Genomic DNA, 114,373 nt, shown 5'->3' with positions numbered 1-114,373 from the left:
GGCGGCGGCCACCGCGCGGTCGTCGCCGCGGGCCGAGCCGATGCCCATGAGCGCCGAACCGGCCTCGGACATGACCGACTTGACGTCGGCGAAGTCGAGGTTGATGAGGCCCGGCGTGGTGATCAGGTCCGTGATGCCCTGGACACCGCTGAGCAGCACCTGGTCGGCGGACTTGAACGCGTCCAGGACGCTGACCTGGCGGTCGGAGATGGAGAGCAGCCGGTCGTTCGGGATGACGATGAGGGTGTCGACCTCTTCGCGGAGCTCGGCGATGCCGTCCTCCGCCTGATTCGCCCGGCGCCGGCCCTCGAAGGTGAACGGGCGGGTGACCACACCGATCGTCAGGGCGCCGAGCGAGCGCGCGATGTTGGCGACGACGGGGGCGCCGCCGGTGCCGGTGCCGCCGCCTTCGCCGGCGGTGACGAAGACCATGTCGGCCCCCTTGAGGACCTCCTCGATCTCCTCACGGTGGTCCTCTGCCGCCTTGCGTCCGACTGCCGGGTTGGCTCCGGCCCCGAGGCCGCGGGTGAGTTCACGGCCGACGTCGAGCTTGACGTCGGCGTCGCTCATCAACAGTGCTTGTGCGTCAGTGTTGATCGCGATGAACTCGACGCCCTTGAGACCGACCTCGATCATTCGGTTGATGGCATTGACACCACCGCCGCCGACACCGATGACCTTGATGACTGCGAGGTAGTTCTGCGGTGCTGCCACGTCGAAGGCCTCTCGCCTCGAGTTACGGGTCGTCACTTCGCGGTTGCCGCAAGGTGACGACGAATGCCGATTGGGACGGTCCGTATCGCCGGCCCGAACCCTAACGTTGAAGTTTAGGGTTACCAGTGTGTCTGTTCGCTGGACTCTTCCGAACAGGACACTAAGTCGACAAGTGGCGCGCGTTCAACGAACACGCCGAACCTCCCGTTTTTCTTTTCACCCTATGTGATCACCCGTGTCGCTGACCAACCAGGGTGCTGGCCAGCGCATATGTCCGTCAACTACCCGATACCGCAGGGGCGGTGGGGGCGCTCACATCGAAGCGGGCCGACTTCGGCCGCGCTTTCATCAGTGCACTGAGGGTACGTCCCTTCAGCTCACCTTCCTCGCTGCTTCCCCACAGCACGCTGCGGCCGCCGGTCAACTCCAACGTGACGGAGTCGTACGTGGAAATCTTGACGGAACGCGTCTCCTTGGCGACGGCGGGCGGGAGTTCACCCGCGATGCCCACCGCTTCGCGGACGAGCCGGTCGGTGCCGAACCGCCGCTGACTCGGGGAGTGCGAGGGGGTCAATTCGAGCAGCGGGACGCCGTTGAGGGGCTGTTGGATGGTGGCGAAACGCACACCCTTCGCGTCCACTTCGTCGAACTTCGCACCGTTCTTCATGACCAGGACGGGCTTGCGTTCGGTCACTTTCAGACCGATCCCGTGCGGCCAGGAACGGACCACCTCGACGGAGTCGATACGCGGCAGTTTCTGGCGCAATCGCGCCCCAATCGCCCTCGTGTCGACGGAAATCAGCGGCGAACCGATCGGCACCGCGGCCACCGCCTCGACCTCCCGGGGCGTCAGGACCTCCGTCCCGGTGGCCTTCACGTGCTCGACGCGCAGCCAGGTCGAGCCGTAGAGCACCCAGACGAGGCCCGCGCCGAGGAGAACGACGGCGACGGCCAGGACGATCGGAGCCCGCCGGCGAGGCAGCCGGAAGCGGCGGCTCCGCTGGGGACGGGGGCCGGACCGGCCGGACTTCACGGACTTCTTGGTCTGTCCGCCACCGCGCTGAGCGGTCGCCTGTCCGGCCACGGTCCCTGCCTTCCGTCAGTTGATCAGCGTCCTGCGATGGCCTCGTACACCATCTGCACGAGGAGTTGGTCGGCGTCCCGCCGCCCGAACTCGGCGGCGGAGCGCGACATCTCGTACAGCCGGTGCGGGTCGGCGAGCACCGGGAGGACGTTGCCCTGCACCCACTCGGGAGTGAGTTCGGCGTCGTCGACGAGGAGTCCGCCGCCGGCCTTCACCACCGGCTGGGCGTTCAGCCGCTGTTCGCCGTTGCCGATCGGCAGCGGTACGTACGCGGCGGGCAGCCCGACGGCGGAGAGTTCGGCGACGGTCATCGCGCCCGCGCGGCAGAGCATCATGTCGGCCGCGGCGTACGCGAGATCCATCCGGTCCACGTACGGTACCGGGACATACGGCGGCATCCCGGGCATGTTGTCGACACGCGGCAGTTCGTTCTTCGGCCCGACCGCGTGCAGGATCTGAATGCCGGAGCGCTGGAGCACCGGGGCGATCTGCTGGATGACCTCGTTCAGGCGCCGGGCACCCTGCGAGCCGCCGGAGACGAGCAGCGTCGGAAGACCCGGGTCGAGCCCGAACGCGGCGCGCGCCTCGGGGCGGACCCGGGCCCGGTCGAGCGTCGCGATCGAGTAGCGCAACGGGATGCCGATGTAGCGGGAGTTGCGCAGCTTGCTGTCCGGGGTGGCGACGGCCACCGAAGCCGCGTACCGCGAGCCGATCTTGTTGGCCAGGCCCGGCCGGGCGTTGGCCTCGTGGACCACGATCGGCACCCCGAGCCGCTTGGCCGCGAGGTAGCCGGGCAGCGCCACATAGCCGCCGAAGCCGACGACACAGTCGGCCTTGGTGCGCTCCAGGATCTGCTCGGCGGCCTTGATGGTGCCGCGCAGCCGCCCGGGGACGGTGATCAGCTCAGGGGTGGGCCTGCGGGGCAGCGGGACGGCCGGGATGAGCGCGAGCTCGTAGCCGCGCTCGGGCACGAGCCGGGTCTCCAGGCCCTTCTCCGTACCGAGTGCCGTGATCCCCACGGTGGGGTCCTGCCTGCGCAGGGCGTCCGCGAGGGCGAGCGCGGGCTCGATGTGGCCGGCGGTCCCCCCACCGGCGAGTACGACATGCACCGAAATTCACCGCTCTCCGGACGGACGCTTCTTGACGCGCCGTCTCATCGACTTCCAACTCACCCGAGGCTGCCGCATGGCAAGCGCCGCCCGCGCCGCGGGGTCGTCCCGCGCGAACGCGATCAGGAGCCCCACGGCGAACATGGTCGGCAGCAGCGCGGACCCTCCGTAGGAGAACAGCGGGAGCGGGACACCGGCGATCGGCAACAGGCCGAGCACCGCACCGATATTGATCACGGCCTGGGCCACGATCCAGGTGGTCACACCTCCCGCTGCGTACCTCACGAAGGGGTCCTCCGTGCGTCCGGCCACGCGGATACCCGCATAGCCTAGAGCCGCGAAGAGGGCGACGACCGACAGCGTCCCTGCCAGACCCAGTTCCTCACCGGTGACGGCGAAGATGAAGTCGGTGTGGGGCTCGGGGAGTTGGCCCCATTTCTCCACACTTGCACCCAGGCCGGATCCGAACCATCCGCCGGAGGCGAGCGCGTAGATTCCGTGCACCGCCTGCCAGCACTGGTCCTGCGGGCCCGGGTCCGTGGCGCCGATGCAGTTGAGCCGGCCCATCCGGTGCGGGCTGATCTTGATGAAGAGGGCGGCCAGGACCCCCGCGACGGCCAGCACGCCCGAGAAGAGCCGGGTGGGGGCGCCGGCCAGCCAGAGCAGGCCGAACAGGACCGCGGTCAGGACGATCGTCGTGCCCATGTCGCCGCCGAGCATGATGAGCCCGAGCAGCAGCAGGGTGACCGGCACGAGCGGCACAAGCATGTGCTTCCACTCGGTCAGGAGCCGCTTGTCCTGCTTGCGGGCGAGCAGATCGGCACCCCACAGAAGCAGCGCCAGCTTCGCGAACTCGCTGGGCTGGAGCTGGAAGGGGCCGCCGAGGTAGATCCAGTTCTGGTTGCCGTTGACGGATTTCCCTATCCCGGGGATCTGCACCAGGATCAGCAGGAAGACCGTGCCGGCCAGCATCGGGTAGGCGAGCGCCCGGTGGAGCTTGGCGGGCATGCGGGCCGCGACGATCATGAGGCCGCCGCCGATGAGGGCCGCGAGGAACTGCTTGCGGAAGAAGTACGAGCCCGGCAGCGACAGTTCGAGCGCCTTGATCATGGAGGCGGAGTAGACCATCACGAGGCCGAGCACGGTGATGAGCAGGGCGCTGCCGAGGATCAGGTAGTACGCCGTCAGAGGGCGGTCCCAGGCCCTCCTGAACTGGTCGATCAGGCGCCTGACGCCGCGCGGTCCGGGCCGCCGGGGGGCGCCGCCGGTGCCGCCGCGGACGGCAGGGCGCCGCACCGGCCCGGCGGTGCGGCTGCGCAGGAGAAGACCGGCGACTGCGGACACCCCTCGCGGGGTGTCCCCGGAGCCGCCAAGAACATCGGCCGCCATGTGTGCTGTCCCCTCCAGTCGTGCCCGGCGCCGCCGGTCCGTGGAACGGGTGGTCCGGCTAGGCGTGCCCTGCGGCGAGTTCGCGGACCGCTTCCGCGAAGGCCTCGCCGCGCTTGTTGTAGTTCGCGAACATGTCCATCGAGGCGCAGGCCGGGGCCAACAGGACGGTGTCCCCCGGCCGGGCGAGCCCGGCCGCCTCGCGGACCGCCGCCGACATCGCCCCAGTGTCGGTCCGGTCGAGGTCCACCACCGGGACCTCGGGCGCGTGTCGCGCCAGGGCTTCGGCGATCAGGTGGCGCTCGGCACCCATCAGGACGACTCCGCGCAGCCGCTTCGCCGACCGCTGGACGAGCTCGTCGAAGGAGGCACCCTTGGCAAGGCCCCCGGCGATCCAGACGATCGGGTCGTACGCCGCCAAGGAGGCCTCGGCGGCATGGGTGTTCGTGGCCTTGGAGTCGTCGATGTACGCCACCGACGCGATGTCCGCGATGTGCTCGATGCGGTGCGCGTCGGGGCGGAAGGCCTTCAGGCCGTCGCGTACGGCCTTGGGCTCGACGCCGAAGGCGCGCGCCAGGGCGGCCGCAGCGAGGGCGTTGGCGATGTTGTGCGGGGCCGGCGGGAAGACGTCGGAGACCTCGGCGAGCTCCTGGGCGTTCTTCTGGCGGTTCTGCACGAAGGCCCGGTCGACGAGGATGCCGTCGACCACGCCGAGCTGGGAGGGCCCGGGTGTGGCGAGGGTGAAGCCGATCGCCCGGCAGCCCTCCTCCACGTCGGCCTCGCGCACCAGGTCCTCGGTGGCCTTGTCCTGCGCGTTGTAGACACAGGCGATGGTGTTGCCCTCGTAGATGCGGCCCTTGTCGGCGGCGTACGCCTCCATCGAGCCGTGCCAGTCGAGGTGGTCCGGCGCCAGGTTGAGGACGGCGGCCGAGTGGGCGCGCAGCGAGGGCGCCCAGTGCAGCTGGTAGCTGGAGAGCTCGACGGCCAGCACGTCGTACTGCTCCTCGCCGAGCACCACGTCGAGCAGCGAGACGCCGATGTTGCCGACGGCGGCGGTCCGCAGGCCCGCCGCGCTCAGGATGGAGGCCAGCATCTGGGTGGTGGTGGTCTTGCCGTTGGTGCCGGTGATCGCGAGCCAGGGGGCCGGCGTGCGGCCGTCCAGGTCGCGCAGGCGCCAGGCCAGTTCCACGTCGCCCCAGACCGGCACGCCCGCCTCGGCGGCGGCCGCGAACAGCGGCTTGTCGGGCCGCCAGCCGGGGGTGGTGACGATGAGCTCGGTGCCCTCGGGCAGGGTGGCCCCGTCGCCGAGGCGCACGGTGATGCCCTGTGCCTCCAGCTCCGCGGCCTGCGTGCGGGAGCGCTCGTCGGCGCCCTCGTTGACGACCGTGACGGCGGCGCCGAGCCCGTTGAGGACCCGGGCCACCGGCATCCCGGAGACGCCGAGACCGGCCACCGTCACGCGCTTGCCCTGCCAGGTGGTGCTCACTTGTCGGCTGCCCATCCCGCGTAGAAGAGTCCCAGGCCCACGATGACGCACATGCCCTGGATGATCCAGAACCGGACCACGACAAGGACTTCGGACCACCCCTTGAGTTCGAAGTGGTGCTGGAGCGGCGCCATCCTGAAGACCCGCTTGCCGGTCATCTTGAACGAGCCGACCTGGATGACCACGGACATCGTGATCAGTACGAACAGGCCGCCGAGGAGGGCGATCAGGAACTCCGTACGGGAGCAGATCGCGAGGCCGGCGAGCGCGCCGCCGAGCGCGAGCGAACCGGTGTCACCCATGAAGATCTTGGCGGGCGAGGTGTTCCACCACAGGAAGCCGAAGCAGGAGCCCATCAGGGCCGAGGCGACGACGGCGAGGTCGAGCGGATCTCGCACCTCGAAGCAGGCGTTGGGGTTGGTCAGGGTCTGCGCGTTGGCGCAGGACTCCTGGAACTGCCACAGGCCGATGAAGGTGTACGCGCCGAAGACCATCACGGAGGCGCCGGTGGCCAGGCCGTCCAGACCGTCCGTCAGGTTCACGCCGTTCGACATCGCGAGGATCATGAACAGCGCCCAGACCACGAAGATCACGGGGCCGATCGACCAGCCGAAGTCGTTGATGAACGACAGCCTGGTGGAGGCCGGGGTGTTGCCCCGGGCGTCCGCGAACTGGAGGGCGAGCACCGCGAAGGCGATGCCGACGATCAGCTGTCCGGCCATCTTGGCCTTGGCCCGCAGGCCCAGCGAACGCTGCTTGACGATCTTGATGTAGTCGTCGAGGAAGCCGACCATGCCCATACCGGCGGTCAGGAAGAGCACCAGCAGGCCCGAGAACGTCGGGTCCTCGCTGGTGATCACCTTGGTCAGCGCGTACGCGATCAGCGTGGCCAGGATGAAGGCGATGCCACCCATGGTGGGTGTGCCCTTCTTCCCGGCGTGGCCGCGCGGGCCGTCGTCACGGATGAACTGGCCGTAGCCCTTGCGGGCGAGCAGCTTGATGAGCAGCGGGGTGCCGACCAGGGTCAGGAACAGACCGATGGCTCCCGCGAAGAGGATCTGCCTCATCGGGCGGCGACCTCACCCTCGACGGCGTTGTCGAGCAGCGCCAGTGCCACCCGCTCCAGGCCGATCGACCTGGATGCCTTCACCAGCACGACGTCTCCCGGCCGCAGTTCACTGCGCAGCAGGTCGACGGCCGCCTGTGCGTCGGACACGTGCACCGACTCCTCACCCCACGAACCCTCGTTATATGCGCCCAGTTGCAGCCAGGACGCTTCCCGGCCCCCGACTGCCACGAGCTTGCTGACGTTGAGCCGGACGGCGAGCCGTCCGACCGCGTCGTGCTCGGCGAGCGAGTCGTCGCCGAGCTCGGCCATCGGACCGAGCACCGCCCACGTGCGGCGCCCGTTGCCCATGGCCGCGAGCGCGCGAAGAGCGGCTCGCATGGATTCGGGGTTCGCGTTGTAGGCGTCGTTGACGACCGTCACACCGTCCGGACGCTCGGTGACCTCCATACGCCAGCGGGAGAGGGTGCCCGCCTCGGAGAGCGCGCGGGCGATCTCGTCTGCGGACATGCCCAGCTCATGGGCGACGGCGGCCGCGGCGAGCGCGTTCGACACGTGGTGCTCACCGTACAGGCGCAACGTCACATCGCTGCACCCGGAGGGTGTGTGAAGGCTGAAGGAGGGCTGTCCGGCCGCTGTGAGCCGGACATTCTCGGCACGTACGTCCGCGTCCTTGGCCTCGCCGAAGAGCAGCACGCGCGCCTTCGTGCGGGACGCCATGGCCCGTACCAGGGGGTCGTCCGCGTTGAGGACGGCGCAGCCGTCCTCGGGCAGGCCCTCCACCAACTCCCCCTTGGCCAGGGCGATCTGGTCCCGGCCGCCGAACTCGCCGATGTGGGCGGTCCCGACGTTGAGGACGAGACCGATCCTGGGCGGGGTCAGGCCGGTGAGGTAGCGGATGTGTCCGATGCCGCGCGCGCCCATCTCCAGGACCAGGTGTCTGGTGTCCGCGGAGGCGGTGAGCGCGGTCAGCGGCAGGCCGATCTCGTTGTTGAGGGAGCCCGGTGTGAAGACCGTCGGCGCGTGGCGCTGGAGCACCTGCGCGATCAGGTCCTTGGTGGACGTCTTGCCCGACGAGCCGGTGAGGGCGACGACTTCGGTGCCCAGGCGGCGTACGACGTCGCGGGCGAGAGCGCCCAGGGCGGCCTGTACGTCGTCGACGACGATCGCGGGCACGCCGACCGGGCGGGCCGCCAGGACCGCCGCGCAGCCCGCCTCGAAGGCGCGCCGCGCGTAGTCGTGGCCGTCGACGCGTTCGCCGGCGAAGGCCACGAAGAGCGAACCGGCCGCCACCTGGCGGGAGTCGATGACGACGGGGCCGGTGACCGTGACGGACGGATCCGGTATGTCGTGCGGCTGCCCGCCGACGATTTCGGCGATCTCGGCGAGGGAGAGGGCGATCACTACTTCATCCCTGACTTTTCTGGATGGCGGCGCGGAGCACCAGTCGGTCGTCGAAGGGGCGGACCACTCCGTGGATGTCCTGGCCCTGTTCATGGCCCTTGCCCGCCACCAGCACGGTGTCGCCGGGTTCGGCACGGGCGACGGCCGACGCGATGGCGGCGGCACGGTCCTCGAAGACCTGGACCTCGCCGCGCTCGTGCTCGGGCACCTCGGCGGCGCCCGCCAGCATCGCGGCGAGGATCGCGAGGGGGTCCTCGGAGCGCGGGTTGTCGGAGGTCAGCACGGCGGTGTCGGCGAGCCGGGCAGCGGCGGCCCCCATCGGGGCGCGCTTGGTCCTGTCGCGGTCGCCGCCGCAGCCGAGCACGATGTGCAGCCTGCCCTCGGTGACCTTGCGCAGCGAGCGCAGCACCGACTCGACGGCGTCCGTCTTGTGGGCGTAGTCGACGACGGCGAGGTAGGGCTGGCCCGCGTCCACGCGCTCCAGGCGGCCGGGCACGCCGGGTACGGCGGCCACTCCGTCGGCGGCGGTCTGCGGGTCGAGGCCGGCGACAGCCAGCGTCACGATGGCGGCGAGGGTGTTCGCCACGTTGAACGGGCCCGGCAGCGGGGCGGTGGCCGAGATCCGCTCGCCCTTGGGGCCGACGACGGTGAAGGTGCTGCTGTCCTGGCGCACCAGGACGTCCTCGGCCCGCCAGTCGGCGTCGGGGTGGCCCTCGGCGGAGAAGGTGGTGATCTCGATCCCCGCCTCCGTCACGAGGCGCCGGCCGTACTCGTCGTCGAAGTTGACGACGCCGCGCCGGGCCCGCTCGGGGGTGAACAGCTGGGCCTTGGCCTGGAAGTAGTCCTCCATGCCGGAGTGGAACTCCATGTGCTCCGGGCTGAGGTTGTTGAAGACGGCGACGTCGAAGACGCAGCCGTCGACCCGGCCGAGCACGAGGGCGTGGCTGGAGACCTCCATGGCGACCGAGTCGACGCCGCGCTCGCGCATGACCGCGAACAGCGCCTGGAGGTCGGTGGCCTCGGGGGTGGTGCGCTCCGACTTGATGCGCTCGTCGCCGATCCGCATCTCGACCGTGCCGATCAGGCCGGTCGCGTGCCCGGCGCCGCGCAGGCCGCCCTCGACGAGGTAGGCGGTCGTGGTCTTGCCGGAGGTCCCGGTGATGCCGAGTTGGAGGAGCTCGCGCCCGGGGTGTCCGTAGATCTCGGCGGCGAGCTCGCCCATCCGGCCGCGCGGGTCCCCCGCGACCAGGACCGGCAGGCCGGTCGCGGCGGCGCGGTCGCGGCCCGCCGGGTCGGTGAGGATCGCGACGGCTCCGAGGCTCGCGGCCTGCGCGGCGAAGTCGGCGCCGTGCGCGTTGGCGCCCGGCAGAGCGGCGTACAGGTCTCCGGGGCGTACCGCCCGGGAGTCGTGCGTGATGCCGGTGACCTCTCCCGGTCCGGGGTTACTCGTCCCCAGTCGCTCGGCCAGCTCGCCGAGCGGGGTCGGACGGGCCTGTTCCGGTCGGGGCGCTCCCGGCTGTTTCGCGGGGGCGTCCTGCTGGGCGGTTCGGTACTGATCAGCGTGTGGCACGGCGGTGAGCGTACCGGGCGCACCCGCCGGGTCGCCAAAAGAGGGGGGCACGGCGTCCTGGGTCCCGTCCTGGTTCCCAGGGCCCTGGGTGATGGTTGTCACTGAGGCTTCCGGATTCAGTCGTTGCCGCCGAAGGTGACGGGCAGGTTGGGAGGCTGGGCTCCGGTCGGCGGGACCTGGAGGGTCTTGAGCGCGAACTCCATGACCTGCTTGTAGATGGGGCCGCAGATCTGACCGCCGAAGTAGCTGCCCCTGGTGGGGTTCTGGATGGCGCAGTAGACGGTGATCTTGGGGTTGTCGGCGGGGGCGAAGCCGGCGAAGGACGCGGTGTAGCCCCGGTAGGTGCCGGTCTTGGGATCGATGCGGTTGGCGGTGCCGGTCTTGCCCGCGACCCGGTAGCCGGGGATGGCGGCCTTGGTTCCGGTGCCCTCGGCGTCGCCGACGACCGACTCCAGCATCTGGGCCAGCGTCTTGGCGGTCTTCTCGCTGATCACCCGGGACTGCCTGGGGGCGGGAGCGGGGGTGAACCGCCCGTCGGGGCCCTTGGTGCCGCGCACCAGGGTCGGCTCGACGCGTACGCCGCCGTTGGCGATGGTCGAGTACACCGAGGCGGCCTGCATCGCGTTGAGCGAGAGGCCCTGGCCGAACCGGACCGTGTACTGCTGCGAGGTCGACCACTTGCTCGCCGGGGCGAGGATGCCCGGGGTCTCCCCGGGGAAGTTGAGCCCGCTGGGCGAGCCGAGGCCGAACTTGCGCAGGTAGGAGTACAGGACGTTGTCGGCCTGGGCGTCGGTCTTGCCCAGCTGCTCGACGGCGAGGATGGTGCCGATGTTGCTGGACTTGGCGAGTACGCCGTTGAGTGTCAGGTTCCAGGTGGGGTGGTCGATGTCGTCCTTGAAGAGGCGGTCGCCGCGCTGGAGCCGGTTGGGCACCACCACATGGGTCGCGGGCGTCGCGACGCCCTGCTCAAGAACCGCCGCCATGGACATGACCTTGGCGGTAGAACCGGGCTCGAAGGCGTCCTGGAGCGCGGCGTTGCCCATGGCGGCCGAGTTGGCCTGGGCGAGGTCGTTCGGGTCGAAGCCGGGCGCGTTCGCCATGGCCAGGACCTCGCCGGTGTCGGACCGTTGCACTATGACGTAGCCGCGGTCGGCGCCGGACGTGGCGACCTGGTCGGAGATCGCCTTCTGTGCCATCCACTGGATGTCCCGGTCGATGGTCAGCTCGACGTCGGAGCCGGGCACGGCCGGGGTCTCGTGGGTGCCGGCGGTCGGCACCCGGCGGCCGCCGGACTGGGCGTAGGTGATCTTGCCGTCGGTGCCGGCCAGCTCCTTGTTCAGGGACGACTCCAGGCCGCCGCCGCCCTTGCCGTCAGCGTTGACGTAACCCAGTATCCCGGCGGCGAGGTCGCCGTTGGGGTACACGCGCTTGGTGCTGGACTCGTTGAGGACGCCGGCCAGCACATTGGCGCCGGGGCCGCCCTTGGCGCGGTCGGCGGACGCCTTCTCGCCGAGGACCTTCTTCAGGTCCTTGATCTGGTTCCAGACCTGCGGGGTCTGCCGGCGGGCGAGCACCACATAGCGGGTCTTGGGCGTCTTGAGCTTCTTGGTGAGCTCCGAGCGGCCCTTGCCGATCAGCGGCGCGAGCAGCGCGGCCGCCTGCGCGGCGGCGTCGGGGATCTTGGTGGCCTCGGGGGTGAACAGCGTGGGGTCGGCGGTGATGTCGTACGCGTCGACGCTGGTGGCGAGCGCGATACCGGCCCGGTCGGTGATCCGGCCGCGCTCGGCGGGCAGCGCGTAGCTGGCGTACCGGTTCTTGTCGGCCTTGGCCGCGTACGCGCTGGCGTCGATGGCCTGCACCTGGAGGAGGCGTACGACGAAGGCCAGCATGACCAGGGTGAGTCCGAGGCTGACCAGGCGAAGCCGGGGCCGGTGGCTGCCGAGCCTGAGCTTCTTGGCCGCCGGGCGCCGGGCCGGCGGACGGGAGCGCGCGGGCGGGGGGACCCGGCGGCGCGGGGGTTCCTTGGGGCTCACTGCGTCACCTGCCGGGGGCCGTGGTCGGGGAGGTCTTCGCGGGCTGCCGGGGCCGGGGGGCCGGGGTGTGGTGCTTGGGGCGTGCGGAGTCGGGGTTCTGCGCCACGGGCAGCGGCGCGGGCTCGGCGGCCTCGGCCGGGGAGGGGTCGCCCGCATTGGCGAGGGCGCCCTTGACGGTGCCGTCGGGGCCCAGGAAGACGGGGCTGCCGCCGGGGATCATGCCGAGGTCGGCGGCCCGGCGGGACAGCGCGTCGGGTGCGGACAGGTCGTCCACGTCCCGTTGCAGCGCCTGCTGTTCGTCGGTGCGTTCGGTCGTTTGCCTGCGGTACTCGCTGAGCTTGAACGAGCCCGCGTTCAGCGCCGAGTTCAGCACCAGGAGGGCGATGAGTCCGCCGCCGAGGAGCGTGACGACCAGGAACACGAACGGGGTGCGGGCGGCACTGTTGGCCCCCTGCGAAGGCATCAGCCTGCCGAGCCGCGCGGCCGTGCCGCGCAGCTGCCTGGCCGGTTTGCTCACACGTCCTCCCTGATCCGCTGGACCCCCCGGAGCCGGGCGGGGGCCGCGCGCCGGTTCTCGGCGACCTCCTCCTCCGTGGGGAGTTCGGCACCGCGGGTGAGGAGCTTGAGCCGCGGCTGGTAACGCTCGGGCACCACCGGAAGCCCGGGCGGCGCGGTGTTGGCGGCGCCGGCCGCGAACACCTGCTTGACGATGCGGTCCTCGAGGGACTGGTAGGAGAGCACCGCGACCCGGCCGCCCACCGCGATGGCATCGACGGCCGCGGGGATCGCCCGCTCGACGCTGGCGAGTTCGCCGTTGACCTCGATGCGCAGCGCCTGGAAGGTGCGCTTGGAGGGGTTGCCGCCGGTGCGCTTGGCGGCCTGCGGCAGCGAGTCGCGGATCAGCTCGACGAGCCGGGCGCTGTTGCTGAACGGCTCCTTCTCGCGCTCGCGGACGATCGCCGAGACGATCCGCTTGGCCTGCTTCTCCTCGCCGTACGCCCGCAGGATCCGTACGAGTTCGCCGGCCGGGTAGGTGTTGAGCACCTCGGCGGCGCTCATGCCGGTCGACTGGTCCATGCGCATGTCCAGGGGCGCGTCCTGAGCGTAGGCGAAGCCGCGGTCGGCCTCGTCGAGCTGCATGGAGGAGACGCCGAGGTCGAACAGGACGCCCTGGACGCGGGGGGTGCCCAGACGTTCGAGGACCTCGGGCAGCTCGTCGTAGACGGCGTGCACCAGGGTGGCGCGCTCTCCGAAGGGAGCCAGTCGCTCGCCGGACAGGCGCAGCGCCTCCTTGTCCCGGTCGAGGGCGATGAGGCGCGCCTCGGGGAACTGGGTCAGGAGTGCCTCGCTGTGGCCGCCGAGGCCGAGGGTGCAGTCGACGACGACCGCACCCGGCTGGGTCAGGGCCGGGGCCAACATGTCCAAGCATCGCTGGAGCATCACCGGGACGTGTCGCTGGCTCAAAGCCGCCCTCTCAAGGATCCGGCGCAGCGTCGCGCATACGTGCCGGATCCCCGCTCCCCCGAGGTGAAGGGGACGAACTGCTGGCGCCGGGGAAGGGGCGTCAGCCGACCGGTGGGCGGGAGGAGGCCGAGCCGTACGTGCGCCGCGCACGCGGGTAAACGTAGGTCCGGGAAGGAGTGCTTCCCGGAAGCTTGGGATTCCGTAAAGGGGGAGACCGTGTGTCACGGCTCCCACTTCGCGCCACTTTAGTCCACTCGTTCTTCGGGTCAATCAACCCTTCAGCGCGCCGCCGAGCACTTTTTTCACTCGTTCGGGTGAGCGGCCGCGGGGCCTGTGGGTTACCTCACAGACGCCCGAGTTGACGGTCTTTTTCCGCCCCCATGACAAGACTGGACGATCAGTGGCGGCTACCGTCATATGCATGTCGACTCCTGCGCACATACCCGCAGAGCCTCCTGCCCGCCGTTCGCACCTGACCGTCCAGAGCGGAGGGACGGTGACCGACCGGCTCGTCGAGGCGAACCGCCGGTACGCCGCCGCGTTCGACGACCCCGGCATGGATGCCCGCCCCGTCCTTCACGTCGCCGTCGTGGCCTGCATGGATGCCCGGCTCGACCTGCACGCGGCGCTCGGTCTCCAACTCGGCGACTGCCACACCATCCGCAACGCGGGCGGTGTGGTCACCGATGACGTGATCCGCTCCCTCACCATCAGCCAGCGGGCGCTCGGCACGACGAGCATCATGCTGGTCCACCACACCGGCTGCGGCATGGAAACCCTCACCGAGGACTTCCGGCACGCGCTCGAGGACGAGGTGGGCCAGCGCCCGGCCTGGGCCGTCGAAGCGTTCCGCGACGCCGACCAGGACGTACGCCAGTCCATGCAGCGGGTGCGGACCTCGCCGTTCCTGCCGCACACCGAGGACGTGCGCGGCTTCGTCTTCGATGTGACGACGGGGCTGCTGCGGGAAATCGATCCGGCCGGCTGAGGATCACAGGAACGGAAATAGGGGGACAACTCACAATCAATCCCCCGCAGTTGTCCACAGGCGAGTGACACGACGCGGCAACGGCAACAAGAATGCGGAAGTGACACCGGTCCGAACCGTTCGGCCGCGCTGTCCGTATTCCGGGGTGGGCCGGGCCGTTCGCAGTGCATCGGCCCGTATGAAAGGGCCGAGGAGGGCCGGGTGACGACCTATGACGATCGAGCGAGCCTCACAGATCTGACCGCCACAGCGGAGCGAGTCCGCAGGTCGGTGGAGAGTGTGATCGAGGGCAAGCCCGAGGTCGTACGGCTTTCGCTGACCGTACTGCTCGCCGAGGGGCACCTCCTGATCGAGGACGTGCCCGGCGTGGGCAAGACCATGCTGGCCAAGACGCTGGCCAGGTCGATCGACTGCTCGGTCCGGCGCATTCAGTTCACGCCCGACCTGCTGCCCTCGGACATCACGGGCGTGTCGATCTACGACCAGCAGCGGCGGGACTTCGAGTTCAAGCCCGGCGCGATCTTCGCCCAGATCGTGATCGGCGACGAGATCAACCGCGCCTCGCCCAAGACGCAGTCCGCGCTCCTGGAGTCCATGGAGGAGCGGCAGGTCACCATCGACGGGCAGACCTACGAACTGCCCAGCCCCTTCATGGTCGTGGCCACCCAGAACCCGGTCGAGATGGAGGGCACCTACCCGCTGCCCGAGGCCCAGCGCGACCGGTTCATGGTCCGCGTCTCGATGGGGTACCCGACGCCCGAGGCCGAGCTCCAGATGCTCGACGTGCACGGCGCGGTCTCCCCGCTCGACGACCTCCAGCCGGTGGCGCACGCCCACGACATCGCCAAGCTGATCGACGCGGTCCGCAAGGTGCACGTGGCGGACTCGGTACGGCGGTACGCGGTGCAGCTGGTCGGCGCGACCCGCAACCACCCGGATCTCAGACTCGGCGCCTCGCCGCGCGCCACGCTCCATCTGCTGCGCGCGGCGAAGGCGTCCGCCGCCCTCAGCGGCCGGGAGTACGCGCTCCCCGACGACGTGCAGGCCCTGGCCGTCGCCGTCCTCGCGCACCGGCTGCTGCCCACCGCACAGGCCCAGCTCAACCGGCGCACCGCCGAGCAGGTCGTCCTGGAGATCCTCCAGCACACGCCCGTTCCGCAGGCCGGGAATCCGCTGTACGGCCAGCAGCCGCCCGGCGCCCGGCGGCTGTGATGGCGGCCGGGGGGCTCCCCGCCGAGTCCGCCGAGGATCAGGCCAAGGGCGGGCTGTGGGCCGCCTTCGCCGGCCTGACCACCCGTGGCCGTTCCTTCCTCGCGGCCGGCATCGCCGCCGCGATCTGCGCCTTCGTGCTCGGCCAGGAGGACCTGCTGCGGGTCGGGCTGCTGCTCGCCGTGCTGCCGCTGGTCTGCACGGTCGTGCTCTACCGCACCCGCTACCGCGTCGCGGGCAGCCGGGGCCTCGCCCCCGGCAGGGTCCCGGCCGGCGCCGAGGCCCGGGTCCAGCTGCGCATCGACAACGTCTCGCGGCTGCCCACCGGCCTGCTCATGCTCCAGGACCGGGTGCCGTACGTGCTCGGCCCGCGCCCCCGCTTCGTACTGGACCGGGTCGAGGCGGGCGGCAAGCGCGAGGTGTCCTACCGGGTGCGCTCCGACCTGCGCGGGCGCTATCCGCTCGGCCCGTTGCAGCTGCGGCTCACCGACCCCTTCGGGATGTGCGAGCTGACCCGCGCGTTCAGCGCGTACGACACGCTGACCGTGATCCCCCGGACCGAGCCGCTGCCGCCGGTGCGGCTGTCCGGCGAGGCCGCCGGGTACGGCGACGGGCGGCACCGCTCGCTCGCGCTCGCCGGTGAGGACGACGTCATTCCGCGCGAATACCGGCACGGCGACGACCTGCGCCGGGTGCACTGGCGCTCCACCGCCCGCTACGGCGAGCTGATGGTGCGCCGCGAGGAGCAGCCGCAGCGGGCCCGCTGCACGGTGCTGCTGGACACCCGCGACATCGCGTACGCGGGCGCGGGCCCCGACTCGGCCTTCGAATGGGCGGTCGCGGGCGCGGCCTCCGCCCTGGTGCACATGCTGGAACGGGGCTTCTCCGTACGGCTTCTGACCGACACCGGCAGTTCGGTGCCCGGCGAGGGCGCGGGCGGGTTCGCCGGCTCCACCCAGGACTCCTCGGACTCGGCCGGGCTGATGATGGACACCCTCGCGGTCGTCGACCACTCCGACGGCGGCGGCCTCTCGCGCGCGTACGACGTGCTGCGCGGCGGCAACGAAGGGCTGCTCGTCGGGTTCTTCGGCGACCTCGACGAGGAGCAGGCGGCGGTCGCGGCGAAGATGCGGCGGCGCAGCGGCGCGGCGGTCGCCTTCGTGCTCGACAGCGGTCTGTGGATGCACGGCTCCGAGGCGCGCGGCCCGGTCGAGGAGCGGCTGCGGCTGCTGCGCGAGGCGGGCTGGACGGCGCTCGCGGTGCGTCCGGGCGCGGCCCTGCCGGAGCTGTGGCGGCTGGCGGGCCAGGAACGTACGAACGCGGGAGCGGCGCCCGGCGGCGCGGCCGGCACGGCAGGGGGATGGTCATGAGCGGGCGCGGACGGCTGGCGCTGTGCGCCTACGCGGCCACGGTGATGGCGGCGTGCTCGATGCTGCCGCTGGTCGACCCGGCGAGCTGGATCCTCCAGGCCGCGTTCCTGCTCGCGATCCTGAGCGGGGTCGGCGCGCTGGCCCGGCGGGTTCCGCTGGCCCGGCCGCTGACCGTGCTCGCCCAGGCCGTGGTGGCACTGTTGATGGTGACGCTGGTGTTCGCGCGCCAGCAGGCGATCGGCGGGCTGCTGCCCGGGCCCGAGGCCTTCGAGCAGCTCAACTCCCTTCTCCAGCAAGGCACTTCAGACGTCGGGCAGTACGCGATTCCGGCGCCGGCCACCCCGGGGATCCGGCTGATGATGGTCGGCGGGGTGCTGATCATCGGCCTCGCGGTGGACGCGCTCGCGGTGACGTTCCGCAGCGCGGCCCCGGCGGGCCTGCCGCTGCTCGCGCTGTACTCGGTGGCCGCGGGGCTGTCCGGGGGCGGCGCGAGCTGGCTCTGGTTCGTGCTCGCGGCCGCCGGCTATCTGCTGCTTCTGCTCGCCGAGGGCCGCGACCGGCTCTCGCAGTGGGGGCGGGTCTTCGGCGGCGCCGCGCGGGCGCCCGGCCGGCCTCAGCAGAGCGTGTTCGAGAACAACGCGCCGCTGGCCCCGGTCCGTACCGGGCGGCGCATCGGGGTGCTCGCGCTCGGCATCGCGCTGGTGATCCCGGCGATGCTGCCCGCGCTGGACAGCGGGCTGCTCGGCGGGGCCGGCGGCGGTGGCGGCGGGGACGGAGCCGGCGGGACCATCTCCGCGGTCAACCCGCTGGTGTCGCTGCAGAACAGCCTGAACCAGCCCGAGGACCGCGAGGTGATGCGGTACAACACCAACGCCCCGGACACCAAGGAGATGTATCTGCGGATCGTCGCGCTCGACGAGTTCGACGGGGCGTCCTGGAAGTCCTCGGAGCGGCACATCAAGGACGTGCCCGATCCGCTGCCGAAGCCCGACGGGCTGAGCACGGCGGTCGCGACCACCGAGGTGCAGACCAGCGTCTCGGCGGCCGGCTGGTACGCGCAGAGCTGGCTTCCAATGCCGTTCCCCGCGACCCAGGTGAAGATCAAGGGCGACTGGCGGTTCGAGCCGGTCGGGCGGACCCTGGTGGGCGACCGCAAGCAGACGACCCGGGGCGCGCAGTACACGGTCTCCAGCCTCCTGGTACGGCCGACGGCGGCCCAGCTGGCGGATGCCCCGCGTCCGTCCGCGGACCTTCTGAAGGAGTACACCCGGGTCCCCGACTCGCTGCCTTCCGTGGTGAGCGCGACGGCAAGGCAGGTCACCAGCGGCGCCGCGAACGACTACGAGAAGGCCGTCAAGCTCCAGGACTGGTTCTCCACCAGCGGCGGCTTCACGTACAACACGCATGTCGAGTCGGGCAGCGGCACCGAGGCGATCGCGGGCTTCCTCAAGGAAAAGGAGGGCTTCTGCGTCCACTTCTCCTTCTCGATGGCCGCGATGGCCCGCACGCTGGGCATCCCGGCCCGGGTCGCGGTCGGCTTCACGCCCGGCGCGGCGCGCCCGGACGGCACGATGTCGGTGGGCCTGCGCGACGCGCACGCCTGGCCCGAGCTGTACTTCGAGGGCGTGGGCTGGACCCGTTTCGAGCCGACGCCGACGCGGGGTTCCGTCCCCGACTACACCCGCCGGCAGGCCCCGGCGGGCAGCCCGAGCAGCCCTGCCGAACCGTCCACGCGTAGCTCGGCGCAGCCCTCGGCGGCGCCCTCCGCCACGGATTCCTGCCCGCCCAGCGCACGGCGCCTGGGCGACTGCGGCCCCTCGGCCGCGGCGGGCGTCGCGGGCCCGACGGACAGCGGTCCCCCGGCCTCGGCCCTGGTCGGTACGGCCCTGGGAGTGGCCGCGCTGCTGGTCCTCCCGCTGCTGCCCCTGCTGTGGCGCAGGCGGGTCCGGGCCCGGCGGCTCGGCTCGGGCGGGCGCACCCCGGCCGACGCGGTGGCCCGTACGCTCGCGGCCTGGCAGGAGATCACCGACACGGCCTGGGACTACGGCATCGCGCCCGACGACTCCCAGACGCCCCGCAAGGCGGCGGCGCGGGTGGTCCGCCTGGGCCGCCTCGACGGCCCGGCGGCCGAGTCCGTCCACCGGGCGGCGGGCGCGGTGGAACAGGTCCTGTACGCCCCGGAGCCCCGGCCGGCCCCGGGCCTGGCGGACGACGTGACCCGGGTGGCAGCCGGCCTGCGAGCAGCCGCGGGCCGCTGGCCGTCCCTGCGGGCAATTCTCGCCCCGCGCTCAGCCGTCAGGGTGATCTGGTCGGTGTCGCAGCGCTGGGAACGGGCGAGGACGGGGGTGGCGCTGCGCACGCGAGGCCTGGCCGAGCGCCTACGCCCCCGCCGCGGCAAGGAAGCCCCGCCGGAACCCGCGTCCGGCACCTGAACATCCCCCCGGGGCTCCGCCCCGGACCCCCTGTTCGTCTGCGGACGGTGCTGGGCGGTCGCGCGGTTCCCCGCGCCCCCAGCAGGATCGATCCCGGCCACGCCCGAGCGTCTCCAGCCCCTCCGGCGTTTGAGGAACGGGGGTTCGGGGCAGGGCCCCCGACGGTTCGGGGACGCCAGGCCACCCCGGCCGGCACCGGAACAAGCGGGCCCGGCGGACGCCGAAGGGCGGCCACCTCAAGAAGGTGACCGCCCCTCGGTACGGGTCAGAACGGGGCGGGGCTAGCGCCCCTCGTCGCGACGCCGCTGCCAGCGCTGCTCGATCCGGTCCATCATCGAGCGCCGCTGCCGGGCCTGCCGCGGCGCGGCGGAACCGCCCGCACGCGCCTGTTCACCGGGACGCGGCGCCTTGCGCCAGCCGGTGACCGCGAGCACCGCACATCCGAGCATGACGAGGAATCCCACCACACTGATCCAGATCTGCTGCGCGACCATTCCTGCCATGAGGAGCGCGATACCCACCAGGAAGCCGGCGACCGCCTGGTAGACCCGTCGCCGGGTGTACGTACGCAGCCCGCTTCCCTCAAGCGCTGTCGCGAACTTGGGATCTTCGGCGTACAGCGCTCGCTCCATCTGCTCGAGCATGCGCTGCTCGTGCTCCGAGAGCGGCACGGAGTCCTCCTACTCGTCGGTCGCGGGGGGCGACCGGATGCGGCCCCTTCAGGATAGGCAGGGAATCGCCCCCGTGAAACCCGCCCTCTACGCCAATTCGCCAGCCGGGCCGCCACGGCGGCTCGGCTGTGGAGATTCAATTCCCCATGAGCCGATCCGTCATGCCGGACGGTGTCCCCCGATCATACGGGGCGAAGCCGCCGATCGGGGGGCCTGTGGCGTACTCCATGCGGCACAGCGTCGCTGATCAGCCCGCCGGGGACGGCCGCAGCGGGGTCAGCCGCGCTTCTCGCCCAGTACGTGCAGCTGGGTGGCGACGGCGTGGAAGGCGGGCAGTTCGGCGGCCGCGGCCTCCAGCTTGAGGAGCGCGTCCAGGGCTCCGGGCTCGGTGTCCACCAGGACGCCGGGGACGAGGTCGGCAAAGACCCGCACACCGTGCACCGACCCGGCGGTGGCCCCGGCGCCGCCGACGAGCTCGGTGAGCTGCTCGGCGGTGAAGCGGTGCGGGACCGGGTCGCCCGCGCCCCAGCGGCCCGCCGGGTCGGAAAGCGCGTGGCGGGCCTCGGTGAAGTGTCCGGCGAGCGCGCGCGAGAGCACCGCGCCGCCGAGACCCGCGGCGAGCAGGCTGAGCGCGCCTTCGGGACGCAGCGCGTCCACCGCGTTGCGCACGCCTTCCGCCGGGTCCTCGACGTACTCCAGGACGCCGTGGCACAACACCGCGTCGTAGCCGCCGCGTTCGACCACGTCGAAGAGGCCGAGGACATCTCCCTGGACACCCTGGACCCGCTCGGCGACCCCGGCCTCGGCGGCCCTGCGCTCAAGCGCGAACAGCGCGTTGGGGCTGGGGTCGACCACGGTGACCCGGTGTCCGAGGGCGGCCAGCGGCACCGCGAAGTTGCCGGAGCCGCCACCGGTGTCGAGCACGTCGAGGGCCTCGCGCCCGGTCGCCTTGACCCGGCGGTCGAGCGCTTCCTTGAGGACCTCCCAGACCACGGCGGTACGGAGGGAGGCGCGGGGGCGCATGGGGTCCGACACGGCAGTTGACTCCTCGGCGCGGTGCCGCCGCGGACGCGGCGTGGGAAGGGGTTGCGACGCGTCCACCCTAATGGGAGGTGAAGCGGCGTCCCGTCATCCCCGGTGCCTGCCCGAGCCGCTCCGGATCAGCCGCAGGCCGCTGCCGCCGGGCCGGACCGGACGGGCGCCGTCAGCCGGCTCCGCGTTCCCCCTCCGCCTCCGGCTCGCGGCTCCTCGGCTGCGGCAGCACGGGCTGGAGGACCAGGAGGCGCTCGACCAGGCGCAGGAACATCGCCGCGTCGCGGAGCAGGTCGTCGGCGTCCCGGGTGGTGGCCGCGCCCTGGATGCCGGCCTCGGCGCGGGCCCGCCGGTCCGCCCCCGAGGCGAACAGGGCGCTCCACTCGGTCAGTTCGGGCGCTATCTCCGGCAGCACTTCCCAGGCGCTGCGGATCCGCTGCCTGCGGCGCGGGTTGGTCTCGGGCCGGCCGCGCGCGGCGAGGACGGCGGCCGCGGTGCGCAGGGCGGCCAGATGGGCCGTCGCGTACCGCTCGTTGGGGGCGTCGAGGACGGCCGCCTCGTCCAGGCCGCCGCGGGCCTGGGCGAGCAGGTCGAGCGCGGCGGGTGGCGCACCGGCCCGGCGCAGCACGGGGTGGACGTCGTTGGGGGCGCCGTTCAGTGAGGGGGCAGGGCTGCTGGCGCGGCGCCGGGGTGCGGCTGCCGCGTGGGAGCTGGCCATGACGAACCTCCTGTCGTCGTGTGACGGCACTGTGGCCGTATGTGTCCATCGTGAGGCCCACCACTGACAATCGGCCCGAATCGCCCGCCGACCTGCGGCTTTGCCTCGCATACCGGTTCGGGCTATCTTTTGTACTGACCAGTCAGTTCAAAAGAAGGGGGCCGGAGTTCCGGCCCGGGGGACGCGCAGAGCAGGGGGGAATGTGGACAGCCCGCACTCGGAAGTGACCGGCGCGGCGATCCGTGCCGAGGGCTTCGGGCTTAAGGGGCCGCGCGGCTGGGCCTTCAGGGGGGTCGGCATCGACGCGGCCCCCGGCTCGCTCGTCGCGGTCGCGGGGCCCTCCGGTTCCGGCCGGACCTGCCTGCTGCTCGCCCTCACCGGCCGGATGAAGCCGGCCGAGGGCCGGGCGCGGGTGGCCGGCCATCAGCTGCCGCGCAACATGGCCGCCGTGCGGCGGATCAGCGCGCTCGGCCACGTGCCGGGCGTCAGCGAGCTCGACCCGGCGTTCACCGTCGCCGAGCACCTGCGCGAGCGCGTGATGCTGCAGCGCCGCTACGACGGTTCGGTGCGGGCGCTGCTGCGCTCCCCCGCCCGGCGCCGGGCGGAGTCCCGCGCCCGGATCGACGAGGCGCTGGCCGCGGCGGGGCTCGACCTCGCCTCGCTGCCCAAGCGCGACCACACCTCCGTACGCGATCTCGAACGGCTGGAGGCGCTGCGGCTCACGGTCGCGCTCGCGCTGATCCAGCGGCCCCGGCTGCTCGCGGTCGACGACACCGACCTCAAGCTGTCGGACGCCGAACGGGCCACCGCCTGGGCGCTGCTCCGCTCGGTCGCGGACGCCGGCACCACCGTGCTCGCGGTGTGCAGCGAGGCGCCCGCCGAGGCCGACATCACCGTAGTGACGACAGAAGTGGGCGCCGAGGACGGGGCCACGAGCGAGGAGGGGGCGGCGGATGCGTTCGCCACGACTGGCAGCGCTTGAGCTGAAGCGGTTCGGCAGGGGGAAGCTTCCGCGGGCCGCCCTGGTCGCGCTGCTCCTGCTGCCGCTGCTCTACGGCGCGCTGTACCTGTGCTCGTTCTGGGACCCCTACAGCCGGCTCGACCGGATTCCGGTGGCGCTCGTCAACGACGACGAGGGGGCCGACGCCGCAGGGCAGAAGCTCCATGTGGGCGACGACCTCAGCAAGAAGCTGCTCGACAGCAAGACCTTCGAGTGGCACGAGGTCAGCGGCGCCGAGGCGCGCAAGGGCCTGGAGAAGGGCACGTACTACCTGTCGCTGACGATGCCCGCCGACTTCAGCAAGAGGATCGCGTCCAGCTCGGGGGACGTCCCCGAGACGGGTGCGCTCCAGGTGCGGACCAACGACGCGAACAACTACATCGTGGGGTCGATCTCCAAGACGGTGTTCTCCGAGGTGCGCGCCGCCGCCTCCAGCAAGGCCTCGCGGTCCTTCCTCGACAAGATCTTCATCTCGTTCGGGGATCTCCACGACGCCACCGAGAAGGCCGCCAAGGGCGCGGGCGACCTCAAGGACGGGCTCGGCAAGGCCAAGGACGGCTCCAAGGCACTGGCCGACGGGCTCGACGACGCCAAGGACGGCAGCGGCAAGCTGGCCGGCGGCATCACGAAGCTCGACACGGCCGCGGGCACCCTGGCCGCCGGCGCCCAGAAGGTCGCCGACGGCACTCAGCGGATCGCGGACGAAGCCAATGGGGCGGCCGGCCAGGCGCGGCCGCACCTCAAGGACAACGGGAAGACCGTAGGGGACTCCGCCAAGCTCCTCGCCGACTCGATCCAGCCCGTACGGGACAACCTCAAGAAGATCGTCGAACTCGCCCCCGGGGCGGCGGCCGGCACCCGCAAGGCCTCCGAGGACGTCAACAAGCTCTACCAGCAGCTCTGTGTGGACAAGCCCGCCGACGGCCAGGTCTGCCCAAAGCTGAACGAGGCCAAGAAGGCGATGGCGACCGGCGCGACCCTCACCGCGGACGTCAACGAGCTCGTCAAGGACCAGGGCGGTGATTTCAAGAAGCTCGGCAAGGACCTCGAAGACCTCCAGACCAAGGCCAGGGACCTGGCCGCGAAGGCGCCGCAGCTCTCCACCGACCTGGAGACGAAGATCGCCGACATCAACAAGCTCAACAAGGGCGCGCACGACGTCGCCAAGGGCGCGGCCGGCATCCACGCCGGTCTGGGCAGCGCCAAGACGGGCTCCACCGACCTCGACTCGGGCGTCGGCAAGCTGAAGAAGGGCGCGGGCGACCTGGACGGCGGGATCGTGAAGCTCTCCGACGGCTCCGTCCAGCTGTCGACCGGCCTGCACGACGGCGTCGGCAAGATCCCCGACTACGACAAGCAGCAGCGCGACCAGCGCACCGACGTGATGGCCGACCCGGTCAAGCTGGCCTCGCAGGCGATGCACAAGGCGCCCAACTACGGCACCGGGTTCGCCCCGTACTTCATCCCGCTCTCCCTGTGGGTGGGCGCGATGGTCGCGTACATGCTGATCCAGCCGCTCAACCGGCGCGCCCTGGCCGCCGGGGCCTCGGCCTGGCGGATCGCGTTCGCGGGCTGGCTGCCGGTGGCGGCCGTCGGGGTGCTCCAGATCGCCGCGCTGATGTCGGTGCTGCACTTCGGGCTCGGCCTCGAAATGCAGCGGACCGCGGGGACGCTGGGCTATCTGGCGCTGACCTCCTGCTGCTTCGCGGCCATCGTGCAGTGGCTGAACGCCAAGTTCGGGGCAGCCGGGCGCATCCTGGTGCTCGCCGTCCTCATGCTCCAGCTGACCTCGGCGGGCGGCACCTACCCCGTCCAGACGAGCCCGGCGTTCTTCAACGCCATCCACCCCTACCTGCCCATGAGTTACGTCGTGGACGGGCTGCGCAGGCTGATCACCGGCGGCGACCTGGGCGTGGTGTGGCAGGGCTGTGCGGTCCTGGCGGCCTTCACCGTGGGCGCCCTCGCGCTGACGGCGCTGTCCGCCCGGCAGAAGCAGGTGTGGTCGCTCGACCGGCTGCACCCCGAGCTGAGCCTGTGAGAATCGACGCCATGGACAGCAGCAGCACCAGACGGCAGGCGACCCGGCAGAAGCTTTACGAGGCCGCTGTGACGCTCATCGCCGAACAGGGGTTCTCGGCCACCACGGTCGACGAGATCGCCGAGCGGGCCGGCGTCGCCAAGGGCACGGTGTACTACAACTTCAAGAGCAAGACCGAGCTCTTCGAGGAGCTGCTGCGCCATGGCGTGGGGCTGCTGACCGCCTCTTTGCAGGCGGCCGCGGACGAAACCGCCGAGCGGGGTGGAACCAAGGTCGAGGCGCTCGACGCGATGATCCGGGCCGGCCTGGACTTCATCCACCGCTACCCGGCCTTCACCCAGCTGTACGTCGCCGAGCTGTGGCGCACCAACCGCGCCTGGCAGTCGACCCTCCTGGTGGTGCGCCGGGAGGCGGTGGCGGTCGTCGAGACGGTGCTTCGGGACGCGGTGGCGGAGGGCGAGCTGAGCGAGGAGATCGACATTCCGCTCACGGCCGCGGCCCTGGTCGGCATGGTCCTGGTGGCCGCGCTCGACTGGCAGGCCTTCCAGAGCGAGCGCTCCCTGGACGACGTCCACGCGGCGCTGTCAAGGCTGTTGCACGGCAGAGTCAGCGGCCGTTAGCCGCCGCTCCGGAAACGAAAATACGCCGGGCCGGTGCGGTTCAGTCCTCCATGAACCGCGCCGGCCCGGCGCTTCCCCCGAACGTCCCCCCGGGTCTCCCCCGTACCCCGTTACGTCCAGGGAGCCGCGCCGGTTCCGCCGCCCCGTGTCGGCGGTGCCGGCGCCGCGCCCCTTCCGTGGTCTCCACCTTCCCGTCCGCGCAGGTAGGAGCCCATCCGTGCAGGTACTCATCTCACCTCCTAGGTACGGATACTCAGACGTCCGTGCTCAACCTCAGTCGCGAACGGCCGGATCTGGTTAACATCGCGACCGTGTCCGTACTCCCCCTCGTGTTCACCAGCGGCTGGGCGAGCGGGGTCAACGCGTACGCGGTGGTCCTGCTGCTCGGCATCTTCGGCGCCACCGGCCTCACCGACGACGTGCCCGAGGCGCTCCAGCGTCCGGACGTCCTGATCGCCGCCGGCGTCCTGTTCCTCTGCGAGGCGGTCGCGGACAAGATCCCGTACGTCGACTCGGTCTGGGATTCCGTGCACACGGTGATCCGGCCGATCGCGGGCGCGGTCGTCGGGGCGCTGCTTGCCGGACAGAACGGCTCGCTGCCGGATCTCGCGGCGGGCGCGGTGGGCGGTTCGACGGCGCTCATGAGCCATCTGGTCAAGGCCGGGACGCGGATGGCGGTGAACACCTCGCCCGAGCCGTTCAGCAACATCGCGCTGAGCACGGCGGAGGACCTGGGCGTCGCCGGGATCATAAGTTTCGCGATCTTCCACCCGCTCGCGGCGGCCGTGATCGCGGGCACGCTGCTGCTCATCGGCATCGTGATACTGGTCGTGCTGTGGCGCAAGATCCGCCGTTTCCGGCGGCGCAGGGCGCAGCGCCGGGAGGAGAAGCGGCTGGCCGCGGCGGGGGTTCAGCGGCCGCCGGAGTGAGGTGTCAGTGGCGGCGGATACAGTCGCAGACATGGCACGGATTGCGGTGATCGGCGCCGGTGTGGGCGCCATGGCGGCTGCTGCCCGGCTGGCCGTGGCAGGCCACCGGGTGACGGTGTACGAGCGCTCGTCGACGTACGGCGGCGCACTGGGGCGGTTCGAGCGGGACGGGTTCGTCTTCGACACCGGCCCCGGTCTGCTGCGGCTGCCCGCCGTCTACCGCGACCTGTTCGTGAAGACCGGCAAGGAGCCGCTGGAGAGCCTCGTGGAGCTCGCCGCGGTGGATCCGGCCTCGCACCACCTCTTCGCCGACGGTACGGAAGTGTCGCTGCCCAACGCCTCGCGTGCGGGCGTGATGGCGGCCCTCGACGCGGCTCTGGGGGCGGGCGCGGGCGAGCGCTGGGGCGCGTTCCTGATCCGGGCCAGGGAGGCCTGGGACCGCACGCGCCGGCCGCTCCTGGAGGAGCCGCTGTGGCCCAATTGGCAGGTGCTGGCCCGCGAGCCGTATCCCGCGCCGAAGCAGCGCCGGCTGCTCCGATCGCCCCGGCAGGCGGCCACGCTGGGCGAGGTCGCCGAGTGGGAGCTGGGCGGCGGGCACCTGGGCGCGCTCCTGGAGTGCTACGCCCTGGAGTACGGCCTGGACCCCGGCACGGCCCCCGCCTCGGCGGCGGTTCTGCCGTACATGGAGCAGACCTTCGGCAGTTGGTACGTGCGCGGCGGCATGCGGGAGCTGGCGCGCGCGGTGTACGAGCGCTGCCTGGCGAGGCGGGTCGAGTTCGTCTTCGACGCCGAGGTGGCGCGGGTCCGCGAGAAGGACGGCCGGGCGGCAGGCGTCGAGCTGGCCGACGGCACCCTCGTGGAGGCGGACCACGTGGTGTGCGGCGCGGACCCGCGCGGGCTCGAACGGATGCTGCCCGGCCGGGAGTTGTGGGGGCCGGACACGGTCCGCCCCGCCGCCACGGCCCGGCCGAGCCGTTTCACGGTGCTGCTCGCCCTGCGCGGCGCCCGCCCCGCGGACGCCGCGCACCGCACGGTGGTCCACTCCCCGGGCGCCACGGCCGAGGCCCGCGCGGCCTTCACGGGAAAGCACGACGAGCCGCCGACGGTCACGGTGCTGCGCCCCGACGATCCGGCGGTGCGGCCCGACGACGACCACGAGGCGGTGACGCTGACGGCGACGGTCGCGCCCAGCGGGCCCGTCGACTGGACGGACGAGGCGCTGGTCCGCCAGTACACGGACAGGCTCATCGCGGCCGCCGCGCGGGCCGTGCCCGACCTCCGGGAGCGGATGCTCTGGCACGAGCCCCGCACCCCGGTCCACATCGCGCAGGCGACCGGCGCCGGGGGCGGTTCGGTGCCCGCGCCCTCGCTGGCCGGCGCCGGGGCCACCCTGCTGCACCCGTCCAACACCACCGGTCTGCCGGGGCTGTACCTGGCGGGCGGCTGGGCACACCCGGGCGGCGGGCTCGCGCACGCCGGGATGACGGGCGCGCTGGTGGCGGGGCTGATCGTGGAGGGTGACGACTTCCGGGGCTCGCAGTGAGCCCCGGACCGGCGAACGGCCCGGCGAAAGGTCCGGGGAGCGGTGCCGGGACCGGTCAGTAGCGGTAGGGCTGCTGCTCGGGGTACTGCGGCAGATCCGGGTGGTTCGGGTCGTACGGCTGCTGGCCCGGCTGCTGCGGCTGCTGGGCCTGCTGCTGCTCGTAGGAGACGTACTCCCCGTCGCGCTGCTGCGGCACCCAGACGCCGCCGGGCGGGGTGTCCGTCGCGTACTGCGCGGTGAGCGGGTCGGCGGGGTAGGACTGCTGGCCGCCGAAGCTGTCGTAGCCGTTGTACGTGCCGTATGCCTGGCCGCCGTTGCCGATGTACGGGTCCGAGTAGGCGGCGTACTGCTGCTGCCCGGCGCCCGGCTCGTCGTACTGCGGGGCGTAGGGGTCGGCGTACGGCTGCTGGGGGTCGTACGCGGGGTACTGGGGCTGTGCCTCGGGCTGCTGGGCGGGGCTGTAGATGCCGTACTGGCCGGTCTCGTCGGGCATCGGCTGCGGCTCGTAGACCGCGTCGGCGTGGCCCGGATCGGCGTGCAGCATCTCGCCGTTCCCGTCCGGGGAGCCTGCGGCGGACGCGTCCTCGTACTGGAGGTCCGAGACTTCGAGGACCGGTTCCGGGGCGGGGGCGCCCTTGCCGCGGCTCGCCCTGCGGCGGCGGCTTGCGCCCGGCCTGCCGCCGAGTGCCCAGCCGGTGGAGAAGCCGCGCCGGAAGGAGAGCGTGACGTACACCTGGCCGACGGCGAAGGCGATCGCACCCAGGATGATCACGAACACGGACGGAATCAGGACACCCAGAACCACGCCCACGAATCCGGTGAAGGCGAGCAACCGCCAGCGCAGCCGCGCCTTGTACTGCAGCAGCACCTCGCCGAGCAGCCACAGTGCGACGATTGCGAACGCGATGTAGAGGACCGTCCAGCCCATGTACGCCCCTCATTCTCCTGCCCCGGGTACAGCTGTCCCCTGACCCGGGCCGGTTTTCGGCTACGCCTGCTGGTGCAGGCCGAGATTCTCGTAGATTTCGAGCGTCGCCGTGGAGTTGTTGAGGGTAATGAAGTGCAACCCGGGTACGCCATCGGCGAGCAGCCGCGAACAGAAATCCGTGGCGAACTCGATGCCAATGGAGCGTACAGCGGCCGGATCGTCCTTGACGGCAAGCATCCGGTCCCGCAGGTCCTCCGGGAAGGCCGCGGTGCTGAGTTGGGGCAGTCGTTCCAGCTGCTTCACGCTGGTCACGGGCAGGACTTCGGGGATGATCGGGGTCTCGCAGCCGGCCGCCGAAACCCGGTCGCGCAGCCGCGAATAGTTCTCGGGCACGAAGAACATCTGGGTGATGGCATAGTCCGCACCCGCGCGGCACTTGTCCACGAAGTGCCGGATGTCGGAATCCCAGTCCGTGGAGCGCGGGTGCATTTCGGGGAAAGCCGCGACACCGACGCAGAAGTCGCCCGACTCCCGGATGAGCGAAACGAGTTCGGCCGCGTATGTCATGCCCTGGGGGTGTTTGACCCACTCACCCATGGGGTCGCCCTTCGGGTCGCCGCGTACCGCGAGGATGTTGCGGATCCCGGCGTCGGCGTACTGGCCCACCGTGTGGCGCAGCTCGGCGACCGAGTGGCCGACGGCGGTGAGGTGGGCGACCGGGGTGAGGGTGGTGTCCTCGGTGATCTGCTGGGTGGCCTCGACGGTTCCCGTGCGAGTGGAGCCGCCGGCCCCGTACGTCACGGAGACGAAGTCGGGGGCAACCGCTTCGACCCGGCGCAGCGCGTTCCAGAGGTTCCGCTCGCCCTTCTCGGTTTTGGGCGCGTAGAACTCGAAGGAGTACGTCGTCTCGCCGGTCGCGAGCATGTCGCGCACGGTTCGCGCGCGATCAGTCCTGGTGGAAGCTGTGCCAAGGGCCATACCTGCAGGTTAGCCAGGGCTGGTCGGCACCCCAACAAAACAGGGGTGAATTGTCTCAATTGCCGGACTTCCGTCCACCCCTCGGACAGCGGGCTACGCGAGCCGCTCCCGGACCCGCTTGGCGAGGTCGGCGGCGGCCGCGGCCGGGTCGCCGGCCTCGGTGATCGCCCGTACGACGACGACGCGGTCGGCGCCCGCGTCCAGAACCTCGTCCAGGTTGCCCGCGTCGATGCCGCCGATCGCGAACCAGGGGCGGTCGGTGCCGAGCGAGGCGGTGTGGCGCACCAGGTCGAGGCCCGGTGCGTACCGGCCCGGCTTGGTGGGGGTGGGCCAGCAGGGGCCCGTGCAGAAGTAGTCCACACCCGGCTCGGCGGCGGCCGCGGCGGCCTCCTCGTTCGCGTGCGTGGAGCGGCCGATCAGCACCGCGTCGCCCAGGATCGCCCGCGCGGCGGGCACCGGCAGGTCGCCCTGGCCCAGGTGCAGCACGTCGGCACCGATGGCGTGCGCCACGTCGGCCCGGTCGTTGACCGCGAGCAGCTTGCCGTGCCGGCGGCAGGCGTCCGCGAATACGGCCAGGTGCTCCAGCTCCTCGGCGGCCTCCATGCCCTTGTCCCGCAGCTGGACCATGTCCACGCCCGACGCGAGGACGGCGTCCAGGAACTCGGGCAGATCACCCTGGCGCTTACGGGCGTCGGTGCACAGGTAGAGGCGGGCGTCGGCGAGCTGTTCACGGGCCGTGGGCATGGAAGGTCCCCCGTTGGTGTTCGTCTTCGGCCGGGCCGCGCGGTGTACGGACCGGGTGGACCGGACCGTACACCGCGGGCTTGTCGGCACTGTCGGGTGGGCTCTTACGACTCAGAGGGCGAGCGCCTGGGCGCGGCGCTTCACCTCCGTGCCGCGATTCTCACTGAGGGCCTGCGCGGGGGTGCCGGGCAGGCTCGGGTCGGGAGTGAAGAGCCACTCCAGCATCTCCTCGTCGGAGAAGCCGTCGTCCCTCAGCAGCGTCAGCGTCCCGGCCAGGCCCTTCACCACCTTGTCGGTGTCGATGAAGGCGGCGGGCACCTGCAGCGCCCTGTTCTCACCGCGGCGTACGGCGATGAGCTGGCCCTCCTTGACCAGCTGCCGTACGCGCGTCACCTCCACGTCCAGCATCTCCGCGATGTCGGGGAGGTGGAGCCAGGCGGGGACGAGAGCATCAATCTTTGCGTCAATCTCGGTCACGGTCACAAGCGTGCCACCTCGCACTGACACTCGGTACCGGGGTGGTCCCTCGGGGGCTGTGCCCCCGGCCCCCTCCGCGGCGTGTCGGCCGCTCGGCCACCCCGGCTACCCCTGCTCCGCCGATTTCAGCGGCACAGCCGAATCCGCCACCTTTTCCCTGTCCAGGGGCTTGGCCGATTCGATGAGTCTGCGGCCCTGGGCCAGATCCCTTGGGCGGCCCACTGCCAGGACCGCCACCAGCGCGCCCTCCCGGAGCCAGCAGACCGACCACGAGGCCGCGGACGGGTCGCCGCGCCAGATCACTTCGTCGGCGTCCGTGTGGTGGCCCGCGTACTGGACGAAGCGGCCGAACTGCTCGGACCAGAAGTACGGGACCGGGTCGTAGTCGGCGGCGGCCTCGCCCACGATGTCGGCGGCGACCGTGCGCGGGCCCTGGAGCGCGTTGTCCCAGTGGTGGACGAGCAGGCGTTCGCCGAAGCGGGCCGAGGGGAACGAGGCGCAGTCGCCGACCGCGTACACGTCGGGGAGCGAGGTGCGCAGGCGGGCGTCCGCAGTGATCGCGCCCTCCGGGCCAAGGGCGATGTCCGAGCCGGCCAGCCAGCCGGTCGCGGGGCGGGCGCCGATACCGATGACCACCGCGTCGGCGGGCAGCCGACGGCCGTCGGCGAGCAGCACCTCGCCCGGCACGACCGCCTGGACCCGGGCGCCGGTGAGGAGTTCGGCGCCCGACTCGGCGTACCAGCCGGCCATGGGGGCGGCGACCTCGGCGGGCAGCACCCCGGCCAGCGGGCGGTCGGCGGCCTCGACCACGGTGACCTCGCAGCCCGCGTCGCGCGCGGCCGTCGCGAACTCGGCGCCGATCCACCCGGCGCCCACCACCACGATCCGGTGCCGCTGGTCGAGGACCGGGCGAAGGCGCCGCGCGTCGTCGAGGGTGCGCAGCAGGTGGACGCCGGGCACTCCGCCGCTGCCGGGCAGGGTGAGCGGTTCGGCGCCGGTGGCGATGACCAGGATGTCGTAGCCGACCTCGCCCGCCTCGGTGACCACCACGTGCTCGGCGGGCCGTACCCCGGTGACTTCGAGGCCCAGGCGCAGGTCCACGCCGAGCGCCTCGAAGTCCACCTCGAAGGCGGAGCCCTCGGCCTTGCCGAGCAGGACGGCCTTGGACAGCGGGGGCCGGTCGTAGGGCTGGTGGGGTTCGGCGCCGATGAGGGTGATGGCTCCGGCGAAGCCCTGTTCGCGCAGGGCCACCGCGGTCTGCACGCCGGCCATGCCCGCGCCGACGACGACCACGTGCCGCGCTTCGGATTGCGTCTGCTGTTCGCTCACCCGATCACCATAAGCAGCTGACTATTCGTCAGGTAAGGGGTCCGGTCAACGCGGGCACCCGCCTGTCGCCCGGACGCTCCCTTACTCGGGGCCGGAGGCTCGGGCTATGGTGGCAGGCGTAAAGCACTCGCGGGAGCCCGGACGCACCGGGCTGAGAGGGAGGCTGGCGGCCTCCGACCGTACGAACCTGATCCGGGTCATGCCGGCGAAGGGAGGGGCTGGACGCCCATGCGTTCTTCACGAAACGGGTCCGGGAACGGGTCCGACGTCCTCGTGGTCGGGGGCGGCATCATCGGGCTCGTCACCGCCTGGCGGGCCGCCCAGCGCGGCCTCGGTGTCGTGCTCGCCGACCCCGAGCCGGGCGGCGGCGCCGCCCAGGTCGCGGCCGGGATGCTCGCCGCCGTCACCGAGCTCCACTACGGCGAGCAGACCCTGCTCGCCCTCAATGTCGAGTCCGCCCGCCGCTACCCGGACTTCGCGGGTGAGCTGACGGAGGTCACCGGCCTCGACACCGGCTACCGCGCCTGCGGCACGCTCGCCGTGGCGCTCGACTCCGACGACCGCGCCCACCTGCGCGACCTGCACGCGCTCCAGGCCCGCTGCGGCCTGGAGTCCGAGTGGCTGTCCGGCCGTGACTGCCGCCGCCTGGAACCGATGCTGGCGCCCGGCGTGCGCGGCGGCCTGCGGGTCGACGGCGACCACCAGATCGACCCGAGAAGGCTGGCGAAGGCGCTGGTCGGCGCGTGCACCCAGGCCGGGGTGCGGTTCGCGCACGGCTGGGCCGAGCGGCTCTCGGTCGTACAGGAGCGGGCCTCGGGCATCGTCCTGGCGGACGGCACCGAGCTCGCCGCCGACCAGGTCGTGCTCGCCGCGGGCAGCCTCAGCGGCCGCCTCGCGGGCGTACCGGAAGAGCTCCTGCCTCCCGTGCGTCCCGTGAAGGGCCAGGTCCTGCGGCTGACCGTGCCGCCCGCCTACGCGCCCTTCCTGTCCCGGACCGTGCGGGCCGTGGTGCGGGGCAGCGAGGTCTATCTCGTACCGCGCGAGAACGGCGAACTCGTCGTCGGCGCCACCAGCGAGGAGCTCGGCTGGGACACCACGGTCACCGCGGGCGGGGTGTACCAACTCCTGCGCGACGCCCACGAGTTGGTACCCGGCATCACCGAGCTGCTGCTCACCGAGACCCGGGCCGGGCTTCGCCCCGCCTCCCCCGACAACGCGCCCCTGCTCGGCCCGACCGCGCTGCCCGGGCTGCTGCTCGCGACCGGCCACTACCGCAACGGCGTGCTGCTCACCGCGGTCACCGGCGACGTCATGGCGCACGTCCTGACCACCGGTGAACTGCCCGACGAGGCACGCCCGTTCACCCCCCGACGCTTCACCTCCGCACCTTGGGAGCTGACGACCGCATGACCATCTCCGTCAACGGCGAGCCCCGCGCGCTCGCCTCCGGGACCACCCTCGACGCCCTCGTCGCCACCCTCACCCCGTCCCGCTCCGGGGTCGCGGCCGCCGTCAACGAGACGGTCGTGCCGCGCGGCGCCTGGCCCACGACCACGCTCGGCGACGGCGACCGCGTCGAGGTCCTCACCGCCGTACAGGGGGGCTGACATGGCCGACGATCTGCTGACCATCGCCGACACCACCTTCGACTCCCGCCTGATCATGGGCACCGGCGGGGCGCCCAGCCTCGACACCCTGGAGCGGGCGCTCACGGTGTCCGGCACGGAGCTGACCACCATCGCGATGCGCCGCCTCGACCCGACCGTGCAGGGCTCGGTCCTGTCCGTGCTCGACCGGCTCGGCATCCGGGTGCTGCCCAACACGGCGGGCTGCTTCACCGCGGGCGAGGCCGTCCTCACCGCGCGGCTTGCCCGCGAGGCGCTGGGCACGCACTGGGTGAAGCTGGAGGTCATCGCCGACGAGCGCACTCTCCTTCCCGACCCGATCGAACTGCTCGACGCCGCCGAGGTGCTGGTCGACGACGGGTTCACCGTGCTGCCGTACACCAACGACGACCCGGTCCTCGCGCACAAGCTGGAGGACGTCGGATGCGCGGCGATCATGCCGCTCGGCTCCCCCATCGGCTCCGGCCTCGGCATCCGCAACCCGCACAACTTCGAGCTGATCGTGGACCGGGCGAGCGTCCCGGTGATCCTCGATGCGGGGGCGGGCACCGCATCCGACGTGGCGCTCGCCATGGAGCTCGGCTGTTCGGCGGTGATGCTGGCCTCGGCGGTGACCCGGGCCCAGGAGCCGGTCCTGATGGCGGAGGCGATGCGGCACGCGGTGGAGGCGGGCCGCCTCGCCCACCGCGCGGGCCGCATCCCGCGCCGCCACTTCGCCGAGGCGTCCTCGACGATGGCGGGCCGGGCCGTGCTGGACCCGGAGCGGCCCGCGTTCTAGCCCCTCCTGGGCCCTACCCGGCCGCGGATCCAGCCTTTCCCGGCCCGGTCCGCGTCACAGCTCGGCTTCAGTCCGGCCCCCGGAACGCCCGCGGCGTGAAGGGGGCCGGACCGCGCTCGTAAACTCTCCCCCGTGGATACGACCCTTCATGACCCCCTCGTCGGGCAGGTGCTCGACGGCCGCTACCGCGTCGACGCGCGCATCGCCGTCGGCGGTATGGCCACGGTCTACCGGGCCGTCGACACCCGCCTCGACCGTGTGCTCGCCCTCAAGGTGATGCACCCGAGCCTGGCCGCCGACGCCTCCTTCGTGGAGCGCTTCATCCGCGAGGCCAAGTCGGTGGCCCGGCTCGCGCACCCCAATGTGGTCGGCGTCTTCGACCAGGGCGCGCAGGACCAGTACGTCTACCTCGCGATGGAGTACGTCGCCGGCTGCACCCTGCGCGACGTGCTGCGCGAGCGCGGCGCGCTCCAGCCGCGCGCGGCCCTCGACATCCTGGAGCCGGTGCTCGCGGCCCTCGGCGCCGCCCACCGGGCCGGTTTCGTCCACCGGGACATGAAGCCCGAGAACGTCCTGATCGGCGACGACGGCCGGGTCAAGGTCGCCGACTTCGGCCTGGTCAGGGCCGTCGACTCGGTGACCAGCACCACAGGGTCGGTCCTCGGCACCGTCTCCTACCTGGCCCCCGAGCAGATCGAGCACGGCACCGCGGACACCCGCGCCGACGTGTACGCGTGCGGTGTCGTCCTGTACGAGATGCTCACCGGCGCCAAGCCGCACCACGGGGACACCCCTGCCCAGATCCTCTACGCCCACCTCCACGAGGGCGTGCCCGCGCCGTCCGTGGCCGTGCCCGGCCTCGCCCTGGAGCTGGACGAGCTGGTCGCCTCGGCGACCGCCCGCAACCCCGACGTCCGTCCGCACGACGCGGTGGCCCTGCTCGCGCAGACCCGTACCGCCCGCGCCGCCCTCGACGACGAGCAACTGGACGCGGTCCCGCCGGGCGCGCACTCCTCGGCCGGCCGGAGCGGCGCCGACGACCGTACGAGCGTGATCCCGCGGGCCCTGACGACGCCGGTCACGCCGGCGGCCGGACCCCTGCCCGCCGAGGCCGTCCGCGAGGAGGCCGTCAACCGCACCAGTCGGCTGATCATGCCGCAGCGCATCGAGGACGAGCCGGAGCCGGCCCCCCGCAGGCCGCGCCGCCCGTCGCGCGGCCGGTTCGACAACCGGCGCGGTCTGATCGCGATCGTGGCCGCGCTGCTGCTGATCTTCGGCGTCGGCGCGGGCGTCTGGTACATCAACTCCGGCCAGTTCACCCGGGTTCCGGCCCTCATCGGGCAGAGCGAGGACGCGGCGAAGAAGAAGCTGTCGGGCGCCGGGCTCGGCGTCAGAAAAGTCGACCGGCAGTTCAGCGACACCGTCGAGCGGGGCCAGGTCATGTCGACCGACCCGGCGACCGGTGCCCGCATCCGGGGCAACGGCTCGGTCACCCTGGTCGTCTCGCGCGGCCCGGAGACGGCGCAGGTGCCCCAGCTGGACGGGATGCCGCTCGACAAGGCGAAGAGCGAGCTGAACAAGGCGGGCTTCGCGCCGGGCGACACCTCCAGCGAGTTCAACGAGAGCGTCCCGCAGGGCTCGGTGATCCGTACCGACCCGGCCGCGGGCGTCAAGCGCCACACGGACACGGCCGTCTCGATGGTCGTCAGCAAGGGCGCCCCCGTCGACGTGCCCGGCGTGGTCGGCGACTCGGTGGCCGATGCCACCGCCGCCCTCCAGAACGCCGGGCTCCAGGTCACCGTCGCACCCGACCAGGTCAACTCGGCGCAGGAGGCAGGCAAGGTCGCGGCCCAGTCCGCCGCCGAGCACGCCCAGCTCGCCAAGGGCGACAGCGTCACGCTGACCGTGTCCAAGGGCCCCCGGATGATCCCCGTGCCCAAGGTGACCGGCGAGAAGGCCGCCGACGCCCAGCGGGACCTGGAGAAGGCCGGCTTCAAGGTGAAGGTCGACCGCGGCTTCCCGTTCCTCAGCGATGAGGTGTCGGGCCAGTCCGTCGCCGCCGGGGCGCAGGCGCCCGAGGGCTCCACCATCACCATCACCACCAAGGGACTGTAGGTAGTCACCCCATGCGCAACCCCATCGGCGGCCACGTCCCCGTGGCCGGCGGCCTCGCCACGACCGGCCTCACCTACGCGCGCGAGATCGGCGCCGAGACCGTGCAGGTCTTCGCCGCCAACCCGCGCGGCTGGGCCACCCCCACCGGGAACCCGGCCCAGGACGAGAAGTTCCGGGCCGAGTGCGCCGAGGCCTCGATACCGGCGTACGTCCATGCCCCGTACCTGATCAACTTCGGCTCGCACACCGAGGCGACGGTGGAGAAGTCGGTGGAGTCGCTGCGGCACTCGCTGCGCCGGGGCCGCGAGATCGGCGCGCTCGGCGTGGTCGTGCACACGGGCTCGGCGACCGGCGGACGCCCGCGTGCGGAGGCTCTCGCGCAGGTCCGTACGCATCTGCTGCCGCTGCTCGACGAGCTGACCCACGACGACGACCCGTTCCTGCTCCTGGAGTCGACGGCCGGGCAGGGCGCCTCGCTGTGCTCGCGCACCTGGGACTTCGGCCCGTACTTCGAGGCCCTGGACGCCCACCCCAAGCTGGGCGTCTGCCTCGACACCTGCCACATCTACGCGGCCGGGCACGACCTGGCCGGGCCCGGCGGGATGAAGCAGACCCTGGACCTCCTGGTGGAGACCGTCGGCGAGGGGCGGCTCCAGCTGATCCACGCCAATGACTCCAAGGATGTGGCCGGCGCACACAAGGACCGCCACGAGAACATCGGCACCGGACACATCGGCGAGGAGCCGTTCCGCGAGCTGCTCGCGCACCCGGCGACCGAGGGCGTACCGCTGGTCATCGAGACCCCGGGCGGCAAGGAGGGGCATGCGGCGGACGTGGCCCTGCTGAAGTCCCTGCGGGCCTAGCCCGGCGGCATGCTCAGAGCTCGGGGCCGTCCCCGGGCTCCTCCTGGTAGGAGTAGCGCTGCTCGCGCCAGGGGTCGCCGATGTTGTGGTAGCCCCGCTCCTCCCAGAAGCCCCGGCGGTCCGCCGTCATGTACTCGATGCCGCGGACCCACTTGGGGCCCTTCCAGGCGTAGAGGTGCGGGACGACCAGGCGCAGCGGGAAGCCGTGTTCGGCGGTGAGCAGCTCGCCTCCGTTGTGGGTGGCGAAGAGCGTGCGGTCGCCGAGGAAGTCGGCCAGGCGCAGGTTGGAGCTGAAGCCGTACTCGGCCCACACCATGACATGGGTGACATCGGGTGCGGGCGGCGCGAGTTCGGCGATCGTGCGGGCGCTCACCCCGCCCCATTCGGCCCCGACCATCGAGAACTTGGTGACGCAGTGCAGGTCGGCGACCACGGTCTCGAACGGCAGCGCCGAGAACTCCTCGTGGTTCCAGCAGTGCTTGTCGCCGCCGGCGGTGGCTCCGAAGACCCGGAACTCCCAGCGCTCCGGCTTGAACTTGGGCACCGGGCCGTAGTGGGTGACCGGCCAGCCGCGCTGGAGCCGCTGCCCCGGCGGAAGCTCCGTCTGCGCTGCTCCCTGCCGCTCCCGGCTCTCCGGCTGACCCATGACTCCATGGTGACAGACCCCGGGGGGTGGTGATGACCAGGGACGTCCGGATTCGGGCAACTCCTACTAAGCGTGCACTTACTGGACGCCCCCTGATCACGGTGCAAGGATGCGCGGAACCTGCCCAGTTACCGCTTGGAAGGAGCCTCTGCGATGCAGGGCGACCCCGAGGTCATCGAATTCCTGAATGAGCAGCTGAGTGCCGAACTGACGGCGATCAACCAGTACTGGCTGCACAGCGCGATGCAGGCCAACTTCGGCTGGACGAAGCTGGCCAAGTACACGCGTCACGAGTCGATCGACGAGATGAAGCACGCGGAGGTGCTGACCGACCGGATCCTCTTCCTGGACGGCCTGCCGAACTTCCAGCGGCTCTTCCATGTGCGCATCGGGCAGACGGTCACCGAGATGTTCCAGGCGGACCGGCAGATCGAGGTCGAGGCGATCGACCGCCTCAAGCGCGGCATCGAGGTCATGCGGGCGAAGGGCGACATCACGTCCGCGAACATCTTCGAGTCGATCCTGGCGGACGAGGAGCACCACATCGACTACCTGGACACCCAGCTGGAGCTGGTCGACAAGCTCGGCGAGGCGCTCTACATCGCGCAGCTCATCGAGCAGCCGGAGAGCTGAGGTCCGGGGGTTACGCGGCCTCGTCCAGGGCCGGGGCCGACTCCGGGACGACCGCGGTCAGCGCGGGCTTGCCCTGGTCCACCAGCTCCCGGCGGGGGCAGGCGCCGCGGCCGAGGAGCGCCTGGATGCGGCGTACGCACGAACCGCAGTCGGTGCCGGCCTTGCAGGCGGAAGCTATCTGGCGGGGGGTGCAGGCACCGCCGTCCGCGTGCTTCTTGACCTGCTCCTCGGTGACACCGAAGCAGTTGCATACGTACACGCGGTTCACCTCCCGGAGCGATCGACGCGGGGATCGATGGGTAAGGCCAGTCCCGGTTGATCGGTTCCCGATCCCTCGGTGAGGCTAACCTAACCTTACCCGGCACCCCGGATGCGCAAAAGCCCCGGATGCGCCAGTGGGGCGCGGATCACATCGATCCGCGCCCCACTGTTGCGTGCGGGACTACTGGTCGCGGTACATCTCGGCGACCAGGAACGCCAGGTCCAGGGACTGGCTGCGGTTCAGGCGCGGGTCGCAGGCCGTCTCGTAGCGCTGGTGCAGATCGTCGACGAAGATCTCGTCGCCGCCGCCCACGCACTCGGTGACGTCGTCACCGGTGAGCTCGACGTGGATGCCGCCCGGGTGCGTGCCGAGCGCCTTGTGGACCTCGAAGAAGCCCTTGACCTCGTCCAGGACGTCGTCGAAGCGGCGCGTCTTGTGGCCGGAGGCCGCCTCGAACGTGTTGCCGTGCATCGGGTCGGTGACCCAGGCGACGACCGCACCGGACGCGGTGACCTTCTCGACAAGGTCGGGCAGCTTGTCGCGGACCTTGTCGGCGCCCATGCGGACGACGAAGGTCAGCCGGCCCGGCTCACGGTCCGGGTCGAGGCGGTCCACGTAGGTGAGCGCCTCGTCGACGGTGGTCGTCGGGCCGAGCTTGATGCCGATCGGGTTGCGGATCCGGGAGGCGAACTCGATGTGCGCGCCGTCCAGCTGCCGGGTGCGCTCACCGATCCAGACCATGTGGCCGGAGGTGTCGTACAGGTGGCCGGTGCGCGAGTCGGTGCGGGTCAGCGCCGACTCGTAGTCGAGCAGCAGCGCCTCGTGGGAGGCGTAGAACTCGACGGCCTTGAACTCGGCGGGGTCGGTGCCGCAGGCCTTCATGAAGTTGAGCGCGTTGTCGATCTCGCGGGCGAGCTGCTCGTAGCGCTGGCCGGAGGGCGACGACTTCACGAAGTCCTGGTTCCAGGCGTGCACCTGGCGCAGGTCGGCGTAGCCGCCGGTGGTGAAGGCGCGCACCAGGTTGAGCGTCGAGGCGGACGCGTTGTACATCCGCTTCAGGCGCTCGGGGTCCGGCACGCGGTCCTTCTCCGTGAAGGCGAAGCCGTTCACGGAGTCGCCTCGGTAGGTCGGCAGCGTCACGCCGTCGCGGGTCTCGGTGCCCTTGGAGCGGGGCTTGGAGTACTGGCCGGCGATGCGGCCGACCTTCACCACGGGCACGGAGGCCGCGTAGGTGAGGACGGCGCTCATCTGGAGGAGGGTCTTCAGCTTGGCCCGGATGTGATCGGCCGAGACGGCGTCGAAGGCCTCGGCGCAGTCGCCGCCCTGGAGGAGGAACGCCTCGCCCTGGGCGACGGCTCCCAGACGGGCGCGCAGCTGGTCGCACTCGCCCGCGAAGACGAGCGGCGGATACGACTCGAGGTCCGCGATCACATCGCGCAGAGCCTCGGCATCGGGGTACTCGGGCTGCTGCGCCGCGGGAAGGTCACGCCAGGTGTTTACGTTCACGGTCACCGGACCCACATTACGGGGTCCGCCAAGCCGTCCACCCCAGCGACCACCAAATGAGACACCGGCCACGCCGAGGCGGCCGGAAGGCGCGACGGCTTGAAGTCCCTCCCGCCTCTCCCCTCGCACGTCACCCCCTGTTAATCTCACGCCACTTACTGAATACAGGGCAAAGCGACCAGGGGTGGGTGTGAGCCGAAGCGTGAGCAGAAGGCAGCAGAGACACGTGACGAAGAAGTTCCTTGCCTACGGGGTGGCCGGGGCCGTGGCCGTCACCGCGCTGGGCTCGGTGGCCGTGGCGGCGCCGCGCGTCGTGGGGGCGACGCAGGACGGCGGAGGACAGCCGGGCACGGCCCTGCAGGCCCAATTCGCCGATGCGGCGAAGGAGTTCAAGGTTCCGCAGAGCGTCCTGATGGCGGTCTCCTACCGCCAGACGCTCTGGGAGGACCACGACGGCAGGCCCAGCACGTCGGGCGCGTACAACGTCATGGGTCTGACCCGGGTCATGCCCGGTGACGTGGCGCCGCCCAGCGCCCAGGAGCAGCTGGCGCACCTCGACATGAGCGGCGACCCGGCGGTCATGAAGAAGTTCGACGCCAAGAAGGCGCCGGCCTTTGAGCCCGCCGTCGACACCAATGACCCGGCGCTGCACACGCTGGACGAGGCCGCGAAGCTCATCGGCAAGCCGGTGGACGCGGTACGCACCGACGCCGCCCAGAGCATCCGGGCGGGCGCGGCGCTGCTCGCCCGGTACCAGCGCGCGGCCACCGGCTCACTGCCGGCCGACCCGGGCGGCTGGTACGCGGCGGTGGCCCGCTACAGCCAGGCCTCCGACGCCAAGGCCGCCGGCGCCTTCGCCGACCGCGTCTTCGAGACGGTGCGCTCCGGCGAGAGCCGGCTCACCACGGACGGCCAGTACCTCGCGCTGCCCGCCGACCCGGCGGTGAAGCCGGTCAAGCCGGCGAAGATGCCGCTGGCCGCAGGCACCGGCAAGGCCGCGGCCGACGCCGCGACGCCCGAGTGCCCGGCCGGCCTGCCGTGCGACTTCAAGCCGGCGAACGCGAACAACTACAACCTCGCCACCCGGCCGGACAACGGATTCGACATCCGGCAGATCATCATTCACGACACCGAGGGCAGCTACGACGGTTCGGTCGCCGTCTTCCAGGACCCCGGGGCGCAGGCGAGCACGCACTACCTGATCAAGGACGACGGCAGCCTCGTCACGCAGATGGTGGCGACGAAGGACGAGTCGTACCACGCGGGCAACAAGACCGTGAACATGCACTCCCTGGGCATCGAGCACGTGGGCTTCGCCATCAAGGAGGGCAGCTGGTACGGCGAGCCCCTGTACGACGCGTCCGCGACGCTGGTCAAGTACCTGGCGAACCGGTTCGGCATCCCGATCGACCGCGAGCACATCATCGGCCACGACGAGGTGCCCGGCGTCCTCGACCCGAACGTGGCCGCGATGCACTGGGACCCGGGCCCGTTCTGGGACTGGAACCACTACATGTCCCTGCTCGGCGCCCCGACCGGCGCCGGCGGCGCGGGCCAGCCGCTCAGGGCCGGCCAGGTCGTCAAGGTCGTACCGCCGTTCACCTCGGCGAACCAGCCTCCGCTGACGTACGGCGGCAAGAACGTCACCCCGCAGCCCGCGAACTTCGGCTACCTGTACGCGACGGCCTCGACGGCGACGCCCATCGCCGACCCGTACATGCCGAACGTGCTGTGGAGCGACGGGCCGAACTGGGGCGACAAGGTCGTCGCCGGCGGCAGTTACGTGGTGGCCGACTGGAGCGGTGACTGGACGGCGATCTGGTACGGCGGCCAGAAGGCCTGGTTCTACAACCCGGGCGGCCAGTACACCTCGGTCGTGGCCCCCTCGGCCCCGGTCGTCCTGAAGGCCAAGGGCACCGCCGCGGTCCCGGTCTACGGGCGCGCCTACCCCGAGGACGCGGCGTACGCGGGCACCGGGGTGCCGGTGCAGAACAACAACTCGGCCTCCCTTTCGAAGTACAGCATCCCGGCCGGCCAGACCTATGTCGCCGCGGGCGCCCCGGTCGCGGGCGACTACTACTACGGCGGCACCACGCTCGGCACCCTGGTCAAGGGCACCCAGACCTTCTACCCGATCCGGTACAACCACCGGATCGCCTGGGTGCGCACGACCGACGTCGAGCAGGTCGCCCCGGTGGGCCCCGTGCCCGCCGACAACCGCTACAACCTGCTCGCGCGGGACGCGAACGGCGGCTTCTGGCAGTACCAGGGCTCGGGCGACATCACGCAGCCCTTCCTCACCCGCTTCAAGATCGGCAGCGGCTGGGGCATCTACAACGCCATGACGGACCTGTCGGACTTCCGCGCCGACGGCCAGGGCGACCTGATCGCCCGGGACACCTCCGGGGTGGCCTGGTACTACAAGGGCAGCGGCAACCCGGCGGCCCCGTTCGGCGACCGGGTCAAGCTGGGCGCGGGCTGGGGTGCCTTCACCTCCCTGGTGGGCGCGGGCGACCTGACCGGTGACGGCCGGGCCGACCTGATCGCCCGCGACGGTGACGGCAAGCTGTGGCTCTACCCGGGCACCGGCGGCCCCGCCTTCGGCGACCGCACGCAGATCGGCAGCAGCTGGCAGATCTACGACCAGATCCTGAGCACCGGCGACCTCGACGGCGACGGCAAGGGCGACTTCGTGGCGCGCGAGCCGTCCGGGAAGCTGTGGTTCTACCCGGGCACGGGCAGCGCGGTGCAGCCCTTCGGCGACCGCCACCAGGTCGGCACCGGCTGGAACATCTACAACGCGATCGTCAGCTCGGGCGACCTGAACGGGGACGGCAAGCCGGACCTGACCGGCCGCGACGCCGACGGCAAGCTGTGGTTCTACCCGGGCAACGGCGGCTCGGTGCAGCCGTTCGGCGACCGCCGCCAGATCGGCACCGGCTGGAACATCTACAACACGCTGCTCTGATCAAGAGATCCCGATGGCACTGCCTCCCGGCGGTGCCATCGGGTAGAGTGCCCGGCATGTTCGCGCACTCGACCCAGAACTGGTGGTGGACCGCTCATCCGGCGGCCCGCTGATTTCTGCGCGTACACAGACTCGCGAAGGCCGCCCCGAGGGGCGGCCTTCAGTGTTTCCCGGGCCGTTCCTCCCGCTCTCCCCGGAAGGAACCACACAACTCATGCTCATCCAGAGGCTGTTGGACGAGAACTGCCCGCCCTTCGCGCTGCTGCGCAGGCGCACCCCGGGCCGTGATCACGACATCGTCGAGGTGCTGATCGGCGAGGTTCACGAGGCCGAGCACCTCTCCGATCTGCCCGTCGGGGACCGGCCCGCGCTCGCCCTGGTGCCGTTCCGGCAGATCAGGGAGCGCGGCTTCGACGTCCGCGACGACGGGACACCGCTCTCGGTCCTCGTCGCGGACGAGACGTACGAACTCCCCCTCGCGGACGTGCTCGACGGGCTGCCCGCGCACGAGGTGCGGGTCGAGGGCGGCGGCTTCGATGTCGGCGACGAGGAGTACGCGGGGATCGTGCGGCGGGTGATCGACGACGAGATCGGCCGCGGCGAGGGCGCCAACTTCGTCATCCGGCGCACGTTCACCGGCGAGATCCCCGGCTTCGGACGGTCCGACGCGCTGGCCCTGTTCCGCCGCCTGCTGGTGGGTGAGCAGGGCGCGTACTGGACGTATGTGGCGCACACCGGTGACCGCACTCTGGTCGGCGCCAGCCCCGAGGTGCACGTGCGGATGTCCGGCGGCACGGTCGTCATGAACCCGATCAGCGGGACCTACCGCTACCCGGCGGGCGGCCCCACGCCCGAGGACCTGCTGACCTTCCTCGCCGACCGCAAGGAGACCGACGAGCTGTCGATGGTCGTCGACGAGGAGCTCAAGATGATGTGCACGGTCGGCGACATGGGCGGCGTCGTGATCGGCCCCCGACTGAAGGAAATGGCCCATCTCGCGCACACCGAGTACGAGTTGAGGGGCCGCTCCTCGCTCGACGTACGCGACGTCCTCAGGGAGACCATGTTCGCGGCGACGGTCACCGGGTCGCCGGTGCAGAACGCGTGCCGGGTCATCGAGCGGTACGAGGACGGCGGGCGCGGCTATTACGCGGGCGCGCTCGCCCTGCTCGGCCGGGACGCGGGCGGCTCCCAGACCCTGGACTCCCCCATCCTGATCCGCACGGCGGACATCTCTCCCGAAGGGCACCTCAGGGTCCCGGTCGGCGCCACGCTCGTACGCCACTCGGACCCGGCGAGCGAGGTCGCCGAGACGCACGCCAAGGCGGCCGGTGTCCTGGCGGCGCTCGGGGTGCGGCCCGCCCGTCCGGCCACCGAGTCCGTACGGCCGCGCCTCGCCGACGATCCCCGGGTGCGGGCCGCGCTCGACGCCCGGCGGGCCGACCTCGCGCCGTTCTGGCTGCGGATGCAGGACCGGCCGGCCGAGCCGAGCGGGTCCGCGCTGGTGGTGGACGGGGAGGACACGTTCACGGCGATGCTCGCGCATGTGCTGCGCTCGGCGGGCCTCGCGGTCTCGGTGCTCCGCTACGACGTCCCCGGGCTGCGCGAGCGGGTCCTCGGCCACGAGGGCCCGGTGATCCTCGGCCCCGGTCCGGGCGACCCTGCGGATGCGGCCGACCCGAAGATGGCGCTGCTCCGCCCGCTGGCCGCGGAACTGCTGCGCTCGCACCGGCACGGGCTGCTCGGCGTGTGCCTGGGCCATGAGCTGATCGCGGCGGAGCTCGGTCTGGAGATCGTGCGCAAGCGGGAGCCCCACCAGGGCGCGCAGGTGCGGATCGACCTGTTCGGCCGCGAGGAGACGGTGGGCTTCTACAACAGCTTCGCGGCGCGCTGCGCGGGGGAGCTGCCCGGCGTGGAGATCGCGCGCGACCCGGTGACCCACGAGGTCCACGCGCTGCGGGGGTCCGGGTACGCGGGCATCCAGTTCCATCCGGAGTCGGTGCTCACCCTGCGCGGCCCGGAGGTGGTCAAGGACCTGCTCGCGGGGGTGGCGGCGGTGCGCTGAGCCGGGGCTACGGCGCTGCCGGGACCAGGACGTTCTCGGTGTGGCGGCCTGCCAGGTAGGCCGCCACGTTGTCCACCGTCGCCGCGATGATCTCGCCCACCGCGTCCTCGGTGTAGTACGCCTGGTGCGAGGTGACCACCACGTTCGGGAAGGTCATGAGGCGGGCCAGGGTGTCGTCCTGGACGGCCTCCAGGGACTTGTCGAGGAAGAAGAGCCCCGCCTCGGCCTCGTACACATCGAGGCCGACGCCGGCGAAGCGCCCCTTGCGCAGCTCGCCCACCAGCGCGTCCGTGTCGATGAGCCCGCCGCGGCTGGAGTTGACCAGGATCGCGTCGTCCTTCATCGCCGCGAGTTCCCGGCGCCCGATGATGTGCTGGGTCGAGGGCAGCAGCGGCACGTGCAGGCTGATCAGGTCCGCGTTCGCGAGGAGCTCTTCCTTGTCGACGTACTTCATGCCGAACTCGACGCAGGCCGCGTTCTGCGCCACGTCCCAGCCGAGCAGGTTCATGCCGAAGCCGTGGGCGATCCGGGTGAACGCCTCGCCGATCTTGCCGGTGCCGAGGACCCCGACGGTGCGGCCCCGCATGTCGCGACCGAGCAGCCCGTCGAGGCGGAAGTCGAAGTCGCGGGTGCGGTTGGAGGCCCGCACGATGCGGCGGTTCACGGCCATCGCCAGGGTCCAGGCGAATTCGGCGACGGAGTACGGCGAGTAGTAGGAAACCCGGGCGATGGTGAGGCCGAGACGGGCGGCCACGTCCAGGTCGATGTTGTTGAAGCCGGTGGAGCGCTGGGCGATCATCCGCGTCCCGCCGACGGCCAGGCTCTGCAGCACCTGGGCGTTGAGGCTGGCGTTGACGCTGGTGGAGACCACTTCGTGCCCGGCGGCGATCGGCGCGGTGTCCTCGGTGAGGAAGACGTCCAGACAGCGGATGTCGTGGAGTCCCGCGAAGGCCTTCTCGATCAGCGGCTTCTCGTCGGCCTGCACGCCGAATGCCAGGATTTCCACGACTTTCCCCTTATGGGCGGTCCCTGGCCATCGGGCCAGTCATGAGGGCTATGGGCCGGATATCGCGAATATACGGCCCACAGCCCGGACCCGCCCGGCCTGCTCGGCCGGGGTCAGCCGAAGAAGACGCCCACCTCGGCATAGAGCGCGGGGTCCACGGTCTTGAGCTTCGAGGTGGCCTCCGAGATCGGCACCCGCACGATGTCGGTGCCGCGCAGCGCGACCATCTTGCCGAAGTCGCCGTCGCGCACCGCCTCGATGGCGTGCAGGCCGAAGCGGGTCGCGAGCCACCGGTCGAAGGCGCTCGGGGTGCCGCCGCGCTGGACGTGGCCGAGGACGGTGGTACGCGCCTCCTTGCCGGTGCGCTTCTCGATCTCCTTGGCCAGCCACTCGCCGACACCGGAGAGCCGTACGTGCCCGAAGGAATCGAGCGTGCCGTCCTTGAGCACCATCTCGCCGTCCTTGGGCATGGCGCCCTCGGCGATGCAGACGATCGGAGCGTAGGAGGCCTTGAAGCGGGAGGTGACCCACGCGCAGACCTCGTCGACGTCGAAACGCTGCTCGGGGATGAGGATGACGTTGGCGCCGCCGGCCAGGCCCGAGTGCAGGGCGATCCAGCCCGCGTGCCGGCCCATGACCTCGACGACCAGGACCCGCATGTGGGACTCGGCCGTGGTGTGCAGCCGGTCGATGGCCTCGGTCGCGATGCCGACGGCGGTGTTGAAGCCGAAGGTGTAGTCGGTGGCGGACAGGTCGTTGTCGATCGTCTTGGGCACGCCGACGCAGGGGATGCCGTACTCGTCGCTGAGCCGGGCCGCGACACCCAGGGTGTCCTCGCCGCCGATCGCGATCACGGCGTCGATCTCGTACTTGGTGAGGTTCTCCTTGATGCGGCGGACCCCGTTCTCCGCCTTGAGGGGGTTGGTGCGCGAGGAGCCGAGGATGGTGCCGCCGCGCGGCAGGATGCCGCGCACCGCCGGGATGTCCAGCTTGACGATGTCGCCCTCCAGGGGGCCCCGCCAGCCGTCCTTGAACCCGGTGAACTCGTATCCGTACTCCTGCACACCCTTGCGGACGATGCCCCGGATGACGGCGTTGAGTCCGGGGCAGTCACCGCCTCCGGTCAGTACTCCGACCCGCATGGAATGGTCCCTTCACCTGGGAGTGACGTACGCGTCCACGCTAGTGGTGACGTATGTCACTCCGGGATGGGGCGAAGGGTCAATTCACTTGATCCGTACGGGAGTTGAAGATCCTCCGGTCACCCGTACGGGGGATGGCCCGGTCAGGCGTCGTCGAGGCCGCGCTCGATCGCGTACCGCACGAGCTCGACCCTGTTGTGCAGCTGGAGCTTGCCCAGGGTGTTCTGGACGTGGTTCTGCACCGTGCGGTGCGAGATGACCAGGCGCTCGGCTATCTGCTTGTAGCTCAGGCCCTTGGCGACCAGGCGCAGCACTTCGGTCTCGCGCTCGGTGAGCTGCGGGGCCCTGGGCTCGTCGGACGTGGCGGGTGCCGGATCCTTGGCGAGCCTGCGGTACTCGCCGAGGACGAGGCCGGCCAGGCCCGGGGTGAACACCGGGTCGCCGACGGCCGTGCGGCGCACCGCGTCGGTCAGCTCTTCGGTACTGGCGGACTTGAGGAGGTAGCCGAGCGCGCCGGACTTCACCGCCTCCAGTACGTCGGCGTGCTCGCCCGAGGCGGACAGGACCAGGACCCGCAACGCCGGGTTGGCGGCGACCAGTTCCTTGCAGACCTGGGCGCCGGGCATGCCCGGCAGGTTGAGGTCGAGGACCAGGACGTCGGGCGCCGCGGCCTGGGCCCTGCGCACCGCCTGCGGTCCGTCGCCGGCCGTGGCGACCACGTCGAAGCCGGCGGCGGCGAGGTCGCGGGCGACCGCGTCGCGCCACATCGGGTGGTCGTCGACCACCATCACCTTCACCGTCGCATCAGCCCGCACCGTCTGCTCCCTGCTCATCCGTGCCGTCCTGCCTTCCCCCGTGGGACCTTCAGCTCAACTTCTGTGCCCTGGCCCGGCACGGAGATCAGCTCCGCCGTGCCGCCCAGGTCGCGCAGCCGGCCCCGGATCGAGAGGGCGACGCCCATGCGTCCCTCCCCCTCGGCCTGGTCGAGCCGGCCCGCCGGGATTCCGGGCCCGTCGTCCCGTACCGTCACGATCACTTCGTCCCCCCAGTCCTCCACCAGGATCCAGGCCTGGGCCAACTCCCCCGCGTGCATACGGACATTGTCCAGTGCGGCACTGACAGCGGCCGCGAGCTCCCTGGCCGCGAGGGGTGGGAGCAGCACCGGAGCGCCCGGTTCCGCGAAGGAGACCTTCGATCCGGCGTGCCGGGCGAGCAGCGAGCGCAGGTCGGTCTCGCCCCTCTCGCCGGGCTCGTCGTCCACCTCGACCACCCGTACGACGGCGCCGTCCTCGAAGTCTTCGGAGGCCCGGGTCGGCGGCACCAGGCCGCTGGAGACCAGGGTGCGCAGGGCGACCTCCTGCTCGCCGGCGAGGCGGCCGAGCTCGGCCGCCTCGCCGCCCAGAGCGGTGCCGCGGCGCTGCACCATGGCGAGTACCTGGAGCACGCTGTCGTGGATGTCGCGGGCCAGCCGCTCGCGCTCGCGGGTGGCCGCCTCGATCTCCAGGGCGCGGGCGAGCGTCGCCTCACTCGCCCGGGCCACCTCGACGATGTAGCCGATTCCGATGGAGGCGATCCACACCAGGATCACGTTGTGGAAGGTGTCCCGGGTCGGGTGCGCGCGCTCCACGATGTTGGCGACGGCCACCAGCGACGAGGCGAACCCGGCCCAGCGCCAGCCGCCCTTGATCGCGAAGGCGATCACCGCTCCGGCCGCCGCTATGGTCGGCAGCGTCGGCCCGTCCACATGCTGGGCGTCCACGTCGGCGACCGGTGTGAGCAGGATGCCGGTGAGCACCACCGTGAGGTCGACGGCGAGGAACCGCTTGGTGCAGGCGGCCGCGTTGGCCACCCTGGGCAGGGTCGCGAAGTTCCACACGGTGAGCACCGAGAGGTATCCGACGCCGACCCAGGGCCGTTCGAACTTGTGGTAGCCGTTGGCGAAGATCGCCAGCGCGTAGAGCGTCGTGAGCACCCGGTAGCCGGCCAGGGCCCGCCACAGGGGCAGTTCCACCGACATCCGTACGACGCGTTCGCGTTTCGCCATGTTCCCCACCCCTGGCCCGGCCCCCTGAACGGGCGCCGCTAGTCGCCGGGCTGTTCCGCCCGCTTGGCCTGCTCGATCTCGCGGGCCCGCTCCGCCTTCTCGGCGGCCTTCTGCTCGTCGGCGATCCGCTTGGCCTCGTCCGCGATCTGCCGCTTGGCGGCCGTCGCGTAGATGTCGACGTACTCCTGGCCGGAGAGCTTCATGATCTCGTACATGACCTCGTCGGTCACCGAGCGCAGAATGAAGCGGTCGCCCTCCATGCCCTGGTAGCGGCTGAAGTCGAGCGGCTTGCCGATCCGGATGCCGGGGCGCATCAGCTTGGGGACGACCTTGCCCGGCGGCTGGATCTTCTCGGTGTCGATCATCGCGACCGGGATCACGGGGGCGCCGGTGGCCAGGGCGACCCGGGCCAGACCGCCCGGCTTGCCGCGGTAGAGGCGGCCGTCGGGCGAGCGCGTGCCCTCCGGGTAGATGCCGAAGAGGCCGCCGCTCTTGATGACGTCGATGCCCGCGTTGATCGCGGCCTCACCGGCCCCGCGGGCGCCCGAGCGGTCCACCGGGAGCTGGCCGACGCCCTTGAAGAACGCGGCCGTCAGCTTGCCCTTGACCCCGGGGGAGGTGAAGTACTCGGCCTTGGCGATGAACGTGACCTTGCGGTCCAGGACGGCCGGCAGGAAGAAGGAGTCCGAGAAGGAGAGGTGGTTGCTCGCGAGGATCGCCGGACCCTCGGCGGGAATGTTCTCCAGGCCCTCCACCCACGGCCTGAAGGCGAGCTTCAGCGACCCGCCGATGGAGAACTTCATTGCGCCGTAGATCAACTCGGATGCCTTCCTGTGCTTGTCGAACAGACCTTAACCCGTGCCGGGCCCGGCCTCCCGCGCGACGGCCCTGGTCGGTGTCGGTCCGGTCGCGTACCGTGAAGTACGACTCCCCCGCACAACCCCGCCCCTGCTCATGAACAGGAGACCCCTGGTGCCGGTCCTCCCTGGAGCCGAGCCGTTCCGCCACGAGGGCGGAGAGGTCGGCGTCCTCCTCTGTCACGGTTTCACCGGTTCCCCGCAGTCGCTGCGCCCCTGGGCCGACTACCTCGCCGAGCGCGGCCTCACGGTCTCGCTGCCGCTCCTTCCGGGGCACGGCACCCGCTGGCAGGACATGCAGCTCACGGGCTGGCAGGACTGGTACGCCGAGGTGGACCGCGCGCTGCGCGAGCTCACCGAGCGCTGCACCCAGGTCTTCGTCTTCGGGCTCTCCATGGGCGGCGCCCTGTCCCTGCGCCTCGCCGCGAAGCACGGCGACGCGGTCACCGGCCTGGTGCTCGTCAACCCGGGCAACAAGGTGCACGGCGCGGCCGCGCAGGCGCTGCCCGTCGTCCGCCACTTCGTACGGTCCACGAAGGGCATCGCCAGCGACATCGCCAAGGAGGGCTCCGAGGAGGTCGGCTACGACCGGGTGCCGCTGCACGCGGCCCACTCGCTGCGCAACTTCTTCAAGATCGTGGACAGTGAACTGCCGCAGGTCACCCAGCCGTTGGTGGTGCTGCACAGCCCGCAGGACCATGTGGTGCCGCCGGTCGACTCGGCGCGGATCCTCAGCCGGGTCTCCTCCACGGACGTCGAGGAGATCCTGCTGGAACAGAGCTACCACGTGGCGACGTTGGACCATGATGCGGAGCGGATCTTCGAGGAGAGCTACTCGTTCATCGGCCGCCTCGCTCCTGGCGTCGGGAAGAAGGGGAGCACGACCGGTGGCTGAGCACGACGCGGACCGCGAACCGCAGCCGATCGACGAAGAGGCTGCCTGGGCGGCGATCGTGGCGGGGTACGGCGAGGAGCCGGCCGACCCGCCGGGCGCCAGGCCGTTTCGATCGGTGGAGGACCTCGCCCTGATCGAGGACGAGCCCGACGAGAACGACGAGGACGACGACAGCACGCCGCCCGAGACCGACAAGAGACCCGACAAGGGCCTCGACAAGAGCGGCGACAAGGGCGTCGGCAAGCCGGCGCTGGGCAGTTCGGTGGTGTTCGCGCCCGGCGTGGGCGGCCCGCGCGACTTCGCGCCCGCCGAGCCGTCCGACGACGACCCGGACGCCTCGGACGAGGGCCACTTCGTGCCGCCGGAGCCGCCCCCGCTGCCGGAGGCGGACGTCACGGCGAAGTTCGCGTGGCTGGGCGTGGTGGGCGGCCCGCTGCTGCTGATCCTCGCGGCGATCTTCGGCTGGGACATGACGTGGTGGCTCACCATGCTCGGCGTGGGCGGCTTCCTGGGCGGCATCGGCACGCTCTTCGCCCGCATGCAGCACGACGAGGACGACGACGACCCGGGGCGCGGCGCGGTGGTCTGAGCGCTCCGCAAAGCAGGCCCCTCCGGTGTTCGAGGAGCGGGCGCCCGGGGGCGGAGCCCCCGGCAACGGACCTCAGCCCACCCCTACCCCGGAGGCCCGCCGCGGAGCCGCTGAGTGTCGCAGCGGGGAGGGGAGGGGCGGGGCGGGGGAAGAATCTCACCCCGTCGGCACCCGCAGCGCCGCGAGCACCGGCAGGTGATCGGTAGCGGCCTTCAGGTCCTCCGGGTCCGCGAGCCCCAACGGCACGCCGCAGCCCAGGACTTCGACGCCCGGGGTCGCGAAGATCGCGTCGATCCGCTGGTGCGGGTCCTTCGGCGTGGAGGTCGGCCCGCCGCCCCACGGCGCCGCTTCCCAGCAGTCCTGGAGCGCCCCGGCAAGCCGGGTGAAGCTGCGCCCGCCGGGCCGCTCGTTCAGGTCGCCGCCCGCGATCGCGTGCTCCACACCCATCCCGGCGAGCCGGTCGAGCAGCGCCCCCGCCTGCTCGTACCGCTCGGCAGCCTGAAGGCTGAGGTGGGCGCTCAGGACGCCGATCCTGGCCCCGCCGATCCGTACCACCGCGGTCGCGAAACCGCGCCGGTGCAGGCCGGGGGTGAGCGGAAGCAGCACGTCCTCGGTGCGTTCCACGGTGGCCCGCAGCGAGCAGAGCAGCATCGGGCCCGCTGCCGTGGCACCGCCGCTCAGGATCACCAGGTCGGTCGCCGCCGCGAGGCGCGCCGCGGCCTTGCGCCAGCGGAAGAATCTGGGCGCCTCCTGGACGAGGACGAGATCGGGCTCGCAGGCGCGGATCACCCGGGCGAGGGCCGCGTTGTCGTCGCGCATCGAGCGGATGTTGTAGCTGAGGACGCGGATCACGGCCGAGCCGTTCTCCGTGGCGGACGCGGGCAGTTGGGCGGCAGGGGTCGTCATGGTCCACAACGTATGACAGCGCCCGCCGGTCCGGGGAGGACTCGGCGGGCGCTGTCGGTGGTGCGGGAGTTACATGATCGGGTCGGGCTGCCGCGCGAGGTCGGCCGCGCCGACCAGGCCGGCCTTGTTGCCGAGCTGGGCCGCGATGACATCGGCGACCGGGCGCCAGTTGCCGCCGACCAGCCAGCGCTTGTAGGACTTGCGGATCGGGTCGAGCACCAGCTCGCCCTCGTCCGAGAGGCCGCCGCCGACGATGAACGCCGACGGGTCGAAGAGCGAGGCCAGATCGGCCAGGCCCGCGCCCGCCCAGCGCGCCAGTTCGCGGTACGAGTCGACCGCGACCGGGTCGCCCTGGCGGGCGGCCATCGAGATGTGCTTGCCCTCGATGCCCTCGGGGGTGCCGTCGCCGAGGCCGAGCAGGAACTCGGCGTTCTCGGGGGTGGCGTTGGCGCGCTGCTTGGCGTAGCGGACCAGGGCGCGGCCGGAGGCGTACTGCTCCCAGCAGCCCTGGCTGCCGCAGCCGCACAGCAGACCGTCCGGCACCATCCGGATGTGGCCGAACTCGGCGGCCACGCCGAAGTGGCCGCGGCGCAGCTTGTTGCCGATGATGATGCCGCCGCCGAGGCCGGTGCCGAGCGTGATGCAGATGACGTTCCGGTGGCCCTTGCCGGCTCCGAAGCGGTACTCGCCCCAGGCGGCCGCGTTGGCGTCGTTCTCGACGACGACCGGGAGGCCGGTGCGCTGCTCGACCTTCTCCTTCAGCGGTTCCTGGCGCCAGTCGATGTTGGGCGCGAAGTAGACGGTGGACCGCTGGCGGTTCACATAACCGGCGGCCCCGATCCCCACGCCCACGATCTCGTGTCCGGCGCGTGCGCCGTCGACGGCCGAGGCGATCGCGTCCACGATGGCATCGGGCGTGCCGGGGGTCGGCACCTTGTGGGTCGAGAGGATGTTGCCGTCCTCGTCGACCACGCCCGCCGCGATCTTCGTGCCGCCGATATCGACACCGATGGTGAGTCCCATGAATCCCTCAGTTCGGTCGAGCCCCGCTACGGCCAACCGTACCCGAGCCGGGGCGGCACTCAGCGTGAGGAGCCCGTGTTCGCGGCGGGTGTGAGGGCGGGTCCGGTGCCGGGTGGGCGGCCGGTCCCGGTGGGGGTCTCAGTCGAGGTCGATGTGCTCGGTGGGGCCGGTGCCCTCGTCACGCTTCCGGTCGTCGGCGGACGTCCAGCGGCGCTCGTGGCCCTCGACGGCCGAGCGGTAGGCGGCGAGCAGTTCGTTGCCGGCCGCGGCGAGGTGGTCGAAGACCTCGGGGTTGCGCTCGATGACGGGCTCGACGGCGGACTTCGCCTGGCTGATCAGCTGCTGTACGGCGCCCTGCGTCGCCAGGCCGGACAGCGAGGACGGGCCGTCGAAGATGCCGGCGACCTTGTCGGTGACGGCGTCGAGGAGCTTGCGCAGCTCCTCGGCGGCGGATCCCGGCGGGGAGCCGTACTGGGCGCGGCGGCGCGCCTTCTCGGCGGCCAGGTCCTCGGCGCAGGCCTCGGCCCAGGCATCCGCGTCGGGGGCGGGGCGCTCGGTGGCTTCGCTCATGGCGGACTCCAGCGGCTGGTTTTCCTACAGGGCTGTTTCCCTCGACGTTACCCGAACGGGGGTACCCCGTTCAGCGACCGCGGGGCCACAGCTCGGGATCGGGGGCGAACCGGATCTCCAGTACGCCGTCGTGAAGGCCGGCCCCGGTGACGGTGCAGCGGCGCAGCGCGGACGGCAGCGGCGCGATGCGCCGGAACGGGCCGACGGTGAGCAGGAGTTCGTCGCCGCGCCGCACCAGCGAGAGGCCGTCCTTGACCGCGCCGGGCAGCGGCAGCCGCCACACCAGGACGTCGTCCTCGGCGAGCCGGTCCTCGATGTTCCACTGCGGGGCCGGGGCACCGTCCGGCCCGGATCCGGTGCCGAGCCGCTCCAGGTCGTCGTCGCCGCGCGGATCACGCCCGAGGTGCGCCACCTCGCGTACGACGGGGAACTCCCCGGCCAGCTCGTCCAGGTGCTTGCGCTGCTGGGCGACCAGGCCGGCGAGCCAGGGGTCGGGGGTCTCGGCGGGCAGCAGCCGGTTGGCGACCACCGCGTCGAGGGCGAGCCGCTGCACGGCGATGCCGAGCCGGGCGGTGCGCAGGGCCTCGGCGGCGGCCGGTCCGGGTTCCGCGACGAGCCGTACGGTCGTGCCCGGGTCCTCGATCACGGCCTGGACGGCGGCCAGTTCGAGGTCCCAGCGGGCGGCGGTCTCGTACAGCCACTGCGCGGGCATGGGGACCCCGGCGAGCTGGGCGAGGACCGGGCGCAGCGAGCGGGCTGCCTGGCGCTCGGGCGGCAGGAGGCGGCGCAGATAGCGGCGCAGCTGCTCGGGCAGCGCGAGGGCGGCGAGCGCCCGGTCGGCCGGCGGAAGGTCGACGACGAGCAGGTCCGGCTCGTCGGCGGCGGCCTCGCGCAGGGCGCTGAGCAGGGCGAGCTGTTCGGCGCCGGGGAGTTCGGTGAGCTCCTCGGCGTCCAGGCGGGAGGCGCCGAGCAGGTCGAGGGCGGCGCCCGCGCGGTCCTGGAAGGCGAGGAGTTCGGCGCGGAAGTGCGCGGCCGAATCGATTCGCCGGACGGTGACCGCGGCGAGTTCGCCGGGGAGCCGGTCCGAGGTCAGCAGCGTGACGCGGGAGCCGCTGCGGGCGGCGGCGAGCGCGGTCGCCGCCGCGACGGTGGTGCGGCCCGCGCCGCCGGGGCCGGTGACGAGGACCGTACGCACGTCTAGAGCTTCTTGGCCCCGTCGGCGGAACCGGCCTCGGCTTCGCCCGGGCCGCTCTCGACGCGCTTCTTCAGACCGGCCAGCGCGCGGTCGATGATGACCTTCTCCGCCTTGCGCTTGATCATGCCGAGCATGGGGATCTTGACGTCGACGGTCAGCTGGTAGGTGACCTCGGTCCGTCCGCCGGGGGCGTCGGCCAGGGTGTACGAGCCGTCGAGGGTGCGCAGCATCTGGGACTTGACCAGCGTCCAGCTGACCTGGTTGCCGTTCCAGGTGTAGGCGAGGGTGTGGTCGTCCTTGATGGCGCCCGCGTCGAGCAGCAGGCGCACCTTCTCGGCGTGACCGGCGGCGTCGGTGGCGAGCACCTCGGCCTCCTTCACCTCGCCGGTCCACTCCGGGTAGCGGGCGAAGTCCGCGATCACGCCCATGACGTCGGCCGGGGCCGCCTCGATGGTGATAGACGAGCTGGTGTGTTCCGCCATCGTCGTGGCTCCTCCAGTGCGCGGTCCGGGTCTGGTTTCTCCCCCGCCCCGCGCGGGCGGCGGCGGTGGGGAGGTGTGCGTGCAGGCTATCGCGTACGGGCCCCTCGTCACTCCAGTGGCCGGATCACCACTCCAGGGCGAAGGGCCGGGAGGTGGCGGCGAAGTGGCCGACGTTCACGCACTCGGTGCGGCCGATGCGCATCCGCCGGGCCAGCGGCTGGTGGACGTGGCCGAACAGGGAGTAGCGGGGCCGGGTCCTGTGGATCGCGGCGAGCAGGGCGCGCGAGCCTCGCTCGAAGCGGCGGGCGACGGTGTCGTACACGAGCTCGGGGACCTCGGGCGGGATGTGCGAGCAGAGCACGTCGACCTCGCCGAGCGCCTCGACCTTGGCGGCGTACTCCTCGTCCGAGATTTCATAGGGCGTTCGCATCGCGGTCCGCAGACCGCCACCGACGAAGCCGAAGACGCGCCCGGCTATCTCGACGCGCTGGCCGTCCAGGACGGTGGTGCCCGGGCCCGCGTACTGCGGCCAGAGGTCCGGCATGTCGACATTGCCGTACGTGGCGTACGTCGGAGTGGGGAAGGCGGCGAACATCTCGGCGTACTGGCGGCGGACGGCGGCCTCGATCGCGGACTCCCGGTCCAGTCCGGCCCACAGCGTCCGTCCCAGCTCGCGGGCCTCCTCGAAGCGCCGGGCGGTGCGCAGGGCGACGATCCGGTCGGCGTTCTCGACGCCGAAGAGGTCGGGGAAGATGCCGCGCGAGTGATCGGCGTAGTCGAGGAAGAGAACCAGGTCACCGAGGCAGACGAGGGCGTCCGCCCCGTCGCCCGCCTTGGCCAGGCCCTCGGTGTTCCCGTGCACGTCACTGACCACATGAACTCGCATGAGGGTCACCTTAGGCCGTCGGACCTGCGGTTACTTCCGAGTGCCCGAAGGTGTGGACTACTGTGCGCGAAGCAGTGTCAAACATGTGTGACGCACCGAACATCTGGCCAGAACCCCCTATCGGGAACCCACTACCCATGGGTAACGTCCGGGCAGTCCAGTCGTGCTCGGAGTTCCGCCCCCCACGGAAGCCTCCGGGCACCTGCCCGATCTTGGACCGCAGCCGGTGCATCACACAGAGCCGTGGCACCGGCGCCCGATGAGGAGCAGCAGTCTTGCGCGAGTTCAGCCTTCCGGCCCTGTACGAGGTCCCTTCGGACGGCAACCTGACGGATCTGATCCGCCGCAATGCCGCTCAGCATCCCGATGTCGCGGTCATGGGCCGCAAGATCGCGGGTGCCTGGGCCGATGTCACCGCCCGCCAGTTCCTCACCGAAGTGCGCGCCGTCGCCAAAGGCCTGATCGCCTCGGGCGTCGAGGCCGGCGACCGGGTGGCCCTGCTGTCGCGGACCCGGTACGAGTGGGTGCTCCTCGACTTCGCGATCTGGAGCGCGGGCGCCGTCACCGTCCCGGTGTACGAGACCAGCTCGCCCGAGCAGATCCAGTGGATCCTCGGCGACTCCGGCGCGACGCTCGCCATCGTCGAGTCCGCGGCGCACCAGGCCTCCGTGGCCTCGGTCCAGGCCGGTCTGCCCGCCCTGAAGGGCATCTGGCAGCTCGACACCGACGCGGTGGGCCGGCTCACCGCGACCGGCACGGACGTCTCCGACGAGCTGCTCGACGCGCGGATGTCCTCGGCCCACGCCGACGACCCGGCGACCATCGTCTACACCTCCGGCACCACCGGCCGCCCCAAGGGCTGTGTGTTGACCCACCGCGCCTTCTTCGCGGAGTGCGGCAACGTGGTGGAGCGGCTCAAGCCCCTCTTCCGGACCGGCGAGTGCTCGGTGCTGCTCTTCCTGCCCGCGGCCCACGTCTTCGGGCGGCTGGTCGAGGTGGCCTCGGTGATGGCGCCGATCAAGCTCGGCTGCGTACCGGACATCAAGAACCTGACCGACGAACTCGCCTCGTTCCGGCCGACGTTGATCCTCGGCGTGCCGCGCGTCTTCGAGAAGGTCTACAACTCGGCGCGCGCCAAGGCGCAGGCCGACGGCAAGGGCAAGATCTTCGACAAGGCCGCGCACACCGCGATCGCCTACAGCACGGCGCTCAGCACGGACGCGGGGCCCTCGTTCGGTCTGAAGATCAAGCACAAGGTCTTCGACAAGCTCGTCTTCAGCAAGCTGCGGGCGGTGCTCGGCGGGCGCGGCGAGTACGCGATCTCCGGCGGCGCGCCGCTGGGCGAGCGGCTGGGCCACTTCTTCCGCGGCATCGGCTTCACGGTCCTGGAGGGCTACGGCCTGACCGAGTCCTGCGCCGCGACCGCGTTCAACCCCTGGGACCGGCCGAAGATCGGCACGGTCGGGCAGCCGCTGCCGGGCTCGGTCGTCCGCATCGCCGACGACGGCGAGGTGCTGCTGCACGGCGAGCACCTCTTCCAGGGCTACTGGAACAACGAGGCCGCCACCGCCGAGGCGCTGGCCGACGGCTGGTTCCACACCGGCGACATCGGCACCCTCGACGAGGACGGCTACCTCGCGATCACCGGCCGCAAGAAGGAGATCATCGTGACGGCGGGCGGCAAGAACGTCGCCCCCGCGGTCATCGAGGACCGCATCCGCGCGCACGCCCTTGTCGCGGAGTGCATGGTGGTCGGCGACGGGCGGCCGTTCGTCGGCGCGCTCGTCACCCTGGACGAGGAGTTCCTGGGCCGCTGGGCCGAGGAGCACGGCAAGTCCGTGGCGACGGTGGCCGCTCTGCGCGACGACGCGGATCTGCTGGCGGAGGTGCAGCGGGCGGTGGACGACGGCAACGCGGCGGTGTCGAAGGCGGAGTCGGTACGGAAGTTCCGCGTTCTCGGCGCGCAGTTCACCGAGGAAGCGGGCCACATCACGCCTTCCCTGAAGCTGAAGCGCAACGTTGTGGCGAAGGACTTCGCGGACGAGATCGAGGCGATCTACACCCGCTGAGCCCCGGCGGGCCGGGCCTCTCGGGGGCTGCGCCCCCGGCCCCCCTCTCTCCTGCCGTCCGGTGACCTCGGGGCTCCGCCCCGAACCCCGTTCGCGCCTTGAGGGCGCTCGTCCTCAAACGCCGGACAGGCTCAAGATGCCTGCATGCGCACCCTGCCAAGAGAGACCCTGCCAGGGGCGCGGGGAACTGCGCCAACAGCCCCCGACTGCCCCCGCGTCGAATCCCCCGCCCCCGCGGAGCGGAGCCGCACCCCCTACAGCAGACCCCTCAGCTTCTCCGCCAGGAGGTCCCAGCGCCACTTCGACTCGACCCACTCCCGCCCCCGCTCCCCCATCCGCCGCCGCAACTCCGCGTCCTGGAGCAGCGTGACGATGCGGTCGGCCGAGTCCTCCGGGCAACCGCCCCGCACCACCCAGCCCGTCTCGCCGTCGAGCACCGCGTCGGGCGCGCCGCCGGAGTCGCCCGCGACCACGGGCAGGCCGGTCGCCGAGGCCTCCAGGTACACGATGCCGAGGCCCTCGACGTCCAGGCCGCCGCGCCGGGTGCGGCAGGGCATCGCGAAGACGTCACCGGCCCCGTAGTGCGCGGGAAGTTCCTCCCACGGCACCGCCCCGGTGAAGCGGACGGAGGCCGAAACCCCGGTGTCCAGGGCGAGTTTGCGCAGGTCGGCCTCGTACGGCCCGCCGCCCACGATGAGCAGTACCGCCTCCGGCACCTGCGCGAGGATCGCCGGCATGGCGAGGATCAGGGTGTCCTGGCCCTTGCGCGGCACGAGCCGCGAGACGCAGACCACGACGGGCCGGTCGGCGAGCCCGAGCCGGGCGCGTACGGCGTCGCCGCCGGAGCCGGGGTGGAAGGTCTTCTCGTCGACGCCGGGCGGGAGTTGGACCATGCGGGCCGCGGCCTGCTGGGTCAGCGCGTCCGCGATCCGGGAGCGGGTGTACTCACCCAGATAGGTGATCGTGTCCGTGCCCTCGCCGATCCGCCTCAACAGCTGCCGCGCGGCGGGGAGTTGGGCCCACCCGGCCTCGTGCCCGTGCGTGGTCGCCACCAGACGCTCCGCGCCCGCCCTGCGCAGCGCCGGCCCCATGAGGCCGAGCGGCGCCGCCGCCCCGAACCACACGGAGGAGCAGCCGTGTTCGCGCAGCAGGGAGACGGCCCGCCGGGTGACCCGGGGGGTGGGAAGCAGCATCGTGGTGCGGTCGCGTACGACGGTGAACGGCTGCTCGGCGTCGAACGCGGCGGTCGCCTCGATGCCCTCCCGGCTCCGCTTCCACGTCGAGGCGTAGACGACGATCTGCCCGGGATCGAGGCGCAGCGCCATGTTGTGCAGGAACGCCTGGATCCCGCCGGGGCGCGGCGGGAAGTCATTGGTCACGATCAAGGTCTTGTGCATCGCCGCCGACAGTACCGAACCCGGGGCACACGGCCGAAGGGAGGCCGCGGGGCGGCGCCACGAACGGAAAGGGCCCCGCCTGACGGCCGAGGCGCCCGGGTACCCGGCATCATGGCTGGTCCGGCCCCCGAAATGAGGACGAGACGGACACCATGAGCATCCTGCGGCGCCCCTTCGCGGTGGCGGCCACTTGGGCCACGACCCGTTATCTGCTGCTGTTCGGCGTCTTCAGGGTGCTCGTCCTGCCGGGTCCGGACGTCACCACCGACGTCCATGTCATCTACCAGGGCTGGGCGCACGTGCTCGCGGCCGGCACCTATCCGCTGGACGACGTGACCTGGCAGTATCCGCCGGCCGCGGCCCTCGCGATCCTCTCCCCCACGGCGCTGCCCTTCCTCGACTACGCGACGGCGTTCTTCCTGCTCGCCTTCCTGGCGGACACGGCGGTCCTCGGCCTCCTGATGTACGCGGCGGGCCGCCCCGGCAAGTCCCTGAACGGCGCCTGGATGTGGGCCGTCGGCGTCCCGCTGCTCGGCCCCACCGCGTACGCCCGCTACGACCTGATGGTGACCGCGGTCGCGGTCGCGGCACTGCTCGCGGGGGTGCGCCACCCACGGATCCTGGGCGCCCTCGCCGCGTTCGGGGCGCTCCTGAAGGTGTGGCCGGTGCTCCTGCTGATCCGGGCGCCGCGCCGGTCCTGGACGGCAGCCGCGGTGGCCGGCGCCGCGATCCTGGGGGCGTGCATGGCGGCGGCGCCGGGCGCGCTCGCCTTCCTCACCTTCCAGCGGGAACGGGGCACCGAGGTCGAGTCGCTCGGGGGTCTGGTCTTCCACATGTCCCGGCACTTCGGCTGGAACGGCCGGGTGCAGCTGAACTACGGCTCGGTGGAGTTCCTCGGCCCGTACGTCTCGCTGGTGTCCACCCTCGCGATGGCGCTGACCGTGCTCGCCTTCGGCTGGCTGCTGGTGTGGCGTCTGAGGGCCTGCGGCCCGATGCGCCCGAGCACCCCGGCGGACGCGGCCTTCACCGCCGTCCTGCTCTTCACCATGACGAGCCGGGTGATCAGCCCCCAGTACCTCCTGTGGCTGGTGGGTCTGGCCGGGGTGTGCCTGGTCTTCCGCCGCACCCCGATGACCCGCCCGGCCCAGCTGGTCCTGGCGGCGACGCTCGTGACCCTCCTGGAGTTCCCGGTCTGGTTCTCGCACGTGGTGGCGAGCGACTGGCTGGGCATGCTCCTCCTGGTCGTACGCAACGGCCTGCTCCTGTCCGCCTCGCTCCTCGCGTGCCGCCGCCTGTGGCAGTCGACGTCCCCGACCGGCAACCTCCCGCCGCTCCCTCTTCAGCCCACCCGCAGGACCGAGCCGTCCACCACCTGCTGACGCCTCGGGACGCGTCGGCAGAGCCACGCCAGGGCCGCGCACTGGGCGGCGGTGCCCAGCGCCATGGCCAGGCAGATGCCCGGCAGGCCGATCCCCGACAGGCCGTGGGCGAGCGCCAGTTGGAGCACCACGCCGCATCCGGTGATCCGCGCCAGGAGCGGGCTGCCGCCGCTGCCCTCGAAGACTCCGCCGACCGAAATGAAGCAGGCGAGCAGCACCAGGTAGGGCCCCAGACAGCGCAGATAGAGCGCTCCGGCCGCGGCCACCTCCCCGCGCGCGCCGAACCCTGCCATGATCCAGGGCGCCGCGGCGAGCAGCACGAGGACCGCTGCGGCCCCCACCGCACCCGAGACGCGCAGCGCCGCCCGCGCGACGGCCCGCCGCTCGTCCCGCCCGGCCCCGAGCAGCCGCGCCGTGTGGATCGCGGCGGCCTGGCGTACGGAGTAGAAGGCCATGGTCGCCCCGTACATCGCCTTGGTCGCGATGCCGTACGCGGCGACCTCGGCGACACCGATCCGGGCGACGACCCCGACAAGCGCGAGCGCTCCGCCCATGCGCACGACGAAATCGGCGGACATGGGGAGCCCGGTGCGCACCGTGCGGCGCAGATCGGCGGACAACGGGCGCGGCGAGGGCCCGGCCGCGGACAGCACGGCGCTGCGCCGCAGCACCACCAGCCCCCACCCCAGCGCGACGGCCCGCCCGAGCACGGTGGCGAGGGCCGCGCCCCGCACACCGAGGCCGCAGCCCAGGATGAGCAGCGGGTCGAGGACGAGGATCAGCCCGTTGGCGAGCAGCGCGAAGCGCATCGGGGAGCGGGTGTCGCCCGCGCCCTTGAGGATGCCGTCCACGACGTTGGTGGCGAAGAAGACCGCGATGCCGGGCAGCGCGACGGAGAAGTAGCCGGTGGCGAGCGGCAGGGCCGCGCCCGCGTCACCGCCGAGCACCAGGCGCGCCAGCGGCTCCCGGCACAGGAACCCGCCCGCCGCGACGACCGGGGTGAGCAGCGCCCACAGCGCCCAGCCGCCCCGCACCGCCGCCCGCACCCCGCCCGGATCCCCGGCACCCCTGGCCCGGGCGAGCAGCACGGTCGTGCCCGACCCGGCCATGAGGACGACCCCGAGCAGCACGTTCTCGACATTGGTGGCGACGGCGACCGCGGCCACCGAGTCCCCGCCGAGCCGGGCCACCCAGACCATGTTGATGATCCCGGCCGCGACCCCGGCCAGGAGCTCGCAGTAGACCGGATACGCGAGCGACACCAGCGCGCGGCGATGAGCCGTCGACCCCATGGACCTCTCCCCCTCGTTCGCAATACCTCGATTCGAGGTAGCTCGATAAGAGGTAGCATGAGACACGGCAACCGGACAAGACGAGGGGCGCCCATGCTGGAGCTGTCGATCCTGGGATTCCTGTACGAGGAGCCCCTCCACGGCTACGAGCTCAAGGAGCGCATCAAGGGCCTCAGCGGGCACATCCGGCCGGTCAGCGACGGGGCGCTCTACCCGGCGATCACCCGCCTCGCCAAGGCGGGCGCCCTGGAGCAGCGCACCGAGCCGGGCAGCGGGGCCGCGCCCCGGCGCATCCTCTCCCTCACGGACACCGGCCGCGCCGGACTCCTGGAGCGGCTGCGGCACCCCAAGGACGTCGAGATCACCGACGGGCAGCGGTTCTTCACCCTGCTCGCCTTCCTGCGGCACCTGCCCGACCCCGCCGAGCAGGCGGCCGTCCTGAGGCGACGCCAGGCCTTCCTCGAAACGCCGGCCAGCTTCTTCTACCGCGAGGGCGAGCCCGTCGCGGCCGAGCAGGCGCCGGACCTGTTCCGCCAGGGCATGCTGCGGATCGCGCGCGCCACCGGCACGGAGGAGAAGAGGTGGCTGGCGGAGGCGATCGGGCAGCTGGACAAGCCCTGATCAGGCCAGCTGCCCCCGTACGTACTCCCGCCACCGCGCCGTGAACTCCCGTGGGGACAGACCGAGTTCGCCCTGCATCGCCTTCTCCAGCGCCCCCTCGCGGTGGGGCTGGTCGCCGACCTTCGTGTAGAAGCGGGCCAGCGTGGCCTCACCCCACTGGGTGGCGATCAGACGGCAGGCCAGCCAGCCGCCCTCGTACGCCCGCGCCAGGCGGTCCGCGCCGCCGTCGAAGCCGAAGTCGGCGTCGCTCGGCAGATCGGCGGGCAGGCCGCCCGCGCGGACGGCCTTCTGGAGTTCGGGGGCCGCCTGGGGGGCGGTGCGACCGGTGCCGCGGTAGCCGACCCAGTCCGCGTAGCCCTCCGAGAGCCACATCGGAGTGGCGGGCGAGGTGTGGGCGCGGGTCGCGACGTGGGTGGTCTCGTGGGTGAGGACGACCTTGCGGCCCAGGTCACCGAGGACCGCGTACGCCTCCGGGTTGACGATCACCCGGTCCGCCGGGGCCGCCGCCGCGCCGCCCGCCTCTCCGGTGGTCACCGCCGCGATGCCCCGGTAGGAGGCGGCCGGCGCACCGAGCAGCGCGGCCATGCCGTCGAGGGAGGAGGGCACGAGGACGACGACCCGGCCTGCCCACTTCCCCGGCCACGCGGCCGAGACCGCCGGTACCGCCGCGTCCTCCGCGGCCGCGATCCCGTCCAGCTTCGCCCGGTCCTGGCCGACCCCGAGGATCAGGCTGTGGGTGCCGCGTACGGCCACGACCGGGCCCTGCTGCCACAGCAGCTGGGCGGCGCCCTGGGCGGGCCGGTCGTCGGTGACGTACCAGCCGCCGCCGCGCCGGTCGAGGGTCAGGGTGCGGGCGGCCGTCACGGGGGCGCTGTCGTAGCCCTCGATCCGGTAGCGCAGATCCACCTTGGCGGTCGCCGTCGCGCCGTGCCGGTCCACGCCGGTGACCTTGTACGCCCAGGAGCTGAGCGGCACCTGCGCGAGGTTGCCGAGCTCGGTGCGCTGGGCCACCCGCAAGCCCGTGGCGGCGGGGTCGACGGCGGCCAGATAACCGGCCTCGTCGTGTTTCAGGACCGCGGCGGCGCGCCGGTCGAGGACCTGCTGCACCTGGCTCGCCGTGGCGTCGGGGGCCGAGCCGGGCGCCGAGCAGCCGACCACGAGCAGCAGCGCGGTGAGCGCGCAACCCGCCGCCCGCCCGCGCCACACCCCTCGACCACGCCCATGACCTGCCACGCCGCCGATCGTACGGTCAGACGCGCGTCACGGAGGAAATGGGCATCATCCCCACGGGGTCGTAGCGCACCGGCGCCCCCGGATACGGAGCGTGCACGACCTGGCCGTTCCCCATGTACATGGCGATGTGGCTGGCGTCGTGCCGGTACGTGATCAGGTCGCCCGGCTTCGCCTCGGAGAGCGGCACCTGATGGCCGGCGTACCGCTGCTCCTGCGAGGTGCGCGGCAGGCCGAGCCCGGCCTGGGCGTACGACCACTGCATCAGGCCCGAACAGTCGAACCCGGCGGGCCCGCTGGAGCCCCAGATGTACGGCTTGCCGATCGCCGCGCGGGCCGCCATCACGGCCGCCGCGGCCCGCGCGGAGGCGGGCGCCGAGTCGGAGAGCGCGGGCAGTTGGGCGCGTCCCGAGCGTGAGGCGCGGTCGAAGGCGGCCCGCTCGTCGGTGGGCATCGCGTTGAGCGTCCGGCGCGCCTCGGCCAGCTTCGACTCCACGGTCCGCTTGTGCCGGGCCACCTCGGTGCGGCTGCGCTCCAGCTCGGCGAGTTTGCGGCCGGCCTCGGCGCGCTGCTGGGACAGGCGCCGCTGCTCGCGCTGGAGGTCCTGGAGCGCGCTGGTCTGACGCTCGCTCAGCCGGTCGAGGGCGGCGGCCCGGTCGAGATACGTGGCCGGGTTCGAGGACAGGAGCAGGGCGATCGCGGGGTCGATGCCGCCCTGGCGGTACTGCGCCCCGGCGATCGCGCCGAGCGCGCCCCGCATGCGGTTGATCCTGTCCTGGCCGCGCGCGACGCCGTCCTGCGCCTGCTTGACCTGCTCACGCAGCTCCCGCGTGTGCGCGTCGGCCTTGTCGTACTGCTCGGTGGCCTGCTCGGCCTCCTCGAAGAGGCGGTCCACCTTGGCCTGTCCCGAGGAGGCCGGCCCGTGCGGGTCGGCGCTCGCCGCGGGTGCCGCGAGGGCTGCGGCGGCGGTCGCCGCCGCGGCCGAAAGGACGGTGACGCGCGCGCTCTGGGTCAGGCCCGACTGCGAAGGCCGGCGATGGGACGCCACGTATGCCGCACTCCCTTGCACTGCGTGCGGCCCCTGCCGCCCGGGCGGGCGGCGAGTCACCGGGGAAACCGCACGCCGGACAGTAACCGGGCGCACACCGGGCGGCCAACGACCCCGCCGCCTACGCAAAGTGACGCCCCACCGGAGAGCACAGGTCACCGGCGGGGCGTGGCGTCAGCGCGAGTTGCCGCAATTCGCCCGTTTGGGCGGCATCGGCGGCTGACGGAGGGGAAGGCGGGTCAGCCGATGCGCACACCGAACTGGAACGGCATGTTGTCCATCGACTCGTAGCGCACGACCGTGCCGGTCCTCGGCGCGTGCAGCACCATGCCGTTGCCGGCGTACAGGCCGATGTGGTGCAGGTCGCCGAAGAAGAGCACCAGGTCGCCGGGCTTGAGGTCGCCGCGGCCGATCCGGGTGCCCGCGTTGGCCTGCTCCTGCGAGGTACGCGGCAGGTGGACGCCGGCCTGGGCGTAGGCGTAGCCCGTCAGGCCCGAGCAGTCGAAGGTCGCCATGCCGGTCGCGCCGTAGCTGTACGGCTTGCCGAGCTGGGTCTGGGCCGCGGCGAGGGCGGCACCGCCGACACCCGAGGCGGGCACGTTGCCGAGGTTCGGGCGCTCGTTGGAGCGGTTGGCGCGCGCGTCGTCGGCGGCGAGCGCCTGCTTCTCCTGCGCGGTCAGGGAGTTGAGCAGGGTCTGCGCGTCGCCGAGCTTGCCCTGGACTTCCTTCTTCTTGTCGTCGAGCACCTTGCGGGTGTCGGCGAGGTCCTTCAGCTTGCCCTCGGCCTCCTTGCGCTCCTGCGCGAGGGTGCGCTGCTTGCCCTGGATCTTCTGCAGCGCCTCGGTCTGAGTGGCGCTCAGCTGGTCGAGGGAGGAGGCCTTGTCCAGGAAGTCGTCCGGGTTGGAGGAGAGGAAGAGCGCGAGCGAGGGGTCGATGCCGCCGGAGCGGTACTGGGCCGAGGCCATCGAACCGAGGCCGCTGCGCAGGGTGTTGAGCTCCTGCTGACCGCGGGCGACCTTGTCCTGGATCTGGCCGATCTCCTTCTCCAGGGCGGCCTGCTTCTCCTTGGCGCCATTGGCCGCCTCGGTCGCCTGCTCGGCCTCGTCGTAGAGCTTGTCGACCTTGCTCTTGACCTCGTCCTTGGAGGGCTTCGGGTCCGCCTGGGCAGCCTGCGAAGTAAGGGCGACGACTGCGGCCGCGGTCGCGCTGAGCACGGTCACACGGGTGCGGCTCGCGGGCTTGGGACGACGGTGGGACCCCACGAAGGCGAGCTCCTTCTTCCTCAGCCGCCGAACAGGGCACACTCGGCGGGACCTTCACGGTCACCCCGGGACGAGTGATCAACGCGTGAAGGTACGAGGCCCGACCCTAGTGACCTTCCTGTGATCAGTTCAAATCCTGATAGGAAAAAACTCCGGGGCCCAGATGATTCTTTACTGTCACCCCACGCGCAGTAGTTGGCACTTGACGGAGCGCTGGTCGGCGATCACCCGAATTCGGGCATTGAACACAGGAGTTGCCAAACGCCCTGAATGCGTCAGACGCGTGAAAGACGCTTCAGGAGCAGCAGCGAGGCGACCGGGCGGGCGCCCGCCTTCGCGACGCCGTCCGCCACTTCCTTGTCCGTCGAGACGACCACCACGGGCCGCCCGGACGGCTCGGCCCGCACCAGCTGACGGATCAGCTCGTCGGCGGTCACCCCGGGCTTCGAGAACAGGACCCGCACGCCCCTGGGCGGCGCGAGCAGCACCGGGGCCGCGAGTTCCGCACCGTCGAAGACACACGTGACCTCGGCGCCCGTCTGCGCGGCGAGCACGGACAGGCCGCCGAGCAGCCTGAGGCGCTGCTTCTCCAACGGCATCGTCGGATAGCCCGTCTTGGTCACGTTGTAGCCGTCCACGACCAGGTGCACCTGGGGCAGCCCGAGCAGCTGGTCGAGCAGCGCCGGGTCGGTCTCCGACAGGGCCCGGGCCGCGATGTCCTTGGGCGTCATGTTGCCCGGCGCGACCGCGTCCACGGTGTCGGCGGGACGTACGGATGCGGGCGGCAGGGCCAGTTCGCGGCGCAGGCCCTGGGCGCCCTCCAGGACGGTGTCGAGCAGCAGCCGCAGCCGCATGTCCTCCACCGAGCGCCCCTCGCGGACCGCGCGCCGGCTCGCCTCAAGTCCCGCCTCGGCCTCGCCGAGCCGCGTCTTGAGGCGCCGGGTCTCGCTCTCGGCCGCGGCCACCTGGGCGGCCGCCTCGGACTTGATGCCGTCGATCTCGGAGGTGGTCCGGCGCAGCGCCGCCTCGCCGCGCTTCACATCGCTCTGGGCGCTGCGCAGCTTGCGCTGGAGCGTTTCGGCTTCCTTGCGGGCGGCGAGCAGTTCGAGACGCAGCGCCTCGTTCTCGGACTTGACCAGGGCGCGGGCCTCGGCGAGTTCCTCACGCAGCCGCTCCAGTTCGCGCCTGCCCTCCTCGTCGGCCCGCTCGGCGAACGCCCGCTGGGCCTCCTCGCCGGCCGCCGCGACCAGCTTCACCCAGCCGGTGGGGCGCAGCACATAGGCGGCGGCCGCCACGTCCACGGGGTCGGCGGCCGCGGGCGGCGATCCGGCCTCGACGGCGCCGGCGAGCTCGGGCTGCGCCTCCTTGAGCCGCTCGCCGATCCGCTGGCGGAAGACGGGGTCGCTCTCCAGCGCGGCGGCCATCGCGTTGCCCGCGAACTTGGCGCGCCGGGTCGGGGTGAAACGGGCGTACTGCCGCAATTGTCCCGGCAGTTCGGTAACGGTCAGGCCGCCGAACGCCTCCGAGACGAAGGCGACGACCCGGCGCCGCACCCCTTCGGGCAGCGGGCGGTCGAGCACCTCGGCGGGGCCGTCACCGGCCGCAGCGGCCGGGTCGGCACCGCTTGCATGCTCCACAATCCGTCACCCCAACTGTCATCCGTACCGCTCGGGAGGCCGCCCTCAGGAGGCGGTCGCGGCGTCGGTACCCGGCCGGTCCACTAGCTCGATCTGGTCCACCGCGTTGCACCAGCGGCAGCGGACCGACTCGATGGTCTCACTGACCACCTCGCGTTCTTCCACCTTGGGCTCTCCGGCGAGGTCCAGGTGGACGTACTCGATCACTTTCGACGAGCGGGTGACATCGAAACGGGTGAGGTTTCCGCAGAGCGTGCAGCGCCACCGGGTCTCGGTGGTCGGCTGGGGAACGGTGGTCATGTGGTGCCGCCCTCTTTTCCACTTCCATGGTCCAGGATCTCGCGGTGCGCCGTCGAACTGCGGGAGTACTGCCCGCAACCCTACGGCCTACCCGTCGCCGCCCGGCACGGCGAGGCGCTCTGTACCGAAAGCTCCCTTTAGGCCATTCTCTCCCCATGATCAAGCGGCGGGGAGCGGCGATCCTCAAGAGCGCGGTGCACGGCCCGGCCATGACATACGGCCTGATCACCGCCTGCTGCCTGCTCTTCGTCATCGGCCCGGTCTCGGGCCTCAACACGGGGTACGGAACCGGTGACGCGATCCTGAGCGCGCAGAGCGACTACTTCACCCGCTGGGGCGTCATCCCGGAAGAGCTGACGGCGGGGCGGCCGCACACCCTGCTCACCCCGCTCACCGCCCTGTTCGTGCACGGCAGCTGGCTGCACCTGCTCGGCAACATGCTGTTCCTGTACGTCTTCGGCGCGATGGCCGAGGAAGGGATGGGCCGGCTGGAGTTCGCCCTGTTCTACCTGGCGGCCGGCTATCTGGCACTGCTCGGGTACGCGGCGGCGCACGCGGATTCGGACCAGACCCTGGTGGGGGCGTCCGGGGCCATCTCGGCCGTGCTCGGCGCCTTCCTCCGCCTGTTCCCCAGAGCCAGGGTGACCAGCATCTTCCCGTTCCTGCTGTTCCTGCCGCTGCGCTTCCCCGCGTGGATGGTGCTCGTCTTCTGGTTCGCCCTGCAGTGGCTGGCGATCCGGAGCGCGCCGCCGGGGCCCGGGGTGGCCTACCTCGCCCATCTCATCGGCTTCGGCCTCGGCTTCCTCTACGCGTGGGCCCGTTTCCGCGGGGCGGATAGAGTGAAACGCCGAAAGCCCGTGAAGCCCGCGGGTCCGGCCGCCACCGAGGGAGAAAGCCAGCCGTGATCACCGCGATCGTGCTCATCAAGACCAGCGTGGACCGGATTCCCGAGATCGCGGAGTCCATCGCGGCGCTCGACAGCGTCAGCGAGGTGTACTCGGTGACGGGTACGTACGACTTGATCGCGCTGGTCAGGGTGGCCCGCCACGACGACCTGGCGGACATCATCCCCGGCAGCATCAGCAAGATTCCCGGTGTCGAGGGCACGGATACGCATGTCGCGTTCCGCACGTACTCCCAGCACGACCTGGAAGCGGCCTTCGCGATCGGCCTGGATTCCTAGAGCCCCCTTTGCTCGGAGGCTGCGCCCCCGCGCCCCTGGCAGGGTGCGATACGGGCATACCCAGCCCGTCCGGCGTTCGAGGACGAGCGCCCTCGAGGCGCGAACGGGGTCCGGGGCGGAGCCCCGGGAGGTTCCGGGGGCGAGAGCCCCCGGAAAGGCGTGGCCCGGCGGGGTTCACACCGCCGGGACGCAGCGCCCCGACTCCGTGCGGTACTGCCACTTCGCACCCTGGGTGACCAGCTCCCGCACAGCCGCTACGAAGCGGTCGACGTGCTCGTCCGGGGTGCCCGCCCCGAAGCTGACCCGGATCGCGTTCAGAGTGGGGGTCCCCCCGGACGAAGTCTGGGGGAGCTGGCCCGGCTCCGCCTCGGGCGCCCCGCACTCGCCCGGGTCCTGCGGGTCGCTGCCGAGCAGCGTGCGCACCAGCGGGTGGGCGCAGAAGAGGCCGTCGCGCACCCCGATGCCGTACTCCGCGGACAGCGCCGCCGCGAAGTGCGAGCTGTTCCAGCCGTCGACGACGAACGAGATGACGCCGACCCGGGGCGCGTCGTCGCCGAAGAGCGAAAGGACCCGGACCTCGGGCACCTCCGCCAGGCCGGCCCGCACCTTCGCGACGAGGTGCCGCTCCCGCTCGACCAGCGAGTCGAAGCCCGCCTCGGTCAGCGCCTTGCAGGCGGAGGCGATGGAGTAGACGCCGATGACGTTGGGCGACCCGGCCTCGTGGCGGGCGGCCGTGGTGTGCCACTCGACGTCCACGCCGCCGTCGGCGCGCCGCGCGACCTTCTTGGAGGCACCGCCACCGGCCAGATACGGCTCGGACTCCTGGAGCCAGTCCGCACGCCCGGCGAGCACGCCCGAGCCGAACGGCGCGTACAGCTTGTGCCCGGAGAAGGCGATCCAGTCGACGTCCAACTCCCGTACCGAGACGGGGTGATGGGGCGCGAGCTGGGCGGCGTCGAGGACGATGCGGGCGCCGTGGGCGTGCGCGGCGGCGGCGAGTTCCTTCACCGGCCACAGCTCACCCGTGACGTTGGACGCGCCGGTGACACAGACGAGCGCGGGGCCGTAGGGGTCGCGGTCGGCGAGCGCGCGCTCCAGGGTCTCGACGGCCTGCTGCGGGGTACGCGGCGCGTTCAGGTACGTCACGCGGGCGTCGCGCCACGGCAGCAGCGAGGCGTGGTGCTCGGTCTCGAAGACGAAGACCTCGCAGCCGGCCGGGACCACCTGGGCGAGCAGGTTCAGCGAGTCCGTCGTGGAGCGGGTGAAGACGACCTGGTCGCCGGGGCGGCAGTCGAGGAATTCGGCCACCGTGACGCGGCTGTTCTCGAACAGGTCGGTGGAGAGCTGCGAGAGGTAGCCGGCCCCGCGGTGCACGCTGCCGTAGTAGGGGGCGTACGCGGCGACGTCGTCCCAGACCCGCTGGAGGGCGGGCGCGCTCGCCGCGTAGTCGAGGGCGGCGTACGTCACCTCGCCGCCGGTGACCAGCGGCACGGTGACATCGCGGCCGAGCACCGGAAGCGGCGCAGCACAGCAGGGGTCGGCGGACTCGGCGGCGGCAGAAGCGGTGGCGGTCGCGGTGGCGGCAGGGCGTGCGGACATGGCGGTATCTCCCGGCAGGAAAAGGCGAGTTGGCTTCGGATCCCGGGTACGGCGGCGCGACCCTGCATCGAGCGAGAGGGTTCGACTGCCTTGCCGTGTACGGGTGTCGACCTCGAACACGCAGCCCGAAGAAGGGTGCGCGGAGGGTGTGAAGAAGGGGCGGTACGCCCTATCGCATTCGCTTGCTCACGAGACTGCTCCCTTGAGGACCAGGACCCCAGGGCTGTGACATCACGCGATGTCCAGGGGTCCGCGCTTGCCGTAGGCCTTGCTGCCTACGACCTGGTCTTCACCCGGGGCACCCCGCCACGGACGGAGGGTTGCCGGACAGCGAGCCGGGGCCTAAATCGCTGTCACTCATGACCTTGAACAGCATCCTGCCACACGTCCCGGCGTGTGCAAGGCACAGTCCGCGATCTGGACTGCGCCTTGCGTCACATCGGGTACGAGCACATCCGGTGCGGGCTACGCGTTGCTGGCCGCGACCCACCGCTCCAGGGCGCGCCGGGCCGACCCCGAGTCGATGGCCTCGGCGGCCCGGGCCATCGCGGCGCCGAGCTGCCCGGCGAGCGGCCCCTCCCCCGGTTCGAGGGCGACCAGGGCAGCCGCCGAGTTGAGCAGCACCGCGTCCCGCACCGGCCCGCGCTCGCCGGCGAGCAGACGCCGGGCGACATCGGCGTTGTACGAGGAGTCCGCACCGCGCAGTGCCTCGATGGGCACGATCTCGATGCCGACGTCCCGCGGGTCGAAGCTCTCCTCGCGGACCCGGCCGTCGCGCACCACCCACACCCGGGACGTGCCGGTGGTGGTCAGCTCGTCGAGGCCGTCGTCGCCCCGGAAGACCAGCGCGGAGGAGCCCCGTTCGGCGAGCACGCCCGCCACGATGGGCGCCATCCGCGCGTCCGCCACCCCGGTCGCCTGCGCCCGTACCCGCGCGGGGTTGGTCAGCGGGCCGAGGAAGTTGAACGTCGTGCGGATGCCCATCTCGCGGCGGGCCGCGGCGACGTAGCGCAGCGCCGGGTGGAACTTCACGGCGAAGCAGAACGTGATACCGGCCTCCTCGGCGACCTCGACGACCCGCTGCGGGGTGAGGTCGAGGTTGACGCCGAGCTTCTCCAGTACGTCGGAGGCGCCGCTGGCCGAGGAGGCGGCCCGGTTGCCGTGCTTGACGACCTTGGCGCCGGTGCCGGCCACCACGATCGCCGACATGGTGGAGATGTTGACGGTCTTGGCGTTGTCGCCGCCGGTGCCGACGATGTCCACGCTGGGGCCCGGCACCTCGATGAGGTTGGCGTGCTCGTACATGGTGCGTACCAGGCCGGTGATCTCGGCGACGGTTTCGCCCTTGGCGCGCAGGGCCACCGCGAAGGCGGCGATCTGGGCGTCGGTGGCCTCGCCGCGCATGATCCTGTCCATCGCCCAGGCGGTCACGTCCGCGCTCTGGTCGGTGCCGCTGAGGAGCGCGTCCAGGACGCCCGGCCAGGAGTGGGCCGCCACGGTGTCGCCTCCGGTGGGGGTAACAGCGCTCATGCTCGCTCCTGGTGGTCAAGGGACTGGATACCGCCCGCAAGCCTATCGACAGGGGCGGGTCACCCCGCGCCCGTGCCCGCAGTGCGGACGTGCGAAAGGCCGCGTACGCGAAAGACTCCGGCCCGGCTCCCGTGAAGGAGCCGGGCCGGAGCCTCGGTTGTGGCGACCGTCAGGTCAAGCAGAGATCAGTGGTGGCCGTGGCCGCTCATGATCTCCTCGTACTCCTCGGCCGTCGGCTTGGGGATCTGGTTCCCCTCGCCGAAGTAGCCCTTGCTGAGCTTCGCGCGCAGCTTCTGCGTCCGCGAGATCTTNAGCTTCGCGCGCAGCTTCTGCGTCCGCGAGATCTTGCGGGCGACACCGTTCTCGTCGACCGTCGGGCCGATCTCGGCCGGCTTGTACTGCTCGTGCGCGGTGAGCTTGTAACGCGCGTTGGCGTCCAGCGGCTCGTGGATCTCGACGAACTCACCGTGCGGCAGCCGCTTGATGATGCCGGACTCGCGCCCGTGCAGCACCTTCTCGGCGTCGCGCCGCTGCAGACCCAGGCAGATCCGCTTGGTGGCGACGAACGCGAGGACCGGGGCCACGAAGAACGCGATCCGCACGAACCAGGTGATGACGTTGATCGAGAGGTGGAAGTGCGTCGCCCAGAGGTCGTTTCCACCACCGATGAGCAGCACCATGTACCAGGTGATCCACGCGACACCGAACGCGGTACGCGTCGGCGCGTTGCGCGGCCGGTCCGCGATGTGGTGCTCGCGCTTGTCGCCGGTGATCCAGGACTCGATGAACGGGTACACCGCGATGGTCGCCAGGACCAGCGGGAAGATCACCAGCGGGATGAACACACCCAGGACGAGCGTGTGGCCCCAGAGGTTGATCTCCCAGCCCGGCATCACACGGATGAGGCCTTCGGAGAAGCCCATGTACCAGTCGGGCTGGGCGCCGGTGGACACCTGGTCCGGCCGGTAGGGGCCGATCGCCCAGATCGGGTTGATCGAGGCGATCGCCGCGACCACCGCGATGACACCGAAGACCAGGAAGAAGAAGCCGCCCGCCTTCGCCATGTACACCGGGAGCAGCGGCATGCCGACGACGTTCTTGTTCGTACGTCCCGGACCCGCGAACTGGGTGTGCTTGTGGTAGAAGACCAGGATCAGGTGGGCCACCATCAGGCCGAGCATGATGCCCGGCAGCAGGAGGATGTGCACCGAGTAGAACCGGGCCACGAAGTCCCCGCCGGGGAACTCGCCGCCGAAGAGGAAGAACGACAGGTACGTGCCGACGATCGGCACGGACATGATCGCGCCCTCCATGAAGCGCACACCGGTGCCCGACAGCAGGTCGTCCGGGAGCGAGTAACCGGTGAAGCCGGTGAACATGCCCAGGACGAACAGCAGGAAGCCGAACAGCCAGTTGACCTCACGCGGCTTGCGGAAGGCGCCCGTGAAGAACACGCGCATCATGTGCACGAACATGCCGGCGAGGAAGATCAGCGCCGCCCAGTGGTGGATCTGCCGGATCAGCAGACCACCGCGCACATCGAAGCTGATGTGCATGGTCGAGTTGAACGCCTCGGACATGTGCATGCCCTGCAGCGGCACGTACGAGCCGTCGTAGACGACCTCGTTCATGCTCGGGTGGAAGAACAGCGTCAGATACACACCCGTGAGGATGATGATGATGAAGCTGTACATGCAGATCTCGCCGAGCATGAAGGACCAGTGGTCCGGGAAGATCTTGCGCATGTTGGCCTTGGCCAGGGAGTAGATCCCGAGCCGGCCGTCCGCCCAGTCCGCGATCCGCTCACCGGCGGGCGCTTCGCGCCGTGCGTCTGTCGTGGTGCTCATCCGCGCTCCCAGAAGGCAGGACCGACGGGCTCTTCGAAGTCGCCGAGCGCTTCGAGGTAACCCTCGTCATTCACGCCGATCCGCAGCTGCGGAAGGGCGTGACCGGCCGGGCCGAAGATGACGCGGGCGCCGTCGGAGAGGTCGAAGGTGGACTGGTGGCACGGGCAGAGCACGTGGTGCGTCTGCTGCTCGTACAGGGAGATCGGGCAGCCGACGTGGGTGCAGATCTTCGAGTACGCGACGATGCCCTGGTGCGACCACTCGAGCTCGCGCTTGTCCTTGATGTCCTCCGGCTTGATCCGGACGAGCATCAGGGCCGCCTTGGCGATCTGCGTCTGGAAGTCCTCCGCCGTCTCCTCCAGGCCCTCGGGCTTGGCGAAGGTCAGCGATCCGACCGTCAGGTCCTCGGGACGCAGCGGCTCGTTGGTGTTCATGTTGATCAGGGCCTTGCCCTTGGACCACATGGTGTGCCGCAGCTTGTCCTCGGGCAGCGTGCCCAGGTCGCGCAGCAGCATCACACCGGAGAGCGGCACCAGGGCGAGCGCGCCGAACATGGTGTTGCGGATCAGCTTGCGGCGTCCGAAGCCGGACTCGGCCGCGCCCTGCTTGAAGTCGGCCAGGACCTGCGCCTTGACCTCCGGCGGGGCCGCGATCTCGTGTCGCTCGGCCGGCATCTCCACGTCGGACATCAGGGTGCGGGCCCAGTGGACCGCGCCCGCGCCGATGCAGAACAGCGCCACGCCCAGGGTCAGACCCAGAGCGAAGTTGAGGACGCTGACGTGCCCGAACGGGAAGATGAAGACGATCTTGTCGACCGGGAAGATCACGTACGAGGCGATGAAGCCGACCGTCGCGACCATGGACAGGAAGAACAGGAACGCGACCGCGCGCTCGGAGCGCTTGGCCGCCCGCTCGTCGATGTCCTGGATGCGCGGCTTGTGGGCCGGCAGTCCCGGGTCGGCGAAGGGGTCGCCCGCGGTCTCTACCGCGCCGTGCGCGGTGGCCTGCGCTTCAGGCAGGCTCTCGGAATTCTCTTGGCTACTCATGACTTCTTGGCCTTAGCGGTGTGGGCCGCGACCCAGATGGCTACTGCGATGAGGGCACCCAGACCGAAGATCCAGCCGAACAGACCCTCGCTGACCGGGCCGAGCCCGCCGAGCTTGAGGCCACCGGGGCTCGCGGACTTGTCGCTGTTGACGGCGTGCAGGTACGCGATGATGTCCTGCTTCTGCTTCTGCGGCATCGTCGTGTCCGGGAAGGACGGCATGTTCTGCGGGCCGGTCTGCATGGCCTCGTAGATGTGCTTGGGGTCCACGTCCTCCAGGCTGGGGGCGAACTTGCCGTTCGTCAGGGCACCGCCCTCACCCGTGAAGTTGTGGCACTGGGCGCAGTTGGTGCGGAACAGCTCGCCACCCTTGGCGATGTCCGCACCGCTCGGGTTGTACTGCGAGTCGGTCGGCACGGCCGGACCGGCGCCCAGCGAGGCCACGTAAGCGGCGAGCTGGTCGATCTGGGACTGCGAGTAGATGGCCTTCTTCTTCGGCACCTGCGCGCCGGGCTGCTGCGCCGGCATACGGCCGGTGCCGACCTGGAAGTCCACCGCGGCGGCGCCCACGCCGACCAGGGAGGGGCCGTCAGTGGTTCCCTGACCGCCGGTTCCGTGGCAGCTGGCGCAGCCGACGGAGTAGAGCTTCTTGCCCTCGTCGATGGCGAGGGACTGGGCGGTTTCGTCAGCCTGAGCCTTGCCCGCGGGCGCGAACGCGGCGTACAGCCCCCCGGTGGCCGCCAGCGCGAGGAGTAGGACGACGACCGCCGCCAGCGGATGGCGTCGTCGTGCGGAGAGCTTTTTCACGGATTACCCCGGTGTCAGGATCTTCTGCGTCGATGCTGGATGTGGTGCGGACCTACGGGCCCGGTTACTGGATCAGGTAGATCGTGGCGAAGAGGCCGATCCACACGACATCGACGAAGTGCCAGTAATAGGACACGACGATGGCCGCGGTCGCCTGTTCATGGGTGAACCTCTTGGCCGCGTACGTCCTGCCGAGAACCAGCAGGAAGGCGATCAGACCGCCCGTCACATGCAGTCCGTGGAAGCCCGTGGTCAGGTAGAACACCGAGCCGTATGGATCCGAGGACAGCGAGAGGCCGTCCTTCTTCACCAGGTCGGTGTACTCGAAGACCTGACCGCCGATGAAGATCGCACCCATCACGAACGTGATGATGAACCAGGTGCGGAGCTTCTTCACATCGCCCCGCTCGGCGGCGAAGACGCCGAGCTGGCAGGTGAGGGAGGAGAGCACCAGAATCGTGGTGTTGGTCGCCGAGAACGGAAGGTTCAGGGACGAGGCCATTTCTGACCAGTGCGCGGCACCCGTTACCGATCGCAGAGTGAAGTACATCGCGAAGAGGGCCGCGAAGAACATCAGCTCGGAACTCAACCAGATGATGGTTCCGACGCTGGTGAGGTTCGGCCGATTGACCGACGGGTGCGCGTGCCCGGTTTCTACTGTCGTTGCTGTCGCCACGACCGACATTATGTCGGTCGCTTATCCCGCCCTCACCCCGGGGGGTGCCGTTCGGTGTGTCAGCGGCGTATGCAGGGCCCGAACGGCCCATCGAAGGGCTGTCCGAACCGGTGTTGACGGGCAGTCGGACGGAGTAGCATCCGCGCATCGGTTCATGAGCCAACGCCGGCGAATCCGCCGGACCTTCGGAGGATCCATGCAGTCGAGCGCCACCGTTCTGGTCTACAGCGACGACGCGAACACCCGCGCACAGGTGCGGCTCGCGGCCGGCCGCAGGCCCGCCTCCGACGTGCCCCCGGTCGAATTCCTGGAGTGCGCGACGCTGCCGGCGGTCCTCAAGGAGCTGGAACGCGGCGGCATCGACGTCTGCGTCCTGGACGGCGAGGCGGTCCCGGCGGGCGGCATGGGGGTCTGCCGCCAGATCAAGGACGAGGTCTTCCAGTGCCCGCCGGTGCTGCTCCTCATCGGCCGCCCGCAGGACGCCTGGCTGGCCACCTGGAGCCGCGCGGACGCCGCCGTGACCCTCCCGGTCGAGCCGGTCGAGTTCGCGGACTCGCTGGCCTCGCTGCTGCGCAAGCGGCTTGCCGTGGGTGCCTGACCTCACACTCCCGGCCGCAGCCGGGCGGAGTTGGCCTTGATCTGGCCGGCCTTGAGGTCGGCCAGCAGGAAGCTGCCCTTGCGCCAGTCGTCCCAGTCCACGTTCCAGTCGCCGTACCCGTTGTCGAAGGGCGTCATGTCCTCGCCGATGCTGTTGACGACCTTGACGATGTCGCCCTCGTTGATGTTCTCGTAGAACCAGGCCGCGTTGCCGGTGCTCATGCCCGTACAGCCGTGGCTGACGTTCTCGTAACCCTGCGAGCCCACCGACCAGGGCGCGGCGTGCACGTATTCGCCGCTCCAGGTGACCCTCGTGGCGTAGTAGACGGGCAGGTCGTAGCCGTCCGAGCTGTTGGAGGAGATGCCGACGGTCTCCCCGCGCATACGTACGAAGTACTGCTTGCCCAGGACGACCTTGACGCCGTTGCGGGTGGAGAATCCGGGCTTTCCGGTGGTGACCGGAATGGTATTGATCACTTCTCCGTTGCGCTTGACCGTCATGTAGTGCCCGGCGGCGTCGGTGATGGCCTCGACGCGGTCGCCGGTGGTGATCTTCAGGGGCTTGCCGGGACCGCCGTACAGCTTGTCGGCGATCTTCACGCCCTCCAGGTTGGAGTGGACGTTGATGGTGGCGTGCGTGGGCCAGTACTCCTTCGGCCGGTAGTGCAGCACCTTGTCGCCCACCCAGTACCAGTTGCCCTCCACCTTGGGCGTGGACTCGACGACCAGGGCGCGTTCGACGATCGTCCGGGCCTTCTTGTCCTTGATCGGCTTGCTGAGTTCCGCGGTGATGGGCTGTCCGACGCCGTACTGGCCCGCGTCCGGGCCGAATTCGACCTCCACGGCGTCCGTGACCGCCGCGGTGTCGAACGTCAGCGTGCGCAGCCCCGGGGAGCCGTCCTCGTTCTCCGTGGAGACCTTGACGGTGTAGTGCGCGCCGGCCAGCAGGGCGCCGGTGGAGTGCCAGCGGGTGCCGTCGGCGGCCAGTTCGCCCGCCAGGTAGCGGCCGTTGCCGTCGACGGCGGTGACGTCCGTGAGGCGGGCCTCCTTGCCCTTGACGGTGATCTCCAGGGGCTTGCCGGGGTCGGCCTTCTGACGGCCCGCCGGGCCGTTGTAGACGACCTGCCCGGCGGCGTCGTACGGCTTGGCGGACAGCGGGTTGGCGTCTGACCCACCGCACCCCGTGGCCCCCACACCGAGGGACAGGACAAGGAGGGTGCAGCTCAATACGGTGCGGATGCGCGGTGCGTGGCTCATGAGCTCACGGTATGAAGGTTCGTCAGTTCCGGCGCGCGGGGTGACTGCAAACGAGGGGCCCTCCGTCTCGCGGTGAGACGGAGGGCCCCTCTTGGCGCAGTGCGGCGTGTGCGGAACTACTGGTTCTGGTTCTCGCCGCGGTAGTACTCGAACACCCAGCCGTAGAGACCGACCAGGATCAGCGGAGCCGAGAAGTACAGCAGCCACCAGCCCATGGCGATCGCGAGGAACGCCAGGGCGCCGCCGATGCCCAGCGAGAGCGGCTGCCAGGAGTGCGGCGAGAAGAAGCCGACCTCACCGGCGTCGTCCGCGACATCGGCTTCCTTGTCGTCCTGGGCGCCGACGTCGACCCGCCGGGCCGTGAAGGCCAGGTAGAAGCCGATCATGACGCTCAGGCCGAAGGCCATGACGAGCGCGGTGGTGCCGGCCGCTTCCTTCGACCACACGCCGTACACGACGGCCATGACCAGAATGAAGACGGACAGCCACAGGAACATCTTGCCCTGGATCTTCACTTCCCGGCCTCCTTGCCACCGGTGAGCATGTGGTCACCGTGGACGTCGCCGTGGTTCTCGAGCTGGTCGAGAGCCGCGATCTCCGGGTGGTGGAGGTCGAAAGCCGGCGATTCGGAACGAATGCGCGGCATCGTGAGGAAGTTGTGCCGCGGCGGCGGGCAGGAGGTCGCCCACTCCAGCGAACGGCCGTAGCCCCACGGGTCGTCGACCTCGATCTTCTTGCCGTACTTGGCGGTCTTCCAGACGTTGTAGAAGAACGGCAGGATCGACAGACCGAGCAGGAACGAGGAGATCGTCGAGATCGTGTTCAGCGCGGTGAAGCCGTCGGCCGCCAGGTAGTCCGCGTAACGACGCGGCATGCCCTCGACACCCAGCCAGTGCTGCACCAGGAACGTGCCGTGGAAGCCCACGAACAGCGTCCAGAAGGTGATCTTGCCGAGCCGCTCGTCCAGCATCTTTCCGGTGAACTTCGGCCACCAGAAGTGGAATCCGGAGAACATCGCGAAGACCACGGTGCCGAAGATGACGTAGTGGAAGTGCGCGACCACGAAGTACGAGTCGGAAACGTGGAAGTCCATCGGCGGCGAGGCCAGGATGACGCCGGTCAGACCGCCGAAGGTGAAGGTGATCAGGAAGCCGACGGCCCACAGCATGGGTGTTTCGAAGGACAGTGAGCCCTTCCACATCGTGCCGATCCAGTTGAAGAACTTCACGCCTGTTGGCACGGCGATGAGGAACGTCATGAAGGAGAAGAACGGCAGGAGCACGCCACCGGTGACGTACATGTGGTGCGCCCACACGGTCACGGACAGACCCGCGATCGCGATGGTGGCGCCGATCAGACCGCTGTAGCCGAACATCGGCTTCCGGCTGAACACCGGAATCACTTCGGAAATGATTCCGAAGAATGGCAGCGCGATGATGTACACCTCTGGATGGCCGAAGAACCAGAAGAGGTGTTGCCAGAGAATCGCGCCGCCATTACTGGCGTCGAAGACATGCGCACCGAACTTGCGGTCCGCCTCCAGGGCGAACAGCGCGGCCGCGAGGACCGGGAAGGCCAGCAGGACCAGCACACCGGTCAGCAGGACGTTCCACACGAAGATCGGCATCCGGAACATCGTCATGCCGGGCGCGCGCATGCAGATGATCGTGGTGATGAAGTTGACCGAGCCGAGGATCGTGCCGAAGCCGGAGAAGGCCAGACCCATGATCCACATGTCGGCGCCGACGCCCGGCGAGCGGACCGCGTCCGACAGCGGGGAGTAGGCGAACCAGCCGAAGTCGGCCGCGCCCTGCGGGGTGAGGAAGCCACCGACCGCGATGGTCGAGCCGAACAGGTAGAGCCAGTAGGCGAACATGTTCAGCCGCGGGAACGCCACGTCGGGCGCGCCGATCTGCAGCGGCATGATCCAGTTCGCGAATCCGGCGAACAGCGGCGTCGCGAACATCAGCAGCATGATCGTGCCGTGCATCGTGAACGCCTGGTTGAACTGCTCGTTCGACATGATCTGCGTGCCGGGGCGGGCGAGTTCGGCGCGCATGAAGAGCGCCATGATCCCGCCGATGCAGAAGAACGCGAACGACGTGACCAGGTACATCGTGCCGATCGTCTTGTGATCAGTGGTGGTCAGCCACTTGATGACGACGTTTCCCGGCTGCTTGCGCCGGACCGGCAGCTCGTTCTCGTACGAGTCGTCTGCTGCCGCGGCACCCTGAGATTCGTTGAGGATGCTCACAGTTTGTTCGTCTCCGCGTTCTTGGCGGGGTCGGTCTGGGCGATGCCCGCCGGCACGTAACCGGACTGGCCCTTCGCCGCCAGCTCCTTGAGGTGCTGCTGGTAGCGCTCCGGGGAGACGACCTTCACGTTGAAGAGCATGCGCGAGTGGTCGACGCCGCAGAGTTCGGCGCACTTGCCCAGGAAGGTGCCTTCCTGGTTCGGCGTGACCTCGAACGAGTTGGTGTGCCCCGGAATGACGTCCTGCTTCATCAGGAACGGCACGATCCAGAAGGAGTGGATGACGTCGCGCGAGGTCAGCACGAAGCGGACCTTCTCGCCCTTCGGCAGCCACAGGGTCGGGCCCGGGTTTCCGGTCTGCGGGTTACGGGTGCCGGGGATGCCGACGTCGTAGACACCGCCCGCGTTCGCGGGGAAGTCCTTCTTGAACCGGTCCGGGATCGCGTCCAGGTTCTTGTCCGTCTTGGCGTCGCCCTTGACACCGGGCACGTCCTCGACGTAGTTGAAGCCCCAGCTCCACTGATAGCCGACCACGTTGACCGTGTGGGCGGGCTTCGGGGACAGAGCCAGGAGCTTCGTCTCGTCGCGTGCCGTGAAGTAGAAGAGCACGGAGACGATGATCAGCGGGACCACGGTGTACAGCGCCTCGATGGGCATGTTGTACCGGGTCTGCGGGGGTACCTCGACCTTGGTGCGGCTGCGCCGGTGGAAGATGACGCTCCACAGGATCAGGCCCCAGACCAGCACGCCCGTGGCGAGCGCAGCCGCCCACGAGCCCTGCCAGAGGGACAGGATCCTGGGAGCCTCGTCCGTCACCGGAGTGGGCATACCAAGTCGAGGGAAGTCTTTCCAGTTGTACGAGCAACCGGATGCTGTCGCCAGGACCAGGCCCGCAGTCAGCACCTGCGGCAGCTTCCGCCGCATCGGGCGCCGCGACGAGCGGTCGGAGCCGTTGGGACTCACGTAGCGCCTTCCCGAGAGTCTCGCCCGCGGTGGTCGGCTACGGCCGTCTCGCTGGTCGGTCGCCGCCCTGGCACACGGGCAGGGGTTTGGATGTTTATGCGGACCAAACCCTACTGGACGCTATTTGGGGTCGCGCGGGGAGGGTGCCCAACGCGCCGCCCGACTCCCCGAAGGGGTGGAGCCGCGGTGGAATCCCGGCCTCCGGGCGCCATCTGACGACCCCTCGCCCCATCCCCCGCAGCTCGTTCGCCGGGGCGGGGTTAGCGTGGCCGGGTGCCCTACTTCGACGCGGCCTCCTCGGCCCCCCTGCACCCCGTCGCCCGCCAGGCCCTGCAAGCCTCTCTGGACGAGGGGTGGGCCGATCCGGCCCGGCTCTACCGGGAGGGCAGGCGCGCCCGGCTGCTCCTGGACGCGGCGCGGGAGGCCGCCGCGGAGGCCGTCGGCTGCCGCCCGGACGAGCTCAGCTTCACCAGTTCGGGGACGCGCGCGGTGCACTCCGGAATTTACGGATCCTTGTCCGGGCGTCGGCGTGTCGGGCGGCATCTGGTGGTGTCCGCGGTCGAGCACTCCTCGGTCCTCCATTCGGCTGCCTCCCATGAGGCGGGTGGCGGTTCGGTGACGGAGGTCGTGGTGGACCGCACGGGCCGGGTCTCCCCCGATGCGTACGCCGCCGCCCTGCGGCCCGACACCGCGCTCGCCTGCCTGCAGTCCGCCAACCACGAGGTGGGCACCCTCCAGCCGGTGGCCGAGGTGGCCGAGGCGTGCCGGGCGGCGGGGGTGCCACTGCTGGTGGACGCGGCCCAGTCGCTGGCCTGGGGGCCGGTCGAGGGTGCCTGGTCGATCCTCGCGGCGAGTGCCCACAAATGGGGCGGTCCGGCAGGAGTCGGGCTGCTCGCGGTGCGCAAGGGCGTCCGGTTCGCGCCTCAAGGGCCCGCCGACGAGCGGGAGTCGGGGCGCGCGGCCGGCTTCGAGAACATCCCGGCGATCGTCGCGGCGGCCGCATCCCTGCGGGCGGTACGGGCCGAGGCCGAGGCCGAATCGGCGCGTCTGCGGGGCCTGGTGGAGCGGATCCGCACCCGGGTCGCGGAGCTGGTGCCGGATGTCGAGGTGGTCGGCGATCCAGTGCGGCGGCTGCCGCATCTGGTCACCTTCTCCTGTCTCTATGTCGACGGAGAGACCCTGCTGCACGAGCTCGACCGGGCGGAATTCTCCGTTTCCTCCGGTTCGTCCTGCACCAGCAGCACCCTGACGCCCAGCCATGTGCTGCGCGCCATGGGGGTGCTGAGCGAGGGCAACGTCCGGGTGTCGCTGCCGCTCGGCACTCCGGCGCAGGAGGTCGACCGCTTCCTCGACCTGCTGCCAGGTGTGGTCGCGTCCGTACGGACGAAGCTCGGGGCGCCGGTCGCGACGGCCGGTCCCGCCGACGCCGAGGAGTTCGTGGTGGACTCGCTCGGCCGGCTCTGCCCGATCCCGGTCATCGAACTCGCGAAGGCGATCGGGAACGTACCCGTGGGCGGTGTCGTGACGGTGCTGGCCGACGACGAGGCGGCCCGCCTCGACATCCCGGCGTGGTGCGAGATGCGGGGCCAGGAGTACCTGGGCGAGCACCCGGCAGGGGAAGGAACCGCCTACCGGGTGCGTCGCGTCAGCTGAGAGCCTGGCTCCGAGGACTACTGGAGGTGGGCCCGCACCTCGGCGGCGGCCTCGTCGCCGTACGCCTTGGTGAAGCGGTCCATGAAGTGGGCCCGGCGCAGGGTGTACTCCTGGGTGCCCAGCGTCTCGATGACCAGGGTGGCCAGCATGCAGCCGAGCTGGGCGGCCCGCTCGTGGCCGACGCCCCAGGACAGGCCGGTCAGGAACCCGGCCCGGAAGGCGTCGCCCACGCCCGTCGGGTCGACCTTGGCCTCCTCCTCCGGGACGCCGACGACGATCGGCTCGGCGCCGACCTGCTCGATGCGCACGCCGCGCGAGCCGAGCGTGGTGACCCGGTAGTCGACCTTGGCGAGGATCTCCTCGTCGCTCCAGCCGGTCTTGTTCTCGATGAGCCCCTTCTCGTACTCGTTGGAGAAGAGGTACGTCGCGCCTTCGAGCAGGGTGCGGATGTCGTCGCCGGACATGCGGGCGATCTGCTGCGAGAAGTCGGCGGCGAAGGGAATGCTCCGCGCCTTGCACTCCTCGGTGTGGCGCAGCATCGCCTCGGGATCGTCCGCGCCGATCAGCACGAGGTCGAGGCCGCCCACGCGGTCGGCGACGGCCTTCAGCTCGATCTGGCGGGCCTCGCTCATCGCGCCCGTGTAGAAGGAGCCGATCTGGTTGTGGTCGGCGTCGGTGGTGCACACGAAGCGGGCGGTGTGCAGGACCTCGGAGATCCGTACCGAGCCGGTGTCGACGCCGTGCCGGTCGAGCCAGGCGCGGTACTCGTCGAAGTCGGATCCGGCCGCGCCGACCAGGATCGGCCGGCCGCCGAGCTGGCCCATGCCGAAGCAGATGTTCGGACCGACTCCGCCACGGCGTACGTCGAGGTTGTCGACCAGGAAGGAGAGGGAGACCGTGTGCAGCTGGTCGGCGACCAGCTGGTCGGCGAATCGGCCGGGGAAGGTCATGAGGTGGTCGGTGGCGATGGATCCGGTGACTGCGATACGCACGGCGAGGGCGCTCCTGAAGGGAATGCAGAGGGGCGCGCGAAGCGCCCCCATAAGGGCGGTGGTGGGTGACGGGCGGGCGTTGACAGTTCACGCTACCGGGTCGCCCCCGCCGGGCCGACCGGTGGAAACTACCCAATAGTAGGTCTTTCTGCGCACGCTTCCTGTGCGTACGGTGCGAAGCATGGAGACCAAGGTGAGCAGTGGGCACGGGGTGGCGGTCGATCTTCCGGGGCTGGAGGAGCTGCGCGGGGACTGCGCGCGGATGGCTCCGCACTGGGTGGCGCCCACACGGAACGCTCCGGCTCCGGTGCCGCCGTCCCGGATCCACGGTGTGACGGTTCCGCCCTCCTCGGTACGGCTCATCGCGGACATGTCCGAATACGGGGACTGAAACGGCTTGATCACGCGGGTGCGGCGCACGGGGATGGAACCGTGCGCTCCCCCGCTCCGTCCAAACGGCGTCCCTCGTAAGGGGGATGCGGGATACGACTGGACAGGAGCGATCTGGTGAGCAGCGAGCACACGCAGGACGAGCCCGAGCAGCGGCGTTCGCGACGATCTCCCTTGATCCTCGCCGCGGCCGCCGTGGCCGTACTGGCCGCGGGCGGCGGTGGGGCGTACTGGGCCTCGACGGCTTCCTCGGGCGGTGGCAGTACGCCCGGCGGGAACGGCGCACCTCCGCCGCTCGCACTCGACAGCGCCCCGGGCGGCGACGCCGGCGGCAGTAGCGGCGGCGGCAACGGGATCGCCCCCGGCGAGCCGGACCCGAACGGGGTGGTCTACCGGGCGTCGGTCAAGCTGCCCGGCGGCCCCGGCAAGGCGCCCGTCTTCCAGCCGCGCGGCACGGTGAGCGAGGCCGATGCGACGCGGCTCGCCCGGGCGCTGGGGGTCGAGGGGGCGGTGCGCCTCGAAGACGGCAGCTGGAAGGCAGGGGTGACCAAGGACAGTTCGGGACCGGTCCTGACGGTAAGCCAGAAAGCCCCCGGCACCTGGTCGTTCGCGCGGTACGGCACCGGCGGCTCGGACAACTGCCCCAAGGGCAAGATGTGTCCGATGCACACGACGGGCGCGGACACCGGGAGCGGCTCGGGTGCCGACGGCGGTGCGGGCTCCGGCAGCCCTGTGAGCGAACAGGCGGCGAAGGCGGCCGCGGCCCCGGTCCTCAAGGCGCTCGGCCAGGACGACGCCAAGCTGGACGCCAAGGAGATCCTGGCCTCGGCCCGGGTGGTGAACGCGGACCCCGTCGTCGACGGCCTCCCCACCTACGGCTGGACGACCGGCATCCAGGTCGGCCCGGACGGTCAAGTGGTCGGCGGCAGCGGCCAGTTGAAGATGCCGGACAAGGGCGCCACATATCCGGTGATCAGCGCGGACCAGACGCTGGCGCAGCTCAACAGCCACGTCACGAACCGGCCGAAGCCCAAGGACTGCACGGGTCCCGTGCCGGTGGAGGGCCAGCCCACCAAGGGCCGCCTTCCGAGCGATCCCCAGGGCAACATCCAGCCGTGCAAGCAGCCCACGCCCTCGACCGTGACGATCGACGGGGCCACCTTCGGGCTCGCCGCGCAGTTCGTGGACGGCACGCCGACCCTCGTACCGTCATGGCTGTTCCAGGTGAAGCCGGACGCCGGCCGGCCGTTCACGATCACGGCTCCGGCGGTGGCGCCCCAGTACGTGACGAAGCCGCCGACCGGTGCTCCCGTGCCGCCGCCTTCGGGGTCGGCCACCGCGCCGGGCACGCACGGCCAGGCGCTGGAGTCGTACGCCGTCGCGCCGGACGGGCGGACCCTGAACGTGACGTTCTGGGGCGGGGTGTGCAGCACGTACACGGCGACCGCCGACGAGAGCGGCGACGGCGTGCGGGTCAAGGTGACCGGGCAGGTCAAGGACCCGAAGAAGATGTGCATCATGCTGGCCAAGCAGCAGACGGTCCCGGTGCAGCTGCACGAGGCGCTCGGGGCCCGCAAGGTGCTCGACGCGGACACCGGCAAGGAGCTGCCGAAGAAGTAGCGCGGACACGGCAGAGGCGGGTGCCCCCGGTCGGGGGCACCCGCCTCTTTGCTGCCGCGAGGCTTAGCTGAAGGAGTCGCCGCAGGCGCAGGAACCCGTCGCGTTCGGGTTGTCGATCGTGAAGCCCTGCTTCTCGATGGTGTCGACGAAGTCGATCGAGGCGCCGCCCAGGTACGGGGCGCTCATGCGGTCGGTGACGACCTTGACGCCGTCGAAGTCCTTGACGACATCGCCGTCGAGCGAGCGCTCGTCGAAGAACAGCTGGTAACGCAGGCCCGAGCAGCCGCCCGGCTGAACGGCGACGCGCAGCGCCAGGTCGTCCCGGCCTTCCTGCTCAAGGAGGCCCTTGACCTTGGCCGCGGCGGCGTCGGACAGGAGGATGCCGTCGCTCACGGTGGTGGTCTCGTCCGATACGGACATCTGCTTCTCTCCCGGGTTGTACGGAGACTGCTTGCCGACGGTTGCAACCGGCGGGGCCCCGGATTCATTCCGGGTTCTTCCCTTTCATGCTCGCACACGCGGGGGCGGGCGAGGAAAGGCCTGTGGACAACCCGGTACGGGAGCCGGCGCGGGCCGGGTGCGTCACATCGACGCTATGGCCATCGTCAAAGTGACGTGAAGCAGTTATGATAGATAGCGTCATTTAGACGAAAACCCCTCGGTGGAAGCACCGGGGCCACTGGAGCGGCTCCGCCGCACTGCTCAGGAAACAGAAAGGGTGCGTGACGTGACCACCGCCCAGCCCCGCCAGGACACCGCCGGCCGCGTCGAGCTCGACGTCCAGCCGACGCCGCTCGCGCTGCTCCTGCTCGGCCGCGAGGCCGACCCGAAGAGCGAGCGCGGCGTGGAGTGCCCCGGCGACCTTCCTTCGCCCTCCGACCCGGACCTGGTGGCCCGCGCCCGCGCGGCCAGGGCGAAGCTCGGGGACAAGGTCTTCATCCTCGGGCACCACTACCAGCGCGACGAGGTCATCGAGTTCGCCGATGTGACGGGCGACTCGTTCAAGCTGGCCAAGGACGCCGCCGCGAAGCCCGAGGCCGAGTACATCGTGTTCTGCGGTGTGCACTTCATGGCCGAGTCCGCGGACATCCTGACCGGCGACGACCAGAAGGTCGTCCTGCCGGACCTCGCCGCGGGCTGCTCGATGGCCGACATGGCCACTGCCGAGCAGGTCGCCGAGTGCTGGGACGTGCTGACCGAGGCCGGCATAGCCGAGCAGGTCGTGCCCGTCTCGTACATGAACTCCTCCGCCGACATCAAGGCGTTCACCGGGAAGCACGGCGGCACGATCTGCACGTCCTCCAACGCCGAGCGCGCCCTGAACTGGGCCTTCGAGCAGGGAGAGAAGGTGCTGTTCCTGCCGGACCAGCACCTGGGCCGCAACACCGCGGTGCGCGAGCTCGGCATGTCCCTCGACGACTGCGTGCTCTACAACCCGCACAAGCCGAACGGCGGGCTCACCGTCGAGCAGCTGCGGGGCGCCAAGATGATCCTGTGGCGCGGGCACTGCTCGGTGCACGGCCGCTTCTCGTTGGACTCGGTGAACGACGTGCGCGAGCGGATCCCGGGCGTGAACGTCCTGGTGCACCCCGAGTGCAAGCACGAGGTCGTCGCCGCGGCGGACTACGTGGGCTCGACCGAGTACATCATCAAGGCCCTGGAGGCCGCCCCGCGCGGCTCGAAGTGGGCGATCGGCACCGAGCTGAACCTGGTGCGGCGCCTGGCCAACCGGTTCGCCGCCGAGGACAAGGAGATCGTCTTCCTCGACAAGACGGTCTGCTTCTGCTCGACCATGAACCGCATCGACCTCCCCCACCTGGTGTGGACCCTGGAATCGCTCGCCGAGGGCAAGCTGATCAACCAGATCCAGGTCGACAAGGAGACCGAGAGCTTCGCGAAGCTGGCCCTGGAGCGGATGCTGGCGCTGCCGTAACCCGCCCGCCGCACTGCCCGCGACACGACGGAAGGCCGCCCCCCGGCTGGAGGGGGCGGCCTTCGTCGTTACGTCACCGGGTTGCTCGCCCGGGTCAGGCGTTGGCCGGCTCCAGCTGGTCGGAGTCGTCCGACGGGACCGGCAGACCCGCCTTCCTCGCGCGCTTGGCCGCCTTCTTCTTGGCCTTGCGCTCCTTGCGCAGCTCAACCATCGCATAGAGGGTCGGGACCAGGAGCAGGGTGAGCAGCGTCGACGTCACCAGGCCGCCGATCACCACGACCGCGAGCGGCTGGGCTATGAAACCGCCCTCGCCGGTGACGCCGAGCGCCATCGGGAGCAGCGCGAAGATCGTCGCCAGTGCCGTCATGAGGATCGGGCGCAGACGGTGGCGACCGCCCTCGACGACGGCCTCGACGACGCCGAGACCCTGCTTGCGGTACTGGTTGATCAGGTCGATCAGGACGATCGCGTTGGTGACCACGATGCCGATCAGCATGAGCATGCCGATCATGGCCGGGACGCCCATCGGGGTGCCGGTGGCGATCAGCAGGCCGATCGCGCCGGTGGCCGCGAACGGGATCGCGACAAGCAGGATCAGCGGCTGGATCAGGGACTTGAACGTCGCGACCAGGAGCATGAAGACGATCGCGATCGCCGCCAGCATCGCCAGACCCAGGTTCTTGAACGCGTCCGACTGGTCCGAGGAGACGCCGCCGATGGAGGCGGTGGCGCCAGACGGCAGCTTCAGGTCCTTGATCTTGGCCTGGAGGTCGGTGCTGACCTTGCCCGTGTTGTCACCGACCGGCTTGGCGGTGATGGTCGCGGAGCGGGCGCCGTCGATCCGGGTCATCGAGACCGGGCCGGGGACCAGCTTCACATCGGCGATGTCGCCGAGCTTGACCGCGCCCAGCGAGAGGTTCTTGAGCTGGTCCACGGTCGTGGCCGGGTCGGCCGCGGTGATGTACACATCACGCTCGGAGTCGCCCATGATCGCCTTGGTGACCTGGGTGCCCCGCACCTGCTGGGCGACGGCCATGCCGAGGGTGGTCTGGTTGAAGCCCGCGTCGGCCGCCTTGTCGTTGGGCTGCACCGAGACCCGGGGCACGCTCTGCGCCAGGTCGCTCTGGACGTCGCTGACGTCCTTGAGGCTCGCGACCGCCTGGCGGACCTGCTCCGAGGCCTTCTTCAGGACGTCGCCGTCGGCCGCCTTGACGACCACGCTCAGGTCCTGGCTGCCGAAGCCGCCGCCGGTCGAGATGGCCGGGTTGCCCGGCTGGCCCTTGAGGGCCGCCTCAAGGCGGTCGTGCGCCTTGTCGTAGTCGCCCGCGCTCTTCAGCGTCACGGTGTACGAGGCCTGGTTGGCGCCGGTGCCGCCGCCGAAGGCCGCCATGAAGCCGGAGGAGCCGACGGTGACCTGGTAGCTCTTGACCGCCGGGTCGGCGGCGAGGATCTGCTCGACCTTCTTGGAGGCCGCGTCCGCCGCGTCCAGGCTGGTGCCCGGGGCGAGCTCCTGCTTGATCGAGAGGGTGTCCTGCTCGCCCTGGTCGAAGAAGTTGGTCTTCAGGAGGCCGGCCATGCCGAACGTGCCGACCAGGATGACGACCGCGATCAGCACGCTGGTGAGGCGGCGCCGGGTGGCGAAGCGGAGCACGGGGACGTACATCCGCTGGAGGCGGGCCTTGTTCTCCTTCTCCTCGGCCTTGCGGCGCGCCTCGTCCGGGTCGATGCCCGCGATCGCCTTCGGCGGGCGCAGGAACCAGTACGACAGGACCGGGACGACGGTGAGCGAGACGAGCAGCGAGGCGAGCAGGGCCGCGGTGACGGTGAGGCTGAACGAGCCGAACAGCGCGCCCACCATGCCGCCGACCAGGCCGATCGGCAGGAAGACCGCGACGGTGGTCAGGGTCGAGGAGGTGACCGCGCCGGCGACCTCCTTGACCGCGGTGAGGATCGCGTACTGGCGCTCCTCGCCGTAGCCGAGGTGGCGCTTGATGTTCTCCAGGACCACGATCGAGTCGTCGACGACCCGGCCGATCGCGATCGTCAGCGCGCCCAGGGTGAGCATGTTGAGCGAGAGGTCCTGCGTCCACAGCACGATCAGCGCGAGAACCACGGACAGCGGGATGGAGACCGCGGTCACCAGCGTCGAGCGGACCGAGGCCAGGAAGAACAGGATCACGAGCACCGCGAAGAGCAGGCCGAGCGCGCCCTCGGTGGTCAGGCCGGAGATGGCCTTGGAGACCTGCGGGCCCTGGTCCGAGACGACGGTGAGCTCGGCGCCCGAGCCGAGGTCCTTCTTCAGGTCGGGCAGCTTGTCCTTGACGGCCTTCGAGATCGCGACGGCGCTGCCGTCGTGGTCCATGGTGGCCATCACGGCGAGGCTGGGCTTGCCGTTGGTGCGGGTGATGGAGACCCGCTGCGAGGGCTGCTGTTTGACGGTGGCGATGTCGCCGAGGCGGACCGGGGAGCCCTGCTGCGGCTTGATCCGCAGGTCCTCGATCTGCTTCAGCGAGGTGTACGGGGCGCCGACCTGGACGGTGCGGCTCTTGCCGTCCTCGGAGAACGAGCCGCCGGGGACGGTCGCGCCGCCCGCCTTCAGGGCGTCGCCGAGCGTCATCGTGGTGAGGCCGGCCGCGGCCAGCTTCTTCGGGTCGGGCGTGACGTTGACCTGGAGGTCCTGGACGCCGTCGACGCTGACGCGGCCGACGCCCTTGATGTCCTGGAGGACCGGGACGACCGTGCGGTCCAGCTGGTCGGCGAGCGCCTGCTGGTCCTTGTCGGAGGTCACCGCGAGCACGACGGTCGGCATGTCGTCGGTGGAACCGGCCACGACCTGCGGGTCGACTTCCGAAGGGATCTGGGTGCGGGACCGGTTGACGGCCTGCTGGATGTCGGCGACGAGCTGCTTCGTCCCCGTGCCGTAGTCGAAGGTCGCCATGATCACGGCGTTGCCCTCGGACGCCGTGGACGTGATGCCCTTGACTCCGCTGACGGCCTTGATGTTCTTTTCGAGCGGCTCGACGACCTGCTTCTCGACCACGTCGGGGGACGCGCCCTGGTAGGGGGCGAGCACCGACACCATCGGCAGTTCGATGGTGGGCAGCAGTTGCTGCTTGAGCTGCGGAATGGCGATCGCCCCGAAGACGATCGCGACGATCGACATCAGGCCTATCAGGGCCCGTTGTGCGAGGCTGAATCTGGACAGCCAGGACATGGGTGGGGTCTCTCTTCTGTGGCGTGCGAGCGGCGGTACCCGGCAGGGGGCAGGCGGGACCGGCCCGTGATCACGCGGCGCATCACCCGGGAAGACCCGGCCCCCACCTATAACCCTCGGTCATGGGGCGGGGCCGATTCCTCGCTCCCAGGTCCCTTTCCTTATCCCGCGCATACCGCAGCCGCAGTACGCCGCGCTCCACCCTTCAGTCCACCCGTGGGCGGACAAGGCCCGATTCGTACGCGATGACCACCAATTGGGCGCGGTCGCGGGCGCTCAATTTGGCCATCGCGCGATTGACGTGGGTCTTGACGGTGAGCGGGCTGACCGCCAGGCGCTCGGCGATCTCGTCGTTGGAGTGGCCGCCCGCGACCTGGACCAGGACCTCGCGCTCGCGGACGGTGAGGGCGGCGAGCCGCTCGCCGTGCCGCCGCGGGTCCTCGCCGCCGCCGTCCCAACTGCCGCCCTGCGCGAGGAAGGTGGTGATCAGGCCCTTGGTCGCGGCCGGGGAGAGCAGCGCCTCACCGGCCGCCGCGATCCGGATCGCGCCGAGCAGTTCCTCGGGTTCGGCGCCCTTGCCGAGGAAGCCCGAGGCGCCGGCCCGCAGCGACTGCACCACGTACTCGTCGACCTCGAAGGTCGTCAGCATCACCACGTGGACGGCGGCCAGCGCCGGGTCGGCGGTGATGGCGCGGGTGGCGGCGAGGCCGTCGGTGCCGGGCATCCGGATGTCCATCAGGACCACGTCCGGCAGGGTCTTGTGGACCACGTCGACGACCTCGGCGCCGTCGGCCGCCTCGCCGACGACCTCCATGTCCGGCTCGGAGTCGACCAGGACGCGGAACGCCGAGCGCAGCAGTGCCTGGTCGTCGGCGAGTACCACCTTGATCGTCATGACGTGCCTTCCCCCGTGGCCCCGGTCTCCGGGGCCTTGACCGGCAGTATCGCCTGTACGCGGAAGCCGCCGCCGTAGCGGGGCCCGGCCGTGCAGCTGCCGCCGAGCGCGGTGACGCGCTCGCGCATGCCGAGCAGGCCGTGCCCGCCGCCGTCGCCGTTCCCGCCGCCCGCTGCGGTGCCGTTGTCGATGACGGTGATCTCGGTGTTCGGGCCGACCCGTACGACGCTCACCTCGGCCTTGGCGCCGGGACCCGCGTGCTTCTGCACATTGGTGAGCGCCTCCTGGATGACCCGGTACGCGGCGAGGTCGACGGAGGCGGGCAGCGGGGAGTCGTCGATGCGGGCGAGTTCGACCGGCAGCCCCGCGCGCCGGAATCCGCCGAGCAGGTCGTCGAGGACGGCGAGCCCGGGGGCGGGCTCGGTGGGGGCGGCCGGGTCGCCGGACTGACGCAACAGGCCGACGGTGGAGCGGAGTTCGTCGAGCGCGGAGCGGCTGGCCTCGCGCACATGGGCGAGGGCCTCCTTGGCCTGGTCGGGCCGTTTGTCCATGACGTGGGCGGCGACCCCGGCCTGGACGTTGACCAGCGCGATGTGGTGGGCCACCACGTCGTGGAGGTCGCGGGCGATCCGCAGCCGCTCCTCGGCGACCCGGCGCCGGGCCTCCTCCTCGCGGCCGTGCTCGGCCCGCTCGGCGCGCTCCCTGATCGCGTCGATGAAGGCGCGCCGGCTGCGCACGGCGTCTCCGGCGGCCGCGGCCATGCCGGTCCAGGCGAAGATCCCGACGTGTTCCTGGGAGTACCAGGGCGGGGTCCCGAAGAGCATGGCCGTGCCGGTGAGCACGACGATGGTGAGCACGCCGACCCGGTAGGTGGTGGGCCGGTCGGTGTGGGCGGCGACCGTGTACAGCGCGACGACGGCGCTCATCGCGACGGGCGCGGGCGGGGCGCCGAGGCTCAGCTCGACCACGGTGAGCGCGCTGGTGCAGGCCAGCACGGCCATGGGCCTGCGCCGCCGCAGGACGAGGACGGCCGCGCCGAGAGTCATCAGGACGAGCGAACGCAGGCCCGGCGTACGGGTGCCGAAGGTGGGACCGTTCGGCCCGTGCGGGTCGGCGAAGGACCCGATGACCATGCACAGCAGTACGCCGAGGGCGAGGGCGGCATCCAGGGCCAGCGGATGCGCCCTGAGCCATGGGCGGGCACGGTCGACGGGAGTCACGGTCACCTACCGTAAGGGGGCCGGGAGCCCGGCCCCCGGTCAGCCCGGAATGAGCCCCTCGTCGCCGAGCATCTCCCTGACCTCGTCCAGCGTCGCGTCCGGCCTCGGAAGGATCAGCTCGGACGGCTCCAGGGCGTCGTCGGGAAGGGGCTCGCCCAGGCGGCGCACCGCGTCGAGGAGGGAGCCGAGCGTGCGACGGAAGCCCTCCTCGTCACCGGCCTCCATCTCTTCGAGGAGCTCGTCGTCGAGCTTGTTGAGCTCGGTGAAGTGGCTGTCCGCCAGCTTCACCTGCCCCTCCCCCATGATCCGGACGATCATGAACGTCTCCCGTTGCTCGTCACTGCTTGTCGAAGCGCGGGCTCTGCTGCGGGGCCTTGTCCTGGGGAGCGGCGGTGCCGCCCTCGATGGCCTGCTTGCCGCCGGCCGGGCCACCCATCAGCTCGGCCTTCATCCGCTGCAGTTCCAGCTCTACATCCGTACCACCGGACAGCCGGTCCAGCTCGGTCTGGATGTCGTCCTTGGCGAGGCCCGACTGGTCGTCGAGGGCGCCGGAGGCGAGCAGCTCGTCGATCGCGCCGGCCCGCGCCTGGAGCTGCGCGGTCTTGTCCTCGGCCCGCTGGATGGCCATGCCGACGTCGCTCATCTCCTCGGAGATGCCCGAGAAGGACTCCGCGATCCGGGTCTGGGCCTGGGCCGCCGTGTACGTCGCCTTGATCGTTTCCTTCTTGGTGCGGAAGGCGTCGACCTTGGCCTGGAGGCGCTGGGCCGCAAGGGTGAGCTTCTCCTCCTCGCCCTGCAACGTCTGGTGCTGCGTCTCCAGGTCGGTGACCTGCTGCTGCAGCGAGGCCCGGCGGGACAGGGCCTCGCGGGCCAGGTCCTCACGGCCGAGCGAGAGGGCCTTGCGGCCCTGGTCCTCCAGCTTGGAGGACTGGCTCTGGAGCTGGTTGAGCTGCAGCTCCAGACGCTTGCGGGAGGTCGCCACGTCGGCGACGCCCCGGCGCACCTTCTGGAGCAGCTCAAGCTGCTTCTGGTACGAGTAATCGAGGGTCTCGCGAGGGTCCTCGGCCCGGTCAAGGGCCTTGTTCGCCTTCGCGCGGAAGATCATCCCCATACGCTTCATGACACCGCTCATGGGCTTCGCGCGCCCCCTTCTGACGGACTCCAGCTCCAGCTGCTGCAACAGAACCCACAGTACGGGCCCTGCATCCATTACCGCACTGTTCGGGCGACGATGCGCTCATCCCCAAGGACGACTGCGTCCCGCGCCGATCCGGCGCAGGGAGTAGGTGAACCTCGGGGAACCGTGCATCCGCTGCCTCTACAGACGCAAGGCGTTGTGGGATCGTTCCCCACCGGCCTGGGGTCCATTCCCGATACCCCGTACCCTTGGGGATTGTGTTCCGTAGCCGTTCCAACGCAGAGAAGGCCCCCACCGACAAGGTGACGGCGGACCTCTCCAAAGCGCCCCGCGACCCCGAGGCCCCCAAGGGGCGCCCCACTCCCAAGCGGAGTGAGGCCCAGACCCAGCGCCGCCGTGCCTCGACCGCGCCGACCGACCGCAAGGAGGCCGCCAAGCGCCAGCGCGAGGCCCGCCGGGTCGACATGGCCAAGCAGCGCGAGGCGCTCGCCAACGGCGACCAGCGCTATCTGCCGGCCCGCGACAAGGGCCCGGTGCGGAAGTTCGTCCGCGACTTCGTCGACTCCCGGTTCTCGGTCGCCGAGATGTTCCTGCCCCTCGCGGTGATCATCCTGGTCCTCTCGATGATCCGGATCGGCAGCCTGCAGAACCTTTCGCTGCTGCTGTGGCTCGTCGTGATCGTGCTGATCGTCCTCGACTCGATCGGGCTCGCCTTCCGCCTGAGGAAGGCGCTGGCCGCCCGCTTCCCGGACGAGCCGAAGAAGGGCGCCGTCGCCTACGGCCTGATGCGCACGCTCCAGATGCGCCGGCTGCGGCTGCCCAAGCCGCAGGTCAAGCGCGGAGAGCGGCCCTGAGCGGCGGGCCGTCCGGCTTCACCGGCGCAGGTGACGCCTGGCTCAAGGGCCTCGCCGGGCTGCGCAACGTCGTCCGCCAGGAGCTCGTGGCCCGTCAGCTCGACGAGCAGATAGCCGCGCGCTTCCCGGTGGGCCAGCGCCTGCGCATCCTGGACGTCGGCATGGGCCAGGGCACCCAGGCCCTGCGCCTGGCCCGCGCCGGGCACTCGGTGACCGGCCTCGAATCCGATCCCGGGATGCTGAAGGTGGCCCGCGAGTCGCTGGCCACCGAGCCCGAGGGCATCCGCGAGCGGGTCCGCCTGATCGAGGGCGACGGCCGCGAGACCGGGGTGCACTTCCTGCCGGGCTCCTTCGACGTGGTGCTCTGCCACGGCGTCCTGATGTACGTCCAGGAGCCCGACGCGATGCTCGCGGGCCTGGCCCGGATGCTCGCCCCCGGCGGCCTCCTCTCCCTGCTCGTACGGAACGCGGACGCGCTGGCCGTGCGGCCCGGGCTCGCCGGCGACTGGCCGGGCGCCCTGTCGGCCTTCGACACCGACTCGTACACCAACCGGCTCGGCCTGCCGGTGCGGGCCGACAAGCTGGCCGCGCTGACCCGCACGCTCGACGGGATCGCGGCGCCGCTGCACGCCTGGTACGGGGTGCGGGTGTTCACCGACAACGTGCCGAACGAGACGCCGCTGCCGCCCGCCGACGAGCTGGACCGCCTGCTCGCCGCCGAGGACCGGGCGGGCCGCACCGACCCCTACCGCCAGGTCGCGGCGCTGCTGCACCTCTTCGGCGTACGGGACTGAGCCAGGGGTATCCGCCGATTGGGCCCCGGCCCGGGGTCCCGGTACCTGATCGGGCGCACCGACAGGCCGTCAAATCGGACCAAAGGGATACTCCTGCCATGGATGCATCTCTTCGCACCGGCCGGGTGCGCCGTGCTGCCCTGCCCCTGACCGCCGCCGTCGCCACCGCCCTTCTCCTCGGCGGCTGTTCGGACACGGGCGCCGCGGCGGTCAAGGCCTCGCCGAGTACGTCCGCGAGTGCGTCGGCGAGTTCTCCGGCGGCCCAGCGCAACGGCGGCGGGGCCGACAGCCTGCAGAGCGACTACCAGCGGGTGATCAAGGACGTGCTGCCCTCGGTCGTGCAGATCGAGGCGTCCAGCAGCCTCGGCTCGGGGATCGTCTACGACAACCAGGGGCACATCGTCACCAACGCCCATGTCGTGGGCAACGAGAAGAGCTTCAAGGTGACGACGTCCGGCAGCAGCTCGGCGGTCAGCGCCCGGCTTGTCGCGGCCTATCCCGAGCAGGACCTCGCGGTGATCAGGCTGGACTCGGTGCCGGGCGGCCTGAAGGCCGCGAAGTTCGGCGACTCGGCGAAGGTCGAGATGGGCCAGATCGTCCTCGCGATGGGCTCCCCGCTCGGCCTGTCCTCCAGCGTCACCCAGGGCATCGTGTCCGCGACCGGCCGCACCGTCTCCGAGGGCCAGGGCGGCGGCGGGACCGGCGCCACCATCGCGAACATGGTGCAGACCTCGGCCGCGATCAACCCCGGCAACAGCGGCGGCGCGCTGGTCAACCTGGACAGCGAGGTCATCGGCATCCCCACGCTCGCCGCGACCGACCCGGACATGGGCGGCAGCGCGGCCCCCGGCATCGGCTTCGCGATCCCGGTGTCGATGGTGCGGACGGTCGCCGACCAGATCATCAAGAGCGGCAGGGTCACCGACTCCGGCCGGGCCGCGCTCGGCATCACCGGCCGCACCGTGGTCGACGCGGGCTACCAGCCGGCCGGCGTCGCCATCGTGCAGGTCGCGGCCGACGGCGCCGCGGCCAGGGCGGGCCTGAAGCCGGGCGACATCATCGTCAAGCTCGACGACACCGGCATCACGACCATCACCTCGCTCACCGAGGCACTGGCCGCGGACAAGCCCGGCCAGAAGGTGCAGGTGACGTACACGCGCGACGGTACGAACAAGACGGCCGAGGTGGCCCTCGGCGAGATCTGAGCCGGGCCGGGGGCGACGAGCGCGCCCCCGGCCGGGCCGTCAGACCTGGTCGGCGTGCAGGCTCATCGGGCCGTAGATCCGTGTGCCGTCCTCGGACAGGAAGACCTGGTCGGCCCCGCCTTCGAGCAGGTCCTTCCACACCTCACCGATCCAGGACTCCGCATCGCCCTGGGTCGTGAACTCCTCCGGCACCACCGCCGGCTCGACCTCCGTACCGTCCGACTTCTCGAAACGCCACGTCCACGCCATGTCCGCCTCCTGGGTCACGTTGCTGCCCGCAGCGTAACCGGGCGCGCAAGAGGGCCGGTGACGCGGGAGGATCGTGCCTGTGGAACTGACTCTCCTCGGTACCGGGGCCCCCACCGGCCTGCCGCGCCCCGACTGTCCCTGCGCCGCGTGCGCCGTCGCCCGCGGCGACGACGCGCGGGCCGCGACCGCCCTGCTCGTCGACGGCGCGCTGCTGCTCGACCTCACCCCGGGTGCGGCGTTCGCCGCCGCCCGGGCCGGACACACCCTCGCGGGCGTGCGCCAGGTACTGCTCACCCATCCGCACGCCGGGCCCGCCGTGGAGCTGCCCGCCGGGCTGCCCACGGCCGGGCGGGTGCCGGACGGCCGCAGGCTGACGTTGATCAGCGGCCACCGGGTGCTCGCGGTGCCGCTGGACTCGCCCGGGACCGGGTACGAGGTGACCTCCCCGGAGGGCGAGCGGCTCCTCTACCTGCCCCCGGGCGGCGCACCCGCCGGGCCCGCCGAAGTGCGCCCGTACGACATGGTGGTGGCCGATGTCGCCGGGCGGCCCGACGCGCTGGCGCGGCTGCGGGCGGCGGGCGGCATCGGTCCCGCGACGGACGTGATCGCCGTCCACATCGACCACGACGTGCCGCCCGGGCGGGAGTTGGAGCGCCGGCTCGCGGCGCTCGGCGCGCGGGCGGTGCCCGACGGCACGACGCTGGTCGTCGGCGAGTACCACGCGGTGCCCGACCTGCCGCGCCGCACGCTCGTGCTCGGCGGCGCGCGCTCCGGCAAGTCGGTGGAGGCCGAGCGGCGCCTCGCGGGCTTCCCGCAGGTCGTGTACGTGGCGACGGGCGGCACCCGCGACGGCGACGCGGAGTGGGCCGCGCGCGTCGGCCTGCACCGCGAACGCCGCCCCTCCTCCTGGCGCACCGAGGAGACCTGCGAACTCGCGCCGCTGCTCGACGAGTCGGGGCCGCCGCTCCTGATCGACTGTCTGGCGCTGTGGCTGACCGACGCGATGGACCGGGTCGGCGCCTGGGACGACGAGAAGTGGGCGGCGGGCGGCGAGCGGGCGCTGAGGGACCGTACGGCCGAGCTCGTCGCGGCGGTCCGGGGCACCTCGCGGACGCTGGTGGCGGTGAGCAACGAGGTCGGCTCCGGCGTGGTGCCCGCCACCTCGTCGGGGCGGCGGTTCCGGGACGAACTGGGGCGCCTGAACGCGCTGTTCGCGGCCGAGTGCGAGCAGGTCCTGCTCGTCGTGGCGGGGCAGGCGCTCACGCTGCGCGGCTGACGCGAGCGCGCTGGCGGTACTGTTCGGCAAATGAGCAGGCTGAACCTGGACGACTTCTCCGATCTGATCGAACGCCCCGACAACGGTGTGCGGCGGGACGCCGAGGAACGCCGGGAGCGCCTCACCGTGCCGCCCGGCGCCCTCGGCCGGCTCGACGAGCTGGCCACCTGGCTGTCGGCGGCGCAGGGCGCCAACCCGGTCCGGCCCGTGGAGCGGCCCCGCGTGATCCTCTTCGCGGGCGACCACGGCGTGGCCGGGCTCGGCGTCTCGGCCCGCCCGGCGGCCTCCGCGCACACGCTCGTACGCGCCGTCCTCGAAGGCGCCAGCCCCGTCGCGGTGCTCGCCCGCCGCCAGGGCACCCCGGTCCGCGTCGTCGACGCAGGCCTGGACTGCGACCCGGCCCTGCTGCCCGAGGACGTCGTACGCCACCGGGTGCGGCGCGGCAGCGGCCGGATCGACATCGAGGACGCGCTCACCGTCGAGGAGGCGGAGGCGGCCGTACGGCTCGGCATGAGGATCGCCGACGAGGAGGCCGACTCCGGCACCGACCTGGTGGTGCTCGGCGACCTCAGCGTGGGCGGCACCACGCCCGCGGCGGTGCTGATCGCCGCGCTGTGCGGCACCGACGCCTCCGTGGTCACCGGCCGCGGCGGCGCCGGGATCGACGACCTGGCGTGGATGCGCAAGTGCGCCGCGATCCGGGACGCGCTGCGCCGGGCGCGGCCGGTTCTCGGCGATCAGCTGGAACTTCTGGCCGCGGTGGGCGGCGCGGACCTTGCCGCGACCACCGGTTTCCTGCTGCAGTGTGCGGTGCGCAGACTGCCGGTGATCCTGGACGGGGTCGTCTCGTCGGCCTGTGCGCTGGTGGCTCAGCGGGCGGCCTTCCGGGCTCCGGACTGGTGGCTCGCGGGCCAGCTGAGCGGCGAGCCGGGCCAGTCGAAGGCACTTGACCGGATGGCGCTCAACCCTCTGCTCGATCATGGCGTCACAGTGGGCGAAGGAACCGGGGCATTGCTCGCTCTTCCCCTCGTACAAGCCGCGGCCGCACTGGCCGCGGAGCTGCCCGAGCGCACCGACCGGCGCACGGAGAGCTCCGAGGAGAACGGCGACGCGTGAGCCGCGGCGGAGCCGGGGGGCCACCCCTCGGCTCCGCCTGCGACCACTGTGAAACGCTTTGCCGCCATATCATCGCGTTTCATGGGAGAAGTCCGCTTGAGCACCACCGAAGGAACGAACCGGAGCACCCCCCGGTCGCGGCGCGGGGCGGCATTCGCCGTCTGGTACCTGCGCGTCGTGACGTTCATCAATTTCCTCAGTGCCGTCTGGGTCACCCTCGGCCAGGGGCTTCGGCGGCACAACACGGACGACTACTTCACTCCGTACCTGCTCGAAGCCGGCTTCACCTCGGGCGTCGTCACGCTGTTCCTCGCCGTCACCATGCGCCGGCGCAAGCGGGCCGCCTGGATCCTCAACATGGTGCTCGGCGGCCTTTTCCTGGCCCTGTTCGCGTTCGCCATGGCGTTCCCGGAGATCCACCGCTACGCGCAGAACTGGGTCTCGCTCGCCCTGACCGCGGCCTTCGTCCTCGCCCTGCTGCTCGGCCGCCGCGAGTTCTACGCCAAGGGCGACCGCTCCAACCCGCTGGCCGCGGTCGCGACCGCCGTCGGCGGCCTGCTGGTCACCTCGCTGATCGCGGCGGTCCTGGTCAGCGCCACCAACACCTACGACGGCACCGACCACTCGACGTTCCTGCAGCGCTGGCGCTACGGCGTGATGCGGCTGGTGTTCCTGGTCCCCGACGACCGGCACACCCAGGGCATCACCACCCCGGGCTGGGTCAACGTCACCATCAACGTGCTGGCCACGCTGCTCCTGATCGCCGTCATCTACGCCGCCTTCCGCAACCGCAAGGCCGTCGACCCGCTCACCGTCGAGGACGAGGAGAAGCTGCGCGCGCTCCTGGACAAGCAGGGTGAGCGCGACTCGCTCGGCTACTTCGCGCTGCGCCGCGAGAAGGCCGTCATCTGGTCGCCGACCGGCAAGGCCGCCGTCACCTACCGCGTCATCAACAGCGTCTCGCTCGCCTCGGGCGACCCGATCGGCGACCCCGAGGCCTGGCCGGGCGCGATCGAGCCGTGGCTGGCCGAGGCCCGCGAGCACGGCTGGATCCCGGCCGTCACCGGCGCCAGCGAGGAGGCCGGGCAGATCTACGCGCGGCACGGCCTGGACGCCCTGGAGATGGGCGACGAGGCGATCGTGGAGACCGCCGAGTTCACCCTGGAGGGCCGCGCGATGCGGACCGTGCGCCAGGCGTACAACCGGGTGAAGAGGGCCGGGTACGAAGTACGGATCCGCCGCCATGCGGACATTCCTGCAGAGGAGATGGACGAACTTCTGCGCAGGGCCGACGACTGGCGCGACGGCGCCACCGAGCGCGGCTTCTCGATGGCTCTCGGCCGGCTCGGCGACCCCGCCGACGGCCAGTGCATGATGCTCGAATGCTTCGACGGCGAGGGCGAGTTGAGGGCACTGCTCAGCTTCGTGCCGTGGGGGCCGAACGGCCTCTCGCTCGATCTGATGCGCCGTGACCGCGACTCCGAGAACGGCCTGATCGAGTTCATGGTGATCGAACTCCTGCAGCGCGCCAAGGAGATCAAGATCACTCAGGTCTCGCTGAACTTCGCGATGTTCCGTTCCGTCTTCGAGCGCGGCTCGAAGCTCGGGGCAGGACCCGTGCTGAGGCTGTGGCGCTCGCTCCTCAGCTTCTTCTCCCGCTGGTGGCAGATCGAGTCCCTTTACCGGTCCAACGCCAAGTACCGGCCGATCTGGGAGCCACGGTTCACGTTGTTCGAGAAGAGTGCGGATCTGCCGCGGATCGCCATCGCGTCCGCGCGCGCCGAAGGGTTCCTGGAGGCCCCCGGGCTGCCCAAGTGGCTGCACCGCAGGCATCTGGAATCGCAGAGATGAACGGCCCGCGCAGGGGCGCCGTGGGCCGGTTCGCCGAGCGCGAGTGGGGGCCGCTGTACAAGACCGTGAAGTACGCGCTGCGCACCCGGCGCTGGCGGGCGATCCCGCTGACGATCTCCGCGGTCCTGCTCACCTCGGTCTTCCAGGTCATCCAGAACCAGTCCTGGGGCTTCCGGCCGATCCAGGTCATCGGCTCCGTGAAGGCCGAGTACCCCTTGTGGATCTCGCTCCTGCGCACCCCGTTCTCGCTCTTCGTGCCGGCCCTCGACCTGCCGGTGTGGGGCGCGCTCGCCCAGGTCCTTCTCGTGTTCGGCATCGCGGAGATCTGCGTCGGACGCGGCCGGATGCTGCTCATCGCGTACGCGGCGACGCTGGCCGGCACCCTGTACGCGCGGGTCGGCATCCACATCGGCCCGGACAGCGTCTTCGGGCTGCCCGCCTCCGCCGCCAAGATGGTCGACACCGGCCCCTCGGCGGCGGTGGTCGCCCTCGCGGTGTACGTGTGCTGGCGCTACCGGGCGTACTGGACGGCCGGGACGGTCGCGCTCGCGATGGTCGTCGAGGTGGTGCTCAAGAACAACCTCGCGGGCAAGGAGCACATCGCGGCGCTGATCGTGGTCGCCGTGATCTGCTGGATCACCCATGTGCGGCGCAGGCGGCGACGCGACCGCCATGATCAGGGGCGGCGCGCCGGGAGCCTGTCGGGTGCGCCGCCGATCCAGTCCTGAAAGCGGCGCAGCGGCTGTGACCAGCGCCGGTCGTGGCGATAGGCCCTGAGCCCGGCCCTGGCCCTGGCCCGCGGCCGGTTCCGATAGAAGCGCTGGGCCCACGGAGAGCCCGGCCGGGCGAGGCGGATCGCGCCGAAGAGGGCCACGAACGGCACGAACGTGCCGATCACCGACAGCCGCACCTTGCCCTTGAACAGCGAGATCAGCACGAAGCAGAAGTTGATCGCGATCGTGGTGATGAACGAGCCCCGGCTCTCCCGCTCCCCGGGGCTCACGTCGTTGACGCCGAGCGGTGAGAAACCGGCGAGCACCAAAGCCATGAGGGCGGCCGTCATCACCACGATCTCGACGCTCTTGCGCCCGTTCTCGCTCCAGTACACGTCGTCGAGGTGCAGGATCAGCGCGAACTCGTCGAGGACCAGGCCCGCGCCCATCCCGAACAGGACGGCGAAGACGGCCGCCGCGACCCCGTGCCGGCCGCTGCCGACCGCCCCGAAGCCGCCGACGACGGTGAGGATGACCCCGGGCACCACATGGTGGATGTGCAGCCCGCCCGGCCTGATGTTCCGGAAAGGGCCGCGCCCGGCCCGGATCAGACGCGTGATGGAGCGCGTGACCAGGAACGTCACGACGAACGCCGCCAGCGCGAGCAGCATGGGGAGCTTGCCCGGCTCGGTGATGTTCCGGTAGAACCAGTGACCCATCCCACCCGCCCTTGTTTGCGCTGGTATGCGCAATTTACCGCCGCCGGGGGGTGCGGTGCTCGGGATACCCTGCGCCGGGTGAACCCCAGCAAGGCCCTGCACGGCGTACGTTTCGCCTTCGGCACCCTCACCGTCTTCCCCGCCCGGATCACCCGGTGGGACCGCGCCGCCGCTCGCGCGGGGATGACTCTCGCCCCGCTGGCCGGGCTCGCCGTCGGCCTGTGCGCGGCGGCCACGGGCGCGGGGTTCTGGGCGGCCGGGGCCGGGTCGCTGCTCGTGGCGGTGGTGAGTGTGGCCGTGCCCGCCCTTCTGACCCGGGGTCTGCATCTGGACGGGCTCGCCGATGTCGCCGACGGGCTCGGCAGCGCCAAGCCCGCCGAGGAAGCGCTGCGCATCATGAAGCGCAGCGACATCGGCCCGTTCGGGGTGGTCGCCCTGCTCTTCCTGCTGCTCGCCCAGATCGCCTCGCTGTCCCGGCTGTACGAGGACGGCTGGGCCCGGGGTGCCGCGGCCACCGTCGTCTCGGCCGTGGCCGCCCGCGCCGCCCTCACCCTGGCTTCCCGGCGCGGGGTTCCGGCGGCGCGCCCGGACGGGCTCGGCGCGGTGGTGGCGGGCACGGTGCCGGGGCGCCGCGCGGCGCTGGTGGCCGCCCTGGTGACGGCGGCCTCCGCGGCGGCGGGACTGCTCTTGGGGCCCTGGTCCGCGCTGCACTTCGCGCTCGCCGTGCCGGCCGGGCTCGCGGTGGCCCAGGTGCTGCTGCGGCGCTGCGTGGGGAGGTTCGGCGGGGTGACGGGCGATGTGTTCGGGGCGGTCGCGGAGGCTTCCGCGACGGTGACGCTGGTCGCGCTCACCCTGGGCTGAGCCTCAGCAGGGCTGCCGCCAGACCAGCAGGTCGTACTTCTTCTCCATCGAGCTGAGCCCGAGCTTCCTGGACTCGGCGCAGAACTTGGCCGGCGGGAGTTCGTACTCGACGTGGAAGACGGCCTTGCCCGCCTTCACGAACGGCGTGAGCTTGTCGCACTCGCCGTACTGGGCACACTGTTCGTTGACCGCGAAGTCGAAGTGGGCGAGCAGCTGCGGGATCTGGTCGAGGTCGTTCTTCAGGCCGACGGCCAGGCCCCGGTCATGGGCCAGCCGGGCGATGAGCTCGTTGTACTTGAGCTGGTCGGCGGCCTTGAGGGGGAAGCCGGTGTCGTTGTTGTAGCCGTCCATGTTGTCCGGCTCGACCGCGTCGAAGCCCTTCGCCCTGCACAGGTCGAAGCGCTTGGCGATCAGCGGTTCGAGGACGTCGGTACGGCGGATGTCGAGCCAGCGCTCCCCGTCCCAGCCGTTGCCCTTGCCGAGCACGTCCCGGGGGAACTGCTTGGCGTCGGGCCGCCAGTTCTCCCAGGCACCCGTCGAGACGTAGCAGATGACCTTGCGGCCCCGGCGGTGCAGATCGGCGACGGCCGCCGCGTCCTGGTCGACGGCGTCGATGTCGTACACCTGGACGTCCACGGCCGGGTCGAGCTTGCCCTTGAGCTGCCACTGCCAGGTGAGACCCGGCCTGGGCTGCCAGTGCGGGCCGGACGGGGCGGGCGGCACGGTGTCGCCGCCGCCCCCGTCCCCGTCGTCGGGTCCGTCCGGGGAGCTGGTGCACGCCGCCGCGAGCAGGAGCAGCGGGACGAGCAGGCGGAGTGGGCGTTTCACCGGACGGGCTCCAAGCAGTGCGGCAACGTGCCCCAGGGGTGCGGCAGTTGACCGGGGACGAGGCAGTGGACCGGGGCCTGGGCGACCGCGTCGGGCGGGGCCCCGTACACCAGATGGCAGGTGTCGGGCCCGGTCGGCCCGGCCGGCGGGTAGGCGGACCAGGGCCCCTCGAAGGTGACCAGGAGGTCGGCGATCCGGGCGTAGCCGGGGTGCGGGACGGCGCCGTGGTTCAGGACGAGCGTGACGTACGTGTCGTACGTGGCGGCGAGCGCGGCCCGCAGGTCGGCGTAGTACGGCAGTTGGAGCGCGGAGGTGGCCACCTGGTCGAGGAAGAGCCCGTGCACCCCGTACCAGGCGCGGTGGCGGGCCGCCTCGCGCACGACGTCCTGCGGCGGGCGCGCGCCATAGGCGGTGTCCACATAGCCGAGCACCCGCACGCCCGCCGAGCGCAGCCGGTCGGCCACCTCGGCGAAGGCCGCGTCGGCCGAACTCCCCGCGCCGTTGGCCGGGTTGAGGACGACCCCGTACAGCGAGGGCGCGGCGGCGATCAGCGCGTCCCAGGCCTCCGGCTGCTCGGCCGGGTGCTCGTAGTAGGGCACCAGCAACTTGCTCATGTGCTTCCTCGCAGCGCGTTCGGGGTACTCGGGGGTCCTCGATCCGATCATGGCCGGTGGGCGGTCGCCCTTCCCACCAGGACGCAGACCAGCATGGCAAGCAGCGCGGCCGCTGTCCCCGACACCACCAGACCGGTCGGCGGCGGCGCGCCCAGGAGCAGCGCCAGGGTCTGGGCGACGGCCGCCGTGCAGCACACCAGGGCCGCGCCCGGTGCCGCCCCGAACGACTGGAGCAGCAGCCCGGTCCACAGCACCGCGCCGATCAGGAGCAGCGTGGCCAGGCGCAGCCCGCTCAACGCGGGGGCGTCCGGCCACAGCCGGGTGCCGGCCTCGGCGAGCCCGGCCAGGATCAGCAGGTACGCGCCGATGCAGACGGTCACGGTGGCGGCGACCGAACCGCGGAACCCGCGCGCGCTGGAGGTGGTCCGAAGCCCCGCCAGGCTCTCGGCGCGGAAGCGGTGCAGAAGCCATTCGGCGGGGCCCATGCTGAGAGTGAGGGCGACGGCGGAGGGGCCCGCGACCGTGCCCGCCGAGCCGTGCCGGAAGATGTCGCCGAGGGCGGCGTACAGGACGAGGACGCCCGCCCCGAGCCCGAACAGGCCGTACGGCACGGAGGCGGCGATCCGGGGCGAGACGGCGCCGCGCGGCCCGGGACCCGCCGCCTCGCCGCGCAGCGTGAGCACGGCCAGCGTCACGGCCGCGGTCAGCGAGACGACCAGCAGCACCGGCCCGACGAAGGACGGAAGCCCCGGTACGACGCCGAGGGTGAGCGGCAACAGGGCCCAGAACAGCGGGCGTTCACGGCCGAGCACGAGCAGCGCGGTGGCCGCCGCGAGATAGCAGCACTGCCCGGCGGCGAACGCGGCGGCGGGCAGCTCGCCCGGGCCGGTCGCGGCGAGGGCGGCGAGCGAGCTGAGCGCGGCGCCGAGCGGGGCCCCCAGGCGCAGCGCGCGCACGGCGGCCGGCCGGTCGGCGAGGCTGAGCCAGGAGTGGGCGCGGTGCGAGAGCGACTGGTTCCACACCCAGCCGGTGACGGCCCCGGCGAGCAGCGGAATGGTTCCGGCAGGCAGGCCGAGCGCGGTGCGGGGGCCGGACAGGAGGGGCGCGCCCAGGACGTAGGCGAGCCCGGGCAGCGCGAAGACGAGGCCGCGCAGGAGGCAGGAGCCGAGGTGGGCGTGCCAGGGTTCGGCGGGTGGCGCCGGGGGCTCGGGGTAGCGGCGCTCGACGCGGCCGTAGAGCTCCTCGGCGAGCGAGAAGGAGTCGGGGTGCCCGTACACAGCTCTTATCTGAGCGTCCGACATGCCGTCGGACTCGATAATGGCGGCTATTTCATCCGGATGGACGGCAGCCGCTATCAAGTCCTCCAGACGCAGGGCGAGTTCGGCGAGGGGGTCGTCCTCGGGCAGCCGGGGCAGGCGCTGGCGCGGGATGAAGGGCAGGGTGTCCTGCCCTTCATCCCCGCCGACCCACAGGGAACCGCTCACCGGGGCGCCCCGCCGAGGGTGGGCTGCGGGTCGCCGGACAGCTCGCGGTACCAGGGGTCGGTGAGCCGCAGCGTCCAGTCGTCCTCGGGCGTGAACCCGGCCGGGGCGAGTTCGGGTTCGGGGCATCCGGCGAGTTCCAGATAGATGCGCCGGAAGCCGTCCACCGAGCGGTGCAGGGTGAATTTGTCGACCACGCGCTGCCGGGCGGCGGCGCCCAGCGCGGCCCGCCGCTCGTGGTCGCGGAGCAGCCCGAGGGTCGCCTCGGCCATCACCGCGGGCTCGCGCGGCGGCACCACGAGACCGGCCTCGCCGGCCGCCTCCCGTACGCCTCCGACGTCCGTGGAGACGGTGGCGCGCCCGCAGGACATCGCCTCGATCAGCGAGAACGGGAAGCCCTCGCTGATGCTGGAGAGCATCACCACGCTGCCCGAGGCGTACGCGCTCGCCACGTCGCTGACCCGGCCCTCGTACGAGATGCCGTCGGTGACGCCGAGTTCGGCGGCCAGCTTCTCCAGGCGGGTCCGGTAGTCCTCGCCGCCGGCCGGCACGCCTCCGTACAGCCTGAGCCGGGTCTCGGGGAGTTCGGCGCGGACGATGGCGTACGAGCGGATCAGGGTCTCCAGGTCCTTGATCGGGTCGATGCGTCCGCACCAGCTCAGGGTGGGGACGGCCGGGTCGGGTCCGGCGTGCGGGAAGAGGTCGGGGTCGACGCCGTTGTAGACGGTGCGGATGCGCTCGGCGGGGGCGCCGCCGCGCTCCTCCCAGCGGCGGTTGTACTGGTTGCACGGGGTGATCAGGTCGGCCTGCTGGTAGCCCATGGTGTTGAGCTCCCGGTAGAAGCCGAGCAGCACCGCCTTGACCGGCCAGCTCTGCTCGCCGGTGCGGTAGCCGAGGTAGCGCTCGCGCAGGTAGATGCCGTGTTCGGTGAGCAGGAAGGGCACGCCGTCGAAGTGCTGGGCGGCGAGCGCGGGCAGCGTGGCGAGGCCGCTGCTGACCGCGTGCGCCACGCTGTCCGCCGGAATGCGGGCGGACAGCGGGCGCAGTGCGTGTTCCAGGAGGTCGGTCGCGGTCAGGGCGTCGTGCACGGTGGGCCTGGCCCTGGACAGCGCCAGGTGCGGCATGGTCCAGATCCACATCAGCGACTTGAGCGCCGCTTCGGAGCGGAGCGCCGCCGAGAGCCGCCCGGCCCGGGCGAGCTCCGCCAGGCCGTACAGGGCCGAGGCGAAGTCGCAGCCGGAATCCGGGTCGAGCATGGCGAGCAGGAAGCGCTCGTAGGTGTCGGTGAACCGGCGCCTTTCCTTGCCGAGGAGCGGCCGGCGCCTGCCGGGCTGCGGCCCCCACAGGGGGAAGGCCGTGTGCCGGTAGACGTTGGCCGGCAGCTCCCAGGCGACCGGCTCGCGGCCGCTGCCGGTGAGGGCGACGACGTTGAAGTCGACCTCCGGCATGCCGCGTACGAGCTGATCGCACCAGGTGCTGACGCCCCCGTGTATATGCGGATATGTGCCTTCCGTGAGCATGCTGACATGACGGCCACTGCTCGGCATGGATGTCCCCCCAGGACAAGCGGTCGTGCGTGACGAGCGGTCGGGCAGCTGGTCAGGCCGGCAGCTTCAGCGTGATGGCCGACTGGAGCAGCTCGGGCGAGGACCAGTCGGAGCGCTGACCCGCGTACGGCGTCCCGAACGCGGTGGTCCCGAGGAGCAGTTGCTTACGGGTGCCCTCCGGTGCCGTGATCGGTGCGGCCACCCCCTTCGGAGCCTGCACGGTGACGGTGTCGCCGATCCGGTAGGCGGTCACCGAACCGGAAGCCAGCGCCTTGTCCCAGGACGCCCTGCGGCTGAGCTCGGTTCCCGCGTCCTTCTCGCGCAGGTTCACGATCGGCGCGCTGTCCGCGTACAGCGCCTTGTAGTCGCCGAGGACCTTGTCCAGGACCGGGTAGAGGATCCGCTCCTCTGCCAGGTTGGACTGGTGCACGTAGTGCGGCCGCGGGTCGTTCCACAGCACGTGCGACAGGGCGGTCCTGGCCTCCCTGGGGACGATGTACGACTGGTAGCCGGTGGCGGTGTCGAGCGGGGCGGTCATGCAGGTGGAGGCCGGGTTGTTCTCGCAGACGCCGCTGCCGCCGTCGGCCTTGGAGGTGTACAGCCAGTTGTACTCGTCGGTCATCTCGGCGGCCTTGCCGACGTTGTAGTACACGTTCATCGGGTGCCGCGGGACGGTCTGGGCGGCGCCGACCGCACGCTGGTCGGGCTCGCGCGAGGCGTCGCTGCCGGTCCACTTGACCCCGTTGTCGGCGAGCGCGCCCGCCAGGTTCGGGTTGTCGTCGGGCTGCTGCGGCAGGACCCTCATCCCGGAGTGCTCACCGGTGACGAGCTCGCTCTTGTCGACCGGGAGGCCCTTCTGGGCGGCCCAGGTGTTGTTCTGCGAGATCTGCGCGGAGATGTCGGCCCGGCTCATCCACTGGGTGGAGCCGTCGGCGTTCTTCTTGCACTGCCACGGCACGACGGTGTTGTCCTGGACACAGCCGAGGAACTCGTGCGTGTAGGTGTGGTTCACCCAGCGGTACTTGGTCTTGTCGGCGAGCAGTTGGGTGGCCAGCGCGTCGGTGCCGCCGTTCTCGGACTTCCACTCCTCGCCCGCGCCCGCGTTGAAGACCATGTCGAGCGTGAACCCGTTGGCCTGCTCCCACTGGGCCGCGTACACGGCGTCGGCCGCCGTCATGCGGATGTCCGGGTTGGTCGCGCCGCCGTCGGGGCAGTCGAAGTCGCCCGGGGTGCAGTTGTGGACGCTGTCCCAGCGCGAGTCCGGCGCGAACACGTCGTCCACGTGCACCGTGAAGTAGTTGCGGCTCTGGCCGAGGTGCACCCCTTGCGTCACCCACTCCACCATGCCCTTGGCCAGCGCCTGGAACTGCTCCTGGTACTGGTTGTAGGCGAAGGTGACGACCAGTTCGCTGCGGCCGTCGTGGGCGTACTGGCCGAGCAGGGTGCCGCCGGTCGGCGCGTCGAGGTAGCTGGTGAAGCCGTCCCTGGGGTGGCCCGCGTAGCCGTAGCTCTCCGGCACCGCGGGGTCGTTGTCCTCGAAGGTGAGCGGCCCGTCGAGGTAGCCGAAGGGCCCCGCCTTGCCGGCCGCGGTGACCTGGGACTTGACGCCGTCCAGGACACCGGACCAGCCGCCGTTCTGGTCGGTGTAGTCGATCCCGACCTCGGGGTGCGCCCAGGTGTACGCGTCGACCTGGCGGATCCCGAAGGTCTTCTCGTACGTGGCGAGAGCGGCCTGCTCGGGGGCGTCGGCGGAGCCGAACGGGATCTCGTTGGGCGCGACGACGCCCTGGAACTTGGCGCGCGGGCGCCCGCCGACGGTGTCGCTGAGGAAGGCGGCGTTGATGACCGGCCGGCCCTGGGCGGCCAACTCGACCGTCTGGTACGGGACTCCGGTGTTCTTCAGCTCGGCGACTATCGCCCCGACCGCGCTTCCGCCGTCGTCGAGGACCAGCACCTTCAGATCGATCCGCGGCGCGACGGTGGCCGCCGCGTTGGCGGCCGGGACGGCTGTGGTGAGCAGCCCGGCAGCCATCAGCGCCGTGAGCGCAAGCCGGGTTCTGCCCATTTTCAAGGCCTTCGCCTTCATGTGTCCCCCCAAAGAGAGTCTCCGCGCGCGGAGTGCGCATGGAGAACCTGTGGTGATGATGCAAAGAGGCACGGTGCCCCCCGTGCCCGATTGAGGCGAGTGTGACGTAGCTCTCACGAAGCGTGCGGGCCAAACATGAAAGAGACACCACGGATGAGTGAATTACCGCCACCGCTATCGAACGCCGTCACCGCGCGTAGGCTCGGTGACCGATGGTCGACCCGCCCGAAATACGATGTCCCCGGCCCCGGCCGGCCCATCCGACGGTCGAACACTCCACAGGATTCTCAAGGAAGAGAGATCTCACCACCGTGACTGCTCTGACTCTCAGCACTGCCGGTGCGGCGACGCTGCGCGCCGACGCCCTCGTCGTCGGCGTCGCCAAGGCCGCCGGCCCCAAGGGTGGGCTGGTCGTCGCGCCCGGCGCCGAGGCCGTGGACAAGGCGTTCGACGGGAAGCTCGCCGCTGTCCTGGCGACCCTCGGCGCCAGTGGTGCCGAGGGTGAGGTGACCAAGGCCGTCTCCCCCGCCGGCCTCAAGGCCCCGTTCGTCCTCGCGGTGGGCCTCGGCGCCGCCCCCGCCGACGACGAGGCGTATGCCTCCGAGGTGCTGCGCACCGCCGCGGGCAACGCCGCCCGCGCCCTGCACGGCGTCAAGAAGGCCGCGTTCGCGCTGCCCATCGAGGCCGCCGAGGACATCGAGGCGATCGGCGAGGGCGCCCTCCTGGGTGCTTACGCCTTCACCGCCTACCAGGACCGCGGCGCGGACGCCAAGGGCCCGCTCGCCGAGGTGGCCCTGCTCGGCGCCAAGCCGCGCGACAAGGCCCACAAGGCCGCCGCCGAGCGCTCGCTCGCGCTGGCCGAGGAGATGAACCGCGCCCGCGACCTGATCAACACCCCGCCGAACGACCTCACTCCCGAGGCCTTCGCCGCGGTCGTGTCGGCGGCCGGCAAGGAGCACGGCCTCAAGGTCCAGGTCCTGGACGAGAAGGCGCTGGAGAAGGGCGGCTTCGGCGGCATCCTCGGCGTCGGCGTCGGCTCCGCGAACCCGCCGCGCCTTGTGAAGATCTCGTACACGCACGCCAAGAACGCCAAGCACCTCGCGTTCGTCGGCAAGGGCATCACCTACGACTCGGGCGGCATCTCGCTCAAGCCGGCCGGCCACAACGAGACGATGAAGTGCGACATGAGCGGCGCCGCCGCCGTGTTCGCCGCCGTCGTCGCGGCCGCGCGCCTGGGCCTCGAAGTGAACGTCACCGGCTGGCTCGCGCTCGCCGAGAACATGCCGTCGGGCTCCGCCACCCGCCCGGGTGACGTCCTGCGCATGTACAGCGGCAAGACCGTCGAGGTCCTCAACACCGACGCCGAGGGCCGCCTGGTCCTGGCCGACGCGCTGTGGAAGGCCTCCGAGGAGAAGCCCGACGCGATCGTCGACGTGGCGACGCTGACCGGCGCCATGGTCCTCGCGCTCGGCGACCACACCTTCGGGATCATGGCCAACGACGACGCCTTCCGCACCGCGATCCACGAGATCGCGGAGGAGTCCGGCGAGCAGTCCTGGCCGATGCCGCTGCCCGCCAACCTGCGCAAGACCATGGACTCCCCCACCGCCGACCTCGCCAACATGGGCGTGCGGATGGGCGGCGGCCTGGTGGCAGGCCTGTTCCTGAAGGAGTTCGTCGGCGAGGGCATCACCTGGGCCCACCTGGACATCGCGGGCCCGGCCTTCAACGAGGGCGCCCCGCACGGCTACACC

The 114,373-nt window shown here is 71.3% G+C and carries 103 protein-coding genes and 2 riboswitches (2 of these 105 only partly in view); of the genes, 39 read left to right on the top strand and 64 right to left on the bottom strand.

Annotation, left to right across the window (positions count from 1 at the left end; genetic code table 11):
• The 11 genes from ftsZ to rsmH all read right to left on the bottom strand — a co-directional run.
• Positions 1–714, bottom strand: the 5' portion of a protein-coding gene (ftsZ, locus tag ABD346_RS05410; protein WP_189961110.1) for a cell division protein FtsZ. The gene continues 489 nt to the left of window position 1, outside the view; only the first 714 of its 1,203 coding nucleotides appear in the window; the start codon lies at positions 712–714; its stop codon lies off the left edge, out of view.
• Between the two features lie 277 nt (positions 715–991).
• Complete coding sequence (locus ABD346_RS05405) at positions 992–1,798, bottom strand: cell division protein FtsQ/DivIB (RefSeq protein WP_344372131.1); 807 nt, start codon at positions 1,796–1,798, stop codon at positions 992–994.
• A 23-nt stretch (positions 1,799–1,821) separates the two neighbouring features.
• Positions 1,822–2,907 (bottom strand): undecaprenyldiphospho-muramoylpentapeptide beta-N-acetylglucosaminyltransferase, encoded by a 1,086-nt coding sequence (gene murG, locus ABD346_RS05400; protein ID WP_053727775.1) that lies wholly within the window; start codon positions 2,905–2,907, stop codon positions 1,822–1,824.
• A gap of 6 nt (positions 2,908–2,913) precedes the next feature.
• Positions 2,914–4,296 carry a putative lipid II flippase FtsW gene (gene ftsW, locus ABD346_RS05395; RefSeq protein ID WP_344372128.1) on the bottom strand — a complete coding sequence of 461 codons (1,383 nt, stop codon included), beginning with the start codon at positions 4,294–4,296 and terminating at the stop codon, positions 2,914–2,916.
• Positions 4,297–4,354: 58 nt separating this feature from the next.
• The gene (gene murD, locus ABD346_RS05390; RefSeq protein ID WP_344372125.1) at positions 4,355–5,794 is read right to left on the bottom strand and encodes a UDP-N-acetylmuramoyl-L-alanine--D-glutamate ligase; all 1,440 of its coding nucleotides are present in this window, start codon (positions 5,792–5,794) and stop codon (positions 4,355–4,357) included.
• Positions 5,776–6,846, bottom strand: a complete 1,071-nt coding sequence (mraY, locus tag ABD346_RS05385; protein ID WP_053727773.1) for a phospho-N-acetylmuramoyl-pentapeptide-transferase — start codon at positions 6,844–6,846, stop codon at positions 5,776–5,778. Before mraY ends, murD begins: the two co-directional genes overlap by 19 nt.
• Positions 6,843–8,249 (bottom strand): UDP-N-acetylmuramoyl-tripeptide--D-alanyl-D-alanine ligase, encoded by a 1,407-nt coding sequence (locus ABD346_RS05380; protein ID WP_344372121.1) that lies wholly within the window; start codon positions 8,247–8,249, stop codon positions 6,843–6,845. Before ABD346_RS05380 ends, mraY begins: the two co-directional genes overlap by 4 nt.
• A 4-nt stretch (positions 8,250–8,253) precedes the next feature.
• Positions 8,254–9,921: a UDP-N-acetylmuramoyl-L-alanyl-D-glutamate--2,6-diaminopimelate ligase gene (locus ABD346_RS05375; RefSeq protein ID WP_381227392.1), complete on the bottom strand. Its 1,668-nt coding sequence runs from the start codon at positions 9,919–9,921 to the stop codon at positions 8,254–8,256.
• 14 nt (positions 9,922–9,935) lie between these two features.
• On the bottom strand, positions 9,936–11,852 hold the full coding sequence (locus tag ABD346_RS05370) for a peptidoglycan D,D-transpeptidase FtsI family protein (protein WP_344372118.1): 1,917 nt from the start codon (positions 11,850–11,852) through the stop codon (positions 9,936–9,938).
• Positions 11,853–11,856: 4 nt separating this feature from the next.
• The gene (gene ftsL / locus ABD346_RS05365; RefSeq protein ID WP_344372115.1) at positions 11,857–12,369 is read right to left on the bottom strand and encodes a cell division protein FtsL; all 513 of its coding nucleotides are present in this window, start codon (positions 12,367–12,369) and stop codon (positions 11,857–11,859) included.
• A complete protein-coding gene (rsmH, locus tag ABD346_RS05360) occupies positions 12,366–13,316 on the bottom strand; it encodes a 16S rRNA (cytosine(1402)-N(4))-methyltransferase RsmH (RefSeq protein ID WP_344372112.1) in 951 nt (316 codons plus the stop codon). The genes ftsL and rsmH overlap by 4 nt, the downstream gene beginning before the upstream one ends.
• A 421-nt stretch (positions 13,317–13,737) precedes the next feature.
• On the opposite strand from rsmH, the gene ABD346_RS05355 reads away from it, so the two are divergent.
• The 4 genes from ABD346_RS05355 to ABD346_RS05340 all read left to right on the top strand — a co-directional run bounded on the left by ABD346_RS05355 (position 13,738) and on the right by ABD346_RS05340 (position 19,315).
• Positions 13,738–14,304 (top strand): beta-class carbonic anhydrase, encoded by a 567-nt coding sequence (locus tag ABD346_RS05355; RefSeq protein WP_344372109.1) that lies wholly within the window; start codon positions 13,738–13,740, stop codon positions 14,302–14,304.
• A gap of 201 nt (positions 14,305–14,505) precedes the next feature.
• Positions 14,506–15,516 carry an AAA family ATPase gene (locus tag ABD346_RS05350; RefSeq protein ID WP_344372106.1) on the top strand — a complete coding sequence of 337 codons (1,011 nt, stop codon included), beginning with the start codon at positions 14,506–14,508 and terminating at the stop codon, positions 15,514–15,516.
• Positions 15,516–16,883 (top strand): DUF58 domain-containing protein, encoded by a 1,368-nt coding sequence (locus ABD346_RS05345; RefSeq protein WP_344372103.1) that lies wholly within the window; start codon positions 15,516–15,518, stop codon positions 16,881–16,883. The genes ABD346_RS05350 and ABD346_RS05345 overlap by 1 nt, the downstream gene beginning before the upstream one ends.
• The gene (locus ABD346_RS05340; protein WP_344372100.1) at positions 16,880–19,315 is read left to right on the top strand and encodes a transglutaminase TgpA family protein; all 2,436 of its coding nucleotides are present in this window, start codon (positions 16,880–16,882) and stop codon (positions 19,313–19,315) included. Before ABD346_RS05345 ends, ABD346_RS05340 begins: the two co-directional genes overlap by 4 nt.
• A gap of 281 nt (positions 19,316–19,596) precedes the next feature.
• On the opposite strand, the gene ABD346_RS05335 is transcribed toward ABD346_RS05340, so the two are convergent.
• From ABD346_RS05335 to ABD346_RS05325, 3 genes are all read right to left on the bottom strand, one after another.
• Positions 19,597–19,986 carry a DUF3040 domain-containing protein gene (locus tag ABD346_RS05335; protein WP_053727764.1) on the bottom strand — a complete coding sequence of 130 codons (390 nt, stop codon included), beginning with the start codon at positions 19,984–19,986 and terminating at the stop codon, positions 19,597–19,599.
• A gap of 276 nt (positions 19,987–20,262) precedes the next feature.
• A complete protein-coding gene (locus tag ABD346_RS05330; protein ID WP_344372096.1) occupies positions 20,263–21,021 on the bottom strand; it encodes a class I SAM-dependent methyltransferase in 759 nt (252 codons plus the stop codon).
• Between the two features lie 169 nt (positions 21,022–21,190).
• Positions 21,191–21,736, bottom strand: a complete 546-nt coding sequence (locus ABD346_RS05325) for an SAV_6107 family HEPN domain-containing protein (RefSeq protein ID WP_344372093.1) — start codon at positions 21,734–21,736, stop codon at positions 21,191–21,193.
• A 202-nt stretch (positions 21,737–21,938) separates the two neighbouring features.
• On the opposite strand from ABD346_RS05325, the gene ABD346_RS05320 reads away from it, so the two are divergent.
• The 5 genes from ABD346_RS05320 (at position 21,939) to ABD346_RS05300 (ending at position 27,866) form a co-directional block, all read left to right on the top strand.
• Entirely contained in the window at positions 21,939–22,718 is a 780-nt protein-coding gene (locus ABD346_RS05320) for an ATP-binding cassette domain-containing protein (protein ID WP_344372091.1), read from the top strand.
• Positions 22,690–24,774 carry a YhgE/Pip family protein gene (locus ABD346_RS05315; RefSeq protein ID WP_344372090.1) on the top strand — a complete coding sequence of 695 codons (2,085 nt, stop codon included), beginning with the start codon at positions 22,690–22,692 and terminating at the stop codon, positions 24,772–24,774. The genes ABD346_RS05320 and ABD346_RS05315 overlap by 29 nt, the downstream gene beginning before the upstream one ends.
• A gap of 11 nt (positions 24,775–24,785) precedes the next feature.
• Positions 24,786–25,394 (top strand): TetR/AcrR family transcriptional regulator, encoded by a 609-nt coding sequence (locus tag ABD346_RS05310; RefSeq protein WP_189961093.1) that lies wholly within the window; start codon positions 24,786–24,788, stop codon positions 25,392–25,394.
• A gap of 311 nt (positions 25,395–25,705) precedes the next feature.
• Entirely contained in the window at positions 25,706–26,323 is a 618-nt protein-coding gene (locus ABD346_RS05305; protein ID WP_344372085.1) for a DUF4126 domain-containing protein, read from the top strand.
• 31 nt (positions 26,324–26,354) lie between these two features.
• Positions 26,355–27,866, top strand: coding sequence for a phytoene desaturase family protein (locus ABD346_RS05300; protein WP_344372083.1), 1,512 nt, complete (start codon positions 26,355–26,357; stop codon positions 27,864–27,866).
• Between the two features lie 55 nt (positions 27,867–27,921).
• Here the strand turns inward: ABD346_RS05300 and ABD346_RS05295 are convergent, their stop codons facing one another.
• From ABD346_RS05295 to ABD346_RS05275, 5 genes are all read right to left on the bottom strand, one after another.
• Positions 27,922–28,794, bottom strand: a complete 873-nt coding sequence (locus tag ABD346_RS05295; protein WP_344372080.1) for a hypothetical protein — start codon at positions 28,792–28,794, stop codon at positions 27,922–27,924.
• A gap of 60 nt (positions 28,795–28,854) precedes the next feature.
• Positions 28,855–29,772 (bottom strand): methylenetetrahydrofolate reductase [NAD(P)H], encoded by a 918-nt coding sequence (gene metF / locus ABD346_RS05290; RefSeq protein ID WP_344372077.1) that lies wholly within the window; start codon positions 29,770–29,772, stop codon positions 28,855–28,857.
• A 93-nt stretch (positions 29,773–29,865) separates the two neighbouring features.
• Positions 29,866–30,516 (bottom strand): thiamine phosphate synthase, encoded by a 651-nt coding sequence (gene thiE / locus ABD346_RS05285; protein ID WP_344372074.1) that lies wholly within the window; start codon positions 30,514–30,516, stop codon positions 29,866–29,868.
• A 111-nt stretch (positions 30,517–30,627) separates the two neighbouring features.
• Entirely contained in the window at positions 30,628–30,993 is a 366-nt protein-coding gene (locus ABD346_RS05280) for an Rv2175c family DNA-binding protein (RefSeq protein WP_344372071.1), read from the bottom strand.
• 105 nt (positions 30,994–31,098) lie between these two features.
• Entirely contained in the window at positions 31,099–32,322 is a 1,224-nt protein-coding gene (locus ABD346_RS05275; RefSeq protein ID WP_344372068.1) for an NAD(P)/FAD-dependent oxidoreductase, read from the bottom strand.
• A 119-nt stretch (positions 32,323–32,441) separates the two neighbouring features.
• Positions 32,442–32,553: riboswitch (TPP riboswitch) on the top strand.
• Here ABD346_RS05275 and thiO point away from each other — a divergent pair.
• From thiO to ABD346_RS05250, 5 genes are all read left to right on the top strand, one after another.
• Entirely contained in the window at positions 32,551–33,732 is a 1,182-nt protein-coding gene (gene thiO, locus ABD346_RS05270) for a glycine oxidase ThiO (protein ID WP_344372065.1), read from the top strand. Its footprint overlaps the riboswitch before it by 3 nt.
• The gene (gene thiS, locus ABD346_RS05265) at positions 33,729–33,929 is read left to right on the top strand and encodes a sulfur carrier protein ThiS (protein WP_344372063.1); all 201 of its coding nucleotides are present in this window, start codon (positions 33,729–33,731) and stop codon (positions 33,927–33,929) included. The genes thiO and thiS overlap by 4 nt, the downstream gene beginning before the upstream one ends.
• Before the next feature lies 1 nt (position 33,930).
• The gene (locus ABD346_RS05260; RefSeq protein ID WP_344372060.1) at positions 33,931–34,725 is read left to right on the top strand and encodes a thiazole synthase; all 795 of its coding nucleotides are present in this window, start codon (positions 33,931–33,933) and stop codon (positions 34,723–34,725) included.
• Positions 34,726–34,857: 132 nt separating this feature from the next.
• Positions 34,858–36,840, top strand: coding sequence for a Stk1 family PASTA domain-containing Ser/Thr kinase (gene pknB, locus ABD346_RS05255; protein ID WP_344372057.1), 1,983 nt, complete (start codon positions 34,858–34,860; stop codon positions 36,838–36,840).
• Positions 36,841–36,851: 11 nt separating this feature from the next.
• A complete protein-coding gene (locus ABD346_RS05250) occupies positions 36,852–37,703 on the top strand; it encodes a deoxyribonuclease IV (RefSeq protein ID WP_344372054.1) in 852 nt (283 codons plus the stop codon).
• Positions 37,704–37,716: 13 nt separating this feature from the next.
• Here ABD346_RS05250 and ABD346_RS05245 read toward each other — a convergent pair whose 3' ends face one another.
• Positions 37,717–38,349 carry a sulfite oxidase-like oxidoreductase gene (locus ABD346_RS05245; protein WP_344372052.1) on the bottom strand — a complete coding sequence of 211 codons (633 nt, stop codon included), beginning with the start codon at positions 38,347–38,349 and terminating at the stop codon, positions 37,717–37,719.
• 153 nt (positions 38,350–38,502) lie between these two features.
• On the opposite strand from ABD346_RS05245, the gene bfr reads away from it, so the two are divergent.
• Positions 38,503–38,982 carry a bacterioferritin gene (gene bfr, locus ABD346_RS05240; protein WP_053727747.1) on the top strand — a complete coding sequence of 160 codons (480 nt, stop codon included), beginning with the start codon at positions 38,503–38,505 and terminating at the stop codon, positions 38,980–38,982.
• 10 nt (positions 38,983–38,992) lie between these two features.
• On the opposite strand, the gene ABD346_RS05235 is transcribed toward bfr, so the two are convergent.
• Positions 38,993–39,250, bottom strand: a complete 258-nt coding sequence (locus ABD346_RS05235) for a (2Fe-2S)-binding protein (RefSeq protein ID WP_344372047.1) — start codon at positions 39,248–39,250, stop codon at positions 38,993–38,995.
• Between the two features lie 174 nt (positions 39,251–39,424).
• Positions 39,425–40,765, bottom strand: coding sequence for a class II 3-deoxy-7-phosphoheptulonate synthase (locus tag ABD346_RS05230; protein ID WP_189961080.1), 1,341 nt, complete (start codon positions 40,763–40,765; stop codon positions 39,425–39,427).
• A 211-nt stretch (positions 40,766–40,976) separates the two neighbouring features.
• On the opposite strand from ABD346_RS05230, the gene ABD346_RS05225 reads away from it, so the two are divergent.
• The 3 genes from ABD346_RS05225 to ABD346_RS05220 all read left to right on the top strand — a co-directional run bounded on the left by ABD346_RS05225 (position 40,977) and on the right by ABD346_RS05220 (position 45,783).
• On the top strand, positions 40,977–43,718 hold the full coding sequence (locus tag ABD346_RS05225; RefSeq protein ID WP_344372041.1) for an N-acetylmuramoyl-L-alanine amidase: 2,742 nt from the start codon (positions 40,977–40,979) through the stop codon (positions 43,716–43,718).
• A gap of 56 nt (positions 43,719–43,774) precedes the next feature.
• Positions 43,775–43,831, top strand: a complete 57-nt coding sequence (locus ABD346_RS38595; protein WP_078516689.1) for a trp operon leader peptide — start codon at positions 43,775–43,777, stop codon at positions 43,829–43,831.
• 101 nt (positions 43,832–43,932) lie between these two features.
• Complete coding sequence (locus ABD346_RS05220) at positions 43,933–45,783, top strand: anthranilate synthase family protein (RefSeq protein WP_344372039.1); 1,851 nt, start codon at positions 43,933–43,935, stop codon at positions 45,781–45,783.
• A gap of 7 nt (positions 45,784–45,790) precedes the next feature.
• Here the strand turns inward: ABD346_RS05220 and ABD346_RS05215 are convergent, their stop codons facing one another.
• The 5 genes from ABD346_RS05215 to ABD346_RS05195 all read right to left on the bottom strand — a co-directional run bounded on the left by ABD346_RS05215 (position 45,791) and on the right by ABD346_RS05195 (position 50,793).
• Positions 45,791–46,789, bottom strand: coding sequence for a 2-hydroxyacid dehydrogenase (locus ABD346_RS05215; RefSeq protein ID WP_344372035.1), 999 nt, complete (start codon positions 46,787–46,789; stop codon positions 45,791–45,793).
• 113 nt (positions 46,790–46,902) lie between these two features.
• Positions 46,903–47,931 (bottom strand): 6-phosphofructokinase, encoded by a 1,029-nt coding sequence (locus tag ABD346_RS05210; protein ID WP_344372033.1) that lies wholly within the window; start codon positions 47,929–47,931, stop codon positions 46,903–46,905.
• Positions 47,932–48,074: 143 nt separating this feature from the next.
• Entirely contained in the window at positions 48,075–48,764 is a 690-nt protein-coding gene (locus ABD346_RS05205) for a response regulator (RefSeq protein WP_344372030.1), read from the bottom strand.
• Positions 48,761–49,975 (bottom strand): MacS family sensor histidine kinase, encoded by a 1,215-nt coding sequence (macS, locus tag ABD346_RS05200; protein ID WP_344372027.1) that lies wholly within the window; start codon positions 49,973–49,975, stop codon positions 48,761–48,763. The genes ABD346_RS05205 and macS overlap by 4 nt, the downstream gene beginning before the upstream one ends.
• 38 nt (positions 49,976–50,013) lie before the next feature.
• On the bottom strand, positions 50,014–50,793 hold the full coding sequence (locus ABD346_RS05195) for a 1-acyl-sn-glycerol-3-phosphate acyltransferase (RefSeq protein WP_344372025.1): 780 nt from the start codon (positions 50,791–50,793) through the stop codon (positions 50,014–50,016).
• A gap of 154 nt (positions 50,794–50,947) precedes the next feature.
• Here ABD346_RS05195 and ABD346_RS05190 point away from each other — a divergent pair, with 154 nt between their 5' ends.
• A complete protein-coding gene (locus ABD346_RS05190; RefSeq protein WP_344372191.1) occupies positions 50,948–51,727 on the top strand; it encodes an alpha/beta hydrolase in 780 nt (259 codons plus the stop codon).
• Positions 51,639–52,316: a hypothetical protein gene (locus ABD346_RS05185; RefSeq protein ID WP_381227375.1), complete on the top strand. Its 678-nt coding sequence runs from the start codon at positions 51,639–51,641 to the stop codon at positions 52,314–52,316. The genes ABD346_RS05190 and ABD346_RS05185 overlap by 89 nt, the downstream gene beginning before the upstream one ends.
• A gap of 156 nt (positions 52,317–52,472) precedes the next feature.
• On the opposite strand, the gene ABD346_RS05180 is transcribed toward ABD346_RS05185, so the two are convergent.
• The 6 genes from ABD346_RS05180 to ABD346_RS05155 all read right to left on the bottom strand — a co-directional run bounded on the left by ABD346_RS05180 (position 52,473) and on the right by ABD346_RS05155 (position 57,378).
• On the bottom strand, positions 52,473–53,222 hold the full coding sequence (locus ABD346_RS05180) for an endonuclease/exonuclease/phosphatase family protein (RefSeq protein ID WP_344372020.1): 750 nt from the start codon (positions 53,220–53,222) through the stop codon (positions 52,473–52,475).
• Between the two features lie 69 nt (positions 53,223–53,291).
• A complete protein-coding gene (locus ABD346_RS05175; protein ID WP_053727734.1) occupies positions 53,292–54,245 on the bottom strand; it encodes an ROK family glucokinase in 954 nt (317 codons plus the stop codon).
• A 138-nt stretch (positions 54,246–54,383) separates the two neighbouring features.
• Positions 54,384–54,815 (bottom strand): DUF5304 domain-containing protein, encoded by a 432-nt coding sequence (locus ABD346_RS05170; protein WP_344372016.1) that lies wholly within the window; start codon positions 54,813–54,815, stop codon positions 54,384–54,386.
• Positions 54,816–54,885: 70 nt separating this feature from the next.
• Positions 54,886–56,010 carry an ArsA family ATPase gene (locus tag ABD346_RS05165; RefSeq protein WP_344372013.1) on the bottom strand — a complete coding sequence of 375 codons (1,125 nt, stop codon included), beginning with the start codon at positions 56,008–56,010 and terminating at the stop codon, positions 54,886–54,888.
• A 2-nt stretch (positions 56,011–56,012) separates the two neighbouring features.
• On the bottom strand, positions 56,013–56,492 hold the full coding sequence (locus ABD346_RS05160; RefSeq protein WP_344372011.1) for an SRPBCC family protein: 480 nt from the start codon (positions 56,490–56,492) through the stop codon (positions 56,013–56,015).
• Between the two features lie 124 nt (positions 56,493–56,616).
• Complete coding sequence (locus ABD346_RS05155) at positions 56,617–57,378, bottom strand: metallophosphoesterase family protein (RefSeq protein WP_344372008.1); 762 nt, start codon at positions 57,376–57,378, stop codon at positions 56,617–56,619.
• Positions 57,379–57,653: 275 nt separating this feature from the next.
• Between ABD346_RS05155 and ABD346_RS05150 the strand changes: the two genes are divergently transcribed.
• Entirely contained in the window at positions 57,654–59,447 is a 1,794-nt protein-coding gene (locus ABD346_RS05150; RefSeq protein ID WP_344372006.1) for an AMP-dependent synthetase/ligase, read from the top strand.
• A 254-nt stretch (positions 59,448–59,701) separates the two neighbouring features.
• Here ABD346_RS05150 and ABD346_RS05145 read toward each other — a convergent pair whose 3' ends face one another.
• On the bottom strand, positions 59,702–60,844 hold the full coding sequence (locus ABD346_RS05145) for a glycosyltransferase family 4 protein (RefSeq protein ID WP_344372003.1): 1,143 nt from the start codon (positions 60,842–60,844) through the stop codon (positions 59,702–59,704).
• A gap of 152 nt (positions 60,845–60,996) precedes the next feature.
• On the opposite strand from ABD346_RS05145, the gene ABD346_RS05140 reads away from it, so the two are divergent.
• Positions 60,997–62,223 carry a glycosyltransferase 87 family protein gene (locus ABD346_RS05140; RefSeq protein WP_344372000.1) on the top strand — a complete coding sequence of 409 codons (1,227 nt, stop codon included), beginning with the start codon at positions 60,997–60,999 and terminating at the stop codon, positions 62,221–62,223.
• Here ABD346_RS05140 and ABD346_RS05135 read toward each other — a convergent pair.
• Positions 62,184–63,515 carry an MATE family efflux transporter gene (locus ABD346_RS05135; RefSeq protein ID WP_344371997.1) on the bottom strand — a complete coding sequence of 444 codons (1,332 nt, stop codon included), beginning with the start codon at positions 63,513–63,515 and terminating at the stop codon, positions 62,184–62,186. The two genes, ABD346_RS05140 and ABD346_RS05135, sit on opposite strands and share 40 nt — an antisense overlap.
• A gap of 93 nt (positions 63,516–63,608) precedes the next feature.
• Between ABD346_RS05135 and ABD346_RS05130 the strand changes: the two genes are divergently transcribed.
• Complete coding sequence (locus ABD346_RS05130; protein ID WP_344371994.1) at positions 63,609–64,136, top strand: PadR family transcriptional regulator; 528 nt, start codon at positions 63,609–63,611, stop codon at positions 64,134–64,136.
• On the opposite strand, the gene ABD346_RS05125 is transcribed toward ABD346_RS05130, so the two are convergent.
• The 5 genes from ABD346_RS05125 to ABD346_RS05105 form a co-directional block, all read right to left on the bottom strand.
• Entirely contained in the window at positions 64,137–65,369 is a 1,233-nt protein-coding gene (locus tag ABD346_RS05125; RefSeq protein WP_344371991.1) for a hypothetical protein, read from the bottom strand.
• Between the two features lie 16 nt (positions 65,370–65,385).
• Positions 65,386–66,414 carry a C40 family peptidase gene (locus ABD346_RS05120; RefSeq protein WP_344371989.1) on the bottom strand — a complete coding sequence of 343 codons (1,029 nt, stop codon included), beginning with the start codon at positions 66,412–66,414 and terminating at the stop codon, positions 65,386–65,388.
• 239 nt (positions 66,415–66,653) lie between these two features.
• Entirely contained in the window at positions 66,654–67,676 is a 1,023-nt protein-coding gene (locus ABD346_RS05115) for a C40 family peptidase (protein WP_344371987.1), read from the bottom strand.
• 275 nt (positions 67,677–67,951) lie between these two features.
• A complete protein-coding gene (locus ABD346_RS05110) occupies positions 67,952–69,313 on the bottom strand; it encodes an NYN domain-containing protein (protein ID WP_381227367.1) in 1,362 nt (453 codons plus the stop codon).
• 45 nt (positions 69,314–69,358) lie between these two features.
• Positions 69,359–69,613, bottom strand: coding sequence for a hypothetical protein (locus tag ABD346_RS05105; protein ID WP_344371984.1), 255 nt, complete (start codon positions 69,611–69,613; stop codon positions 69,359–69,361).
• A 155-nt stretch (positions 69,614–69,768) separates the two neighbouring features.
• Between ABD346_RS05105 and ABD346_RS05100 the strand changes: the two genes are divergently transcribed.
• Both ABD346_RS05100 and ABD346_RS05095 read left to right on the top strand, forming a co-directional pair.
• The gene (locus ABD346_RS05100; RefSeq protein ID WP_344371982.1) at positions 69,769–70,518 is read left to right on the top strand and encodes a rhomboid family intramembrane serine protease; all 750 of its coding nucleotides are present in this window, start codon (positions 69,769–69,771) and stop codon (positions 70,516–70,518) included.
• Positions 70,515–70,796, top strand: a complete 282-nt coding sequence (locus ABD346_RS05095; RefSeq protein WP_053727718.1) for an Lrp/AsnC family transcriptional regulator — start codon at positions 70,515–70,517, stop codon at positions 70,794–70,796. Before ABD346_RS05100 ends, ABD346_RS05095 begins: the two co-directional genes overlap by 4 nt.
• A 174-nt stretch (positions 70,797–70,970) precedes the next feature.
• Here the strand turns inward: ABD346_RS05095 and ABD346_RS05090 are convergent, their stop codons facing one another.
• From ABD346_RS05090 to ctaE, 6 genes are all read right to left on the bottom strand, one after another.
• On the bottom strand, positions 70,971–72,395 hold the full coding sequence (locus ABD346_RS05090; protein WP_344371980.1) for an aminotransferase class V-fold PLP-dependent enzyme: 1,425 nt from the start codon (positions 72,393–72,395) through the stop codon (positions 70,971–70,973).
• A gap of 247 nt (positions 72,396–72,642) precedes the next feature.
• A riboswitch (SAM riboswitch) is annotated at positions 72,643–72,760 on the bottom strand.
• 100 nt (positions 72,761–72,860) lie between these two features.
• Positions 72,861–73,925: an anthranilate phosphoribosyltransferase gene (gene trpD / locus ABD346_RS05085; RefSeq protein ID WP_344371978.1), complete on the bottom strand. Its 1,065-nt coding sequence runs from the start codon at positions 73,923–73,925 to the stop codon at positions 72,861–72,863.
• A gap of 185 nt (positions 73,926–74,110) precedes the next feature.
• On the bottom strand, positions 74,111–75,772 hold the full coding sequence (gene qcrB / locus ABD346_RS05080) for a cytochrome bc1 complex cytochrome b subunit (RefSeq protein WP_344371976.1): 1,662 nt from the start codon (positions 75,770–75,772) through the stop codon (positions 74,111–74,113).
• The gene (qcrA, locus tag ABD346_RS05075; protein ID WP_189961055.1) at positions 75,769–76,818 is read right to left on the bottom strand and encodes a cytochrome bc1 complex Rieske iron-sulfur subunit; all 1,050 of its coding nucleotides are present in this window, start codon (positions 76,816–76,818) and stop codon (positions 75,769–75,771) included. Before qcrA ends, qcrB begins: the two co-directional genes overlap by 4 nt.
• Entirely contained in the window at positions 76,815–77,624 is an 810-nt protein-coding gene (qcrC, locus tag ABD346_RS05070) for a cytochrome bc1 complex diheme cytochrome c subunit (protein WP_344371973.1), read from the bottom strand. Before qcrC ends, qcrA begins: the two co-directional genes overlap by 4 nt.
• Positions 77,625–77,688: 64 nt before the next feature.
• Positions 77,689–78,309: an aa3-type cytochrome oxidase subunit III gene (gene ctaE, locus ABD346_RS05065; RefSeq protein WP_189961053.1), complete on the bottom strand. Its 621-nt coding sequence runs from the start codon at positions 78,307–78,309 to the stop codon at positions 77,689–77,691.
• A gap of 187 nt (positions 78,310–78,496) precedes the next feature.
• Between ctaE and ABD346_RS05060 the strand changes: the two genes are divergently transcribed.
• Positions 78,497–78,898: a DNA-binding transcriptional response regulator gene (locus ABD346_RS05060; RefSeq protein ID WP_344371970.1), complete on the top strand. Its 402-nt coding sequence runs from the start codon at positions 78,497–78,499 to the stop codon at positions 78,896–78,898.
• Positions 78,899–78,900: 2 nt separating this feature from the next.
• Here ABD346_RS05060 and ABD346_RS05055 read toward each other — a convergent pair whose 3' ends face one another.
• From ABD346_RS05055 to ctaC, 4 genes are all read right to left on the bottom strand, one after another.
• Entirely contained in the window at positions 78,901–80,154 is a 1,254-nt protein-coding gene (locus ABD346_RS05055; protein ID WP_344371967.1) for a L,D-transpeptidase, read from the bottom strand.
• A 116-nt stretch (positions 80,155–80,270) separates the two neighbouring features.
• The gene (locus tag ABD346_RS05050) at positions 80,271–80,669 is read right to left on the bottom strand and encodes a cytochrome c oxidase subunit 4 (RefSeq protein ID WP_189961050.1); all 399 of its coding nucleotides are present in this window, start codon (positions 80,667–80,669) and stop codon (positions 80,271–80,273) included.
• Entirely contained in the window at positions 80,666–82,408 is a 1,743-nt protein-coding gene (ctaD, locus tag ABD346_RS05045) for an aa3-type cytochrome oxidase subunit I (RefSeq protein ID WP_344371963.1), read from the bottom strand. The genes ABD346_RS05050 and ctaD overlap by 4 nt, the downstream gene beginning before the upstream one ends.
• Positions 82,405–83,370: an aa3-type cytochrome oxidase subunit II gene (ctaC, locus tag ABD346_RS05040; protein ID WP_344371961.1), complete on the bottom strand. Its 966-nt coding sequence runs from the start codon at positions 83,368–83,370 to the stop codon at positions 82,405–82,407. Before ctaC ends, ctaD begins: the two co-directional genes overlap by 4 nt.
• 273 nt (positions 83,371–83,643) lie before the next feature.
• On the opposite strand from ctaC, the gene ABD346_RS05035 reads away from it, so the two are divergent.
• A complete protein-coding gene (locus tag ABD346_RS05035; protein ID WP_344371959.1) occupies positions 83,644–85,023 on the top strand; it encodes a cysteine desulfurase/sulfurtransferase TusA family protein in 1,380 nt (459 codons plus the stop codon).
• 17 nt (positions 85,024–85,040) lie between these two features.
• Here ABD346_RS05035 and ABD346_RS05030 read toward each other — a convergent pair whose 3' ends face one another.
• Positions 85,041–86,015: a carbohydrate kinase family protein gene (locus ABD346_RS05030; protein WP_344371956.1), complete on the bottom strand. Its 975-nt coding sequence runs from the start codon at positions 86,013–86,015 to the stop codon at positions 85,041–85,043.
• 181 nt (positions 86,016–86,196) lie between these two features.
• Between ABD346_RS05030 and ABD346_RS05025 the strand changes: the two genes are divergently transcribed.
• Complete coding sequence (locus tag ABD346_RS05025) at positions 86,197–86,406, top strand: hypothetical protein (RefSeq protein WP_344371954.1); 210 nt, start codon at positions 86,197–86,199, stop codon at positions 86,404–86,406.
• A 116-nt stretch (positions 86,407–86,522) separates the two neighbouring features.
• Positions 86,523–88,025, top strand: a complete 1,503-nt coding sequence (locus ABD346_RS05020) for a hypothetical protein (protein ID WP_344371951.1) — start codon at positions 86,523–86,525, stop codon at positions 88,023–88,025.
• Positions 88,026–88,088: 63 nt separating this feature from the next.
• On the opposite strand, the gene ABD346_RS05015 is transcribed toward ABD346_RS05020, so the two are convergent.
• Positions 88,089–88,445, bottom strand: coding sequence for a HesB/IscA family protein (locus ABD346_RS05015; RefSeq protein ID WP_030933606.1), 357 nt, complete (start codon positions 88,443–88,445; stop codon positions 88,089–88,091).
• Positions 88,446–88,743: 298 nt separating this feature from the next.
• On the opposite strand from ABD346_RS05015, the gene nadA reads away from it, so the two are divergent.
• Positions 88,744–89,958 carry a quinolinate synthase NadA gene (gene nadA / locus ABD346_RS05010; RefSeq protein WP_344371948.1) on the top strand — a complete coding sequence of 405 codons (1,215 nt, stop codon included), beginning with the start codon at positions 88,744–88,746 and terminating at the stop codon, positions 89,956–89,958.
• A 94-nt stretch (positions 89,959–90,052) separates the two neighbouring features.
• Here nadA and ABD346_RS05005 read toward each other — a convergent pair whose 3' ends face one another.
• From ABD346_RS05005 to ABD346_RS04985, 5 genes are all read right to left on the bottom strand, one after another.
• Positions 90,053–93,172 (bottom strand): efflux RND transporter permease subunit, encoded by a 3,120-nt coding sequence (locus ABD346_RS05005; RefSeq protein WP_344371946.1) that lies wholly within the window; start codon positions 93,170–93,172, stop codon positions 90,053–90,055.
• 205 nt (positions 93,173–93,377) lie between these two features.
• Positions 93,378–94,067 carry a response regulator gene (locus ABD346_RS05000; RefSeq protein ID WP_344371943.1) on the bottom strand — a complete coding sequence of 230 codons (690 nt, stop codon included), beginning with the start codon at positions 94,065–94,067 and terminating at the stop codon, positions 93,378–93,380.
• A complete protein-coding gene (locus ABD346_RS04995) occupies positions 94,064–95,287 on the bottom strand; it encodes a sensor histidine kinase (RefSeq protein WP_344371940.1) in 1,224 nt (407 codons plus the stop codon). The genes ABD346_RS05000 and ABD346_RS04995 overlap by 4 nt, the downstream gene beginning before the upstream one ends.
• Before the next feature lie 39 nt (positions 95,288–95,326).
• Complete coding sequence (pspAA, locus tag ABD346_RS04990; protein ID WP_344371937.1) at positions 95,327–95,605, bottom strand: PspA-associated protein PspAA; 279 nt, start codon at positions 95,603–95,605, stop codon at positions 95,327–95,329.
• A gap of 19 nt (positions 95,606–95,624) precedes the next feature.
• Positions 95,625–96,419, bottom strand: coding sequence for a PspA/IM30 family protein (locus ABD346_RS04985; protein WP_344371934.1), 795 nt, complete (start codon positions 96,417–96,419; stop codon positions 95,625–95,627).
• A gap of 263 nt (positions 96,420–96,682) precedes the next feature.
• Here ABD346_RS04985 and ABD346_RS04980 point away from each other — a divergent pair, with 263 nt between their 5' ends.
• The 3 genes from ABD346_RS04980 (at position 96,683) to ABD346_RS04970 (ending at position 99,278) form a co-directional block, all read left to right on the top strand.
• Positions 96,683–97,279: a DUF3043 domain-containing protein gene (locus ABD346_RS04980; RefSeq protein ID WP_344371932.1), complete on the top strand. Its 597-nt coding sequence runs from the start codon at positions 96,683–96,685 to the stop codon at positions 97,277–97,279.
• Between the two features lie 86 nt (positions 97,280–97,365).
• Complete coding sequence (locus tag ABD346_RS04975) at positions 97,366–98,073, top strand: class I SAM-dependent methyltransferase (protein ID WP_344371929.1); 708 nt, start codon at positions 97,366–97,368, stop codon at positions 98,071–98,073.
• Between the two features lie 98 nt (positions 98,074–98,171).
• Entirely contained in the window at positions 98,172–99,278 is a 1,107-nt protein-coding gene (locus ABD346_RS04970; protein ID WP_344371926.1) for a S1C family serine protease, read from the top strand.
• A gap of 39 nt (positions 99,279–99,317) precedes the next feature.
• Here ABD346_RS04970 and ABD346_RS04965 read toward each other — a convergent pair whose 3' ends face one another.
• Positions 99,318–99,527, bottom strand: coding sequence for a hypothetical protein (locus ABD346_RS04965; protein WP_344371924.1), 210 nt, complete (start codon positions 99,525–99,527; stop codon positions 99,318–99,320).
• Positions 99,528–99,606: 79 nt separating this feature from the next.
• Between ABD346_RS04965 and ABD346_RS04960 the strand changes: the two genes are divergently transcribed.
• The 4 genes from ABD346_RS04960 (at position 99,607) to ABD346_RS04945 (ending at position 104,498) form a co-directional block, all read left to right on the top strand.
• On the top strand, positions 99,607–100,803 hold the full coding sequence (locus ABD346_RS04960; protein ID WP_344371921.1) for a bifunctional adenosylcobinamide kinase/adenosylcobinamide-phosphate guanylyltransferase: 1,197 nt from the start codon (positions 99,607–99,609) through the stop codon (positions 100,801–100,803).
• Between the two features lie 30 nt (positions 100,804–100,833).
• Positions 100,834–101,919 carry a nicotinate-nucleotide--dimethylbenzimidazole phosphoribosyltransferase gene (gene cobT, locus ABD346_RS04955; RefSeq protein WP_344371919.1) on the top strand — a complete coding sequence of 362 codons (1,086 nt, stop codon included), beginning with the start codon at positions 100,834–100,836 and terminating at the stop codon, positions 101,917–101,919.
• An 81-nt stretch (positions 101,920–102,000) separates the two neighbouring features.
• Positions 102,001–103,770 carry a phosphatidylglycerol lysyltransferase domain-containing protein gene (locus tag ABD346_RS04950; protein WP_344371917.1) on the top strand — a complete coding sequence of 590 codons (1,770 nt, stop codon included), beginning with the start codon at positions 102,001–102,003 and terminating at the stop codon, positions 103,768–103,770.
• The gene (locus ABD346_RS04945) at positions 103,767–104,498 is read left to right on the top strand and encodes a hypothetical protein (protein ID WP_344371915.1); all 732 of its coding nucleotides are present in this window, start codon (positions 103,767–103,769) and stop codon (positions 104,496–104,498) included. The genes ABD346_RS04950 and ABD346_RS04945 overlap by 4 nt, the downstream gene beginning before the upstream one ends.
• Here the strand turns inward: ABD346_RS04945 and ABD346_RS04940 are convergent.
• Positions 104,447–105,202 (bottom strand): hypothetical protein, encoded by a 756-nt coding sequence (locus ABD346_RS04940; protein WP_344371913.1) that lies wholly within the window; start codon positions 105,200–105,202, stop codon positions 104,447–104,449. The genes ABD346_RS04945 and ABD346_RS04940 overlap by 52 nt on opposite strands.
• A 78-nt stretch (positions 105,203–105,280) precedes the next feature.
• Here ABD346_RS04940 and ABD346_RS04935 point away from each other — a divergent pair, with 78 nt between their 5' ends.
• Positions 105,281–106,063, top strand: a complete 783-nt coding sequence (locus ABD346_RS04935) for an adenosylcobinamide-GDP ribazoletransferase (RefSeq protein WP_344371910.1) — start codon at positions 105,281–105,283, stop codon at positions 106,061–106,063.
• 3 nt (positions 106,064–106,066) lie between these two features.
• Here the strand turns inward: ABD346_RS04935 and ABD346_RS04930 are convergent, their stop codons facing one another.
• Genes ABD346_RS04930 through ABD346_RS04910 form a run of 5 tightly spaced genes read right to left on the bottom strand, consistent with a single transcriptional unit; the run spans position 106,067 to position 112,598 of the window.
• Positions 106,067–106,891 (bottom strand): endo alpha-1,4 polygalactosaminidase, encoded by an 825-nt coding sequence (locus ABD346_RS04930; protein ID WP_344371907.1) that lies wholly within the window; start codon positions 106,889–106,891, stop codon positions 106,067–106,069.
• Complete coding sequence (locus tag ABD346_RS04925; protein WP_344371905.1) at positions 106,888–107,505, bottom strand: spherulation-specific family 4 protein; 618 nt, start codon at positions 107,503–107,505, stop codon at positions 106,888–106,890. Before ABD346_RS04925 ends, ABD346_RS04930 begins: the two co-directional genes overlap by 4 nt.
• Positions 107,506–107,552: 47 nt before the next feature.
• On the bottom strand, positions 107,553–108,989 hold the full coding sequence (locus ABD346_RS04920; protein ID WP_344371902.1) for a hypothetical protein: 1,437 nt from the start codon (positions 108,987–108,989) through the stop codon (positions 107,553–107,555).
• A complete protein-coding gene (pelF, locus tag ABD346_RS04915) occupies positions 108,986–110,533 on the bottom strand; it encodes a GT4 family glycosyltransferase PelF (RefSeq protein WP_344371900.1) in 1,548 nt (515 codons plus the stop codon). The genes ABD346_RS04920 and pelF overlap by 4 nt, the downstream gene beginning before the upstream one ends.
• A 52-nt stretch (positions 110,534–110,585) precedes the next feature.
• Positions 110,586–112,598 carry a hypothetical protein gene (locus tag ABD346_RS04910; protein ID WP_344371898.1) on the bottom strand — a complete coding sequence of 671 codons (2,013 nt, stop codon included), beginning with the start codon at positions 112,596–112,598 and terminating at the stop codon, positions 110,586–110,588.
• 332 nt (positions 112,599–112,930) lie between these two features.
• Between ABD346_RS04910 and ABD346_RS04905 the strand changes: the two genes are divergently transcribed.
• On the top strand, positions 112,931–114,373 hold the 5' portion of the coding sequence (locus ABD346_RS04905) for a leucyl aminopeptidase (RefSeq protein WP_344371896.1). 78 nt of this gene lie beyond the right edge of the window; only the first 1,443 of its 1,521 coding nucleotides appear in the window; it begins with the start codon at positions 112,931–112,933; its stop codon lies beyond the right edge, outside the window.

The organism is Streptomyces mauvecolor, assembly GCF_039532965.1.
Classification (GTDB): domain Bacteria; phylum Actinomycetota; class Actinomycetes; order Streptomycetales; family Streptomycetaceae; genus Streptomyces; species Streptomyces violascens.
This window is presented reverse-complemented; position numbering and strand designations above follow the sequence as displayed.

What these genes read in the sequence shown, in the direction of transcription:
- ABD346_RS05055 (WP_344371967.1), bottom strand. Translation starts at nt 80,154, where the DNA reads ATGAGCCACGCACCGCGCATCCGCACCGTATTGAGCTGCACCCTCCTT.
- ABD346_RS05185 (WP_381227375.1), top strand. Translation starts at nt 51,639, where the DNA reads ATGCGGAGCGGATCTTCGAGGAGAGCTACTCGTTCATCGGCCGCCTCG.
- ABD346_RS05310 (WP_189961093.1), top strand. Translation starts at nt 24,786, where the DNA reads ATGGACAGCAGCAGCACCAGACGGCAGGCGACCCGGCAGAAGCTTTAC.
- ABD346_RS05160 (WP_344372011.1), bottom strand. Translation starts at nt 56,492, where the DNA reads ATGGCGGAACACACCAGCTCGTCTATCACCATCGAGGCGGCCCCGGCC.
- ABD346_RS04910 (WP_344371898.1), bottom strand. Translation starts at nt 112,598, where the DNA reads ATGGGCAGAACCCGGCTTGCGCTCACGGCGCTGATGGCTGCCGGGCTG.
- trpD (WP_344371978.1), bottom strand. Translation starts at nt 73,925, where the DNA reads ATGAGCGCTGTTACCCCCACCGGAGGCGACACCGTGGCGGCCCACTCC.
- ABD346_RS05245 (WP_344372052.1), bottom strand. Translation starts at nt 38,349, where the DNA reads ATGGGTCAGCCGGAGAGCCGGGAGCGGCAGGGAGCAGCGCAGACGGAG.
- ABD346_RS05000 (WP_344371943.1), bottom strand. Translation starts at nt 94,067, where the DNA reads ATGACGATCAAGGTGGTACTCGCCGACGACCAGGCACTGCTGCGCTCG.
- ABD346_RS05295 (WP_344372080.1), bottom strand. Translation starts at nt 28,794, where the DNA reads ATGGGCTGGACGGTCCTCTACATCGCGTTCGCAATCGTCGCACTGTGG.
- ABD346_RS05345 (WP_344372103.1), top strand. Translation starts at nt 15,516, where the DNA reads ATGGCGGCCGGGGGGCTCCCCGCCGAGTCCGCCGAGGATCAGGCCAAG.
- ftsW (WP_344372128.1), bottom strand. Translation starts at nt 4,296, where the DNA reads ATGGCGGCCGATGTTCTTGGCGGCTCCGGGGACACCCCGCGAGGGGTG.
- ABD346_RS05250 (WP_344372054.1), top strand. Translation starts at nt 36,852, where the DNA reads ATGCGCAACCCCATCGGCGGCCACGTCCCCGTGGCCGGCGGCCTCGCC.
- ABD346_RS05130 (WP_344371994.1), top strand. Translation starts at nt 63,609, where the DNA reads ATGCTGGAGCTGTCGATCCTGGGATTCCTGTACGAGGAGCCCCTCCAC.
- ABD346_RS05155 (WP_344372008.1), bottom strand. Translation starts at nt 57,378, where the DNA reads ATGCGAGTTCATGTGGTCAGTGACGTGCACGGGAACACCGAGGGCCTG.
- ABD346_RS05025 (WP_344371954.1), top strand. Translation starts at nt 86,197, where the DNA reads ATGGAGACCAAGGTGAGCAGTGGGCACGGGGTGGCGGTCGATCTTCCG.
- ABD346_RS05300 (WP_344372083.1), top strand. Translation starts at nt 26,355, where the DNA reads ATGGCACGGATTGCGGTGATCGGCGCCGGTGTGGGCGCCATGGCGGCT.
- ABD346_RS04925 (WP_344371905.1), bottom strand. Translation starts at nt 107,505, where the DNA reads ATGAGCAAGTTGCTGGTGCCCTACTACGAGCACCCGGCCGAGCAGCCG.
- ABD346_RS05315 (WP_344372090.1), top strand. Translation starts at nt 22,690, where the DNA reads ATGCGTTCGCCACGACTGGCAGCGCTTGAGCTGAAGCGGTTCGGCAGG.
- ABD346_RS04945 (WP_344371915.1), top strand. Translation starts at nt 103,767, where the DNA reads ATGAACGGCCCGCGCAGGGGCGCCGTGGGCCGGTTCGCCGAGCGCGAG.
- ABD346_RS05015 (WP_030933606.1), bottom strand. Translation starts at nt 88,445, where the DNA reads ATGTCCGTATCGGACGAGACCACCACCGTGAGCGACGGCATCCTCCTG.
- ABD346_RS05145 (WP_344372003.1), bottom strand. Translation starts at nt 60,844, where the DNA reads ATGCACAAGACCTTGATCGTGACCAATGACTTCCCGCCGCGCCCCGGC.
- pelF (WP_344371900.1), bottom strand. Translation starts at nt 110,533, where the DNA reads ATGCCGAGCAGTGGCCGTCATGTCAGCATGCTCACGGAAGGCACATAT.
- ctaE (WP_189961053.1), bottom strand. Translation starts at nt 78,309, where the DNA reads ATGTCGGTCGTGGCGACAGCAACGACAGTAGAAACCGGGCACGCGCAC.
- ABD346_RS05100 (WP_344371982.1), top strand. Translation starts at nt 69,769, where the DNA reads ATGATCAAGCGGCGGGGAGCGGCGATCCTCAAGAGCGCGGTGCACGGC.
- ABD346_RS05325 (WP_344372093.1), bottom strand. Translation starts at nt 21,736, where the DNA reads ATGGCCAGCTCCCACGCGGCAGCCGCACCCCGGCGCCGCGCCAGCAGC.
- mraY (WP_053727773.1), bottom strand. Translation starts at nt 6,846, where the DNA reads ATGAGGCAGATCCTCTTCGCGGGAGCCATCGGTCTGTTCCTGACCCTG.
- ABD346_RS05175 (WP_053727734.1), bottom strand. Translation starts at nt 54,245, where the DNA reads ATGGGACTCACCATCGGTGTCGATATCGGCGGCACGAAGATCGCGGCG.
- ABD346_RS05060 (WP_344371970.1), top strand. Translation starts at nt 78,497, where the DNA reads ATGCAGTCGAGCGCCACCGTTCTGGTCTACAGCGACGACGCGAACACC.
- metF (WP_344372077.1), bottom strand. Translation starts at nt 29,772, where the DNA reads ATGGCCCTTGGCACAGCTTCCACCAGGACTGATCGCGCGCGAACCGTG.
- ABD346_RS04970 (WP_344371926.1), top strand. Translation starts at nt 98,172, where the DNA reads ATGGATGCATCTCTTCGCACCGGCCGGGTGCGCCGTGCTGCCCTGCCC.
- murD (WP_344372125.1), bottom strand. Translation starts at nt 5,794, where the DNA reads ATGGGCAGCCGACAAGTGAGCACCACCTGGCAGGGCAAGCGCGTGACG.
- macS (WP_344372027.1), bottom strand. Translation starts at nt 49,975, where the DNA reads ATGGCGAAACGCGAACGCGTCGTACGGATGTCGGTGGAACTGCCCCTG.
- ABD346_RS05355 (WP_344372109.1), top strand. Translation starts at nt 13,738, where the DNA reads ATGTCGACTCCTGCGCACATACCCGCAGAGCCTCCTGCCCGCCGTTCG.
- thiE (WP_344372074.1), bottom strand. Translation starts at nt 30,516, where the DNA reads ATGCCCACGGCCCGTGAACAGCTCGCCGACGCCCGCCTCTACCTGTGC.
- ABD346_RS05260 (WP_344372060.1), top strand. Translation starts at nt 33,931, where the DNA reads ATGGCCGACGATCTGCTGACCATCGCCGACACCACCTTCGACTCCCGC.
- qcrA (WP_189961055.1), bottom strand. Translation starts at nt 76,818, where the DNA reads ATGAGTAGCCAAGAGAATTCCGAGAGCCTGCCTGAAGCGCAGGCCACC.
- ABD346_RS05090 (WP_344371980.1), bottom strand. Translation starts at nt 72,395, where the DNA reads ATGTCCGCACGCCCTGCCGCCACCGCGACCGCCACCGCTTCTGCCGCC.
- ABD346_RS05210 (WP_344372033.1), bottom strand. Translation starts at nt 47,931, where the DNA reads ATGCGGGTCGGAGTACTGACCGGAGGCGGTGACTGCCCCGGACTCAAC.
- ABD346_RS04965 (WP_344371924.1), bottom strand. Translation starts at nt 99,527, where the DNA reads ATGGCGTGGACGTGGCGTTTCGAGAAGTCGGACGGTACGGAGGTCGAG.
- thiO (WP_344372065.1), top strand. Translation starts at nt 32,551, where the DNA reads ATGCGTTCTTCACGAAACGGGTCCGGGAACGGGTCCGACGTCCTCGTG.
- pspAA (WP_344371937.1), bottom strand. Translation starts at nt 95,605, where the DNA reads ATGATCGTCCGGATCATGGGGGAGGGGCAGGTGAAGCTGGCGGACAGC.
- ABD346_RS04940 (WP_344371913.1), bottom strand. Translation starts at nt 105,202, where the DNA reads ATGGGTCACTGGTTCTACCGGAACATCACCGAGCCGGGCAAGCTCCCC.
- ABD346_RS05340 (WP_344372100.1), top strand. Translation starts at nt 16,880, where the DNA reads ATGAGCGGGCGCGGACGGCTGGCGCTGTGCGCCTACGCGGCCACGGTG.
- ABD346_RS05170 (WP_344372016.1), bottom strand. Translation starts at nt 54,815, where the DNA reads ATGAGCGAAGCCACCGAGCGCCCCGCCCCCGACGCGGATGCCTGGGCC.
- ABD346_RS04985 (WP_344371934.1), bottom strand. Translation starts at nt 96,419, where the DNA reads ATGAGCGGTGTCATGAAGCGTATGGGGATGATCTTCCGCGCGAAGGCG.
- ABD346_RS05205 (WP_344372030.1), bottom strand. Translation starts at nt 48,764, where the DNA reads ATGAGCAGGGAGCAGACGGTGCGGGCTGATGCGACGGTGAAGGTGATG.
- ABD346_RS05105 (WP_344371984.1), bottom strand. Translation starts at nt 69,613, where the DNA reads ATGACCACCGTTCCCCAGCCGACCACCGAGACCCGGTGGCGCTGCACG.
- ABD346_RS05135 (WP_344371997.1), bottom strand. Translation starts at nt 63,515, where the DNA reads ATGGGGTCGACGGCTCATCGCCGCGCGCTGGTGTCGCTCGCGTATCCG.
- ABD346_RS04950 (WP_344371917.1), top strand. Translation starts at nt 102,001, where the DNA reads ATGGGAGAAGTCCGCTTGAGCACCACCGAAGGAACGAACCGGAGCACC.
- ABD346_RS05180 (WP_344372020.1), bottom strand. Translation starts at nt 53,222, where the DNA reads ATGACGACCCCTGCCGCCCAACTGCCCGCGTCCGCCACGGAGAACGGC.
- bfr (WP_053727747.1), top strand. Translation starts at nt 38,503, where the DNA reads ATGCAGGGCGACCCCGAGGTCATCGAATTCCTGAATGAGCAGCTGAGT.
- thiS (WP_344372063.1), top strand. Translation starts at nt 33,729, where the DNA reads ATGACCATCTCCGTCAACGGCGAGCCCCGCGCGCTCGCCTCCGGGACC.
- cobT (WP_344371919.1), top strand. Translation starts at nt 100,834, where the DNA reads ATGAGCAGGCTGAACCTGGACGACTTCTCCGATCTGATCGAACGCCCC.
- ABD346_RS05140 (WP_344372000.1), top strand. Translation starts at nt 60,997, where the DNA reads ATGAGCATCCTGCGGCGCCCCTTCGCGGTGGCGGCCACTTGGGCCACG.
- ABD346_RS05220 (WP_344372039.1), top strand. Translation starts at nt 43,933, where the DNA reads ATGCTCATCCAGAGGCTGTTGGACGAGAACTGCCCGCCCTTCGCGCTG.
- ABD346_RS05005 (WP_344371946.1), bottom strand. Translation starts at nt 93,172, where the DNA reads ATGTCCTGGCTGTCCAGATTCAGCCTCGCACAACGGGCCCTGATAGGC.